This is a genomic window from Streptococcus sp. DD12, assembly GCF_001578885.1.
Lineage (GTDB): Bacteria > Bacillota > Bacilli > Lactobacillales > Streptococcaceae > Streptococcus.
In genome coordinates this window covers 846,794-962,136 of sequence record NZ_KQ969495.1, presented here as the reverse complement: position 1 = coordinate 962,136, position 115,343 = coordinate 846,794, and the positions used below count along the sequence as shown (strand labels likewise).

The 115,343-nt window shown below is 46.2% G+C and carries 107 protein-coding genes and 1 pseudogene (2 of these 108 running past the window's edge); 80 read left to right on the top strand and 28 right to left on the bottom strand.

The features are described 5' to 3' along the window. Positions 1 to 4,191, top strand: partial view of an accessory Sec-dependent serine-rich glycoprotein adhesin gene (locus STRDD12_RS04460; RefSeq protein WP_066915539.1) — the 3' portion only. It extends 321 nt beyond the left edge of the window; the window shows 4,191 of its 4,512 coding nt (coding positions 322–4,512); the start codon falls outside the window, past its left edge; the stop codon is at positions 4,189 to 4,191. Positions 4,192 to 4,321: 130 nt separating this feature from the next. Here the strand turns inward: STRDD12_RS04460 and STRDD12_RS04455 are convergent, their stop codons facing one another. Next, entirely contained in the window at positions 4,322 to 5,179 is an 858-nt protein-coding gene (locus STRDD12_RS04455) for a metallophosphoesterase (RefSeq protein ID WP_066915538.1), read from the bottom strand. Positions 5,180 to 5,296: 117 nt separating this feature from the next. Here STRDD12_RS04455 and prfB point away from each other — a divergent pair. From prfB to ftsX, 3 genes are all read left to right on the top strand, one after another. After that, a protein-coding gene (gene prfB / locus STRDD12_RS04450; RefSeq protein WP_156471439.1) for a peptide chain release factor 2 occupies positions 5,297 to 6,395 on the top strand; the annotation gives its coding sequence in 2 pieces (ribosomal slippage) (positions 5,297 to 5,368 and positions 5,370 to 6,395; 1,098 coding nt in all). 10 nt (positions 6,396 to 6,405) lie between these two features. Next, the gene (gene ftsE, locus STRDD12_RS04445) at positions 6,406 to 7,098 is read left to right on the top strand and encodes a cell division ATP-binding protein FtsE (RefSeq protein WP_066915536.1); all 693 of its coding nucleotides are present in this window, start codon (positions 6,406 to 6,408) and stop codon (positions 7,096 to 7,098) included. Further along, positions 7,091 to 8,008 (top strand): permease-like cell division protein FtsX, encoded by a 918-nt coding sequence (ftsX, locus tag STRDD12_RS04440; protein WP_066915535.1) that lies wholly within the window; start codon positions 7,091 to 7,093, stop codon positions 8,006 to 8,008. Before ftsE ends, ftsX begins: the two co-directional genes overlap by 8 nt. A gap of 66 nt (positions 8,009 to 8,074) precedes the next feature. Here the strand turns inward: ftsX and STRDD12_RS04435 are convergent, their stop codons facing one another. After that, on the bottom strand, positions 8,075 to 8,398 hold the full coding sequence (locus STRDD12_RS04435; protein ID WP_066915532.1) for a hypothetical protein: 324 nt from the start codon (positions 8,396 to 8,398) through the stop codon (positions 8,075 to 8,077). A gap of 92 nt (positions 8,399 to 8,490) precedes the next feature. Between STRDD12_RS04435 and STRDD12_RS04430 the strand changes: the two genes are divergently transcribed. Further along, positions 8,491 to 8,703, top strand: coding sequence for a YdbC family protein (locus STRDD12_RS04430; protein WP_066915531.1), 213 nt, complete (start codon positions 8,491 to 8,493; stop codon positions 8,701 to 8,703). Between the two features lie 604 nt (positions 8,704 to 9,307). Here the strand turns inward: STRDD12_RS04430 and STRDD12_RS08565 are convergent. Both STRDD12_RS08565 and STRDD12_RS04415 read right to left on the bottom strand, forming a co-directional pair. Then, a pseudogene (locus tag STRDD12_RS08565) lies at positions 9,308 to 9,798 on the bottom strand (biotin transporter BioY). 88 nt (positions 9,799 to 9,886) lie between these two features. Next, positions 9,887 to 11,242, bottom strand: coding sequence for an Nramp family divalent metal transporter (locus tag STRDD12_RS04415; RefSeq protein WP_066915521.1), 1,356 nt, complete (start codon positions 11,240 to 11,242; stop codon positions 9,887 to 9,889). 200 nt (positions 11,243 to 11,442) lie between these two features. On the opposite strand from STRDD12_RS04415, the gene mvk reads away from it, so the two are divergent. The 7 genes from mvk to STRDD12_RS04380 all read left to right on the top strand — a co-directional run bounded on the left by mvk (position 11,443) and on the right by STRDD12_RS04380 (position 17,127). Beyond that, on the top strand, positions 11,443 to 12,324 hold the full coding sequence (gene mvk, locus STRDD12_RS04410; protein ID WP_066916227.1) for a mevalonate kinase: 882 nt from the start codon (positions 11,443 to 11,445) through the stop codon (positions 12,322 to 12,324). After that, positions 12,306 to 13,244, top strand: coding sequence for a diphosphomevalonate decarboxylase (gene mvaD / locus STRDD12_RS04405; RefSeq protein ID WP_066915519.1), 939 nt, complete (start codon positions 12,306 to 12,308; stop codon positions 13,242 to 13,244). Before mvk ends, mvaD begins: the two co-directional genes overlap by 19 nt. After that, positions 13,241 to 14,257: a phosphomevalonate kinase gene (locus tag STRDD12_RS04400; protein ID WP_066915517.1), complete on the top strand. Its 1,017-nt coding sequence runs from the start codon at positions 13,241 to 13,243 to the stop codon at positions 14,255 to 14,257. Before mvaD ends, STRDD12_RS04400 begins: the two co-directional genes overlap by 4 nt. Beyond that, positions 14,247 to 15,269 carry a type 2 isopentenyl-diphosphate Delta-isomerase gene (gene fni, locus STRDD12_RS04395; protein ID WP_066915516.1) on the top strand — a complete coding sequence of 341 codons (1,023 nt, stop codon included), beginning with the start codon at positions 14,247 to 14,249 and terminating at the stop codon, positions 15,267 to 15,269. Before STRDD12_RS04400 ends, fni begins: the two co-directional genes overlap by 11 nt. Next, the gene (locus tag STRDD12_RS04390; RefSeq protein ID WP_066915515.1) at positions 15,257 to 15,565 is read left to right on the top strand and encodes a rhodanese-like domain-containing protein; all 309 of its coding nucleotides are present in this window, start codon (positions 15,257 to 15,259) and stop codon (positions 15,563 to 15,565) included. The genes fni and STRDD12_RS04390 overlap by 13 nt, the downstream gene beginning before the upstream one ends. Then, complete coding sequence (locus tag STRDD12_RS04385) at positions 15,558 to 15,863, top strand: nucleotide pyrophosphohydrolase (protein WP_066915514.1); 306 nt, start codon at positions 15,558 to 15,560, stop codon at positions 15,861 to 15,863. The genes STRDD12_RS04390 and STRDD12_RS04385 overlap by 8 nt, the downstream gene beginning before the upstream one ends. A 67-nt stretch (positions 15,864 to 15,930) precedes the next feature. Further along, positions 15,931 to 17,127: an Mbeg1-like protein gene (locus STRDD12_RS04380; RefSeq protein ID WP_066915513.1), complete on the top strand. Its 1,197-nt coding sequence runs from the start codon at positions 15,931 to 15,933 to the stop codon at positions 17,125 to 17,127. Between the two features lie 73 nt (positions 17,128 to 17,200). Here the strand turns inward: STRDD12_RS04380 and birA are convergent, their stop codons facing one another. Then, positions 17,201 to 18,130, bottom strand: coding sequence for a bifunctional biotin--[acetyl-CoA-carboxylase] ligase/biotin operon repressor BirA (gene birA, locus STRDD12_RS04375; RefSeq protein ID WP_066915512.1), 930 nt, complete (start codon positions 18,128 to 18,130; stop codon positions 17,201 to 17,203). Between the two features lie 228 nt (positions 18,131 to 18,358). On the opposite strand from birA, the gene metK reads away from it, so the two are divergent. The 9 genes from metK to STRDD12_RS04330 all read left to right on the top strand — a co-directional run bounded on the left by metK (position 18,359) and on the right by STRDD12_RS04330 (position 26,103). Beyond that, entirely contained in the window at positions 18,359 to 19,552 is a 1,194-nt protein-coding gene (gene metK / locus STRDD12_RS04370; protein ID WP_066915511.1) for a methionine adenosyltransferase, read from the top strand. Positions 19,553 to 19,820: 268 nt separating this feature from the next. Continuing rightward, positions 19,821 to 20,021, top strand: a complete 201-nt coding sequence (locus tag STRDD12_RS04365; RefSeq protein ID WP_066915509.1) for a F0F1 ATP synthase subunit C — start codon at positions 19,821 to 19,823, stop codon at positions 20,019 to 20,021. 36 nt (positions 20,022 to 20,057) lie between these two features. Then, positions 20,058 to 20,771: a F0F1 ATP synthase subunit A gene (gene atpB, locus STRDD12_RS04360; protein ID WP_066915500.1), complete on the top strand. Its 714-nt coding sequence runs from the start codon at positions 20,058 to 20,060 to the stop codon at positions 20,769 to 20,771. A 14-nt stretch (positions 20,772 to 20,785) separates the two neighbouring features. Next, positions 20,786 to 21,295, top strand: a complete 510-nt coding sequence (gene atpF / locus STRDD12_RS04355; protein WP_066915498.1) for a F0F1 ATP synthase subunit B — start codon at positions 20,786 to 20,788, stop codon at positions 21,293 to 21,295. Further along, positions 21,295 to 21,831 carry a F0F1 ATP synthase subunit delta gene (locus tag STRDD12_RS04350; protein ID WP_066915496.1) on the top strand — a complete coding sequence of 179 codons (537 nt, stop codon included), beginning with the start codon at positions 21,295 to 21,297 and terminating at the stop codon, positions 21,829 to 21,831. The genes atpF and STRDD12_RS04350 overlap by 1 nt, the downstream gene beginning before the upstream one ends. Positions 21,832 to 21,846: 15 nt before the next feature. Continuing rightward, positions 21,847 to 23,352 carry a F0F1 ATP synthase subunit alpha gene (gene atpA / locus STRDD12_RS04345; RefSeq protein WP_066915494.1) on the top strand — a complete coding sequence of 502 codons (1,506 nt, stop codon included), beginning with the start codon at positions 21,847 to 21,849 and terminating at the stop codon, positions 23,350 to 23,352. A gap of 14 nt (positions 23,353 to 23,366) precedes the next feature. Next, positions 23,367 to 24,245, top strand: coding sequence for a F0F1 ATP synthase subunit gamma (locus STRDD12_RS04340; RefSeq protein WP_066915492.1), 879 nt, complete (start codon positions 23,367 to 23,369; stop codon positions 24,243 to 24,245). A 13-nt stretch (positions 24,246 to 24,258) separates the two neighbouring features. Further along, a complete protein-coding gene (atpD, locus tag STRDD12_RS04335; RefSeq protein ID WP_066915490.1) occupies positions 24,259 to 25,665 on the top strand; it encodes a F0F1 ATP synthase subunit beta in 1,407 nt (468 codons plus the stop codon). Positions 25,666 to 25,677: 12 nt separating this feature from the next. Next, positions 25,678 to 26,103, top strand: a complete 426-nt coding sequence (locus STRDD12_RS04330; RefSeq protein WP_066915488.1) for a F0F1 ATP synthase subunit epsilon — start codon at positions 25,678 to 25,680, stop codon at positions 26,101 to 26,103. Between the two features lie 321 nt (positions 26,104 to 26,424). On the opposite strand, the gene tehB is transcribed toward STRDD12_RS04330, so the two are convergent. Together tehB and STRDD12_RS04320 are read right to left on the bottom strand one after the other, a co-directional pair. Then, positions 26,425 to 27,306, bottom strand: coding sequence for an SAM-dependent methyltransferase TehB (gene tehB, locus STRDD12_RS04325; protein WP_066915486.1), 882 nt, complete (start codon positions 27,304 to 27,306; stop codon positions 26,425 to 26,427). A 9-nt stretch (positions 27,307 to 27,315) separates the two neighbouring features. Further along, positions 27,316 to 27,543: a hypothetical protein gene (locus STRDD12_RS04320; protein WP_066915484.1), complete on the bottom strand. Its 228-nt coding sequence runs from the start codon at positions 27,541 to 27,543 to the stop codon at positions 27,316 to 27,318. A gap of 176 nt (positions 27,544 to 27,719) precedes the next feature. On the opposite strand from STRDD12_RS04320, the gene typA reads away from it, so the two are divergent. From typA to STRDD12_RS04235, 17 genes are all read left to right on the top strand, one after another. Beyond that, positions 27,720 to 29,561, top strand: coding sequence for a translational GTPase TypA (gene typA, locus STRDD12_RS04315; protein WP_066915482.1), 1,842 nt, complete (start codon positions 27,720 to 27,722; stop codon positions 29,559 to 29,561). 22 nt (positions 29,562 to 29,583) lie between these two features. Then, positions 29,584 to 29,847: a DUF3165 family protein gene (locus STRDD12_RS04310; protein ID WP_066915480.1), complete on the top strand. Its 264-nt coding sequence runs from the start codon at positions 29,584 to 29,586 to the stop codon at positions 29,845 to 29,847. A gap of 127 nt (positions 29,848 to 29,974) precedes the next feature. Further along, positions 29,975 to 31,330 carry a UDP-N-acetylmuramoyl-L-alanine--D-glutamate ligase gene (gene murD, locus STRDD12_RS04305; RefSeq protein ID WP_066916225.1) on the top strand — a complete coding sequence of 452 codons (1,356 nt, stop codon included), beginning with the start codon at positions 29,975 to 29,977 and terminating at the stop codon, positions 31,328 to 31,330. Beyond that, on the top strand, positions 31,330 to 32,406 hold the full coding sequence (locus STRDD12_RS04300) for a UDP-N-acetylglucosamine--N-acetylmuramyl-(pentapeptide) pyrophosphoryl-undecaprenol N-acetylglucosamine transferase (protein ID WP_066915478.1): 1,077 nt from the start codon (positions 31,330 to 31,332) through the stop codon (positions 32,404 to 32,406). Before murD ends, STRDD12_RS04300 begins: the two co-directional genes overlap by 1 nt. Before the next feature lies 1 nt (position 32,407). Continuing rightward, complete coding sequence (locus STRDD12_RS04295) at positions 32,408 to 33,640, top strand: cell division protein FtsQ/DivIB (RefSeq protein ID WP_066915476.1); 1,233 nt, start codon at positions 32,408 to 32,410, stop codon at positions 33,638 to 33,640. Positions 33,641 to 33,858: 218 nt separating this feature from the next. After that, the gene (gene ftsA, locus STRDD12_RS04290; protein ID WP_066915474.1) at positions 33,859 to 35,274 is read left to right on the top strand and encodes a cell division protein FtsA; all 1,416 of its coding nucleotides are present in this window, start codon (positions 33,859 to 33,861) and stop codon (positions 35,272 to 35,274) included. A gap of 24 nt (positions 35,275 to 35,298) precedes the next feature. Then, positions 35,299 to 36,561, top strand: coding sequence for a cell division protein FtsZ (gene ftsZ / locus STRDD12_RS04285; protein WP_066915472.1), 1,263 nt, complete (start codon positions 35,299 to 35,301; stop codon positions 36,559 to 36,561). Positions 36,562 to 36,566: 5 nt separating this feature from the next. Beyond that, on the top strand, positions 36,567 to 37,238 hold the full coding sequence (locus tag STRDD12_RS04280) for a YggS family pyridoxal phosphate-dependent enzyme (RefSeq protein WP_066915470.1): 672 nt from the start codon (positions 36,567 to 36,569) through the stop codon (positions 37,236 to 37,238). Between the two features lie 9 nt (positions 37,239 to 37,247). Beyond that, positions 37,248 to 37,874 (top strand): cell division protein SepF, encoded by a 627-nt coding sequence (locus STRDD12_RS04275; RefSeq protein WP_066915468.1) that lies wholly within the window; start codon positions 37,248 to 37,250, stop codon positions 37,872 to 37,874. A gap of 3 nt (positions 37,875 to 37,877) precedes the next feature. Continuing rightward, positions 37,878 to 38,141 (top strand): YggT family protein, encoded by a 264-nt coding sequence (locus STRDD12_RS04270; RefSeq protein WP_066915466.1) that lies wholly within the window; start codon positions 37,878 to 37,880, stop codon positions 38,139 to 38,141. After that, complete coding sequence (locus STRDD12_RS04265) at positions 38,142 to 38,930, top strand: YlmH family RNA-binding protein (protein WP_066915464.1); 789 nt, start codon at positions 38,142 to 38,144, stop codon at positions 38,928 to 38,930. 11 nt (positions 38,931 to 38,941) lie between these two features. After that, complete coding sequence (locus STRDD12_RS04260) at positions 38,942 to 39,886, top strand: DivIVA domain-containing protein (protein WP_066915462.1); 945 nt, start codon at positions 38,942 to 38,944, stop codon at positions 39,884 to 39,886. 236 nt (positions 39,887 to 40,122) lie between these two features. Further along, the gene (gene ileS, locus STRDD12_RS04255) at positions 40,123 to 42,921 is read left to right on the top strand and encodes an isoleucine--tRNA ligase (RefSeq protein ID WP_066915460.1); all 2,799 of its coding nucleotides are present in this window, start codon (positions 40,123 to 40,125) and stop codon (positions 42,919 to 42,921) included. A gap of 267 nt (positions 42,922 to 43,188) precedes the next feature. Continuing rightward, entirely contained in the window at positions 43,189 to 44,034 is an 846-nt protein-coding gene (locus tag STRDD12_RS04250; protein WP_066915458.1) for an SAM hydrolase/SAM-dependent halogenase family protein, read from the top strand. A gap of 14 nt (positions 44,035 to 44,048) precedes the next feature. Continuing rightward, the gene (locus STRDD12_RS04245) at positions 44,049 to 44,594 is read left to right on the top strand and encodes an ECF-type riboflavin transporter substrate-binding protein (RefSeq protein ID WP_066915456.1); all 546 of its coding nucleotides are present in this window, start codon (positions 44,049 to 44,051) and stop codon (positions 44,592 to 44,594) included. A 22-nt stretch (positions 44,595 to 44,616) separates the two neighbouring features. Next, positions 44,617 to 46,299, top strand: a complete 1,683-nt coding sequence (locus STRDD12_RS04240; RefSeq protein ID WP_066916223.1) for an ABC transporter ATP-binding protein — start codon at positions 44,617 to 44,619, stop codon at positions 46,297 to 46,299. Continuing rightward, positions 46,289 to 47,122 (top strand): energy-coupling factor transporter transmembrane component T family protein, encoded by an 834-nt coding sequence (locus STRDD12_RS04235; RefSeq protein WP_066915454.1) that lies wholly within the window; start codon positions 46,289 to 46,291, stop codon positions 47,120 to 47,122. The genes STRDD12_RS04240 and STRDD12_RS04235 overlap by 11 nt, the downstream gene beginning before the upstream one ends. Positions 47,123 to 47,159: 37 nt before the next feature. Here the strand turns inward: STRDD12_RS04235 and STRDD12_RS04230 are convergent, their stop codons facing one another. Together STRDD12_RS04230 and STRDD12_RS04225 are read right to left on the bottom strand one after the other, a co-directional pair. Beyond that, positions 47,160 to 47,792, bottom strand: coding sequence for an MBL fold metallo-hydrolase (locus STRDD12_RS04230; protein WP_066915452.1), 633 nt, complete (start codon positions 47,790 to 47,792; stop codon positions 47,160 to 47,162). A gap of 114 nt (positions 47,793 to 47,906) precedes the next feature. Then, positions 47,907 to 48,149, bottom strand: a complete 243-nt coding sequence (locus tag STRDD12_RS04225) for a type B 50S ribosomal protein L31 (protein ID WP_066915450.1) — start codon at positions 48,147 to 48,149, stop codon at positions 47,907 to 47,909. A gap of 162 nt (positions 48,150 to 48,311) precedes the next feature. Here STRDD12_RS04225 and STRDD12_RS04220 point away from each other — a divergent pair, with 162 nt between their 5' ends. From STRDD12_RS04220 to STRDD12_RS04200, 5 genes are read left to right on the top strand one after another with little or no spacing between them, the layout of a single operon-like run. Continuing rightward, on the top strand, positions 48,312 to 50,066 hold the full coding sequence (locus tag STRDD12_RS04220) for a glycerophosphodiester phosphodiesterase (RefSeq protein WP_066915448.1): 1,755 nt from the start codon (positions 48,312 to 48,314) through the stop codon (positions 50,064 to 50,066). Positions 50,067 to 50,119: 53 nt separating this feature from the next. Then, the gene (gene hprK / locus STRDD12_RS04215; RefSeq protein WP_066915446.1) at positions 50,120 to 51,055 is read left to right on the top strand and encodes an HPr(Ser) kinase/phosphatase; all 936 of its coding nucleotides are present in this window, start codon (positions 50,120 to 50,122) and stop codon (positions 51,053 to 51,055) included. Then, positions 51,048 to 51,839, top strand: coding sequence for a prolipoprotein diacylglyceryl transferase (gene lgt / locus STRDD12_RS04210; RefSeq protein ID WP_066915444.1), 792 nt, complete (start codon positions 51,048 to 51,050; stop codon positions 51,837 to 51,839). Before hprK ends, lgt begins: the two co-directional genes overlap by 8 nt. Next, entirely contained in the window at positions 51,832 to 52,224 is a 393-nt protein-coding gene (locus STRDD12_RS04205; RefSeq protein WP_066915442.1) for a DUF948 domain-containing protein, read from the top strand. The genes lgt and STRDD12_RS04205 overlap by 8 nt, the downstream gene beginning before the upstream one ends. Positions 52,225 to 52,236: 12 nt before the next feature. Further along, on the top strand, positions 52,237 to 52,659 hold the full coding sequence (locus STRDD12_RS04200) for a YtxH domain-containing protein (RefSeq protein WP_066915440.1): 423 nt from the start codon (positions 52,237 to 52,239) through the stop codon (positions 52,657 to 52,659). A 70-nt stretch (positions 52,660 to 52,729) separates the two neighbouring features. Here the strand turns inward: STRDD12_RS04200 and STRDD12_RS04195 are convergent, their stop codons facing one another. Continuing rightward, a complete protein-coding gene (locus STRDD12_RS04195; protein WP_066915438.1) occupies positions 52,730 to 53,626 on the bottom strand; it encodes an AraC family transcriptional regulator in 897 nt (298 codons plus the stop codon). A 145-nt stretch (positions 53,627 to 53,771) separates the two neighbouring features. Here STRDD12_RS04195 and STRDD12_RS04190 point away from each other — a divergent pair, with 145 nt between their 5' ends. Next, on the top strand, positions 53,772 to 55,214 hold the full coding sequence (locus STRDD12_RS04190) for a glycoside hydrolase family 1 protein (RefSeq protein WP_066915436.1): 1,443 nt from the start codon (positions 53,772 to 53,774) through the stop codon (positions 55,212 to 55,214). Positions 55,215 to 55,260: 46 nt separating this feature from the next. On the opposite strand, the gene STRDD12_RS04185 is transcribed toward STRDD12_RS04190, so the two are convergent. Beyond that, complete coding sequence (locus STRDD12_RS04185) at positions 55,261 to 56,220, bottom strand: asparaginase (protein ID WP_066915434.1); 960 nt, start codon at positions 56,218 to 56,220, stop codon at positions 55,261 to 55,263. A gap of 74 nt (positions 56,221 to 56,294) precedes the next feature. Between STRDD12_RS04185 and STRDD12_RS04180 the strand changes: the two genes are divergently transcribed. Then, entirely contained in the window at positions 56,295 to 57,716 is a 1,422-nt protein-coding gene (locus tag STRDD12_RS04180) for a Cof-type HAD-IIB family hydrolase (protein ID WP_066915432.1), read from the top strand. 41 nt (positions 57,717 to 57,757) lie between these two features. On the opposite strand, the gene STRDD12_RS04175 is transcribed toward STRDD12_RS04180, so the two are convergent. Next, positions 57,758 to 58,045 carry a DUF3270 family protein gene (locus STRDD12_RS04175; RefSeq protein WP_066915430.1) on the bottom strand — a complete coding sequence of 96 codons (288 nt, stop codon included), beginning with the start codon at positions 58,043 to 58,045 and terminating at the stop codon, positions 57,758 to 57,760. Positions 58,046 to 58,240: 195 nt separating this feature from the next. Between STRDD12_RS04175 and STRDD12_RS04170 the strand changes: the two genes are divergently transcribed. Both STRDD12_RS04170 and STRDD12_RS04165 read left to right on the top strand, forming a co-directional pair. Further along, on the top strand, positions 58,241 to 59,170 hold the full coding sequence (locus STRDD12_RS04170; RefSeq protein WP_066915428.1) for a peptidase U32 family protein: 930 nt from the start codon (positions 58,241 to 58,243) through the stop codon (positions 59,168 to 59,170). Between the two features lie 108 nt (positions 59,171 to 59,278). Next, on the top strand, positions 59,279 to 60,562 hold the full coding sequence (locus STRDD12_RS04165) for a peptidase U32 family protein (protein ID WP_066915426.1): 1,284 nt from the start codon (positions 59,279 to 59,281) through the stop codon (positions 60,560 to 60,562). Positions 60,563 to 60,722: 160 nt separating this feature from the next. Here the strand turns inward: STRDD12_RS04165 and STRDD12_RS04160 are convergent, their stop codons facing one another. Then, entirely contained in the window at positions 60,723 to 62,870 is a 2,148-nt protein-coding gene (locus STRDD12_RS04160; protein WP_066916221.1) for an LTA synthase family protein, read from the bottom strand. Positions 62,871 to 63,084: 214 nt separating this feature from the next. Here STRDD12_RS04160 and STRDD12_RS04155 point away from each other — a divergent pair, with 214 nt between their 5' ends. The 12 genes from STRDD12_RS04155 (at position 63,085) to gltX (ending at position 77,560) form a co-directional block, all read left to right on the top strand. Then, entirely contained in the window at positions 63,085 to 63,702 is a 618-nt protein-coding gene (locus STRDD12_RS04155) for a hypothetical protein (protein ID WP_066915424.1), read from the top strand. A 157-nt stretch (positions 63,703 to 63,859) separates the two neighbouring features. Continuing rightward, a complete protein-coding gene (locus tag STRDD12_RS04150; RefSeq protein WP_066915422.1) occupies positions 63,860 to 64,792 on the top strand; it encodes a manganese-dependent inorganic pyrophosphatase in 933 nt (310 codons plus the stop codon). A gap of 85 nt (positions 64,793 to 64,877) precedes the next feature. Further along, positions 64,878 to 66,494 carry a GBS Bsp-like repeat-containing protein gene (locus STRDD12_RS04145; RefSeq protein WP_066915420.1) on the top strand — a complete coding sequence of 539 codons (1,617 nt, stop codon included), beginning with the start codon at positions 64,878 to 64,880 and terminating at the stop codon, positions 66,492 to 66,494. A gap of 276 nt (positions 66,495 to 66,770) precedes the next feature. Further along, entirely contained in the window at positions 66,771 to 67,460 is a 690-nt protein-coding gene (locus STRDD12_RS04140) for a histidine phosphatase family protein (protein ID WP_066915418.1), read from the top strand. After that, positions 67,460 to 68,236 carry a D-alanyl-D-alanine carboxypeptidase family protein gene (locus STRDD12_RS04135; protein WP_066915416.1) on the top strand — a complete coding sequence of 259 codons (777 nt, stop codon included), beginning with the start codon at positions 67,460 to 67,462 and terminating at the stop codon, positions 68,234 to 68,236. The genes STRDD12_RS04140 and STRDD12_RS04135 overlap by 1 nt, the downstream gene beginning before the upstream one ends. Continuing rightward, entirely contained in the window at positions 68,233 to 68,817 is a 585-nt protein-coding gene (locus STRDD12_RS04130; RefSeq protein WP_066915415.1) for a glycoside hydrolase family 73 protein, read from the top strand. The genes STRDD12_RS04135 and STRDD12_RS04130 overlap by 4 nt, the downstream gene beginning before the upstream one ends. A gap of 442 nt (positions 68,818 to 69,259) precedes the next feature. Beyond that, positions 69,260 to 70,294 carry a heat-inducible transcriptional repressor HrcA gene (gene hrcA / locus STRDD12_RS04125; protein ID WP_066915414.1) on the top strand — a complete coding sequence of 345 codons (1,035 nt, stop codon included), beginning with the start codon at positions 69,260 to 69,262 and terminating at the stop codon, positions 70,292 to 70,294. 17 nt (positions 70,295 to 70,311) lie between these two features. Next, a complete protein-coding gene (grpE, locus tag STRDD12_RS04120; protein WP_066915413.1) occupies positions 70,312 to 70,848 on the top strand; it encodes a nucleotide exchange factor GrpE in 537 nt (178 codons plus the stop codon). 367 nt (positions 70,849 to 71,215) lie between these two features. Further along, complete coding sequence (gene dnaK, locus STRDD12_RS04115; protein ID WP_066915412.1) at positions 71,216 to 73,039, top strand: molecular chaperone DnaK; 1,824 nt, start codon at positions 71,216 to 71,218, stop codon at positions 73,037 to 73,039. Positions 73,040 to 73,603: 564 nt separating this feature from the next. Then, the gene (gene dnaJ / locus STRDD12_RS04110; RefSeq protein WP_066915411.1) at positions 73,604 to 74,740 is read left to right on the top strand and encodes a molecular chaperone DnaJ; all 1,137 of its coding nucleotides are present in this window, start codon (positions 73,604 to 73,606) and stop codon (positions 74,738 to 74,740) included. Positions 74,741 to 74,897: 157 nt separating this feature from the next. Further along, entirely contained in the window at positions 74,898 to 75,917 is a 1,020-nt protein-coding gene (gene adhP / locus STRDD12_RS04105; RefSeq protein WP_066915410.1) for an alcohol dehydrogenase AdhP, read from the top strand. Positions 75,918 to 76,099: 182 nt separating this feature from the next. Next, on the top strand, positions 76,100 to 77,560 hold the full coding sequence (gene gltX / locus STRDD12_RS04100) for a glutamate--tRNA ligase (protein WP_066915409.1): 1,461 nt from the start codon (positions 76,100 to 76,102) through the stop codon (positions 77,558 to 77,560). 48 nt (positions 77,561 to 77,608) lie between these two features. Here gltX and STRDD12_RS04095 read toward each other — a convergent pair whose 3' ends face one another. Both STRDD12_RS04095 and STRDD12_RS04090 read right to left on the bottom strand, forming a co-directional pair. Beyond that, positions 77,609 to 78,067 (bottom strand): DUF3021 domain-containing protein, encoded by a 459-nt coding sequence (locus tag STRDD12_RS04095; protein WP_066915408.1) that lies wholly within the window; start codon positions 78,065 to 78,067, stop codon positions 77,609 to 77,611. Continuing rightward, positions 78,064 to 78,501, bottom strand: a complete 438-nt coding sequence (locus STRDD12_RS04090) for a LytTR family DNA-binding domain-containing protein (RefSeq protein WP_066915407.1) — start codon at positions 78,499 to 78,501, stop codon at positions 78,064 to 78,066. The genes STRDD12_RS04095 and STRDD12_RS04090 overlap by 4 nt, the downstream gene beginning before the upstream one ends. 218 nt (positions 78,502 to 78,719) lie before the next feature. Between STRDD12_RS04090 and STRDD12_RS04085 the strand changes: the two genes are divergently transcribed. The 6 genes from STRDD12_RS04085 to celB all read left to right on the top strand — a co-directional run bounded on the left by STRDD12_RS04085 (position 78,720) and on the right by celB (position 84,959). Next, entirely contained in the window at positions 78,720 to 80,153 is a 1,434-nt protein-coding gene (locus STRDD12_RS04085) for a 6-phospho-beta-glucosidase (protein WP_066915401.1), read from the top strand. A 236-nt stretch (positions 80,154 to 80,389) separates the two neighbouring features. Further along, complete coding sequence (locus STRDD12_RS04080) at positions 80,390 to 80,704, top strand: PTS cellobiose transporter subunit IIB (protein ID WP_066915399.1); 315 nt, start codon at positions 80,390 to 80,392, stop codon at positions 80,702 to 80,704. A 70-nt stretch (positions 80,705 to 80,774) separates the two neighbouring features. Next, on the top strand, positions 80,775 to 82,748 hold the full coding sequence (locus STRDD12_RS04075; RefSeq protein ID WP_066915397.1) for a BglG family transcription antiterminator: 1,974 nt from the start codon (positions 80,775 to 80,777) through the stop codon (positions 82,746 to 82,748). Positions 82,749 to 82,757: 9 nt separating this feature from the next. Further along, positions 82,758 to 83,069 (top strand): PTS cellobiose transporter subunit IIA, encoded by a 312-nt coding sequence (locus tag STRDD12_RS04070; RefSeq protein WP_066915395.1) that lies wholly within the window; start codon positions 82,758 to 82,760, stop codon positions 83,067 to 83,069. Positions 83,070 to 83,083: 14 nt separating this feature from the next. Then, positions 83,084 to 83,578: a hypothetical protein gene (locus STRDD12_RS04065; protein ID WP_066915392.1), complete on the top strand. Its 495-nt coding sequence runs from the start codon at positions 83,084 to 83,086 to the stop codon at positions 83,576 to 83,578. A gap of 25 nt (positions 83,579 to 83,603) precedes the next feature. Next, positions 83,604 to 84,959, top strand: a complete 1,356-nt coding sequence (gene celB, locus STRDD12_RS04060) for a PTS cellobiose transporter subunit IIC (protein WP_066915390.1) — start codon at positions 83,604 to 83,606, stop codon at positions 84,957 to 84,959. A 48-nt stretch (positions 84,960 to 85,007) separates the two neighbouring features. Here the strand turns inward: celB and dusB are convergent, their stop codons facing one another. Then, positions 85,008 to 85,985: a tRNA dihydrouridine synthase DusB gene (gene dusB / locus STRDD12_RS04055; RefSeq protein WP_443031053.1), complete on the bottom strand. Its 978-nt coding sequence runs from the start codon at positions 85,983 to 85,985 to the stop codon at positions 85,008 to 85,010. Beyond that, positions 85,978 to 86,853, bottom strand: a complete 876-nt coding sequence (hslO, locus tag STRDD12_RS04050; RefSeq protein WP_066915386.1) for an Hsp33 family molecular chaperone HslO — start codon at positions 86,851 to 86,853, stop codon at positions 85,978 to 85,980. The genes dusB and hslO overlap by 8 nt, the downstream gene beginning before the upstream one ends. Positions 86,854 to 87,047: 194 nt before the next feature. Here hslO and STRDD12_RS04045 point away from each other — a divergent pair, with 194 nt between their 5' ends. From STRDD12_RS04045 to STRDD12_RS04025, 5 genes are all read left to right on the top strand, one after another. After that, complete coding sequence (locus tag STRDD12_RS04045) at positions 87,048 to 88,046, top strand: uroporphyrinogen decarboxylase family protein (RefSeq protein ID WP_066915384.1); 999 nt, start codon at positions 87,048 to 87,050, stop codon at positions 88,044 to 88,046. A gap of 24 nt (positions 88,047 to 88,070) precedes the next feature. Beyond that, entirely contained in the window at positions 88,071 to 88,931 is an 861-nt protein-coding gene (locus STRDD12_RS04040; RefSeq protein ID WP_066915382.1) for a transporter substrate-binding domain-containing protein, read from the top strand. Positions 88,932 to 89,008: 77 nt separating this feature from the next. Then, positions 89,009 to 89,701, top strand: a complete 693-nt coding sequence (locus STRDD12_RS04035) for an amino acid ABC transporter permease (RefSeq protein WP_066915380.1) — start codon at positions 89,009 to 89,011, stop codon at positions 89,699 to 89,701. A gap of 3 nt (positions 89,702 to 89,704) precedes the next feature. Further along, entirely contained in the window at positions 89,705 to 90,391 is a 687-nt protein-coding gene (locus tag STRDD12_RS04030) for an amino acid ABC transporter permease (RefSeq protein WP_066915378.1), read from the top strand. Between the two features lie 24 nt (positions 90,392 to 90,415). Continuing rightward, positions 90,416 to 91,180 carry an amino acid ABC transporter ATP-binding protein gene (locus STRDD12_RS04025; protein ID WP_066915376.1) on the top strand — a complete coding sequence of 255 codons (765 nt, stop codon included), beginning with the start codon at positions 90,416 to 90,418 and terminating at the stop codon, positions 91,178 to 91,180. 104 nt (positions 91,181 to 91,284) lie between these two features. Here the strand turns inward: STRDD12_RS04025 and STRDD12_RS04020 are convergent, their stop codons facing one another. Then, positions 91,285 to 92,040, bottom strand: coding sequence for a bifunctional hydroxymethylpyrimidine kinase/phosphomethylpyrimidine kinase (locus STRDD12_RS04020; protein ID WP_066915374.1), 756 nt, complete (start codon positions 92,038 to 92,040; stop codon positions 91,285 to 91,287). 288 nt (positions 92,041 to 92,328) lie between these two features. Beyond that, positions 92,329 to 93,087: a CPBP family intramembrane glutamic endopeptidase gene (locus STRDD12_RS04015; protein ID WP_066915372.1), complete on the bottom strand. Its 759-nt coding sequence runs from the start codon at positions 93,085 to 93,087 to the stop codon at positions 92,329 to 92,331. 261 nt (positions 93,088 to 93,348) lie between these two features. Here STRDD12_RS04015 and STRDD12_RS04010 point away from each other — a divergent pair, with 261 nt between their 5' ends. Beyond that, positions 93,349 to 93,648: a YbaB/EbfC family nucleoid-associated protein gene (locus STRDD12_RS04010; protein ID WP_066915370.1), complete on the top strand. Its 300-nt coding sequence runs from the start codon at positions 93,349 to 93,351 to the stop codon at positions 93,646 to 93,648. Between the two features lie 56 nt (positions 93,649 to 93,704). Here the strand turns inward: STRDD12_RS04010 and STRDD12_RS04005 are convergent, their stop codons facing one another. Further along, on the bottom strand, positions 93,705 to 95,996 hold the full coding sequence (locus STRDD12_RS04005) for a Xaa-Pro dipeptidyl-peptidase (protein WP_066915368.1): 2,292 nt from the start codon (positions 95,994 to 95,996) through the stop codon (positions 93,705 to 93,707). Positions 95,997 to 96,109: 113 nt separating this feature from the next. Here STRDD12_RS04005 and gla point away from each other — a divergent pair, with 113 nt between their 5' ends. Then, positions 96,110 to 96,943, top strand: a complete 834-nt coding sequence (gene gla, locus STRDD12_RS04000) for an aquaglyceroporin Gla (RefSeq protein ID WP_066915367.1) — start codon at positions 96,110 to 96,112, stop codon at positions 96,941 to 96,943. A 156-nt stretch (positions 96,944 to 97,099) separates the two neighbouring features. Here gla and STRDD12_RS03995 read toward each other — a convergent pair whose 3' ends face one another. Both STRDD12_RS03995 and STRDD12_RS03990 read right to left on the bottom strand, forming a co-directional pair. After that, positions 97,100 to 97,777 carry a CPBP family intramembrane glutamic endopeptidase gene (locus STRDD12_RS03995; RefSeq protein ID WP_066915366.1) on the bottom strand — a complete coding sequence of 226 codons (678 nt, stop codon included), beginning with the start codon at positions 97,775 to 97,777 and terminating at the stop codon, positions 97,100 to 97,102. Positions 97,778 to 97,794: 17 nt separating this feature from the next. Further along, positions 97,795 to 98,673, bottom strand: a complete 879-nt coding sequence (locus STRDD12_RS03990) for a sulfite exporter TauE/SafE family protein (protein WP_066915364.1) — start codon at positions 98,671 to 98,673, stop codon at positions 97,795 to 97,797. Positions 98,674 to 98,803: 130 nt separating this feature from the next. Between STRDD12_RS03990 and STRDD12_RS03985 the strand changes: the two genes are divergently transcribed. Together STRDD12_RS03985 and STRDD12_RS03980 are read left to right on the top strand one after the other, a co-directional pair. Beyond that, positions 98,804 to 99,559 (top strand): CppA N-terminal domain-containing protein, encoded by a 756-nt coding sequence (locus STRDD12_RS03985; protein ID WP_066915362.1) that lies wholly within the window; start codon positions 98,804 to 98,806, stop codon positions 99,557 to 99,559. After that, a complete protein-coding gene (locus STRDD12_RS03980; protein WP_197456650.1) occupies positions 99,529 to 100,476 on the top strand; it encodes a serine hydrolase domain-containing protein in 948 nt (315 codons plus the stop codon). Before STRDD12_RS03985 ends, STRDD12_RS03980 begins: the two co-directional genes overlap by 31 nt. 94 nt (positions 100,477 to 100,570) lie before the next feature. Here STRDD12_RS03980 and pflB read toward each other — a convergent pair whose 3' ends face one another. Continuing rightward, entirely contained in the window at positions 100,571 to 102,883 is a 2,313-nt protein-coding gene (gene pflB / locus STRDD12_RS03975) for a formate C-acetyltransferase (protein WP_066915360.1), read from the bottom strand. A 231-nt stretch (positions 102,884 to 103,114) separates the two neighbouring features. Here pflB and dinB point away from each other — a divergent pair, with 231 nt between their 5' ends. The 3 genes from dinB (at position 103,115) to STRDD12_RS03960 (ending at position 106,512) form a co-directional block, all read left to right on the top strand. Continuing rightward, positions 103,115 to 104,263 carry a DNA polymerase IV gene (gene dinB / locus STRDD12_RS03970; protein ID WP_066915358.1) on the top strand — a complete coding sequence of 383 codons (1,149 nt, stop codon included), beginning with the start codon at positions 103,115 to 103,117 and terminating at the stop codon, positions 104,261 to 104,263. Further along, positions 104,250 to 104,885 carry a glucosaminidase domain-containing protein gene (locus tag STRDD12_RS03965; RefSeq protein ID WP_066915356.1) on the top strand — a complete coding sequence of 212 codons (636 nt, stop codon included), beginning with the start codon at positions 104,250 to 104,252 and terminating at the stop codon, positions 104,883 to 104,885. Before dinB ends, STRDD12_RS03965 begins: the two co-directional genes overlap by 14 nt. Positions 104,886 to 105,057: 172 nt before the next feature. Beyond that, positions 105,058 to 106,512, top strand: coding sequence for an APC family permease (locus tag STRDD12_RS03960; protein WP_066915354.1), 1,455 nt, complete (start codon positions 105,058 to 105,060; stop codon positions 106,510 to 106,512). Between the two features lie 293 nt (positions 106,513 to 106,805). On the opposite strand, the gene STRDD12_RS03955 is transcribed toward STRDD12_RS03960, so the two are convergent. The 5 genes from STRDD12_RS03955 to rnhC form a co-directional block, all read right to left on the bottom strand. Next, a complete protein-coding gene (locus tag STRDD12_RS03955) occupies positions 106,806 to 107,630 on the bottom strand; it encodes a Cof-type HAD-IIB family hydrolase (protein WP_066915352.1) in 825 nt (274 codons plus the stop codon). 17 nt (positions 107,631 to 107,647) lie between these two features. After that, on the bottom strand, positions 107,648 to 108,394 hold the full coding sequence (locus STRDD12_RS03950; protein WP_066915350.1) for a DeoR/GlpR family DNA-binding transcription regulator: 747 nt from the start codon (positions 108,392 to 108,394) through the stop codon (positions 107,648 to 107,650). A gap of 129 nt (positions 108,395 to 108,523) precedes the next feature. Continuing rightward, positions 108,524 to 110,926 carry an SF1B family DNA helicase RecD2 gene (gene recD2, locus STRDD12_RS03945; protein ID WP_066915348.1) on the bottom strand — a complete coding sequence of 801 codons (2,403 nt, stop codon included), beginning with the start codon at positions 110,924 to 110,926 and terminating at the stop codon, positions 108,524 to 108,526. A gap of 57 nt (positions 110,927 to 110,983) precedes the next feature. Further along, positions 110,984 to 111,616 carry a signal peptidase I gene (lepB, locus tag STRDD12_RS03940; RefSeq protein ID WP_066915346.1) on the bottom strand — a complete coding sequence of 211 codons (633 nt, stop codon included), beginning with the start codon at positions 111,614 to 111,616 and terminating at the stop codon, positions 110,984 to 110,986. Positions 111,617 to 111,625: 9 nt separating this feature from the next. After that, positions 111,626 to 112,528 (bottom strand): ribonuclease HIII, encoded by a 903-nt coding sequence (rnhC, locus tag STRDD12_RS03935; RefSeq protein ID WP_066915345.1) that lies wholly within the window; start codon positions 112,526 to 112,528, stop codon positions 111,626 to 111,628. A 108-nt stretch (positions 112,529 to 112,636) separates the two neighbouring features. On the opposite strand from rnhC, the gene STRDD12_RS03930 reads away from it, so the two are divergent. From STRDD12_RS03930 to STRDD12_RS03920, 3 genes are all read left to right on the top strand, one after another. Beyond that, positions 112,637 to 112,894 (top strand): hypothetical protein, encoded by a 258-nt coding sequence (locus STRDD12_RS03930; protein WP_066915344.1) that lies wholly within the window; start codon positions 112,637 to 112,639, stop codon positions 112,892 to 112,894. Beyond that, a complete protein-coding gene (locus tag STRDD12_RS03925) occupies positions 112,891 to 113,436 on the top strand; it encodes a CvpA family protein (RefSeq protein WP_066915343.1) in 546 nt (181 codons plus the stop codon). The genes STRDD12_RS03930 and STRDD12_RS03925 overlap by 4 nt, the downstream gene beginning before the upstream one ends. A 153-nt stretch (positions 113,437 to 113,589) precedes the next feature. After that, positions 113,590 to 115,343: the 5' portion of an endonuclease MutS2 gene (locus STRDD12_RS03920; RefSeq protein WP_066915342.1), read on the top strand. 589 nt of this gene lie beyond the right edge of the window; the window shows 1,754 of its 2,343 coding nt (coding positions 1–1,754); its start codon is at positions 113,590 to 113,592; its stop codon lies beyond the right edge, outside the window.

Below are 115,343 nucleotides of genomic sequence, written 5' to 3'. Positions count from 1 at the left end.
GACACCTTGGTCAATGCTGACACGGTTACTGTCGGTGGCACAGCCACAGCTTCTGAAAACACGGTTGACCAAGCGTCCCTGTCTGCTTCTGTGCAAGCCTCTCAATCCCTGTCTCTATCTGAAGCACAATCAAGCTCAACATCAGAAAGCCTGTCGCTTGAAGCTTCTTTAACAGCTTCAACCTCTTCATCAGAAAGTCTGTCTGTGATTGAGTCAGAACTAGTATCTGCTTCCTTGTCATTATCGACGTCAGAGTCAACAGCCACAGCTTCTGAAACCAGCAGCTCAGCCAGCAGTACCACAGCGTCAACATCAAGTGCGACAACAAGCTCTAGCGATGATGCCAAAGACCTTTTGGACCAAAACACTTCTGAAGCCGAGCTTTTGATTGGTATTGCCAACAAATATGCGGCAAGCTTGTCTGATAGCACCGCTAAGACCACTTTGGTCAATAGCATCACTCAAGTACAAGCACAAGTGACTGCTTCAAATGCTTTGTTGGCTAGCCTAGCAACTGCTCAAGCTTATGAAGACCAACGTAAAAAACTTGGTTCAGCTGTCGATGACATGATGGCAGCTCTGACAGCAGCTGGCTTTACAGGCAATGGTACGGCTGCAGACGGTAGCTCAGCTATCGTAGCCCAACTGGATGCGATCGCAACCAGCAGCAGTTCAGCCAGCGGTATCACCATGTCACCAGTTATTTCTAATGCGAATGGGGCAACTATTACAGATCCAACCCCAAGTTCATCTGGTTATGCTGTCGATCCGAATACTAGCCGTTACACCTTTGGTATCTGGGACTTTACCAAAAATGACACCTCCTTTGGTTACTATGCAACCCTCTCTGTAGACCGTTCAGCCATCACAGGGACCAGCTTGTCTAACCCTACTGTCTACATCCGTATCGTCAACAAAGCAACTGGTGAAGCGGTTTATGAGACGACTATCGCAGCAGGGGATACTCAAAAGACCTTGCCAAGCTACATCACTGGCGATAACTCTGATGTCAGCAACAGCCTTAACTACCAAGCAGCAAGTGGCACGACACCAGGCGTGGTGACCTTATCCCTTGTCAACTCAAACCTTGAGTATGAGACAAAACAAATCATGGATGTCAACTATCCAGGAAATGTTGGTGAGTCTAAGCCTAACGTCCAAACCTCTGTGCCATCTCGTTTGGTAACCCAAAACACCATCTATAAAGAAGTCAACTCTGGCTATACCAGTGGCACCTATAAACCAACTGGTACCGAAACTGAACTTGGTAAATACAGTCAAACCGGTATCGAAGGTCAAAACTACACCGCTTCTGGAGTACGTGCTATCGATGGCTATGTCCTCGTACCAGCCTCAACAGATACGCAAATGCCAACTGGTACCTTGGGAAGTATCGGGCAACAATATGTCGAACTTAATGGTGGGGCCAACAACTACTATGTTAAACGGATCACAGAAGTCGTTGATACCAATGGCTCAACCGTGACACGTATCTATGTCTTGGACCCAAGCGAAATCAATAACTTTACCTCTGCAGATGTCGGCACACCAGATGTGTCTAAGTACACCTTGGTCTACACGACACCTGTCATGAAGGCGGGGGCAGCCTATATTCCAGCCTCAACAGATACCATCAAAGTCTACAGCAAGACAGGTGACTACTATTTGGAAGTCTCACCATTTATCCAGTCTAATGGTATCTACACCAACCTCATCACCGGTTGGTACTATACCAATGAAACAGTTACCTATAATGTTCAAAATGTTAAAGATGGACCAATCACTCAAGTTACCCTGCCTAAGCGTTTCTCAGGCGCCCCAGCTGCCAGCCTGACACCGCAAGGCTTGGGAAATAATAGCAATAACGTCATTGTTGCCTCGGTAGCCGCTGAGGGGGATGGTATGAATGCTGATAGTATTTCCTACATCAATGATGACCCAGCCCAAGGTACGGTTTACCAAAACTTTAAGGGATATAAGAGTTTCTCAAATAACTACTCTATCCCGACTGGAACCCGTACACCGGTAGATGTTGTCTACTACTACCGTAAGATGACAGCCTCTGAGTCAACCTCACAGTCTGAATCTTTCAGTGAGTCCTCTTCAACTTCTTTGAGCCAAGAGCAAAGTGCTAGCACATCCTTGAGTCAATCAGCGTCTGCATCCTTGTCAGAAAGCCAAAGCACTAGCGCGTCAGTCAGCCAATCAGAATCTGCTTCAACCTCTTTGAGCCAATCTGAATCAGCGTCAACGTCATTGTCACAAAGCCAAAGCGCAAGCCTGTCTGTCAGCCAGTCTGAATCTGCCTCAACCTCTTTGAGCCAATCAGTGTCTGCATCCTTGTCAGAAAGCCAAAGCAATAGCGCGTCAGTCAGCCAATCAGAATCAGCTTCAACATCCTTGAGCCAATCAGAATCAGCGTCAACGTCAGTGTCACAAAGCCAAAGCGCAAGCCTGTCAGTCAGCCAGTCTGAATCCGCTTCAACCTCTTTGAGCCAATCAGCGTCTGCATCCTTGTCAGAAAGCCAAAGCACTAGCTTGTCAGTTAGCCAATCTGAATCAGCTTCAACATCCTTGAGCCAATCTGAATCAGCGTCAACGTCAGTGTCACAAAGCCAAAGCGCAAGCTTGTCAGTCAGCCAGTCAGAATCTGCTTCGACGTCTGTGAGTCAGTCTGAATCTGCTTCAGTTTCCTTGTCAGAAAGCCAAAGTGCTAGCTTGTCAGAAAGCCAAAGCACTAGCACGTCAGCTAGCCAATCAGAATCTGCTTCAGTGTCAGTGAGTCAATCTGAGTCTGCTTCAGTTTCAGTGAGTCAGTCCGAATCTGCTTCAGCTTCTCTGTCAGAAAGCGAAAGTGCTAGCACGTCAGTCAGCCAGTCTGAATCCGCTTCAGTGTCAGTGAGTCAATCTGAGTCAGCCTCAGTTTCAGTGAGTCAATCCGAATCAGCCTCTGTTTCTGTCAGTCAATCTGAGTCTACCTCAGCGTCAGTAAGTGCGTCAGAATCCCTGTCAACTTCTGTCAGCCAATCCGCATCAAGCTCAGTATCAGAAAGCCAAAGCGCAAGTGCTTCAGTATCTGCATCTACATCAGCGAGCGCGTCTGAGTCAGCATCCGTATCAGTATCAGAGAGCCAAAGCGTCAGCGCCTCTGTATCAGAATCAACGTCTGCTTCAGTATCCGTGAGTCAATCAGAATCTGCTTCAGTGTCCGTGAGTCAGTCAGAATCTGCTTCAGTTTCAACGTCTGTCAGTCAATCTGAGTCCGCTTCAGTCTCAGTGAGTGCGTCTGAATCAGCCTCTGTTTCTGTCAGTCAATCTGAGTCAACCTCAGCGTCAGTAAGTGCGTCAGAATCCCTGTCAACTTCTGTCAGCCAATCCGTATCAAGCTCAGTATCAGAAAGCCAAAGTGCAAGTGCTTCAGTATCTGCATCTACATCAGCGAGCGCGTCTGAGTCAGCGTCCGTATCAGTATCAGAGAGCCAAAGCGTCAGCGCCTCTGTATCAGAATCCGCGTCCGCTTCAGTGTCCGTGAGTCAATCAGAATCTGCTTCAGTTTCACTGAGTCAGTCAGCATCTGCTTCAGTTTCAACGTCTGTTAGTCAATCTGAGTCTGCTTCAGTTTCCTTGTCACAAAGTGCTTCTGCAAGCTTGTCAGCCAGCGAATCCGCATCTGTCTCAACTTCACAAAGTGAGAGTGCTAGCTTGTCTGCTTCTGTGTCAGCCTCAGTATCCGCTTCAGCGTCTGCTTCTGCCAGCCTAAGCACTTCCTTGAGCCAGTCTGAGTCAACGTCAGTTTGGCCAAGTCAATCCGCTTCTGCTAGCCTGAGTGCGTCACTTTCAGCTTCTGAATCTGCTTCAGCCTCAGCCTCTGCGTCTGAAAGTGCTTCTGCAAGCTTGTCAGCGTCATTGAGCAGCTCAGAATCAGAGTCCTTGAGCACTTCCTTGTCTAACTCTATCAGCTACTGGACATCAAGTTCTATGCACGAGTGGGATGAGTACGGTCGCAACGGTCGCAAACGCACCATTTATGGATGGGACCAATCTGGTCGCAACCGTGGTAGCCGTGTCGTGACAGGCACTCTACCAACTACAGGTGAAACAGCTACCAATGCAGCAGGTCTTCTACTAGGAGCAGCAGCCATGACTGGAGCTGTAGCTCTGGCCTCAAAACGCCGTAAAAAAGAAGACTAAGTCTTTAAAACGAAAAACTTAGAACGCTTGTTCTAAGTTTTTTGTTTGGTCTTTTATTGGTGCAAACTTTCTAGAAATCGTGTCATTAGAGAAGTCAGGAACTGCATGGGTTCTAACTTTTCATTTTTTATCAGCACTCAAAGATGGTCATGGAGTTGCGAAATTCTTGGGCGAGGTGCTGGCGTTTATAGGCCTGAAATTCAGGCAACTTTTTGACAGCATTGTAACGTTTACTGAGGTTCCAGCTGCCTGTCGGGTTGTACTCGGGGTGGTCATTGACAAAATCAATGGTTAAATCCCATTCGCGCAGATAGCCTAGCGGTCTAGAGTGGTATGTGACCCCATCTATGGTCTGGTCGCCGTAGGAGCGGTGGGCATGACCAAAGACGACATCTGTGACCTGATGGTCAACAAAAATCTGGTGGTACTTTTGACTGCCTAAAAAGGCGTTAAAAGGTGTAAATTTGGGGTGGGTCATGGTGAAGTTTTGGTGGGGGACAAAATGCATGGCCACTAGCGGGACTTGGTCAAGGTTTGTCAGTATCTTTTCTAACCTTTCCAGACTATGCCGGGTAATGTCTGGGTCGCTGAGGGGGCGTTTGAGCCGTCGGTCAAACCAGAACGTTTGCTTGAAGCGCTGGTGTTTGTCGGCGCTCTTTTCCGGGTTAAAGGAATAGTCGTACCAGCCTTGAAAGGCCAAGAGTTTGCGCTGGCCAATGTCATGAATTTGAAAATCCTGGGCCTGTATCGTTTCCTCGGTGAGGTCTAACATGTCGTGGTTTCCCAGGTTATAGGTCACCGTCAGTTGCCGTCTGAGTTCTTCGATGAAGGGGACGGCGTCTTGGTCAAAATGGTTGGCCAAATCCCCTGCGATGTGCAGGTGGTCGATAGCTTCTCTTTTGAGGACAAAAAGCAGTGTTTCTAGCTCAAAGGGGCCGAAATGGTTGAGGTCGATGTGCAGGTCGCTCATCAGGCAAAGTCTAGTCATGGTTTTATTGTAGCAAAAAAACAGGAAAACAAGGCTGTTTTGAGAGCCCTCGTCGGGAATTTTGAAAGTTTTTCCGGTCTATGTTACAATGATAGCACTAAAGAAATGAGGTAAATCATGGATATTTCTGAAATGCGTCAGCTCATTGACGCACTCACCGTGAAGCTAACCAGCTTCAGGAGGTCACTTTGACTTAGAAGAACTTGAAGAGTCTATCGCCCAGTTGGAAAACGAGATGACCCATCCCGATTTTTGGAATGACAGCGTAAAGGCTCAAAAGACTTCGCAGGAGTTAAATGACCTAAAACAAACTTACGAAACCTTCCATAAGATGGAAACCATGCTAGAAGATGCGGAAGTGCTCTTGGAATTTGCCAGTGAAGACGCAGATAGCAAGGTAGAATTAGAAGAAAATCTGACAGAGCTTGAACAAATCATGTCCCAGTATGAGATGACCTTGCTCTTGTCAGACCCCTATGACAGCCACAATGCGATTTTGGAAATCCATCCAGGTTCTGGAGGGACAGAAGCCCAAGACTGGGGAGATATGCTCCTACGCATGTATACGCGTTTTGGGAATGCCCACGGCTTTAAGGTGGAAGTTCTGGATTATCAGGCCGGTGATGAAGCCGGGATTAAGAGTGTGACCCTGTCCTTTGAAGGGACCAATGCCTATGGATTGCTCAAGTCAGAGATGGGGGTCCACCGTTTGGTGCGGATTTCTCCCTTTGATTCGGCCAAACGGCGTCACACGTCCTTTACGTCAGTCGAAGTTATGCCTGAGCTAGATGACAGCATCGAGGTCGACATCCGTGATGACGACATCAAGATGGATACCTTTCGTTCAGGGGGAGCCGGAGGGCAAAATGTCAACAAGGTTTCCACTGGGGTGCGCTTGACGCACATTCCGACTGGTATTGTGGTGGCTTCTACAGTTGACCGGACCCAGTATGGTAACCGGGACCGGGCGATGAAAATGTTGCAGGCCAAACTCTACCAGATGGAGCAGGAGAAAAAGGCTGAGGAAGTCAATGCGCTCAAGGGTGACAAAAAGGAAATCACCTGGGGGAGCCAGATTCGTTCTTATGTCTTTACCCCTTATACCATGGTCAAGGACCACCGGACAGGCTATGAAGTCGCTCAGGTGGATAAGGTCATGGACGGTGACTTGGACGGATTTATCGACGCCTACCTCAAATGGCGTCTAGAAGATTAAGGAGAATTGCATGGCATTGATTGAAATGACTAATGTCAGTAAGAAGTATAAAAACAATGTATCGGCCCTGCGTGGGGTCAATGTCGAAATTGAAGAAGGCGAATTTGTCTATTTGATTGGGCATTCTGGAGCAGGGAAATCCTCTTTCATTAAAATGCTCTACCATGAAGAAGCGGTGACACGTGGCCAACTCTATGTCGGCAAGTACAACTTGTCTAAATTGCGCCGGCGTGAAGTTCCCCTCTTGCGCCGTAGCGTAGGCGTGGTCTTTCAAGATTACAAGCTCTTGCCACGTAAGACCGTCTTTGAAAATGTTGCCTATGCGATGGAAGTTATCGGTGTCAAACCGCGTCACATCAAAAAACGCGTTGCCGAAGTCTTGGACATGGTTGGTCTGACAGCTAAGGCCAAATCTTTCCCGAACCAATTGTCAGGGGGGGAACAACAGCGTGTCGCTATTGCCCGTGCCATGGTCAATATGCCACAGCTCTTGATTGCAGATGAGCCGACAGGAAACCTTGACCCTGAAAATGCCATCGAAATCATGGACTTGCTCGAAGAAATCAATAAGGAAGGGACGACCATCATCATGGCGACCCACAACAAGCAACTCGTCGATGCTTACCGCCACCGGGTTATCGAACTCAACGATGGTAAGATTGTTCGCGATGCCAAAGAAGGGGGATACGAATCTCATGATTAGACGTTTTTTCCGTCATATTAAAGAGTCCTTTAAGGGCTTGGGGCGTAATGGTTGGATGAGTTTTGCGGCCATTACGACAGTTGCGGTCACTTTGACCTTGGTCGGGTTGTTCGCATCCTTGATTATCAACGCTCAGCACCTGTCACAACAGGCGACTGGCAATATCCGTATCGCGGTTTTCCTATCGGATGGTTCTACAGATGCCGTCGAAACGGTTGCTGATGAATCAGGCAATCAGGTGGCCAATCCATACTACCATTTGGTTTACAACCAGATTGAAGCCATTCAAGGGGTTAAGAGTATTGAGTTTTCAAGCAAAGATACTGAATTAGCCAAGCTTGGTTCTGACTATGCGACCTTAGAAGGGGACCAAAACCCTCTGCAGGATGTGTATTATGTCACTATCCAAACGGCTAATCAGGCCAAATCCATTACCAAACAAATTCAAGCCCTTGATGGGGTTGACAGTGCCAACTACGGTGGTGATACGGCCCAAAACGTGATTAACTTTGCCAACTACATCCAGGTCGGAGGTACGGTTGCGACGGCTGTCCTGATTTTGGTGGCTATCTTCTTGATTTCCAACACCGTTCGGATGACCATCCTTTCACGGGGGAGCGAAATCCAAATCATGCGTTTGGTGGGGGCTAAAAAAGGCTATATCCGGACACCTTTCTTCTTTGAAGGGGCTTGGATTGGTCTGATTGGGGCTATCTTGCCAGCTGGAGCCGTCAGCTACTTGTACTTGCTGGCTAATGAATCTCTGGCAAAAGGCTTGGCAGAACAAAATCTGGCTCTCTATCCAGTCAACCAATTTCTACCTTATGCGGTAGGTGCCATTTTTGTCGCTGGGATTATCATTGGTGCCTTTGGGTCATTGATTTCCACTAGCCGTTTCTTGAAGATATAAAAAAGAGGTCTTGGACAGGTGTCCAAGGCCTTTTGTGATGAAAGAAAGGTCTAGCGCTAAAGCCGTCTAGTCTTTTTTGGCTTCTTCTTGTGAGTCGATGACGCTATCGGGCAGAAAGGAAATTTTTTGAATATCAGAAAGGGCAATCAGGTGAGTGGGACCTTGAGTGAAATCCCTCAGAACCAGTTGCGCTTTGGCGCTATCATAGCGCGTGATGGTTCCCGTCAAGGCCCCCTTATCGGTAATCAGGTGGATGGGGCGCTGGTTTTCCAAGGCAGTTGTCAGTTGACGGTCGATGCGTTTGAGACGGGCTTTTTCTTCGGGCGGGGTATGACTGGGGTCAATATAGTGCTTCAAATCTTTTTTTAAATGTTCAAGTAGTTTTTTCATCGTCTTTTCTCAAATAAGTTGTTAAAATAATTATAACGTATAACCCTAAATTTTTGCAAACGGTAGCGAATAAACCGGTAGGAGGATGATATATGGCTGAATTTAGCTTTGCAATCGAAGAACATTTACTAACCCTATCTGAAAACGACAAGGGCTGGACCAAAGAACTCAATCGTGTGAGTTTCAACGGGGCAGCGGCCAAGTACGATATCCGCTCTTGGAGCCCAGACCATGAAAAAATGGGCAAGGGAATCACCTTGACCAACGAAGAATTTCAAGTGTTGGTGGACGCTTTTAAAGGTTAATTGCTTTTCATAGGATAAAGAACCCGAGACGATAGTCTTGGGTTTTGAGATTGAAAATAAATCTTTATTAAGACTTCCCTTAGGTGAGTGACGGACGGTAGCGAACCCTGACGGATTCCATACCTTAACTTTGAGCCTAGGTCTCAAAGTTACCGAAGGCTTGAAACAAGCTTGTTTCAAGCCTTTTTCTCACGGCGGGAAGTCTTGCAGGTTGTTGCTAAGAACTGAAAACACCTTTTCCTATTTGTAGCCTTCCGTAGGATCTAGCGTTCTAAAAGTTTAGCAATGTTTCAAAACCCGAGACAGTCGTCTCGGGTTTTGAGATTGAAAACAAAATCTTATTAAGACTTCCCTTAGGTGAGGACGGACGGTAGCGAATCCTGACGGATTCCATACCTTAACTTTGAGCCTAGGTCTCAAAGTTACCGAAGGCTTGAAACAAGCTTGTTTCAAGCACTTTTCTCACGGCGGAAAGTCTTGTAGGTTGTTCCAAAAAACTGAAAATACCTTTTTTCTATTTGTAGCCTTCCGCAGAATCTAGCCATCTAAAAGTTTAGCAATGTTTCAAAACCCGAGACAGTCGTCTCGGGTTTTTTGTCGTATCTTAGCGTGATAAAATTGGGCGTAACCGTTGGGCGATGATGGCCACGACTACCATCTTGATCAGATCGATGAGAACAAAGGGAGCCACACCGGCATAAAAGGCAGCACTGGCATCCAGATGTAAAAAGGTCATGAGTCCCAGCCAACCGCAGAAGAAAGCGAGGGCATCGCCTAAGATAAGGTTTAAAAGCAACCACCAAAAGTTTTGTTTTTGTGGGTTGAGAAGCTCGTCCAGAGGGCAAAAAGACTAAAACCAATCAGGAAACCACCGCCAGCGCCTACAAAGCTAGCCCAACCGCCAGCGCCACCAGCAAAAACGGGTAAACCGATGGCACCAAGCAGGAGATAGGTAAGACAGGCCAAAAAGGCATCCAGAGGTGCTAGCAGGCTGGCCACTAAACCGACCGCAAAGGTTTGTAGGGTAAAAGGAATGCCGGGTAGAGGCACAGTAATCTGCGAACAAACAATCACAAGTGCAACAGCAATGGCCATGCGGGCCAAGCGCTTGGTTGATAAAAGAGACATAAAAATAAGTGTTACCTTTCTTAAAAAATAGGGTAACACTTATTATAAAGGATTTTTAAAACATGTCAACTACTAGAATAATATTGAGGATGGTTAAGAGTCCGGCAACACCGTAGCCAAGGGCTGAATTCCATTTGGCATTGGCATAATCTCCCATAATCTTTTTCTGAGAGGTTAAATAGACCAAGGGGAAAATGGAGAAGGGCAGGGCAATGGACAAGAAAACTTGTGAGTAGATGAGGAGGTTGTCCAGCGTGGTTTCTTGGTCTCCGAAAAGCAAGGCGACGACGATAACTGGCAAGAGAGCAAAGAGCCGGGTCACCAGACGAATGAGCCAAGCTGGCATACGTAGCTTGAGGAAACCTTCCATGACGATTTCACTGGTTAGGGTTCCTGTGATGGTAGAGTTTTGCCCACTCGCCAAAAGGGCAACGGCAAAGAGGGTTGCTAGAAAAGGACTGGCAATGCTCCCTGCGATGCTGGGAGTTTCAAGGGCATGGTACATGCTGGAAAAAGCCCCAATTTTTTCAGAGTGCCCGAAAAAGAGGGCCGCCCCAAGGATAAGCAAGAGGGAGTTGACCACAAAGGCCAAACTCAGTTGCAGGTTGGAATCCCAAGTCATAAACCGCACCGCTTGCTGAATGTCCTTGGGGTCATCATAGTCAACACGGCGGGTTTGTGAGATGGAAGAGTGCAGATAGAGGTTGTGTGGCATGACAGTGGCCCCTAGGATACCCAGGCTCAGGGTCAAACGACTGGACAAACTGCCTGTGGTTTGCGTGTCGAAGACAGAGAGCTGGGGCAGATAGCCCTGTAAAATCCCAGTCAGGCTAGGCTTGGACAAGAAAACCAAGTAGACGAAAATAATCAAAATCGTTGCGATCAAGGTGGAGACAATCGCTTCGATTTTTCGAAAACCGAGTTTCATCAAAGAGAGCAATAAAAAGACATCGCAAACCGTTAGTAAAATAGAAAAAAGCAAGTCCCAGCCAAAGAGCAGATGCAGGGCAATCCCAGAACCGATAACTTCGGCCAAATCGGTGGCCATGAGGGCGAGTTCAATAATGACCCAAAGCAAGTAGCGCAGAGGTTTGGGTAGATAGTGGGCCGTGGCTTGGGCTAGGTCGGACCGAGTGACGATACCGAGTTTTCCCGACATTTGTTGCAACTGCATGGCAATCAATGAAGAGAGTAGAATGACGGATAAGAGAAGGTAACGGTAGCTGGCACCTCCTTGGACGCTGGTAATCCAGTTGCCCGGGTCCATATAGCCGACAGCTACCAGCGCTCCTGGACCTAAAAAGCGTAGAAAGCTTTTCCAGAGACCTAGGTTTTTAGGGACTTGGATAGACTGGTTGATGTCTTGTAAAGACGTGCCCGCATGGGACGATAAATCAGATTGTTGTGACATACTTGTCTCGTTTCTAAAAGGGCTAACCCCTCACCTGTTTTACTGGGATTATAACAAAAAATAAGGGGCAATGAAAGCCGGTCTGTCTAGAAGAGGTGGGAAAGGCTGGCGTGACAGAAAGGGCTAGGGTTTCCAGTAGCGAATTAAGAGGAATTATATTAGAATAAAAGAGTTGATTAAAAGATAATGAGATGAAAAAGATGACAGAGCAAATGATAGGGCATGGGGATGCTCATAGCAAGATTATATTAATGGGGGAACACTCGGTGGTCTATGGTTTTCCGGCCATTGCCATGCCTTTACAGGGGATTCGGGTGAGCTGTCAGGTGACAGCCAGTGACCAGCCTTTTGCAGTGAACTTGACGGACCCCTTATCCACGGCGGTTTATGCTGCTCTAGAGCATTTGGGACAAGAAAATGCGCCCATCCGCTATGAGATTGTCTCTAATGTGCCCCAAAGGCGGGGGATGGGCTCGTCGGCAGCGGTTTCGATTGCAGCCATTCGAGCGGTTTATGACTACTTTGGGCAGACCATTAGCCATCAGGATTTGGAAATATTGGTCAATCAATCAGAAATTATCGCTCACACCAACCCAAGTGGGCTGGATGCCAAGACCTGCCTGAGTGATGAACTGATTAGTTACATCCGAAATGTTGGTTTTAAACGTCTGGCCTTTGAGGGCCAGGCCTATCTGGTCATTGCCGATACTGGGATTCATGGTCAAACCAGCGAGGCCATTCAAAAGGTGCAGGACCTTCAAGAAAAAGCTTTGCCTCATCTTAACCGCTTGGGCCTACTGGCTGAGCAATTTGAAGGGGCGCTTTTGGCTAGCGATTATCAGGGTATGGGAGAGAAAATGACCCAAGCCCATGCCAGCCTGAAGGCTTTAGGGGTGTCTTGTGAGGCCTCTGACCGACTGGTTGCTCAAGCCCTAGCGACAGGCGCTTTGGGAGCCAAGATGACAGGTGGCGGTCTGGGGGGCTGTATCATTGCCCTAGCTGACACGGAGTCTTTGGCCTTAGACCTCCAAAAAGAACTTAAGCAGAAAGGAGCCAAGCAAACATGGATCGAGAAAATGTAGCCGTAACATCCTATGCCAATATTGCGCTAATCAAATACTGGGGGAAGGCTGACCCTACCGCTATGCGGCCAGCGACATCTAGCATTTCGCTGACGCTGGAAGCTTTGACGACGGATACGGAGATAGCCCCTCTTTCCAAAGAAGCGACTGAGGATATCTTCTATCTTGACGGAGAGCGTCAAGGACAAGCCGAAACAGCTAAGGTGAGTAAGGTTTTAGACCGCTTTCGCCGGCCAGAAGACGGTTTTTGTGAGGTGCGTTCCGTTAACCATATGCCAACGGCAGCAGGCTTATCCTCTAGTTCGTCTGGTTTGTCTGCGCTTGTGCGAGCGGCCAATCAATTTTATCAGTGCCAATGGGATACCAAGCGGCTGGCCCAAGAAGCAAAGTTTGCTTCAGGCTCTTCAGCGCGTAGCCTTTATGGGCCAGTTGTGGCTTGGGATAAGGATAGTGGGGCTATTTTTCCTGTAAAGACAAATCTCAAGCTGGCCATGATTATCCTAGTGATTTCAGACCAGAAAAAAGCTATTTCTTCTCGTGAAGGCATGAAGCGGTGCGTGGAGACAGCCAGTAATTTCTCGGATTGGGTTACCCAATCGGCAAAAGATTACACCGCCATGCAGGGCTACTTGGCTGCCGATGATTTTGAGGCTGTTGGTCGCTTGACAGAAAGCAATGCTCTGGCCATGCATAGCACGACAAGGGCTAGCCAGCCACCTTTTAGTTATTTGACAAGTGCAAGTCAGGCAGCAATGGACCGGGTGCGTGCCCTGCGTGCCAGTGGCGAACGCTGTTATTTCACCATGGATGCTGGACCAAATGTCAAGGTGCTTTGTCTTGAGGAAGACTTAGACCGCTTAAGCGCGATTTTTGCCGAGGATTACCAAGTGATTGCCTCTAAAACGAAGGAACTCTCATGAGCATTACTGTAAAAGCGCCAGGGAAGCTTTACCTGGCAGGTGAATACAGCATCTTGACACCAGGTCAGTCAGCGCTTATTCTACCGGTTCCTCTTTATTTGACAGCCACGATTGCTCCGGCTAAGTCGAGACGCTTGTTTTCCGAACAAATTGGTCAGGTGGCCACCGGTCCTGAGGACACCCGCTACCAGCTCATCTATCAAGCGATTGCACTAGCAGAAACCTATCTTTTGCAGATGGGTTGGCTGAAAGAGAGATGTCCTTTTTCCTTGACCATTTCAGGGCAACTAGGGCAAGCGGGCAAGAAATTCGGCTTGGGGTCTAGTGGTTGTGTAGTGGTTGTGACTTTGAAGGCTGTCTTGGCTTTTTATGGTGTCACAGTTAGCTCAGACCTCTTGTTTAAGCTGGCCAGTGCGACGCTTTTGACCCTAGGTGATAATGGTTCGATGGGAGACATCGCCTGTATCACCACGGACCAAGTGACCTCTTACGTTTCCTTTGACCGTCAGTCGGTCAAGCAGTGGTTGGAAGAAGAAGCAATAGCACAAGTCATGACAAGAGACTGGGGCTATGAGATTAGCCCTGTAGCAAGTACTTTCCCAGCTACTGTCCTGGTCGGTTGGACGCAGAAGGCTGCCTCCTCGCAAGACTTGGTGGACCGTGTCAAGGGGAGTCAAGCGCCTGCGTTTTTACAAGTCATGGAAAAGGCTGTCGCTAGGCTGAAAGAGGCCTTGGAAGCGGGGCAAAAGGCACTTGCCCAGTCAGCCATCAAGCAGGCAGGTCAGGCCTTAAAGGACCTGGACCCCGCTATTTACACGCCTGCTCTAGATGCCTTAGTGGCACAAGCGCAGGCTTTAGACATTGCAGCTAAAAGCAGTGGAGCTGGCGGGGGTGACTGTGGGATTGCCCTAGTCTTTGACACAGCGCAAGCAAGGGCGCTCAGTCAAGCTTGGCAGACGGTTGGCATTGAGACCATTGCAGAGATTAACCTAGGAGAAACGTATGAATCGTAAAGACCAGCATATAGCCTATGCCTTACGCTACCAATCCCCCTATAATGCCTTTGATGACATGGAACTTCTGCAAAGTTCCTTGCCAGAGATTTCCCCACATCAGGTTGATTTATCAACAACTGTGCTCGGGGAAAAATGGGCTTTTCCCTTTTATATCAATGCCATGACAGGGGGCAGTGCCAAGGCAGAAAAGGTTAATCATAAGCTAGCGCAAGTTGCGCTGGCTTGTGATTTGGTCATGGTGACGGGTTCTTATAGTGCGGCTCTAGCAGGACAAGAACCAGCTTCTTTTCATTTGCGAGAGAGCTACCCTGACCTGCGTTTGGCGACGAATATCGGTCTAGACAAGACCCCTGAGCAGGCCCAGACAGTTGTGGCTGCCATGCAACCGCTTTTTCTCCAAGTGCATGTCAATCTGATGCAAGAATTGTTAATGCCAGAGGGGGAAAGGGAGTTTTCAAACTGGTTGCAACACCTCAACCGTTACCCTAAAGAGGTGACAAGCCCTTTGATGTTAAAAGAAGTCGGCTTTGGGATGGACCCTGAGACGCTGGCCCGAGCCCAAGCAGCTGGTTTTAAAGCGGTGGATATCTCTGGGCGAGGGGGAACCTCCTTTGCTTTTATCGAAAACCAACGCTCCAGTCATGGGCGTGACTACCTCAATGATTGGGGGCAAACAACGCCCTTGGCGCTTTTACGCAGTCAGCCCTATCAAGAGCAGTTAGAGGTCTTAGCTAGTGGAGGGATTCGCCAACCTTTGGATATGGTCAAAGCCTTTGTCTTAGGGGCTAAGGCTGTCGGGCTTTCTCGGACCATTCTGGAAATGGTAGAGCGTCAGCCCCTTGAGGAAGTGATTGCACAAGTCAAGGCCTGGAAAGAAGACCTTCGCCTCTTGATGACGGCCCTTAACGCCGCAAGTATAGACCAGCTTAAAGACCGCCCCTATCTGCTCTATGGTCGACTCAAAGAAGCTTGGGAGCAAGTCTCTGGAGAAATAGCATGCAAGAAATAAGACTAACAGATTGGTTAAATGGGCCTAAGGAAGCGGTCCTGCTGGATGTGCGTGAGACGGATGAATTTTGTCAAGGGCATGTGCCTGGTGCGCGAAATCTTCCTCTTTCTGCGATTGCCAGCTGGAAGGAAAGCCTGTCACCTCAGCAACCCTATGCTGTCATGTGTCAGATGGGCAGTCGGGCCCAGATGGCTGTGGAACGATTAGCAGAAGAAGGTTTTCAACAGTTACTGCTTGTCAGGGGAGGTTTTGGGACCTATCAAGGCCCAGTTGAGAAAGGAGATGGGCATGAATGACTTGCAAGAGGCCATTTTAGCCTTTAATCGCGAACGAGGCTGGGGTCAGGCGCATAGCCCAAGAAACTTGGCAACTTCAATCAGTATTGAGGCGGCAGAGCTTCTGGAAAACTTCCAGTGGCAGGATGCCCCCAAAGACATGACCAATGTTGCAGAAGAATTAGCAGACGTCTTGATTTATTCCTTGAACCTAGCCACTGTTTTAGACTTAGATGTCACTCGTATCGTTCAGGATAAATTAGCCAAAAACGCGCTAAAATATCCCCTACCGAAAGCCGATACCAAAACGGATAACTAAACTTTCCTCTTTGGGAGGGGACCTGGTTTAGAGGCTTGGTGAAGCCGTATGCAAGAGAAAGGAAATTATGGCCAAGGAGGATGTTTTTTCATATCTAAAAGAGTATGGAGAGGTCTCTTTTTTGCAAGAAGGGGTTAACGCGGTTGACCAGCTCTTGTTAAATGAACTCTGTTACCTGCCTTTGACAGGCCTCGTGTCGCCTGAGTTTAGTAGGGCTTCAGCCAAATCCTTGGCAAGTCTATCTGACCAAGTCCAAGAACGACAGGTTCTCTGGGACCAGAACCCAGGCCTTGCCACGACCAAACGGCGTGACCTTTTTCAGCTGATGTCTGAGCTTTCACGCTATAAGGACCTGCATTTTTTAGGCTATCGTGAGGAAGTATCCGTGGTTACCGAGCGACAGTTTGCAGCCGTGGTACTCACCATCCCAGAGATTAGCTACAGTCAAGTGGTCTTTCGGGGGACAGATACCAGTCTGATTGGCTGGAAAGAAGACTTCATGATGACCTATCGGTCGGAAATTCCGGCCCAAGAAATGGCGCAGGCCTACTTAAAGGAAGTATTAGCCAACTGGTCGACAGATTTAGTGGTGACAGGTCACTCAAAGGGAGGCAACCTAGCCCTTTACGCGAGCCTTCAACAAGACTCGGAGGCTGCCGACAAACTGCTAGCGCTTGTGACCTATGACGCCCCAGGGCTTCACCCTCGGATTTTGGCCAAAGACAGTGCTAACCCAATGCTTTCACGTCTGACCGCCTATCGCCCACAAGAATCACTGGTTGGGGTCATGCTGGAAATGCCTGAACAAACCAAAACCATTCAAAGTCGCGGGCAATTATTGATGCAACACTCGATTTTTAATTGGCAAGTGTCTGAGACGGCCCTAGTGCCAGCAGTCAAAGGCCAGACCTTGCTTAGTCAAACCATGGAGCGGGTGTTTGACCAATTTCTGGATGCCTTGCCAAATGCTCAATTGAAGCTCTGTGTCGATACTGTTTTTGACAGCTTGATTTTAGCAGGAGTTGCTGATTTGACAGATTTTCAGTCCAGTTTTATGACCAGTAGCCGTCGAGCCCTTGAAGGCCTGACAGGTATCCCGGCTGAAAAAAGACGAGCCGTCTTAGACGCCTTGGCCACCCTCATGAGCTTGATTTTTCAAGAGGGGGTTAAACAAGTTGGCGAAAAAGCAAAAAACAAATGGGATGTGCGAGAGGATATCAAAAAGCGCTTGGAGGCCTTTAGATGGGACGGTAAAAGCGATTAGAATAAATAGGTGACTGTATCAGTAGAAACAAACCCCCGGCAAGGTGTCCTTGTCGGGGGTATTTGTGTTTCTTTCACCAATCGCTCAGCGAGATTTCGCCACTGTTAAGCGCCATGCTTTCGCCATTGTCCAACTGAACGGTCAGAATACCTGCTTGGTCGATACTGCTGGCTAGGCCTTGATAGCTTTGGCCGTTTTGGGTAAAACTGACGGTTTTTCCGATGACGAGGGAATGGCTTTGGTAGGTGTCAAGGAGGACAGCTTCAGGGGTTTCTTTGAAAATATGTCCAATTTTGGCAATCAAGTCTTGTCGGCTGATAGGAGGCGTTTGGGTAAAGAGGCTGCCAGCCTTGTCTGCAATTTCCTTTGGAAAGTCTGTGATGTGAAAGTTGAGGCCCATACCGATGATGACTTGACCCACCAGCCCTGTCTCCATGTCCAACTGGCTCTCGGTTAAAATGCCAGCAATTTTTTTGCCATCAAGATAGATGTCATTGACCCACTTGATTTGTGGGTTCTTGCCTGTCAAGGCTTTGATAGCTAAAACCACGCTAGCTGCCGCCAGCAGGGTGTAGTTGGGCAGGTCCTCTAGAGGGCAGAAGGGCCGAAAACGATAACTGAGGTAGATGCCGCCTTGCTTGGGGGCAAAGAAAGGTCGGCCGAAACGACCAACCGCTGCGGCTTGACTAGGCGCCAGATAGAGGTGCTTGTCATCTGTGAGGTAGTCTGTCTTGGCATCGGTCTGCGTCGATTGGCTATCGGTCTTGAGGCTGACGGGAATGCCCAGCTCCTGACTTAATTGCTGAGGGATAAGCAAGTCTCCGGAAGCGATACGGTAGCCTTTTTTCTTGACGGAGTCAATGCTAACCCCTTCTTTTTCTAAGCGTTGGATACCTTTCCATATGGAAGTCCGAGAAAGGCCTAATTGCTGGGACAAGCGCTCCCCACTTACCCAGTCCTTTTCTTCTTTTAATAAGTTATAAATTTTCTCGTATGTTTTCATACTCTCAGTATATCACAAGTTCGCTAGGCGGAGGGTGATTGGAAAAACCTATCACAGACATAGGGGATTTCTATAAAAGAAAAAGCAGGAGCGCCTATTTTTATGGTATAATGAGTCCTGTTATTAAGTCCCGAAAAGGTGGTTTGTCCCAAGGACAGATCAGTGCTTTGTAACCTAGTAACGTCAAACAGACCCGGGTCTGTTAAAACTTTTTAAGGGGGACATTATATGTCAGAACGTAAACTTTTCACTTCCGAATCCGTATCCGAAGGGCATCCAGATAAGATTGCTGACCAGATTTCAGATGCAATTTTGGATGCTATTTTAGAACAGGATCCAGATGCCCATGTGGCGGCTGAAACAGCCGTTTACACTGGGTCGGTCCATGTCTTTGGCGAAATTTCGACCACGGCCTATGTGGATATCAACCGAGTGGTGCGTGACACCATTGCAGACATCGGCTATACCGATACGGCCTATGGCTTTTCAGCAGAAACCGTTGGGGTACACCCATCCTTAGTGGAACAATCTCCCGACATTGCTCAAGGGGTCAATGAAGCTCTGGAAGTTCGTGGGGATGCCGATCAAGATCCACTGGATCTGATTGGGGCAGGTGACCAAGGGCTTATGTTTGGCTTTGCCACTGATGAGACACCAGAATACCTGCCACTTCCCATTGCGCTGAGTCACCAACTGGTTAAACGTCTGGCAGAGTTGCGTAAATCAGGACAGATTAGCTATCTGCGTCCAGATGCTAAATCGCAAGTAACGGTAGAATATGATGAGGACGACCGTCCTGTTCGTGTCGATACTGTCGTTATTTCCACGCAGCACGACCCAGAAGTTGGTCAAGAACAGATTCGTCAGGATGTGATTGAACAAGTCATTCGTCAGGTTATTCCAGCCAAGTATTTAGACGACCAAACCAAGTTCTTTATCAATCCAACAGGTCGCTTTGTCATTGGGGGGCCTCAAGGGGATTCAGGACTGACAGGTCGCAAGATTATTGTCGATACCTATGGTGGCTATGCCCGCCATGGTGGGGGTGCCTTTTCTGGAAAAGATGCCACTAAGGTGGACCGTTCTGCCTCTTATGCCGCACGCTACATTGCTAAAACCATCGTTGCAGCAGGTCTGGCCAAGAAAGCCGAAGTGCAGTTAGCCTATGCCATCGGTGTGGCTCACCCTGTCTCTGTCCGTGTTGATACCTTTGGCACAGGAACCGTTAGTGAGGGTGAATTGGTCAAGGCCATTCGTCAGGTCTTTGACCTGCGCCCAGCGGGTATTATTCAAATGCTGGACCTCAAACGCCCTATTTATAAACAAACCGCAGCCTACGGACATGTCGGTCGAACAGACATCGACCTGCCATGGGAGCGTTTGGACAAGGTGGCAGCCCTTCAAACTGCTCTAGCAGATTAAACAAAACACCTGTCACAGGAGGTTGGGATAAAGTCCCAGCCTTTTTTTTTATGGGTAGCAAGTCACTAGAGGGGGTGTCGCTAGGAAAATCACCCCTTCGTCAAGGTTTCTATATTAAAGGAGTGGAAAGGGGTTGGTAATTTTTTTGAAAAATTCAGAAAACTTTGCATTTTCTGTCAAATTGCCTACTTCCCTTTTATGTAGCGTTGACTTTTGCTGAAAATAGGACTAAAATAACAGGGTAAAAAAATTAAAAGGAGAATTCACAATGAATTTTGCAATTTTGGCACTCGGTATTGCCTGTATGGGTGTATCTATCGGTGAAGGTATCTTGGTAGGTAGTTTCATGAAAGCTGCAGCACGTCAACCTGAGTTGTTCAATAAACTCCGTACCATGATCTTCTTAGGGGTTGGTTTCATTGAAGGAACCTTCTTTGTGACATTTGCCTTTACATTCTTCGTCAAATAAAGGCTCAGACCCATTTAGAAAGAAGGTGGACGAAAGTTGGAAGAAACTTTTCCAAGTGTAACCATTGGTCCTGTGACCTTTGACCTGACCTTGTTATGGATGTCTGCCCTGACGGTATTTCTTGTCTTTATCTTTGTTTATCTGGCTTCACGTCACATGACGCTCAAGCCTAAGGGGAAACAAAATGTCTTGGAGTGGGTCTATGACTTTGTTTATGGTCTCATCAAGGACAACTTAGGCGAAAAGTACGCCAAAAAATACCTCCTCCTCTACTTTAGTGTCTTTGCCTTGCTTTTGGTAGCCAATAATATTGGACTGATAACCAAGTTGACGTCTCCAAGTGGTGAGAACCTCTGGACGTCACCGACGGCTAATATGTTCTTTGATATTGGCCTTGCGATTATTATGTCCATCTGTACCCAAGCGATTGCGATTCGTGAAAATGGGTTCAAGGGCTACTTCAAAGAGTTTGTTACCCCTATCGGGATGACACCACTCAATATCATGGAAGAATTCACCAATATCATCTCACTAGCCTTTCGTCTCTACGGAAATATCTATGCGGGTGAACTCTTGGTGGGCTTGCTCTTGGTATTCGCTCGAACCAGTATTTTGGCAACACCATTTGCCTTTATATTCCTCTTGCTATGGGTGGCATTTTCTATGTTTATCTCCTGTCTGCAGGCCTATGTATTCATCCTGTTGACATCCACCTATTTGGGGGGCAAGATTAAAGAAGAAGAGGACTAAGAAAGGACAAACCTATGTTACCAACATTAGAAGCGTCAGGACTTGGGACCGTTATTGGAAACTTTATCATTGTGACCGGCGCCTTTGTCGTGTTGCTCTTTTTGATTAAAAAGTTTGCTTGGTCTCAAATCACAGCTATTTTCGAAGCACGTGCCCAAAAGATTTCAGATGACATCACCTCAGCCGAAGAATCTCGGATTCAAGCTCAAAGCCTGGCTGACCGTCGTCAGAAGGAATTGGTAGAGGCTAAGGATGAAGCTGGTAAAATCATTGACAATGCGCATGAAACCGGAAAGGCCCATGGGGATAAGATTATTGCCAATGCTCATGAAGAAGCCAACCGCCTAAAAGAAAAAGCACAACAAGATATTGCTCAAAGTAAGCAAGAAGCGGTATCTAGTGTCAAAGGTGACGTGGCTGACTTGACCGTGCGCCTAGCGGAAAAAATTCTCGCCAAAGAACTTGACGACAAAGCCAAACAAGATTTGGTTGACCGCTACTTGGATCAATTAGGAGATGCCTAATGGACAAGAAAAAAGAAGCGCTCCTTGCGCAATATGCCAAGAGTTTGGTCGAGGTCGCTATTGACCATAACCAAACCCAGACAATCCACGATGAGATTGAAGCGCTTTTAGCTGTTATGGCGGAAACTGACTTGGCAACTTACTTGCGTCAAGCCAATATCACTAAGGAACAGGCCAGTAAACTTCTTGGCTTTCTGGCAGAGCCCTGCTCAACCGAGTTGCAACGCTTTTTGACCATTATCGGTCAAAACAACCGTGAAGCGGACCTTGAAGCGATTTTAGAGGCTAGCTTAGCCCTCTTGGCTCAAGAGACAGGACACTACCCAGTCTTAGTGAAAACAGCAACCCCTTTACGAGAGGACCAAAAAGAGAAACTCTTGTCCTTAGCAAAATCACGCTTTGGTATTGCTTCAGGGGATTTGGTCGAAAGTGTGGATAAGACCCTCATTGGTGGATTTGTCATCAATGCAAAAAATCAAGTCATTGACACGAGTATTCGGAGTCAATTACAAGACTTAAAAACCAAATTAAAATAGAAAGTGGTGTGACTTTTGGCAATCAATGCACAAGAAATTAGTGCTTTAATCAAGCAACAAATTGAAGGATTTACACCAAATTTCGATGTCACACAGACAGGTGTTGTCACCTACGTCGGAGACGGGATTGCGCGTGCTCGTGGATTGGATAATGTCATGAGTGGCGAGCTCTTAGAGTTCTCAAATGGCGTTTATGGAATGGCACAAAACCTGGAAACCAGTGATGTCGGGATTGTCATCTTGGGTGATTTTAGTAGCATTCGTGAAGACGATATCGTCAAACGAACGGGTAAAATCATGGAAGTTCCTGTTGGGGAAGCCTTAATTGGGCGTGTTGTTAACCCTTTGGGACAACCAGTTGACGGACTTGGCGAGATTAAGACAGATAAGACACGTCCGGTTGAAGCACCAGCACCTGGTGTTATGCAACGTAAATCCGTTACAGAACCGCTCCAAACAGGTCTAAAAGCGATTGATGCCCTAGTTCCAATCGGTCGCGGGCAACGGGAATTGATTATCGGCGACCGTAAAACAGGTAAAACCTCTATCGCCATCGACACGATTTTGAACCAAAAAGACCAGGACATGATTTGTATTTATGTCGCAACCGGTCAAAAAGAATCAACCGTGCGTGCACAGGTAGAAACCTTGCGCCGTTTTGGGGCTTTGGACTACACCATCGTGGTGACAGCGTCAGCGTCTCAACCCTCACCTTTGCTTTACATTGCGCCATTTGCAGGGGTTGCGATGGGTGAAGAGTTTATGTACAACGGCAAACATGTTTTGATTGTCTATGATGACTTGTCTAAACAGGCCGTTGCCTACCGTGAACTGTCCCTCTTGCTCCGTCGGCCACCAGGTCGTGAAGCCTACCCAGGGGATGTTTTCTACCTGCATTCACGCTTGTTGGAACGTGCTGCAAAACTGTCTGATGAATTGGGAGGAGGCTCTATCACAGCGCTGCCAATCATTGAAACACAAGCGGGTGATATTTCAGCCTACATTCCAACCAACGTAATTTCCATCACAGATGGGCAAATTTTCTTGGAATCCAATCTCTTTTACTCAGGAACACGTCCCGCTATTGATGCCGGTTCTTCGGTATCACGTGTCGGAGGGGCTGCGCAAATCAAGGCCATGAAGCGAGTGGCAGGAACCTTGCGTTTGGATTTGGCTTCTTACCGTGAATTGGAAGCCTTCACGCAGTTTGGTTCTGACTTGGATGCAGCGACTCAAGCCAAGCTGAACCGGGGGCGTCGGACTGTCGAAGTCTTAAAACAAGGCGTTCACCAGCCATTGCCTGTTGAAAAACAAGTCTTGGTCTTGTATGCTTTGACGCATGGCTTTATGGATTCCGTGCCGGTTAAGGATATTTTGAACTTCCAAGAAGAGCTCTTTGCTTTCTTTGATGTCAAATACCCTGAACTGCTGAACACTATCGTTGAGACAAAAGACTTGCCTGAGGAGGCTGTCCTCGATGATGCGATTGCGACTTTCAAAGCCCAATCACCATATAATTAAGAGGGAGGTCGTCAATGGCAGGATCTCTTAATGAAATCAAGACGCGGATTGCGTCTACTAAAAAAACCAGCCAAATTACGGGTGCCATGCAGATGGTATCGGCTGCCAAGCTGAACAAATCTGAGCAAGCGGCTAAAGATTTTCAAGTTTATGCGACTGCGGTTCGTCAGATTACCAATGACTTGTTGAGTGGTATTCCGACAGGAAGTACCAGTAACCCTCTCTTGCAGGCGCGTCCAGTCAAGAAGACAGGTTATATTGTCATTACCTCTGACAAGGGCCTGGTCGGTGGCTATAATGCTAATATCTTAAAAGCAGTCATGCAACTTAAAAAAGAGTATCATCCCGATGGTGATGATTGCGAATTTATTTGCATCGGTGGGACAGGTGCAGATTTCTTTCGCGCTCGTGGCATCGAACCTGTCTTTGAGTTGCGAGGCTTACCGGATCAGCCAAGTTTTGAACAGGTTTCAAAAATTATTTCTAAATCGGTTGAAATGTACACCAATGAAATCTTTGATGAATTGTATGTGTGTTATAACCACCACGTCAATAGCATCACTAGTCAGGTGCGTGTTCAACAAATGCTTCCGATTGTCGAGCTCAACCCAGAAGATGAGGGTCAAGATGACCGGACCTCATTTGAATTGGAACCTGATCGCGATATTATTTTGGAACAATTGCTTCCTCAATACACGGAAAGCTTGATTTACGGGGCGATTGTGGATGCTAAAACAGCTGAGCATGCAGCAGGTATGACGGCTATGCAGGCTGCGACAGATAATGCCCACAATTTGATTAATGAATTGACCATTAAATACAATCGTGCCCGTCAGGCAGCGATTACGAATGAAATCACAGAAATCGTTGCTGGTGCTAACGCATTAGAATAAAAAGGAGGAAGCAATGAGCACAGGAAAAATTGTTCAAGTCGTCGGCCCTATTGTGGACGTCGTCTTTGAAGATGACCAACAACTCCCTGAAATCAATAATGCCTTGATTGTTTATACAGATGATGCCAAGACCCAACGTGTCGTTTTAGAAGTAGCGCTCGAAGTTGGTGATGGTGTCGTGCGGACAATTGCCATGGAGTCTACAGATGGGTTGATGCGTGGCCTTGAAGTCTTGGATACAGGACGCCCAATTAGTGTCCCTGTTGGTAAAGAAACCTTGGGGCGTGTCTTTAATGTCATTGGTGACACTATTGATAACGGGCCAGTCTTTGAACAAGACGACCGCCGAGATAGCATTCACCGTAAGGCGCCAACCTTCGATGAATTGTCTACAGCGACAGAAATTCTAGAAACAGGGATTAAGGTTATCGACCTTTTGGCCCCTTATGTCAAAGGGGGGAAAGTCGGCCTCTTTGGTGGTGCCGGGGTTGGTAAAACCGTCCTTATCCAAGAATTGATTCACAACATTGCGCAAGAGCATGGTGGGATTTCCGTCTTTACCGGTGTTGGGGAACGGACCCGTGAAGGGAACGACCTCTACTGGGAAATGAAAGAATCAGGCGTTATTGAAAAAACAGCCATGGTCTTTGGTCAGATGAATGAACCACCAGGAGCACGGATGCGGGTGGCCTTGACTGGTTTGACTATTGCGGAATACTTCCGTGATGTGGAAGGCCAAGACGTGCTTCTCTTTATCGATAACATCTTCCGTTTTACCCAAGCGGGTTCAGAGGTTTCTGCCCTTTTGGGACGGATGCCATCTGCCGTAGGTTACCAACCAACCTTGGCAACTGAAATGGGGCAATTGCAAGAACGGATTACGTCAACGAAAAAGGGTTCTGTCACCTCTATTCAGGCCATCTATGTGCCAGCCGATGACTACACTGACCCAGCGCCAGCGACAGCCTTTGCCCATCTGGATTCGACCACAAACTTGGAACGCCGTTTGACGCAACAAGGGATTTACCCAGCCGTTGACCCATTGGCCTCTACCTCAGCTGCCTTGGCGCCTGAGATTGTCGGTGACGAGCATTATGCGGTGGCTACTGAGGTACAGCGTGTCTTGCAACGCTATCGTGAACTGCAAGATATCATTGCTATCTTGGGGATGGATGAATTATCTGATGACGAAAAAACCTTGGTTAACCGAGCACGTCGGATTCAGTTCTTCTTGTCCCAAAACTTCCACGTGGCTGAAACCTTTACAGGACAACCAGGTTCTTATGTTCCAGTTGCTGATACGGTCAAAGGCTTCAAGGAAATCTTGGACGGAAAATACGACGACCTACCTGAAGATGCCTTTCGTTCTGTCGGTCGCATCGAAGAAGTGGTTGAAAAAGCCAAAAAAATGGGATTTTAGCGAGGTGAGATGATGGCAGAAATGACGGTTCGTGTCGTGACACCTGACGGTGAACGCTACAATCACCATGCAAAGTTTGTTCAGGCTGATACCTTGGCAGGTGAAATCGGGATTTTGCCAGGCCATGTGAACTTGATTGCCCCCTTAGACGTTAACGAGGTCCATGTGCGTCGGATTGATGATGATAGTCACATGGATTATATCGCAGTTAATGGTGGCATTATCGAGGTCAAAGACAATGTGGTTTCAATCATTGCAGACTCTGCCGAGAGAGACCGCGACATTGATGTCAGCCGGGCCGAAAGGGCCAAACAACGTGCGGAGGCGAAACTAGAAGAAGCACGCGCACATCAAGAAGATAATATCGATGAAGTTAAACGGGCGGAAGTGGCACTTAAACGCGCCATGAACCGTATCCGCGTAGCCTCATCACGCTAAGAAAAATGTCTGAGACTCCTGTCTCAGACATTTAAATTTGCTGATAAAATCTTTTTAACCCTTCCCTTAGGTGAGGGAGGAAAGGGAGCAAGGTCTGCTTGATTGCCTCGCTTAACTGTGAGCCTAGGGTCTTAAAGTTGCCAAACGCTTGAAACGTCACTGTTTCAAGCGTTTTTTCATGGCGAAAAGTTTGATGCTTGCTCGCTTAACTGGCAGTGTTTTTTAGTGGTCAAGCCTTGTAGAACGACCACTAAAATCAGTTTATCACAGTACTAAAAGCTCACCTAGGTTGCCCTTTGCTTGTTTTTACCTTGCTTGATTTCAAAGGGGTTTTCGAGCGAGTAGGGTTGCAAATTGCAAAGCGATAGGATTGCCATTGGCATCTCGTTTATGGAGATGTCCCAGGTTTTCGTTGTAGGTGATGACTTCCCAGTCTTTATAGTAGTCTGCTAATTCACCCTCTGAAAAGGTAAACCCAAAGAAAGGCAGGTTGCAAGGGTAGGCATCCGTGCTCATGGCACAAACGATGAGGTTGTAACCACCAGGAAGGGTATGATTTTGCATATCTGTGATAACATCAGGAATGCGCTCGGCCTGTAAAAACATCAGGACGACAGTCGAGATGATAACATTGTAGTCGTCAGTAAGTTTGGCTTGATTGATGTCATAGAGGCCTGTGGTGACATCCAGTTGTTCTTGCTCAGCTATGTCATCAATAAGAGCCAGCCCTTGAGGGTTGCGGTCCAGTGCGGTGACTTGGTGGCCCTGCTGAGCTAAATAAAGGCTATTTCGGCCAGAGCCTGCCCCTAGGTCCAAGACCTTTCCGCTTTCCCAGAGCGGTGCTGCAGCGAGGACTTCCGAGTGGGTTTTACCGAGATTGTATTTTTTAGAAAAATAGTCTTCAGGTTGGCAGTAAAAAGTGATGTAAAATTGACTATCGTCCGTCAAGAGGGCTACCTTGTGCCAAGCTTGTGGTGAGACAAATGGGGTAGGTGTTTCAGGGGTAAAGACTGTTTCTGAAAGGGTTTCACCAGATTCGGTCAGTTCAGAAAAGCGTAATTGACCGGCTAAAATCGTGAGTTTAGCCCAGGTTCCTTCCATGGTATTGTGCTGGTTGAGAACCAAGTCTGGAACAGTGGCCTTGTCCCAGGTAGGCATAACCTTGTAGGCCACGAGTTTATCGGTAGTGATGGATGTTGTCATAGAGTCTCCTTAGGAAGCTAAAAAACTAGGAATCAGATACCACGCGAGGCCTGCTAGGATAGCAAGGGCGCTAATCAGGGCATCCATGCGATAAGAATAAGGTGAGGTCTTGTGATAAACAAGACTCAGTATCAGGCCAATGAAGCCTAAAGTCATGGCAATCAGGGGAGATAACCAAGAAGTAACGATACCGGCAAGGCCGTAGACGAGTGCAGTTTTTTTCTTAAGTGGTGTCATCAGTTCTCCTTTTGAAGGTGCTTTCATTGTATCATATTTTAGCTGGTAAAAGCTTCCTTCTTTTTTAGGCTGAAAAAGATTCCATGCTATAAAACGGTTACACGTCGGTCAGTCCTTTTTTTTGCCAACAATTGTGATATACTTGTAGGCGAATCATTTAAAGATAAGAGGAAAACATGACCAAACTAAGAGAAGATATCCGTAACGTTGCGATTATTGCCCACGTCGACCATGGGAAAACAACCTTGGTGGATGAGTTGCTCAAACAATCACATACGCTGGATGAACGTAAAGAACTGCAAGAGCGTGCAATGGATTCCAACGACCTTGAAAAAGAACGTGGAATTACCATCTTGGCTAAAAACACAGCGGTCGCTTATAATGGGACACGCATCAATATCATGGACACACCTGGACACGCGGACTTTGGTGGAGAAGTTGAGCGGATCATGAAAATGGTTGACGGGGTTGTCTTGGTAGTGGATGCTTACGAAGGAACCATGCCACAAACCCGTTTTGTTTTGAAAAAAGCTTTGGAACAAGACCTTGTCCCAATCGTGGTTGTTAATAAAATTGATAAACCGTCTGCACGACCAGCTGAAGTCGTTGATGAAGTCTTAGAACTCTTCATCGAACTTGGTGCCGATGATGACCAATTGGATTTCCCAGTCGTTTATGCGTCAGCCATCAATGGAACATCATCTCTTTCTGATGACCCAGCTGATCAAGAACACACCATGGCACCAGTCTTTGATACCATCATTGACCATATTCCAGCACCGATTGACAATTCTGATGAACCTTTGCAGTTCCAAGTGTCACTTTTGGACTACAATGATTTCGTCGGTCGTATCGGTATCGGGCGCGTCTTTCGTGGGACTATCAAGGTTGGTGACCAAGTTACCCTGTCTAAACTTGACGGGACCACTAAGAACTTCCGTGTAACCAAACTCTTTGGTTTCTTTGGCCTAGAACGCCGTGAAATCGATGAAGCTAAGGCGGGTGATTTGATTGCCGTTTCTGGTATGGAAGACATCTTTGTCGGTGAAACCATCACACCAACTGATGCTGTGGAACCACTTCCAGTCTTGCACATCGATGAGCCAACCTTGCAAATGACTTTCTTGGCCAACAACTCACCATTTGCTGGACGTGAAGGTAAATACGTTACCTCTCGTAAAGTCGAAGAACGCTTGTTGGCTGAGTTGCAGACAGACGTATCCCTGCGTGTTGACCCAACAGATTCACCAGACAAATGGACAGTATCAGGTCGTGGGGAATTGCACTTGTCAATCCTGATTGAGACCATGCGTCGTGAGGGCTATGAGCTTCAAGTGTCACGTCCTGAAGTTATTATCAAAGAGATTGACGGTGTTCAAATGGAACCATTTGAGCGTGTGCAAATTGATACCCCAGAAGAGTACCAAGGGGCTATCATTCAATCCTTGTCTGAACGTAAGGGCGATATGTTGGATATGCAAATCGTTGGCAATGGTCAAACCCGTTTGGTCTTCTTGGTGCCTGCACGTGGTCTGATTGGCTACTCGACAGAATTCTTGTCTATGACACGTGGTTATGGAATCATGAACCACACCTTTGACCAATACTTGCCAGTTGTTCCAGGCGAAATTGGCGGTCGTCACCGTGGGGCTTTGGTTTCTATCGATACAGGTAAAGCAACAACTTACTCTATCATGTCTATCGAAGAACGGGGAACAATCTTTGTCAATCCGGGAACCGAAGTTTACGAGGGAATGATTATCGGTGAAAACTCTCGTGATAACGATTTGACCGTTAATATTACCAAAGCAAAACAAATGACCAATGTGCGTTCGGCAACTAAGGACCAAACAGCGGTGATTAAAACACCACGCATTTTGACCTTGGAAGAATCCTTGGAATTCCTCAATGATGATGAATACATGGAAGTGACGCCAGAATCCATTCGTTTGCGTAAGCAAATCTTGGATAAAAACGCCCGTGCTAAGGCACAAAAAAAGAAAAAATCAGCTGAATAGCCGATAGGAAGGGCTTGATGAGATGGTCTATCTGATTATTTCGCTGCTTATTTTGCTCTATTACTTTTTCTTGGCACCAGCCACTATTAAAAATACCATGGGTGTCATTTTACTAGTAGGCCTGCTTGCGCTCTTACTGGTTTTAGCGGTATTGAGTTTTATGACTTTCTTGGAGCTTCCTGCTGAAGTCTTTGTGGTCTTGGGCATGGTCGCGGTTTCTTACTGGAGCTTACGAGATGTTTGGCGTCTCAAGCCCCTGACCAAGTCAAAGTCAGTCAAGCGTTGATAACTGCTATGTTAAGCATCTCGGACCATGTCCTAGATGCTTTTTTCATGCTTGAAATCCTTGAAAAAGTCGGGTATTCAAGGTAAAATGAAACAGACTATAGATGTTTAAAGAAAAGGGCGAAGACATGAAAACAATCTCAACATTTCAAAATAAAAAAGTACTGGTTTTAGGTTTGGCGAGGTCAGGTGAGGCAGTAGCCCGCCTTTTAGCCAAGTTAGGGGCGATTGTCACGGTCAACGATGGCAAGCCTTTCGAAGAAAACCCAGCGGCTCAAGCCCTCCTGACGGAAGGGATTACTGTCATCTGCGGTGAGCACCCTGTAGCCCTTTTAGATGAAGATTTTGAGCTTATGGTGAAAAACCCAGGCATCCCTTATAGCAATCCTATGGTGGTTCGGGCTCAGGAAAAGGGCCTACCGGTTTGGACAGAAGTCGAATTAGCCTACCAAGTTTCAGAGGCACCTATTATTGGCATAACCGGCTCAAACGGGAAAACAACTACGACCACTATGATTGCAGAGGTCTTAAATGCTGCAGGACAATCAGCCCTCTTATCAGGAAATATTGGTTTTCCGGCTAGTGAGGTAGCCCCAAAAGCGACGGCAGCGGATAAGTTGGTCATGGAGTTGTCTTCTTTTCAATTGATGGGCCTTGACCGCTTTCATCCGCATGTTGCTGTCATCACCAATCTGATGCCGACTCACTTGGATTACCATGGTGATTTTGAGGCCTATGTAGCGGCCAAATGGCACATCCAAGATCACATGACAGCTAAGGACGTCCTGGTCTTGAATTTCAATCAGGATTTGGCCAAAGACCTGGCTCAAAAAACGCAGGCCAGTGTGTTGCCTTTTTCGACCAAAGAAGTGGTTGATGGGGCCTATTTACAGGAGGGGACCCTCTTCTTTAAGGGAGAAGCGGTTATGTCAGCTTCTCAACTGGGGGTACCTGGTAGCCATAATATCGAAAACGCTCTAGCGACAATCGCTGTGGCCAAAAGTTATGGCGTGGAAAATGCGGTTATTGCCAATGTTTTGTCTGAGTTTGGTGGCGTTAAGCACCGTCTGCAAAATCTGGGCAAGGTTGATGGGGTTGCTTTTTACAACGATAGCAAGTCAACCAATATCTTGGCAACGCAAAAGGCCCTATCAGGCTTTGATAATGCTCAGGTGGTCCTAATTGCGGGTGGGCTAGACCGTGGCAATACGTTTGATGCTTTAGCGCCTGATGTCGCCGGTCTAAAGGCGATGGTGGTATTGGGAGAAACAGCGCCTAAATTGACCCAATTGGCGGAGAGTCTGGACATCCCAGTTTACCAAGCGCAAACGGTGGCCAGTGCTGTCCCGCAGGCTTTTGCCTTGGCACAAGAAGGCGATACGGTGCTTTTGAGTCCGGCTAACGCCAGTTGGGATATGTATCCGAATTTTGAAGTTCGCGGTGATGAATTCATCGCAGCAGTTGCAGCACTAAAGGAAAACTAATGGCAAAAAAACGGATTGTATTAACAGGTGGTGGTACCGTTGGCCACGTGACCTTGAATTTGGTTTTAATTCCTAAATTGCTTGAAGATGGCTGGGAAGTCCACTACATTGGTAATAAAAAAGGGGTGGAGTATGAGCGAATCGCTGCCTTTGGCGATCGTGTGACCTTTCATAGCATTGCGACAGGTAAACTACGGCGCTATTTTTCCCTACAGAATCTCTTGGACATCTTTAAAGTTAGCTGGGGTGTTGTCCAATCACTCGGCTTGCTCTTGCGCCTTCGGCCACAGGCCCTTTTTTCAAAAGGGGGCTTTGTTTCAGTGCCGCCAGTTGTAGCTGCTGGGCTCCTTAAGGTACCTGTCTTTGTCCATGAGTCAGACCTTTCTATGGGATTAGCCAACCGGATTGCGCTTAAATTTGCGACAGTTATGTATACGACCTTTGATCAGGAATCAGCTCTGAGCAAGTTGAAACCAATCGGTGCAGTGACCAAGGTGACAGCGTCCGACCAGACAGTTTCGTCTGAAAACTTAAAAGCAGTTCTTGCCCAAATGGACAGCCAGCGGCCTACCCTTCTCTTTATTGGGGGCTCGGCTGGAGCGCAGGTCTTTAATGATTTTGTCAGCCAAACGACGCAACTAAGGTCTTTGTATAACATCATCAATATCACAGGTGATGCTTCATTGAATACCTTGGAAAAGGGACTCTATCGTACGGATTATGTGACAGAAGACTACCAGGCCTTGATGGACCTTGCCGATGTTGTTGTGACACGCGGGGGCTCTAATACCCTCTTTGAATTGTTAGCCATGCGAAAATTGCATCTCATCATTCCTCTGGTCAAGGGAAGTCGGGGCGACCAAGTCGAAAACGCCCGGTATTTTGTGGACAAGGGCTATGCCGTAAGTTTGGATGAAGCGTCCTTAACTTTTGAGGATTTTCAGGCACAAATTCAAGACCTTTTGACGCATCGCGATCATTACCTGACAGCCATGGCCCAAAGTACGGAAATCACGTCGCCAGAAGCCTTTTATGAGGAACTCATGTCGGCAATTCAACAAGCAAAAGGAAGATAAAATGGCAAAGGAAACGCCTAAAAAGGCCAAGAAAAAAACAGCAGATCAGCCTGCTGGACAAGACAAAAAAACGTCTGGTCTGTCCTTGACCGAGTGGCAAAAACGCAATCTGGAATTTCTCCAGAAAAAGAAAGAACGCGAGACAAAGGAAGCTAAGGAATTAGAACTGCAACGTCAACGTTTGGAGAGTGTTTTAAGACAAGCTACCCAGACCAAAAAAGAAGCGGAAAAGTCAGAAGAATCGCCTGTGGACCAACCTGAGGAAGGTAAGGAGACGTCTTCTGACATAAAAGCCAAGCAAGAGCTCGCCTCCCAATCTTGGTTGGAAAAGTGGCGCCATTTTTGGCAAGGCTGGTTTCAGAGAAAGTGGACTCTGCCGAATTGGTTGACCAATCCTTCCCTTTTAAAGGCTAGTTCTGTTTTAGTGGTCGCCTTAGTGGTCGCTGTGGTATCACTTTATTTCTTGACCCCTTTGAGCACTCAAAAGAACCTGACCGTCACTGGAGAGACCAGTGTTAATCAGGCAGATGTTTTGACGGCTTCTGGCATCCAGTCAACAGACTATACCCTGACAACCTTGACTCAGCGTCAGCAGATTGCCCAACGCATTAAGAGCCAATACCATTGGGTAAAAACGGTTGCCATTGCCTATCGTTTTCCCAATACCTTTACCATCCGAGTGACGGATTACAGTATTTTTGGGTACCAGCAATCTGGGGACGGCTATGTCGCTGTTTATGAAAATGGGGCTAAGGGAACTGTCCAAGCCACTAGCAGTTTACCAGCCTCCTATCTGACCATCAATCTGGATAAAGAATCTCAGATACAGACCTTGGTTAAAGAGATGCGTAAGCTTTCTGAAAACTTGCGAAATAACATTCAAACGGTCGCCTTGGCTGGTTCGACGACTACCCCTGACCTCTTGAATGTGACCATGCGCGATGGCAACACCGTCTTGGTGCCCTTATCACAACTGGGCAAAAAATTGCCTTACTATGAGAAAATCTCTAGTGGATTGACAGCGCCAATCACAGTGGATATGGAAGTTGGCATCTACACGACAACAGAAAGCAGTTCTTCTTCCGAGGCGGCACAAAGTACAGAGCAGACGTCAACAGAGGAACAAGCCCAAGATGAGACACAGGCTGCAGCGTCCACTACGACAGAGGAAGTTGCTACTACTGATGAAGCACAAACAGCTCCTACTGAAACAACGGCCTCAAGTAGTAACTAAGACCTTTTGAACCTAACCTTGGTTAGGTTTTTTTGTCGTCACTATTCGATTTTTTTAGTCAATTGTTCCTAAATTTTTAGCCGGAATGGCGACCTGTCAGAAAAATTTCTTGGTTTAGTTCTGCCTTAATGGCCTTTTTATGTTATAATAAGCTTTGAGTTATTCTGTTTGCTTTATAGACAGGCAGTACAAAAGAGATAGTGAGGTTAGAGGTGTAGATGGCTAAAAACGGCTTTTTTACCGGATTAGATATTGGAACAAGTACCATCAAAGTGTTGGTAGCTGAATTTGTAAACCAAGAAATGAATGTCATTGGAGTGAGTAATGCGCAAAGTTCTGGCGTGAAAGATGGCATCATTATTGACATTGACGCTGCGGCTCAAGCCATTCGCACAGCTATTCAAGAGGCAGAGGATAAGGCGGGCATCTCTATCGATGCTGTCAGTGTTGGCCTACCAGCGGACCAACTTGGCTTGGAACCGGCCCAAGGCATGATTCCTGTGCAAAGTCAATCAAAAGAAATTACAGATGAGGACGTTTCAAGTGTTGTTCAGTCAGCATTGACCAAGAGCATCACGCCTGAAAAAGAAGTGATTTCTATCATCCCCCAAGAATTTATGATTGATGGCTTCAAAAACATTCGTGACCCTCGTGGGATGATGGGTGTGCGTCTGGAGATGCGTGGGATGATTTACACAGGTCCAACGACCATCTTGCACAATCTACGAAGTGCCGTTGAGCGTGCGGGTGTGTCCGTTGACAATATTATCATCACGCCATTGTCTTTGACCCAAGCCGTCCTAAATGAAGGGGAACGTGAGTTTGGTGCGGTTGTCATTGATATGGGCGGTGGCCAAACGACGGTTGACGTTATGGCAAATAACGAGCTCAAATTCACAAAAATGTACAGCGAAGGTGGGGACTATGTCACACGTGACATTTCAAAAGTCCTCAAGACCTCTATGGCTGCAGCAGAGGCTTTGAAGTTTAACTTCGGTGAAGCTGACAGTAGTGTTGCCAGTGAGTCTGAGTTGGCACAAGTTGAAGTCGTTGGTGCTAGTGAACCTGTAGAAGTTTCAGAACGCTATATTTCTGAAATTATTGAGGCACGTTTGACCCAACTGTTTGACCGCATCAAACAGGATCTAACACGTAACCGCCTCTTGAACGTTCCTGGAGGAGTGGTCTTGGTTGGTGGCGGTGCCATCATGCCAGGTGTTGTTGAATTGGCTCAACGGATACTCGGTGTTAATGTTCGCCTCTATGTGCCTAACCAAGTAGGTATTCGCAATCCCTTGTTTGCAAGTGTGATTAGTCTTGTAGATTATATCGGGCGCATGAGTGATGTCGAACGCATCGCACAAGAAACGGTCACTGGAGAGGAAGCTCTTCGCCGTTTGCCGGTGGATGTTCAAGCAAGACCTGCAGCCCAACAAGCAGCGGCTCCAGTTCGTCAAGTGGTTACGAATCAGGCGCGTCCAAGCGTTGAACCAGCACCACAAGCGCAACCAGCGCCCCAATCACAGCCAAACCCAAATCCAGCACCTGTGCGACAAGTACAGAATAAAGAAGACGATAACAGACCTAAGTTGACCGACCGCCTTCGTGGTATGTTTGGCAGCATGTTTGATTAAGAGTAAAGAAGTAAAGGAGCTGACATGGCATTTTCATTTGACGCGGCATCTGCGCAAGGTGCGGTAATTAAAGTTATTGGTGTCGGTGGTGGTGGCGGAAACGCCATCAACCGTATGATTGAAGAAGGTGTTTCAGGTGTCGAGTTTATCGCTGCCAACACTGATGTTCAAGCCCTTAGTGGTTCAAAAGCTGAAACTGTTATTCAGTTGGGACCAAAATTGACACGTGGTCTTGGTGCTGGGGGTCAACCTGAGGTTGGTCGTAAGGCAGCTGAAGAAAGCGAAGAAGTTTTGACAGAGGCCTTGACAGACTCAGACATGGTCTTTATCACTGCCGGTATGGGTGGTGGCTCAGGTACAGGTGCAGCACCTGTGATTGCTCGCATTGCTAAGAGCTTGGGCGCCCTGACTGTAGGTGTTGTGACACGTCCCTTTGCTTTTGAAGGGAACAAACGGAGCACCTTTGCGGCAGAAGGTATTTCAGAATTACGTGAACAAGTTGACACCCTTTTGATTATTTCTAATAACAACCTATTAGAAATTGTTGACAAAAAGACACCTTTGATGGAAGCTTTATCTGAAGCAGACAATGTCTTGCGTCAAGGGGTACAAGGGATTACAGACCTGATCACCAATCCTGGTTTGATTAACTTGGACTTTGCCGATGTTAAGACAGTTATGGCTAACAAAGGCAATGCCCTTATGGGGATTGGGATTGGTTCTGGTGAAGAACGTATCGTTGAAGCAGCGCGTCGGGCTATCTACTCACCGCTTTTGGAAACAACTATTGATGGGGCAGAAGACGTCATTGTCAACGTCACAGGTGGTTTGGACATGACCTTGACAGAAGCGGAAGAGGCTTCTGAAATCGTGAGTCAAGCAGCTGGTAAAGGGGTCAACATTTGGTTGGGAACCTCTATTGACGACAGCATGAAGGATGAAATCCGCGTAACAGTTGTTGCTACAGGTGTTCGTCAAGACCGTGCAGAGCAAGTTTCTGGTTTTGCGTCATCTGCACCTCAAGCAAAGGCTTCAGAAAGCAGCAACCAACGTCGCTCATATGATTTTGACCTTAATCAAGGACGTGAAATGCCTCGCGTTAACCGTCCTGAACCACAACAACCAGCATCGTCAGGTTTTGGCAACTGGGATTTGCAACGCGATGAAATCTCACGTCCGAGTGAAGGTGAATTGGATAGCCACCTACAAATGTCAACTTTCTCTGGTGTAGAGGACAAGGCTGACGACGAAGAACTTGACACACCACCATTTTTCAAGAATCGTTAAGTCCTATGACGGTAGCAGAAAATACGCAAGCGATTGAGGCTAGAGTGGCTCAGGCCTGTCAAAAGGCTGGCCGTGACCGTTCAGAGGTTCATTTGGTAGCCGTCACCAAATATGTGACACCTGAGAAAGCCCAGGAAGTGGTTGATGCAGGGGTGACAGAGCTAGCTGAAAATCGGGTCGATAAGTTTCTTGAAAAGTATCAGGCTTTGGCCGGAAATCAAATCACCTGGCACTTGATTGGAAGCCTGCAACGGCGTAAGGTCAAGGATGTCATCAATAAAGTGGATTATTTCCATGCTTTGGACTCGGTGAAACTCGCCCAAGAAATCGACAAAAGAGCAGACCACCCAGTGGCTTGCTTTTTACAGGTTAATGTATCTGGTGAAGAGAGCAAACATGGCTTTGCTCCTGAAGACATCGATGCAGCTTTGGATGTTATTGGAACTTTGGACAAGGTCCGGATTATCGGTTTGATGACCATGGCTCCAATCGATGCTGACCACGATGCATTAGAAAAATTATTCGAAGAGACCAATCAGTTGAGAGCGTCTCTGGCAAAACAAAATAGAGAAGGCATGACTTTTTCAGAGTTGAGCATGGGGATGAGCCGGGATTTTCCTGAAGCGATTGCCCATGGAGCAACCTTTGTTCGAGTTGGAACAGCTTTCTTTGAATAGGAGACACGGATGGCTTTTAAAGATTTATTTGAAAAAACAGCAAATTATTTCTCAACAGATGATATCGACGAATACGATGAAGAGTATGAGGCCTACGAAGAGGCTCCAGCTCAGGCTTCTCAAGCTGTTGAACAACCACAAGAACCTGCAGTTAAATCCCTGCGAGAAGTAAGAGGAGCTCAAGATATGTCTAACACGACAACACGTCCAACCCAACAAGAAACCTATACGCACAGTACTCGTGTGCAAGCTCACCAAGGACGAAGTGCTTATAGTGAACCTGTAGTTAGTGGCAATCTGGCGGCTCGCCGTCAAGTTCAAGCGACTCAAGAGACAGGACGTGCAACCATCGCACTGAAGTATCCTAAGAAATATACAGATGCAGAAGAAATCGTTGATCTTTTGATTGCTAACGAGTGTGTGTTGATTGACTTCCAATACATGATGGATGCGCAAGCACGTCGTTGCTTGGACTTTATTGATGGGGCAAGCAAGGTATTGGCTGGCAACCTGAAAAAGGTTGGGGCTTCTATGTACTTGCTGACACCTGTTGATGTGGTGGTCGACATTGAAGAGATGTCCAAAGTCACAGCCAATCAAAGCCACGACTTTGACTTTGATTTGAAGAGCCGTTAAGCTATGGCTTTTCTCTACTACTTTTTGATGCGTTTGATTCAAGCTTATCTTTTCCTTGTTTCGGTTTACGCACTCATGAGTTGGTTTCCAGGAGCCTACGCCACAGGTTTTGGGCGTTGGTTGAGTCGACTGATTGAGCCTGTTTGGCGACCTTTTCGCAGGCTGCCCTTGCAGTTTATGGGCTTGGATTTTTCACTCTTAGCAGTTCTTCTTTGTGGCCTTTTTCTGATGCGACTCCTCACGGCAATCTTTCTGATGGTGCTTTAAATGTCCGATGGTCTTTATCAACATTTTCGCCCAGAAGAAACGGATTTTATAGCTCAGATGCAGGAGCAACTCTTTCGTGTCAGCGACCAGCAAATTCCTTATCTGACAGAGTTTCTCAATCCACGACAAGTTTTTATTGTCCAAAGTTTAGTGGGAAAAGGGGAAGGTATCCATTGCCATTGTTCGAGCCACTATTTTCCTATGGAAATGCAACGGCTCTATATCTGTCCAGATTATTATGAGGTAGCTTGGACAGATTTTGGCATTAGTCTTTTAGCTATCGCTTTTCCCAGTCGTTTTGTGGAACTGCGTCACCGGCAGATTCTGGGAACCTTGCTCAACCAACTGGGCCTTAAACGCACAACCTTTGGAGATATTCGGGTGACAAGTGAGGCTTGCCAAGTCTTTGTCAAAGAAAATTTGGCAGACTTTTTTCAGAAAGAAGTCACACAAATCGGTCGCCATCCCGTGCGTCTGAGTCTGATTCCTGCGGAACTCGCTCTGCCAGAGCAAGATGATTACCGTCCAAAGATGGTGTTGGTATCTAGTCCAAGGCTGGACAAGTTCATCGCAGCGGGTTTTAACATCTCACGACAGGTGGCTAATCAGCTCATCAGCCAGAAAAAAGTGACGGTAAATTTTGCCCTTACAGAAAAGACAGCCATGCAACTGGGTGAAAATGACCGGGTTAGTGTTCGAGGGTTTGGTCGCTTAAAGATTGGTCCCTTTCTAGGGGAAAGCCGTTCTGGGAAGATGAAATTACAAGTTGGTATTATAAAACATAAATAGAGGAGGCCTTTATGGCATTGACATCAGAGGATATTCGTCAGAAAACCTTTGAGACTCGCTTTCGTGGTTACGATACGGAAGAAGTCGATGTCTTCTTGGAAGAGGTGATGGCTGACTTAGATCGTTTGCATGAACGTGTCCGCAGTCAGGAGCAACACACCAAGGATCTAGAAGACAAACTACATTATTTTGATGAAATGAAAGAGTCCTTGAGCCAATCCGTTTTGGTGGCTCAAGAGACAGCTGACCGTGTGAAGCAAAAAGCGCATGAAGAAGCTGAACAAGAACGGCAAAAAGCCCTTGAAGAAGCGCATAGCATGCAGTTGCAAGCTCAAGAAGAGTCGCAACGCATGTTGCGAGAAGCCCAATCTCAGGCTGAGGAGATGCTAGCCAAAGCTTCTAATAATGCACGAGACTTGCTGAAAGAGACAGAAGGGCTACGCCAGCAGGGGCAAACCTTCCAGGCGAGAATGATTGAAGCACTTCAAGAACAATTGCGTCTGGCACAATCAGCGGAATGGGAGGAGCTTTTACATCCTACCTTACCAGGTGACCAGGTTGAAGGCCAAGCCTTTGAATCTCAAGCCTTGGCCCTGGAGGAAACCTTGGCGACAGCCGAAGCCCAAGTATCTCATCCAGAAGGCCTTTCAGTGACTAGCACAGCTGATGATAACAGCGAATCGCATGACACTTACGGGATGGATGACCAGTTGGCTGCAGATGCCACTCGGCAATTTTCGCCAGAAGAGATGTTAGACCTCCAAAGGCGGATAGATGAAAGTAACCGTATTTTAGAAGAAACCCAAAATCTGCAAGCGGATATTGAAGAGGCACAGCGTATTTTAGCTGAGCAAGGTCTCTTAGAAACCGCTGAGCATGAGACTGTTCCAGTCCCTGATTCAGAAGCAGAAGCAGAAGAAAATTTGGGTGAAACCAAAACATTTAAATTATTCTAGAGTAAAAACACGACCTTATGTGATACGACCAGCGAGCAGGTGATGGTGGAAGACCTGTCGTCCCTCTAAATAGGGTTATCCTTTTACTGGAATTCTCACTGAAAACAGTAGGTGAGGACGTTTGCCCTCGTTACGGGCATAGAGGGTTCAGGCTTTTTGTCTGGACTGAACTAAGGTGGTACCACGAGCTTTCGTCCTTATTGGCGAAGGCTTTTTATTTTTTTAAAGGAGTTAGGATGCAATTAAAAGAAACCCTCAACCTCGGACAAACCAAGTTCCCGATGCGTGCAGGATTGCCAAACAAAGAACCTCAATGGCAAAAGGAATGGGAAGAAGCAAAAATTTACGATAAACGTCAGCAATTGAATGCAGATAAACCTGCTTTCTTCCTGCATGATGGCCCTCCCTATGCGAATGGGAATATCCACGTTGGCCATGCCATGAATAAAATCTCCAAGGATATTATTATCCGATCTAAATCCATGATGGGTTACCGTGCCCCCTATAATCCAGGTTGGGATACCCATGGTCTGCCAATCGAGCAGGTCTTGGCCAAAAAAGGGGTTAAACGTAAAGAGCTTGACCGTGCAGATTATTTAAAAATGTGTCGGGACTATGCCCTCTCTCAAGTGGATAAACAACGTGAAGACTTCAAACGTTTAGGTATCTCAGCGGATTGGGAACACCCTTATGTTACTTTGGATCCAGAGTTTGAAGCTGCCCAAATTCGTGTCTTTGGTGCTATGGCAGATAAGGGCTACATTTACCGCGGTGCCAAACCCGTTTACTGGTCTTGGTCTTCAGAATCTGCCTTAGCTGAGGCTGAAATTGAGTACCATGACATCGATTCAACCTCTCTCTTTTATGCCAACAAGGTCAAAGATGGGAAGGGTATCTTAGATACAGACACCTATATCGTTGTTTGGACAACAACACCTTTTACCGTTACGGCTTCTCGTGGTTTGACGGTAGGGGAAGACTTTGATTATGTGGTTGTGCAACCAGCTGGTGAAAGCCGGAAATTTGTCCTGGCAGCTGAACTCTTGAACAGCCTGTCCGAAAAATTTGCTTGGACGGATGTGCAAGTTTTAGCGACCTATCGTGGTCAAGAACTCAATCATATCGTGACAGAACACCCTTGGGATCCAGAGGTTGATGAACTCGTTATTCTGGGTGAGCATGTTACCCTTGATTCAGGGACAGGGATTGTCCATACAGCGCCAGGTTTTGGTGAGGATGACTACAATGTTGGGGTAGCCAATGGCTTAGAAGTAGCGGTTACGGTTGATAGCCGTGGGGTGATGACAGCAGAAGCAGGTCCTGATTTTGAAGGGCAGTTCTATGACAAAGTGACACCAATCGTTCAGGAAAAACTGGGTGATTTGTTGCTGGCTTCTGAGGTGATTACCCACAGTTACCCATTCGACTGGCGAACTAAAAAACCGATTATCTGGCGTGCTGTTCCTCAGTGGTTTGCCTCTGTATCGGACTTCCGTGAAGAGATTTTGGACCAAATCGAACAAACTCATTTTAAACCTGCTTGGGGCAAAACGCGTCTTTATAACATGATTCGTGACCGTGGGGACTGGGTTATTTCTCGTCAACGGGCTTGGGGTGTTCCCCTTCCTATCTTTTATGCAGAAGATGGAACAGCCATCATGACCAAGGAAGTGACTAATCACGTTGCCGATCTCTTTGCAGAGCATGGCTCTGTGATTTGGTGGGAACGTGAGGCCAAGGATCTTCTGCCTCAAGGCTTTAGTCATCCAGGTTCTCCCAATGGAGAATTTACGAAAGAATCCGACATTATGGATGTTTGGTTTGACTCAGGATCTTCTTGGAATGGTGTGATGAATGCCCGTCCTGGTTTGGGCTACCCAGCAGACCTCTACCTCGAAGGGTCTGACCAGTACCGTGGTTGGTTTAACTCATCTTTGATCACCTCAGTAGCTGTCAATGGCCATGCCCCATACAAGGCTATCCTTTCACAAGGCTTTACCTTGGATGGTAAAGGTGAAAAAATGTCGAAATCTTTAGGGAACACGATTTCACCTAGTGATGTGGAAAAACAATTCGGTGCAGAGATTTTGCGTCTTTGGGTGACTTCTGTCGATACCAGCAACGATGTGCGCATTTCGATGGATATCTTGAAACAAACGTCGGAAACCTACCGTAAAATCCGCAATACCCTCCGCTTCTTGCTGGCCAACACGTCAGATTTTGACCCAGCACAAGACAAAGTTGCCTACGAAGATTTGCGTTCGGTAGATAAGTACATGACCATTCGCTTTAACCATCTGGTAGAAAGCATTCGTGAGGCCTATGTGGCTTATGACTTTATGGCCATCTACAAGGCTGTGGTGAATTTCTTGACGGTTGACTTGTCAGCCTTCTACCTGGATTTTGCCAAGGATGTCGTTTACATCGAGGCTGAAAGTAGCTTGGCCCGCCGTCAAATGCAGACTGTCTTTTATGATATTTTGGTCAAATTAACCCAATTATTGACGCCAGTCTTGCCACATACCGCTGAAGAAATCTGGTCTTACCTGGAACACGAAGCGGATGCTTATGTGCAGTTGTCTGAAATGCCAGAACCAGAAGTGTTTGCCAATGAAGCAGCGATCTTAGAGCAGTGGGATGCCTTTATGGCTTTCCGCGACCAAGCCCAAAAAGCCTTGGAAGAAGCTAGAAATGAAAAGCTCATCGGTAAATCCTTGGAAGCTCACTTGACAGTCTACCCGAGCGAAGCCGTTAAAGTGCTTTTGGCTAGCTTAGATAGTGATGTGGCCCAACTGCTTATTGTCTCTCAATTGACTCTAGCAGAAGGTGACGCTCCTGAAAATGCCCTCGTCTTTGATGACGTAGCCTTTACAGTAGAAAAAGCGCAAGGTCAGGTCTGTGACCGTTGCCGTCGAACCGATGTGACAGCCAAAGAGCGCTATGGTGTCGTTCTGTGTGATAGCTGTGCTGCCATTGTTGAGGAAAACTTCCCACAAGCTGTTGCTGAAGGTTTTGAAGTCAAGGCAAAAAAATAAGCTTTCGCTATTAGAGATGAAAATAGTAGTCAAAGGGTCTGGAAGTGGCTTCCAGACCCTTTGTTTGTGTTAAAGATTGGTGTAAATCCGCTTATTGACCTCAAAAAAAGTCGTCAAACTATTCTTTGCCTTTAAAAATAGCCTACAAAAAGCTTTTCCCGTGGACGGTCTATAGTTTTAGTCTATAGCCTGTTCAAGCTATTAACCCCCTACTCTACTATTTTGGCATGTGGTAAAATAGTAAGGATTAATGAAAAGAGGTAACTTATGACTAATAAACTACTCGTTCTCCAATCAGACTTCGGCCTCGTTGATGGTGCCGTGTCTGCTATGATTGGAGTGGCTTTGCAAGAAGATGCCACGCTAAAAATCCATAATCTCACCCACGATATCACCCCCTATAATATCTTTGAAGGGGCTTACCGTCTCTTTCAAACAGTAGAATATTGGCCAGAAGGCACGACTTTTGTGTCAGTGGTTGACCCTGGTGTGGGGACATCGCGTAAGAGTGTTGTAGCCTTAACTGAAAAGAACCAGTATATTGTGACACCTGACAATGGGACCCTGTCTTTCATCAAAAAACATGTGGGAATCAAGGCTGTCAGGGAAATTTCTGAAGTCGAAAACCGTCGCAACAATACCGAGCTGTCTTACACCTTCCATGGACGTGATGTCTATGCCTTTACCGGTGCTAAACTAGCGAGTGGACATATCAGCTTCGAAGAAGTCGGTCCTGAATTAGCTGTCAACGATATTATCGAGTTGCCAGTGGTTGATACAAGCATTTCTGAGACAGCAGTCAGTGGTGCGGTTGATATTTTGGATGTGCGTTTTGGTTCGCTTTGGACATCCATCACGCGCGATGAATTTTACAGCCTAGACCCGCAATTTGACCAACGCTTTGAAGTAACTATTTACAACAATGACATGCTGGTTTACCAAAACCAAGTGGTTTATGGCAAGTCTTTTGCGGATGTGCGTATTGGCCAACCTATTATCTATATCAATTCCCTCTATCGTGTCGGGGTAGCCATCAACCAAGGGTCATTTGCCAAGGCTTATAATGTTGGCGTGGGCTCTAACTGGCGGATTGAAATCAAGAAAATGGACTAAGAAGGAGATAAGTAATGCAAAATAATTCCATTAAAAACGTTGTCGCAACAGGTATCGGGGCCGCCCTCTTTATCATTGTCGGTATCTTTATCAATATCCCTATTTTTGGGAATACCAGTATCCAATTGCAATATGCCGTCCTGGCGCTTTTTGCCAGTATTTTTGGACCCATCCCAGGTTTCTTGATTGGTTTGATTGGTCATGGGCTCAAGGACGCTCTCCAGTATGGTAGCCTGTCTTGGTTCTGGGTTTTGGCATCAGGTGTTGTCGGGCTCGGTATTGGACTTTTCCGTCGCTACTACAATGTCGAAAAAGGTGTTTTTGGGACCAAAGAATTACTTGTCTTTAACGGGGTTCAAGCCATTTCAGTCTTGCTTGGTTTTGGCTTGATTGCTCCTTTAGGGGATAAATTGCAATACAACCAGGCTTGGGACTATCTCTTTGCACAAGGGGCTATTGCTAGTATCCTCAATATCCTAACGATTGCCATCGCAGGTAGCCTCCTTCTAGGAATCTACGCGAAAACAAGAACTCAGGCTGGCAGTCTGACCAAGGACTAAAGCAAAAGGAGTCATAGTGACCATGACAGATTGGATTTCATTTGAACAGTTTTCCTATACCTATGAGGCCCAATCTGAGCCAACCCTTAAGGAAATCACGCTTGGGATTGAAAAAGGGAAAAAGGTTTTGATTGTCGGTCCTTCGGGTTCAGGAAAATCGACCTTGGGACAGTGTCTCAACGGCATTATTCCCAATATTTATAAGGGCCAGGCAAGTGGGCGCTTGACCATAGCGGGTAAGGAAGCCTTTGACTTATCCATTTATGACAAATCCCAATTGGTCAGCACCGTTTTACAGGACCCTGATGGTCAGTTTATTGGCCTGAGTGTGGCCGAAGACATTGCCTTTTCTTTGGAAAATGACGTGACGCCCCTCGATGACATGCGCGAGGCGGTTGACAAATGGTCTAAGGCTTTGAACTTAGGCGACCTTTTACAGCACAGGCCCCAGGATTTGTCAGGAGGCCAAAAACAACGCGTGAGTCTGGCTGGTGTTTTGGTAGACGAGAGCCCGATTTTGTTGTTTGATGAACCCCTGGCTAATCTGGACCCTAAATCAGGTCAGGATACCATTGATTTGATTGACCGTATCCACAAGGAGACCGGTGCGACGACGCTGATTATCGAGCACCGTTTAGAGGACGTCCTTCACCGTCAGGTTGACCAAATTATTCTCATCAATGAAGGGCGCATCGTTTTTGATGGCAGGCCTGATGACTTATTGCAGACGGACTTGTTGCGTCAAAATGGGATCCGAGAGCCTCTCTATATTAGTGCTTTACGCGATATGGGAGCTGATTTGACGCAGCTTCGCCCTCTAGCCCAACTCGATCAACTGGATTTATCGCAGGTTCAGGCACCTGATTTGCCAGACCTGACCAAGCCACTTGACCGGCCGCTACTCTTGGAGGCTGAACACTTGCAGTTCGCCTATCAAGCTGACCAACCGATTCTTAAGGATCTATCCCTGACGATTGGTGCAGGTGAACGTCTAGCCATTGTCGGTAAAAATGGGGCTGGCAAGTCAACTCTGGCCAAGGCCCTCTGCCAGTTCATAAATACCCAAGGTCAGCTTCGCTATCAAGGGCAGGACATCAGTGGGGATAGCATTGCGGAACGTGCCAATCGTATTGGCTATGTTTTGCAAAACCCTAATCAGATGATTAGCCAGACCATGATCTATGATGAGGTGGCTCTTGGCTTGCGGTTACGTGGCGTGGATGAAGCAACCGTCAAAGAAAAAGTCGAGCAAGCTTTGACCATTTGTGGTCTCTACCCATTTCGTAAGTGGCCGATTTCAGCCTTATCCTTTGGCCAAAAGAAGCGCGTGACCATTGCAGCCATTTTGGTTCTAGAACCACAGGTACTCTTACTAGATGAACCGACTGCCGGTCAGGACCATAAGCATTACACAGAGATTATGACTTTCTTGGATGAACTGCAAGCGCGTGGGCATACGATTGTGATGATTACCCACGATATGCAGTTGTTGACAGAATACTCTGATCGTGTGGTGGTCGTTTTAGATGGGCAAGTGCTCTTTGATAGTCGTCCAGAGACCCTTTTTGGGCAAGTAACTGTTTTGGAGCAGGCTTATCTCAAGACCACAAGTCTTTATACTTTGGCCAAACGTTTAGGGGTAGACCCTGCCCGGCTGACACAGGCCTACATTAGTCGACGAAAGGAGGAGGCCCATGGCAACTAATCAATTGATTGGCTACCATCCTGGTCATGGTTTTTTGTACCGCTTGTCAGGTGCCAGCAAGATGCTCTTTTTCTTGCTGGTATCTGTCGCTGCCATGGCTAGTTATGATACCCGCCTCATCGTGGCTTTGGCCGTCTTTTCCCTTCTTTTGTTTAAGATGGCTCGCATCCGTTGGCAAGATATTTCCTTTGTGATTTATATCGTGCTTTTCATGGCCATCTTAAATGTGATAGTGGTCTACTTGTTTGCCCCTCAGTATGGGGTCAGCATCTATGGACAAAAGACCGTCCTTTGGGCTGGTTTTGGGGCTTATAATCTGACCGCCCAAGAGTTGTTTTATTTGCTTAATCTTTTGCTCAAGTACTTTTGTACGGTTCCCTTGGCCATTCTTTTTCTGATGACGACCCATCCGAGTCAATTTGCAGCCAGTTTAAATCATATCGGCCTGCCTTATAAGGTTGCTTATTCGGTGTCCTTGACCTTGCGCTATATTCCTGATGTGCAAGAGGAATTTCATATGATTAAGTTATCTCAGGAAGCGAGAGGTTTGGACTTGTCTAAAAAGGCGAGCCTAGTCAAGCGCATTAAGGGAAATTTACAAATTGTGGTGCCCTTGATCTTTTCTTCTTTAGAGCGGATTGACACCATTGCAACGGCTATGGAACTCCGTCGGTTTGGCAAATACAAAAAAAGAAGTTGGTACCAACATCAGGCGCTGACAACCAGAGATTATGTCACCTTAGCGCTGGCTCTTCTGATTTTGTTCTTGTCTTTTGTCTTGATTGGTCTCAACCACGGTCGCTTTTATAACCCGTGGGCATAAAAAATCCCCCGTCTGCACCAGCAGGCGGGGTTTTTGCTTAAAAGAAGGGGTTAAAGGTCTTTTCGTGCCCGATGCTTGTCTCTGGGCCATGACCAGGGAAAACCCTATAGTGACGAGGCAGGCTAAATAGTTGGTTCTGGATGCTGTCAAGCAGTTGTGCTTGATTACCTGTCGGCAAATCACTACGCCCGATACTCTCGCAAAAGAGCGCATCACCAGTCAAGACAAGTTCCTCCTTGGGAAAAACAAGGCTGACACCGCCGATGGAGTGACCCGGTGTTTCACGGACATGAAAATGAAAACCGGCTAAGTCGTAGTCCTTTTGGGATTCAAAGAAGTCAGTTGCAGGTTCTAGGACGATATCTGCCATATCTGCATGTCGGTCGAGACCAGAGAGGTTTTTGACAGGGGTGTAGAGCCAGTCAGCCTCTTTTTCAGAAACGTATACGGGGGGATGGCCAAAGGTCTCACGCACCTTATCTAGGCTCATGATGTGGTCATAGTGGGTGTGGGTTAATAGCACCGCTGCAAGGGGCTTCTCGATTCCCTCAATTGTTTGGCGAATGACCTCCCAATCACTGCCAGGGTCTACAATCAAAAGGGCTTGGTCGTTTTCTAGGTAATAAGTGTTTTCTTGCGCGCGCTTATTGGTGGTTTTAGTGATTTTCATACTGCTAGTATAGACAAAAGGCCTTTTAAAAGCAAGTTTTGGAGAAAGAAAAAAGCCATCTCCAATTTCTTGGAGATGGCTTTTTCAAGGTCTTTAAGTCCCTGATACGGTGTCTTATTTGAGGCCGTATTTTTTGTTGAAACGGTCCACACGTCCATCGGCTTGGGTGAACTTTTGGCGTCCAGTGTAGAATGGGTGTGAATCAGAAGAAATTTCCACACGAATCAGTGGGTATTCTTTTCCTTCAAATTCAACCGTTTCTTTAGAGTTCAAGGTTGAACCACTAAGGAATTGGAAGCCAGTAGAAGAATCCATGAAGACAACTTCACGATACTCTGGATGGATATCTTTTTTCATTGCTAAAATTTCCTTTCTGCCATGGCTGGTGTCAGCCATAGTTATTAACCATCTTAGTCTATCAAATTTTTAGTGGCTTGGCAAGCAAAATTTTCTCTTTTTGGAGGAGAAATTCTTGTTCCCCTTTTTCAATTGGGGTAAAATAAAGGTATGTGGAAACATATGAAAAATAATCGCACCTTTTCAGTGGTTGCACGGGTTTTAACTGATCTCTATCGGCACCGCTTTACCTATTTGTTAAGGGCTAGTTTGCTTCATTTGGTGATTGTGGTTGGAGGGGTTTATGGGCTCTCCCTCTTATTGCGCATGATTTTAATCGGCACCAATCTCCCAGGTTTGACCATTGATAACTTACGCTCTTTTTTGGTGGACCCTGTAGCCGTTGGCCTATTGATGGTTTATCTCTTGACGGTAGCCCTGCTCTTATTCATTGAGTTTTCAGCGCTTGCTTTGATTCTTCAAGTCAAAGAGGACAACTTGCGGTCGCATGCCAAGCAGTGGTTGTGGCAAGTCTGGACTTTTTTTAAGGGCCTCTTGGGGAGACAGTTCTTTGCTTTTGTGGGTTATCTGCTTTTGACCATTCCTGTCTTGCAGTTCTTTTTGCCATCAGCCCTGTTGCAAAATATCTATATTCCCACCTTTATTGCTGACAATATGACCAATACGGTCCCTCGTCTGATGATTTATTTGTCGCTCTATGCCTTGGTGGTATTTCTCAACTTCCGTTTTCTTTACACTCTTCCTTTGTCTGTCTTGCATCCAGAAGAGCGTTTTAGCCACTTGATGGGCCTATCTTGGCGTAAGACCAGGGGAAAGGCCTTTTGGTCAACCCTTTTGCCCCTGGGTGTCTTGGTTGGTTTTTGGTCTCTTCTAGGACTCCTGGTCGCCCTTGTCTTGGTGTTTGGGCTCATCCTTTTAGGGCAGTTGTTCAATGAGTGGGTGGATATCATCAGCTCTAGTATCACCTGGGGGATACTTTTTGCGGGAAATATCCTCAGTACCCTAGCCACCTTGTCTTTTTTGTTAAATCAGCTTGACGAAGACGCTCAGCCTACCCCTAAAGGCCAGTCCAAAGCTTGGCATAAATGGGGACTTGTCCTCTTGATTAGCCTTATCGGCGGAGTGAACCTCGTAAATGCGGTTTTAAAAGATGAGGGAAGCCGCAACAAGAATCAGGTGATTATTGCCCATCGGGGGGATGTTGGAGCCGGTGTGGAAAATTCGATTCCATCTTTAAAGGCAGCAGCCAAGGCCAAGGCTGACTATTCGGAATTGGATGTGATTTTATCACAAGATGGTGAATTTGTAGTTAGTCACGATGACAATGTCCGACGCCTGACAGGTGTTAACCGTGACATCAGTCAGTCCAAAGCCAGTCAGGTGATTGGGCTCAAAACTCACCAAAACGGCCACCAGGCCCAACTGGTCAGTCTGAAAACCTATATTGCAACTGCTAAATCTTTGGGGATTAAGTTGCTTATCGAACTCAAACCACCTGAAGGGGCTGATTTGAATCGCTATGCCACAAGTATTGTCAGCTTGCTGAAAGCTGAAGGTGTTGAAAAGAATTTCTTGGTCATGTCGCTCAACCTTCCCCTGATGGAAAAAGTGGAGGCACTAGACCCAGCTATTCAAACAGGCTATACCATTTCTTTTCAGCTGGGAGATTTTACCAGCCAAAAGGTTGACTTTTATGCGATAGAAGATTTTTCTTACCGCAGTGCCTTGGCCAAAGAAGCCCACCGACAAGGAAAGAAAGTCTATGTCTGGACCATCAATGAGTCTGATTTGATGAGTACGTATTTTAATGGTAAAAGTGACGGAATCATCACAGACTACCCTAGCCGTGCCTATCAGGAACGGGCCAATGTGACAGATGATAAAACTATCTTAGACACTTTCTTTCAAAACCAATAGAGGGTTTGGGAAAAGCGCGCGATTATGATAAAATAGTAGCCAAAGGAGGGCCTATGGAAGTTACTGTTCAAATGCTTGTGGATAAGGTCAAGCTAGAGGTTGTTTATGCAACACCAGAATTATTGGCCAAAGCGATTACCACATCTGATATTTCACGTCCAGGTTTGGAAATGACGGGCTATTTTGACTACTATGCCCCAGAACGGCTCCAGTTGATTGGGATGAAAGAGTGGTCTTACTTGGTAAAAATGTCGGCCCATAACCGCTACTCGGTTCTTAAGGCCATGTTTCAGGAGGAGACTCCGGCCATTGTGGTGGCACGTGATTTGGAAATTCCCAAGGAGATGCTCAAGGCCGCCGAAGAAATGGGCATTGCCATCTTATCTAGCCGAACACCGACCAGTCGTTTGTCTGGTGAAATGTCCTGGTACTTGCATGCTTGTCTAGCTGAGCGTGCGAGTGTGCACGGGGTTTTGATGGATATCTATGGTATGGGGGTGCTCATTCAAGGGGATTCTGGTATTGGTAAGAGTGAGACAGGTTTAGAATTGGTCAAGCGTGGCCATCGCTTGGTCGCAGATGACCGTGTGGATGTCTATGCCAAGGATGAAAATACCTTGTGGGGCGAACCTGCAGAGATCTTACGTCACCTGTTGGAAATTCGTGGTGTGGGAATTATCGACGTCATGAGCCTTTATGGTGCCAGTGCGGTTAAGGATTCCTCACAGGTCCAGCTGGCCATTTATCTGGAGAATTTTGATACGGGCAAGAGCTTTGATCGTCTAGGCAATGGCAATGAGTCCATTGAGTTACAGGGTGTGACTGTGCCTCGGGTGCGCATTCCTGTGAAGACAGGTCGAAATGTCTCTGTCGTTATTGAGGCAGCTGCGATGAATTACCGGGCCAAACGCATGGGCTTTGATGCGACAAAGACCTTTGAAGACCGTTTGAGCAAGCTGATTGCCAAGAATGAGGAAACCAATGATTAATCCCATTGCCTTTCAACTTGGCCCCTTTGCCATTCACTGGTATGCGATTTGTATTGTGACAGGCCTGGTTTTAGCGGTCCTATTGGCTATCCGTGAGGGGAAACGCTGGGGCATCTCTTCAGATGATATCTTAGACTTTATTTTGTGGGCCTTTCCTCTGGCCATTGTTGGCGCACGTCTTTATTATGTTATTTTTCAATGGTCTTATTACCAAGACCATCCTGACCAAATCATTGCGATTTGGCAAGGCGGCTTGGCCATTTATGGAGGCATTATTTCTGGCTTTTTGGTCCTGGTCTGGTTTTGTTACCAACGGGGCCTGTCACTCTTGACCTTTATGGATGTGGCGGTTCCTGGCCTTATGCTTGCCCAAGCGCTGGGTCGCTGGGGAAACTTTTTCAACCAAGAAGCTTACGGCGCTATCGTAAAGAACCTCGATTGGCTCCCTGCAGGCATTCGTCAACAGATGTTTATCGCAGGGCACTACCGCCAGCCCACCTTCCTCTATGAGTCCAGCTGGAACCTCTTAGGTTTTCTCCTCGTCATAGCCTGTCGCCATCGTTTTAAGGCCCTTAAAGCAGGAGATTTGGCTGGTTTTTACTTAATATGGTACGGATTAGGCCGTTTTGTCATTGAAGGCATGCGGACGGATAGCCTCATGTTGGCTGGTATCCGAGTCTCCCAATGGTTATCTGCCTTGGGAATTCTTGTCGGCTTGATTTTCCTGCTTTACCGACATGTTTATAGCCCCAATACCCAAAAGAAAAGGAGTTTTCATGGCTAATATTGCTTTTTTGATTATTGCTATTGCAGTGGCTGCTTTGGTTGCTGCCATTATCCCGACTTGTCTTAAGATTTCTCGCATTGCTGAGGAGGTCCGTGAGAGTGTCGCCGTTTTTCGTGTGGATTTAGATGTGACCTTGCGTCAGACCAACACCTTGATTGAAAAGACCAATGATTTGGTCGATGACATCAACGAAAAAATGGAGACGGTGGATCCTTTCTTTGAAGCCGTGGCAGACCTGTCAGAGTCAGTTTCTGATTTGAACACACAAGCCCGTGGCTTAGGTGGGCGCGCTTCCGCTCTCGTATCAACTTCAAGCAAGGCAACAGGTGTTTTCGCAGCTGCTCGCTTGGCCGGTAAACTCTTTGGAAAATCACGCAAGTAAGGAGGCTTTCTTATGGGAAATATCTTAAAAATTGCAACAATCGGTGCTATCTCTGGTGCCTGCGCAGCTTATTTTTTATCTACGGAAAAAGGCAAAGAGGTGTCAGCCAAGGCAAAACGAGCCTTTGACGCCTACCAAGAAGATCCTCAAGCCTATCATGACGCTTGGGCGGAAAAGGCCACTGATATTGTAGATCTTGTCAAGGATACTGCTAGCTTTTATTACCATCAAGCAGTGTCTGAAGACCTAGCGCAAGTCCTGCAAGACAAGGCAAAAGAAACACAAGCCAAGGCGAAGGATGTCTTTTCCCAAGCCCATCGTACCAAGGAAGATGTGGCACAGGTTATCAACCAACACAAGGACCAAGTTGTCACTGATGTTGTTGTAGAAGATATTATCATTGACCTGCCAGAATCTATCCGTCAAGAAGACTAAAAAAACTCCAAGACTTTTGTTTTCCCTTTCTCGTGAGAGATTTGTTCGGGGAGATAAAGTCTGGGGTTTTTTAATCTTTTTTGGCTTTTTGAAGGTTTCGGTAGGCACTAGGCGATAGGTGGTAGTAGCGTTTGAATTGTCGGTTGAAGTTAGACAGATTGGTAAAGCCCACCTGATTGGCAATTTCTAAAACAGACAAGAGGGTGTTGGAGAGGAGTTCTGTTGACTTTTGGAGGCGGACTTGGATGATGAATTCGATACAAGACACGCCGGTAAATTGCTTAAAGACGGTCATGAAATGCGCTTTAGAATAGCCCATTTGTTGGGCCAATTGGTCGATAGTCAGCTTGTCTTGGTAGTGCTGGTGAATGATGTCAATAATATCACGAATTTTTTCGCTTTTGCGATACATGTCATCATTGTCTTTTTTAACCACATAGCGGTGGTAAAAGAGCAGATAAATCAGTTCAAAAAGCTGTCCTTGAAGCCTTAGTTCAAAGTGACGGTCTTCTTTTCTAATCCCATCAAAAATGTTGAATAAGCAGGTCTTGATGGCTTGGTAGCCAGGGTCCTGTGGTTGAATGCGAGGCAAAAAGGTCACTTGTGCCTGTTGTAGGGGGGTGAGGTAATAAAGACTTGTCTGATCTGTATGGCTATAGCCCAGCATATCGAGGTGGAATTGCAGCGTGTCTGTCACATGTGGTGTAGACGCATGTGGGTGGATGGAATGGATGGCATGGGGACTCATGAGAATGATATCCCCTGGCTGAGAATCAAAATAGGCGTTATTGACGTGATAACGGGCGCTTCCTTCTCGAATGAATTGGATTTCCACTTCTGGGTGCCAGTGTAAGAGAATATCGGGCTGACCATCCTTGACCTGTGTTTGGTAGAGTTTATAGGGCAAAAGACGGTTGGCAAAAGCGATGTCATGCTTGAATTGCGCGTCAGTTAGAAAATCTTTCATCAGGACTCCTTAATCGTTCTAACCCTATTATACGATAAATTCGCCCTAAATCATAGAATAGTATTAGTTTAACCGAGGATAATAGCAGAAAACCCTTCCAAAATAGGGTATCCTATAGGTAAGTTATCTTAAAAGGAGTCGACAAATGACAGAATTATTTCCACAAGACTTTCTCTGGGGTGGTGCGACCGCTGCTAACCAATATGAAGGGGCCTATGATGCTGACGGCAAGGGCCTTTCCGTCCAAGACGTGACCCCTAAAGGAGGCACGCCCCACCACCCAGGCGACTTAGATCCCATTATCACAGAGGAACCGACAGAGGACAACCTCAAACTTGTCGGGATTGATTTTTACCACCGCTATAAGGAAGACATTGCCCTTTTTGCAGAAATGGGCTTTAAGGTTTACCGTACTTCCATTGCTTGGTCACGGATTTTCCCAAATGGCGATGAGTTAGAGCCAAATGAAGCAGGCCTCCAATTTTACGATGATCTTTTTGACGAGTTGGCAAAATACGGCATCGAACCCCTGGTCACTCTTTCTCACTATGAAACGCCTCTGCACTTGGCGCGTAAGTACAATGGCTGGACCAATCGTCAGTTGATTAGCTTTTATGAACGTTATGTGCGGACAGTCTTTACCCGCTACAAGGATAAAGTCAAGTACTGGTTGACCTTTAATGAAATTAATTCGGTCCTCCATGCGCCCTTTATGAGTGGTGGCATTGCGACCCCAATGGCAGAGCTTTCTCAACAAGAACTCTACCAAGCCGTGCACCATGAGCTGGTTGCTTCAGCGCTTGCGACGAAAATCGGCCACGAGATCAACCCTGATTTTCAAGTCGGCTGTATGGTGCTTTCCATGCCAGCCTATCCAATGACCTCAAAACCACAAGACGTCTGGGCAGCTCACAGCTTTGAAAACCAAAACTACCTCTTCTCAGATATTCATGCGCGTGGCAAGTACCCTGGCTATGCCAAACGTTATTTCCGTGAAAATGGCATTAGCATTGACTTTGCTCCTGGAGATGCGGAACTCTTGGCAGAAAATACGGTTGACTTTATCTCATTTTCATACTACGTGTCTGTCGTTGCAGCCCACGATCCTGAAAACTATGCTTCAGGACGTGGCAATCTCTTGGGTGGCTTGGTCAACCCCTACCTAGAAAGTTCAGAATGGGGCTGGCAGATTGACCCTATCGGTCTGCGCTTGGTTCTCAATGCCTACTATGATCGTTACCAGTTGCCACTCTTTATCGTTGAAAATGGCTTGGGAGCTAAGGATGTCTTAGTTGAAGGGCCAAATGGACCAACAGTTGAAGACGACTACCGAATTGACTACCTGAAGCAACACTTGAAAGAAGTTGGTCAAGCTATTGCTGACGGGGTGGAGCTTCTAGGCTATACCACTTGGGGCTGTATTGACCTCGTGTCGGCTTCAACGGCAGAGATGAGTAAACGCTATGGCTTCATCTACGTAGACCGTAACGATGATGGTTCGGGTAGCCTCAACCGCTACAAGAAGAAATCCTTTGATTGGTATAAGGAAGTCATTGCTACAAATGGAGCCAAACTCTACGAAGATTAGTCCCTTATACCGAAAGAATAGAAAAAATGCCCTAGGGGGCATTTTTTTAGTCTTCGATATAGCGTTTAAGTTCCTGGCCTGATAGCCCGGCACTCAGGGCAATGAGGAGTTTGAGACGGGCTTTGGGGGCATTGAGTTCTTTGACAAACATGACCCCCAGGTCAGCTAGCTGAACGCCTCCGCCTTCGTAGCCGTAAACGGGTTCTGCAATCCCATTGAAGCAGCGAGAAACCAAAACCACGGGCAAACCTTTGGCAATGAGTTCTTTGATACGGTCTGCAGCGACTGGTGGCAGGTTTCCTGCACCGAGGGCTTCGATGACTAAACCGTCGATGTCCTCAGCTTGGATCAGACTTAAAATCCCATCACTCATCCCTGCATAAGCTTTGATAATGGGAACCAAACCAGAAACCTGTGTCAGGTCAAAGCGTTCTCGGGGTTCAGCCGTTTTAAAGTACAAAATATCATGTTTCATGATAATCCCTAGCGGTCCATGGGTTGGTGTTTGAAAGGTCGACACATTGGTGGTGTGGGTTTTGGTAACGTATTTGGCAGCGTGTATTTCGTCATTCATGACCACAAGCACACCTTTACCAATTGACTTGGGATGGGCAGCCACCCGAAGGGCTGTTAAGAAATTATAGCCCCCATCGCTCCCAATTTCATTGGACGAACGCATGGCACCTGTGATGACAACTGGCAGGTCAGGTAAGGCCATGGTATCCAAAAAATAGGCTGTTTCTTCTAGGGTATCTGTCCCATGAGTGATGACAAAACCATCGTAATAGGCCGCCTTTTCCTTGATGACTTCATATAAGTTCAGCATATGTTTGGGATGGATATGAGGGCTAGGAAGATTGAAGATTTCTTGGTTATCAACCGTGACATGGGGTAAGTCCGCCACATTTTGAGCGATGGGATTTTGTCCGCCTTGGACGACGTGACCGTCAGCATCGGCGTGCATGGAGATGGTTCCCCCGGTATGCAGAGCAAGGATTTTAGTCATAAGTGAAGGTCCTTAATTATTTGTAAAATTGTGTTATACTAATTCTAGCATATTTTTGGAGGAGGCGAGACCCTATGGTGACAAAAGCAGTGTTTTTTGATATCGATGGCACCCTGCTCAATGACCGTAAGCGTGTGTCAAAGTCAACACAAGAGGCTATTCAAGCACTAAAGGATAATGGTCTGATTGTGGGATTAGCGACAGGCCGTGGTCCAGCCTTTGCTCATAATTACATGGAAAATCTTCAGTTAGATGTCGCAGTCTGTTACAATGGGCAATATATCTTTACACGAGACCGCATTTTATATCAAAATCAATTAGCCAAATCATCGGTTTATGCCCTTTTACGCTATGCCAAGCGTCACCACAAAGAAGTCTCCTTGGGGCTACAAGATGGGTTAGAGGGCTCTAATATCATCTCAGCAGGAACGAGTTCATTTGGCCAGCTAGTGGCCTCTACCTTGCCCCATAAGTTGGGAAAATTAGCAGAGTCAACCATGAAAAAGGCCATCCGCTCCATCAAGCGACAAAATATGAAAGCCCTCTATACCCTGATGCGGGAACCCACCTATCAGGTTGTCATGGTTTGCAACCGCCGTGAGGAAGAAGAACTGGTAAGGCAATTTCCTTTTATGACCGTTACAAGGAGCAGTCCATACTCCATAGACATTGTCTCAAAGAAGCAATCCAAGCTCAAGGGGATAGCCCGTGTTGGCCAGCTCATGGGGTTTGACACGAATGAAGTGATGGCTTTTGGGGATTCAGACAATGATGAGGAGATGATTAGCCAAGTCGGGGTTGGCGTAGCCATGGGAAATGCCACCCCTAGCCTAAAGGAAAAGGCTAATTTTATCACCCAATCAAACAATCAAGACGGGATAGCCATGGCTTTGGCGCATTATGGTCTCATTCTCTATGAAGGGCAAAGGGTCTTTGAATCTGATGACCAAGCCTTTAACAAGGTCAAAGCTTTCCACCGTTTGATGGATGGCCGTACGCAGGAAACGCCTCGAGTTTATGCGATTAAGGAGGCCGGCCACCGCGCGGACTTCAAGGTTGAGGAAATCGTTGAGTTTTTATATGCAGCGGCTCAGGGCGACCAAGACGCCTTTGCTCAAGCAGTCTTTGACCTGCATGAAGCAGTGGATAAGGCCACGGCTAAGGTTCTTTCAAAAGAAAGCACCGCCTCACCCCTGGTTGGCCAAGTGGATGCCTTGGTGGATTTGCTCTATTTGACCTATGGGTCATTTGTCCTGATGGGCGTTGACCCCAAGATTCCATTTGATTGTGTGCATGAGGCCAATATGGGAAAAATTTTCCCTGATGGCAAGGCGCACTTTGACCCTATCACCCATAAAATTCTCAAACCCGATGATTGGGAAAGTCGCTTTGCTCCCGAGGCTGACCTGAAAAAGGAAATTGATCGGCAAATTCAAAAATCCAACTTGAAACAAGCCAGCCAAGAATCTTCTCAGACACCAGAAAAAAAGGTCTAAACGGACAAATGGTTCGTTTAGACCTTTTGATTTATCAAAGATTAGGACCTTAGCGTATGGATGGTATAAAAGGTGGCATACATCAACAGCAAGCCAGCAAGCAAGGCAAGGGGTATCGCGAAGTAAGTGGCTAGCCCCAGAGATAAGAAGAAGAAGCCTGAGAAAATGGTTGCGATAGCATAGACAAAAAGACGCACAAAAAAATGCAAGTCGCGATGCTTGACGCTCTCCTTTTGTTTTTCTGCTTCGTAAAACTCATAGGCCGGTGTGATGGGAATCATTTCTAATGATTGGTCTTCATCGGGCCGGCGTTGTAAATTATCAGCCATTTCTCGCTCCTCGTACACTTAAAACCCATTATAGCATAGAATAAAGGCTGTGACACATCCAAATGACCCTTTTTTGTAAAAAAATCGTTATTTCTACATACCAATACCAATAAATGGTATTGCAATACTAGAGAAATCAAGCTAATTTCTTTCCCCTTCTATCCGGAAAGCAGGCTTTGTGGTATAATAGGGGTTATGGAAAAAATTGTTATCACTGCTACAGCAGAATCCATCGAACAGGTGAAAGAGCTTCTTGCAGCTGGTGTTGACCGCATTTATATTGGTGAAGCGGACTATGGCCTGCGACTCCCACATAATTTCACTTATGATGAGATACGCACCATTGCTCGCCTGGTTCACGAAGCTGGTAAAGAACTGACTGTTGCCGCAAATGCCTTGATGCATCAAGAAATGATGGACAGGATTAAACCTTTCTTGGACTTGATGAAAGAAATCCAAGTGGATTATCTGGTCGTTGGTGATGCAGGTCTTTTTTATGTCAATAAACGAGATGGCTACAACTTTAAACTGATTTATGATACTTCGGTCTTTGTCACCTCTAGTCGCCAGATTAATTTCTGGAAAGACCACGGGGCAGTTGAGGCTGTTTTGGCACGGGAAATTCCCAAAGAAGAGCTATTTGACATTGCAGAAAACTTGCTCATGCCGGCAGAAATTCTGGTGTATGGGGCTTCTGTCATTCATCACTCTAAACGGGCGCTTTTGCAGAATTATTATAATTTCACCCAAGCTGATGAGAGTGACAAGTCAAAAGAACGTGGTCTCTTCTTGGCTGAGCCAAATGACCCAGAGAGTCATTATTCCATCTATGAAGACAAGCACGGGACGCATATTTTCATCAATAATGATATCGATATGATGACCAAGTTGACCGACCTAGTGGCTCACAACTATAGCCATTGGAAACTAGACGGTATCTTTTGTCCCGGAGATGATTTTGTTGAGATTGCTAAAATCTTTGTCCAGGCGCGTGATTTACTAGCCAAGGGGGAATTTTCACAAGACCAAGCCTTCTTGTTGGACGAGGCTGTCAGAAAACACCATCCTAAGGAACGTGGGCTGGATACTGGCTTTTACGAATTTGACCGCAATAAGGTTAAATAAACTGTTTCTTGCACCAGAGAGAGTTTGCTATTTCAGGGCTGGTGCATGCCCTTTTTATGCTGTTTGACACACAGTGATATCTTGCTATCTTGAAAATAGGAGAAAATCATGTCAGAAACCAAAAAACGCCCAGAGGTTTTATCACCTGCAGGGACGCTTGAAAAATTAAAAGTTGCCGTTGATTATGGCGCAGATGCTGTGTTTGTGGGCGGACAGGCCTATGGTCTGCGTAGCCGTGCGGGGAACTTCTCCATGGAAGAGCTCCAAGAAGGTATTGATTATGCTCATGCCAAAGGTGCGAAGGTCTATGTCGCCGCTAATATGGTGACCCATGAAGGAAACGAAGTGGGAGCCGGTGCTTGGTTTAGGGAGTTACGCGACCGTGGCCTAGATGCCGTTATCGTCAGTGACCCAGCCTTGATTACCATCTGTGCAACAGAAGCCCCTGGTTTGGAAATCCACCTCTCCACTCAGGCTTCCTCAACCAACTATGAGACCTTTGAATTTTGGAAAGAGTTGGGCTTGACACGCGTGGTCCTAGCGCGTGAAGTAACCATGGAGGAGTTAGCTGAAATCCGTAGACGGACCAGTGTTGAAATTGAAGCTTTTGTTCATGGTGCCATGTGTATTTCTTATTCTGGGCGCTGTGTGCTCTCCAACCACATGTCAAACCGTGATGCCAACCGGGGAGGTTGCTCGCAATCTTGTCGTTGGAAATACAATCTCTATGATTTGCCTTTTGGGGACGAACGTCGGAGCATTGAAGGGCAAGTCCCAGAAGAATTTTCCATGTCAGCGGTGGACATGTGCATGATTGACCATATTCCTGATATGATTGAAAATGGGGTGGACAGTCTAAAAATTGAAGGTCGGATGAAGTCCGTCCATTATGTGTCTACGGTGACCAATTGCTACAAGGCAGCCGTAGATGCTTACTTGGAAAGCCCAGAGGCCTTTGAAGCTATCAAACAAGACCTCATTGATGAGTTGTGGAAAGTCGCACAACGGGAATTGGCAACAGGTTTTTATTACCATGCGCCAACGGAAAATGAGCAGTTGTTTGGGGCAAGGCGTAAAATCCCACAATACAAATTTATCGCTGAGGTTGTCGCTTATGATGCCGACAGTCAAACGGCAACCTTGCGCCAACGGAATGTTATCAACGAAGGGGACCGTGTAGAATTTTACGGACCTGGCTTCAGACATTTTGAGGCGACGATTGAAAACTTGACAAATGATAAGGGGGAACGCATTGACCGTGCGCCTAACCCAATGGAACTTGTTACCATTCACCTGGAAGAACCCGTTCAAGCCGGTGATATGGTGCGTTCTTGTCAAGCTGGTTTGATAAACCTTTATAAGGATGGTAAAGCGGTAACCGTGCGTGCCTAAAACTCAGGCCAAGACAGCTGTCTTGGCCTTTTTTGTGACGCTCAGCTGGCGCTGTCGCTTGAGGGCACTGTGCTGAAATTCTTTGGTCCGTTTTTTTAGGAGGCAATTAATCGGTGTGACATGCTAAAAGAGCCTGAGAGTCAACTCTCAGGCTCTTTTTTTAAGGGGTGTTACTAGTTGATGAGCTAGCAGTCCCGTTGATGGTCGTGTAGGTAGGCGCTTGGTAAAGATCCAGTGTGGATTGGTTACCGTGTTTGGAGTAAACGGATGTCGACTGGTCGCCCTTTTCTTTTTCAATCTTGGTCAAGGCCTGGTAGGACTTGACATAAGAAATCTTGCTTGGGTCCACAGCGTTAATGCCCGAATCCTTATAGAAACGAAGAAGGTCGCCGGTTTGTATCTTATCAGAAATAGCCAACTGTTCTTTAGCGGCTGCCCGAATCTTTGTGACGGCCTCTTGGGTTGAGGCATCCGGGTTGGTAATTTGTTCACCCGTTTGGGTGTTGTAGAGTTTACCCCCATAACTGGTGTATTGCGGTGTCACATAGTAACCATTTGTTCGCATGGCCACGATTTGTTTATTATCAGGAGACAGGAGGTCTTGTCCTAGCTGGATATATTTGCTGTTGTCAATTCCCATGATATGTTCAAGCGTTGGCAAGGCGTCAATCTCACCACCATAGGTATCGGAAATCTTACCGCCCGTAAAGCCAGGAACGACAACCATGTATGGCACGCGCTGCATCATTGCATTGTCGTAATCAGACCAGGTTTCCGAATTTTTGTTGACCAGTGGCGCTAGGCTACTGTTACGTGAGTTGGAAATACCATAGTGGTCACCATAAAGGACGATGACAGAATTATCGTAGAGGCCTGCAGCCTTAAGGTAGTCAAAGAAGTTCTTTACGGCGGTATCTAGGTAGTTGGCCGTTGCAAAGTAACCATTGATGGTTTCGTCGTCGGTCTGTGCCTGAGGGAAGCCCTTCTCGTCATTTGGCAGGCTCGTATAAGGGTAATGGTTGGATACGGTGATGAACTTGGTGTAAAAAGGCTGTTGCATGTGCTCGAGGTACTTGATGGAGTCCCTGAACATGATCTTATCATTGAGCCCGTATTGGAAGGAATTTTCATTCGTCATCTTGGTCATATAGGTGGAATCAAAGAAGTAATTGTATCCTAACTGCTTATAGGTTCCATTACGGTTCCAGAAGGAGCCGACATTTCCGTGGAAGACAGCGCTCGTGTAGCCGAGGTTACCAAAGATAGCTGGTGCCGCTTGTTGCGTGTTGGTGCTACCATATTGGACAAAGAAGGAACCTTGATTGAGCCCAAAGAGGGAAGTTTCCATCATGGTTTCGGCATCAGACGTCTTACCAGCCTTGACCTGATTAAAGAAGTTTGAAAAGGCCAAGGTTGAGTTGGAATGGTAGAGAGAATTTAAAAACGGGGTTACTTCATAAGATTGCCCATTGACCTGCAAGTGGTAATCGATGAGAAATTGCTGGAAGCTCTCGAGGTGGATGACAATGACATTGCGTCCCTTACCGATACCGTAGTAGGCAGGGTCGGGTTTCGCGTAGTGGCTCTTGACGTAAGCCTCCACGGATTTTAGGTCATCTGCTGAGGCGGCTGACCGTACGCGGTTATTTTGGTAAAGCTGGTAGGTATTGTAAGCGTAAAAAGCTGGAAAACCTAGGGCCCGCACGATATAAGTGTTAGAGAAGCCTCGGCTGAGCAACTGTGGCCGGTCAATTTCTGCAGCAAATAGATTGGCAGAAAACAGTAAACAAGAAAGAGCTGTGATGGCAAAGCTAGGGCGTTTTCCGAAATCGCGTTTATCACTTTTGAGTTTTTTCGTCAGCACCAAAGCAATCAGTCCAATAAAGTCTAGGATAAAGACGATATAAATGGGTTCAATCAGATTGGCAAAAGAATCGCCCAAACCGGCAGCAGAACTTTTTGATGCTAGAACGGTATTGAGACTCATGAAATCAGTGAATTCACGGAAATAGATAACGTTTGCAATCAGGGTCACATTTAAAAAGAGGTAAATGGCAATCTCTAGTGTGTAGAAAACTTTGCTATTTTTGAAATATAAGGGAATCCCTAAAAGCAACAAACCGAGTGGCAGAGGGTTGAATAAACTAATGAAAAATTGATAGACACCTTGTTGGCCATCGGTAAAGTCGAGTTCAAACTGTGTGTAATAGGCAAAAAGGGTTTTGAGCCAGTAGATAAGCAGTAAGAAGCACACCAGACCTAGGCGAGTGTTGAACAGCGCCAAAAGTTTTTTACCAAGGCGAGCCAGAGTGCTTTTAGCCTTAGTTGGCGTCTCATTCGTTTTAATAGTCATAAGAAAAATCCTTTTTCTAACCAAAAGTTTTTTTCATTATACCACAATTTTGACGGGGTCAAATAAACGGGGCATCTTCCTAAGAACTGAGAGAAGCAATTACAGTTTTGGCTTATATTGACAAAGACAGATAGGCTTAGTATACTCTTAAATAAGAATGGAGTTTGGCATGTTTAAGGTACTAAAAGTTAGTGATGATTTTATTGTTTTAGCCAAAGACGATGGCCGTTTAAAGCGGGTCCCACGGGAAGCAGCAGATTTTTCAATTGCTCTGGGTGATAAGGTAGAACTCTATGAAGATGGCGATATCGTCCTGCTTGTCCCAGCACAGCAGGAAACCGATATCCTAGCCATGGAAGATAGCGCCTCACCACAGAATACCCTCTTACGGGGGATTTTGGACCTCTTTGCTGAAACATTGGCAACCTATAGCAAGGACAAGGCAGGTCTGGGTCGTCTTTTTCCCCAGTTTCTCATGACCCTTTTCTTGGCCTGGGCCTTGGTCGGTGTCTTGGGTGAACAAGTACTCATTTTGTTGCTTAGTCTGCTTGTCTTTATCTGGCGAGGGCTTTTGCGTTTTGGCTACTGGTTGACGAAAAGACGGCGTTCGCACTTGGCAGAATGGCAAGAGGATATGGACGACGAGGAAGAAGAGGCGACTAACTTTTCTGCAGTTTCAGCTGACACTATCTTAGATGAAAGCCCTAGCTCAACCATAGAGGTGATAGCTATGGACCGTCAAACAGACTCAAAAACGAGTGGTGATGCCCTGCCACAAGATAAGTAAGGCCTTCTAAGTCCTTTTTTACTAGGGAGCAAGAAGACTCGCCATTTTTGAAGACGAGGTGAATTAAAAGAGCACGACCTGCTCTTTTTTGCTTTCTTTGCGTTCGCCTTAAAATTCTGATAAAATGAGAGGTGAAAAAAATGAACGAGGTATCGACATGTCAACTATTTTAGTTTTTGGTCATCAAAATCCGGACTCTGATGCGATTGGCTCATCTTATGGGTATGCCTACTTGAAACGCCAATTAGGTTTTGAGGCAGAAGCCGTAGCTCTTGGCGCACCTAATGAAGAAACGGCTTACGCCTTGGACTACTTTGGCGTAGAAGCGCCTCGCGTGGTGACGTCTGCAAAGGCTGAAGGCGCGCAACAAGTCATCCTGACAGACCATAACGAGTTTCAACAATCCATCGCAGATATTGCAGACGTTGAAGTGGCAGAAGTCATCGACCACCACCGTGTGGCAAACTTTGAAACGGCTAATCCACTTTACATGCGTGTCGAACCTGTCGGTTCAGCGTCATCCATCGTTTACCGCATGTTCAAGGAAAACCAAGTAGACGTCCCTAAAGCTGTGGCTGGCCTGCTCTTATCTGGTTTGATTTCAGATACGCTCTTGCTCAAATCACCAACTACCCATGTCAGTGACCCACAAGTGGCGCGTGAACTCGCTGCTATCGCTGAGGTAGATTTGGAAACTTACGGCCTCGCCCTCTTAAAAGCAGGGACCAATCTGGCCAGCAAGTCTGCAGCTGAGTTGATTGATATTGATGCTAAGACTTTTGAGTTGGCAGGCAATAAGGTTCGGGTAGCTCAAGTCAACACAGTTGATATTGCCGAAGTTTTAGAACGCCAAGCTGAGATTGAAGCAGCCATTGAAGCAGCCAATGCTGAAAATGGTTATTCAGACTTTGTTTTGATGATTACAGACATCGTCAACTCTAACTCTGAAATTTTGGCGCTAGGCGCTAACCCAGACAAGGTTGAAGCAGCCTTTGACTTTGCTTTGGAAAATAACCATGCCTTTTTACCAGGTGCTGTTTCACGTAAGAAACAAGTGGTGCCACAATTGACAGCTAGCTTTGAAGGCTAAGCCTCTCTTAAACCGCCCTTTGGGTGGTTTTTTGTTTTTCCTTGGATTTTCGAATAGATGAGTAGATGAACCAAGGAGGAAGTTTGTGAAATTAGCTAAAGGATACTTACTATCTGGTCTGGTGCTGAGTACGGTTTTCGTGTCATCGGGCGTAGAAGCTCAAGAAAGCGCAAAACCAGTTATTCAATCGCTTGATGGCAAGGCAGGGCGTTACCAGGTTAGCCTGCCTCAGCAGGCGACGGTTGTTGGAGCGCAGGTGGCTGTCTGGTCAAAAGAAGATGGTCAGGATGATTTGGTCTGGCAAGCGCTTGACGTCAGCGACACAGGAAATTGGGAAAGGACCATCGACCTTGCCGACCATGGCAGTTTGTCTGGGCATTACATCAGCCATGTTTACGTCCAATTGAGTGACGGTCGTCAGATTGGTTACGACTTAGGGGAAACCTATTTCGAGGCGACCCAGCCTGTCATCAGTATGGACGATGCATCTTTCACCATTCAGCAGACGATTAGGGATAAGGGAGTTAACTACAAAACGGCGGTCTGGTCGGATGCCAACGGTCAAGATGACCTGCATTGGTATGACGGGACGAGCTCCGTGGCTGTACCTCTAGCTAACCATAAGGATTATGGGACTTACCATCTGCACACCTATGTTTATCGGGACAATGACTTGCTGGCTGGCTATGCGCAGAGCCAGGTGGTGAATCCCCCGCAACCTCAGGTGACCGTGTCAGCTCTGAAAGATACCCATTACCAGCTAACGATTTCAGGTGTACCTAGTTATGTCACTAAGTTGTCTTTGCCGACTTGGAGCCAAGAGCAGGGGCAAGACGACATCATATGGTATGAGGCAGAGCCGATTGATGCCCATACCTACCGCTTGGACTTGCCCATTAAAAATCACCGCTATGTTACGGGAACTTACAGCAGCCACCTTTACCTAGACTCCCCCTTAGCCACGACTTTGGGAGTGGGCGCCATAGATTTTACCGTATCTCCAGTAACGTCCTATGAGCCTGTGACAAGGACAACACAAGTGGTGGCAGAAGGGCAAAGTTTACAAGCCAAGGTGGCAGAAACAGCGGATAGCCGTTATCTGACATCGGTCGATTTTGCCATTTGGTCTGCCTCAGACCAGTCTGATTTGCAGTGGTATGGGGTAAAGGCACAAGCGGGTCTTGCGCAAGTGGAAAAAAGCTTAGCCCAGGACATCAGACAAGCGACAACTTACCATACGCATGCCTACGTCACCTATAGCGATGGCAGTCAAGAGGGCTTTATCTTGGATGACCAGACTTTGCAACCTAGACAGGACGCAGCGACAGGCGCGGCCCCTCGTATTACGGCTTATATGGGGCAGACCAATACCTATCCCGTCGGCCAGTGTACTTGGGGTGTTAAAAATTTAGCGCCATGGATTCCTAATTATCTGGGAAATGCCAACCAATGGTTGACGAATGCTGCGAGTTTAGGTTTTAGAGTGGGAACTGAACCTGCTGTGGGTGCCATTGCCGTATGGAACCATGATGGGGGTGGTTATGGACACGTCGCCTACGTTACAGCGGTTGCCTCAACCAACCGTATCAAAGTTCAAGAATCTAACTACGCTGGCAACATGACCATCAATGATTATCGGGGCTGGTTTGACCCGACAGGTCCGACTTGGGGAGGAAGTGTCGCCTACATTTATCCAAACTAAAAAAGACAGAATATGCACGAATAACGTCATAAAACGGAAATATCTTTGACATCAACTTGACATTTGTCAGAAGGGTGTTATACTTAAGGTGTTCAGATGAATCGTCTGGATAAGATCTTAATTTATTCCTAGGGGAAAAGTCTAACGTTGAGGGTTAGGCTTTTTTCTTATGGGTCAGGGTCAGCGATTGGTTTGTGCCATCAATCTCGGGGAAATGGCTTATCGAAACCCTTCCAGATATGATATAATATAAGCAAATATTGAGGAGGATGGGCCATGAGTCAAGTAACCTTATACATTGCACGACATGGGAAAACCATGTTCAACACCATCGGACGTGCGCAGGGTTGGAGTGATACCCCATTGACCGCTGAAGGTCAAGAAGGCATCCGTGAGTTAGGGATTGGACTCAAAGCGCGTGGGGTTAGGCCAGACCTGGCCTTTTCGAGTGATAGTGGCAGAACCATCCAAACCATGGATATCATCCGTCGGGAAATGGGTTGTGAACAGATTCCTTATCAGCGAGACTGGCGGCTACGGGAATGGTGTTTTGGTAGTTTGGACGGTGACTATGACGGGACCTTGTTTAATGGGGTTTTGCCGCGTGTGTTTAAACGACCAATCACAGAGTTGACACGGCCAGAGTTAGCCCAAGGGATTCGTGCCGTCGATACGGCGAGTTGGGCTGAGGATTGGGATACCCTTTCTAGCCGTATTTACAAAGGTTTTACTGACCTAGCCAAGGCTACACAAGCCAGTGGCGGGGATACCGCTTTGGTGGTCAGTCATGGCATGACCATAGGGACCTTTTTATGGTTGATTGATGAACAGATTCCTGTTTCTTTGGGCTTGGACAATGGCTCTGTTTCTGTTGTCACATATGACGAGGCAGGTGCTTTTAACATACAGGCCGTTGGCGATATGTCTTATCGTCAGTTGGGCCGAAAACGCATTGAGGAGAAATGATGCAAGAAAAAATTTCATGGGGACGTGTCCTGCGTCACCGTAAGGGTATTTTAGCTGTCGCAGTCTTGGTGCTGGGAGTGGCAATCTTTCTAGTTCTTAGCACACATGAGAGCCGGCAAGCGACAAAGAATGCTCAAGCATCGCTTGCCTCAAGCGTCACGACGTCGTCGTCCTCTGCCCAATCAGACCTGCCAGCTGGTGTGAAAGCCAGTGATTGGGACCTTGTTTTGGTCAATCGTGACCATATCACTAGCGAAATGAACCCTGAACTGACAGAGATTGATGGGATTTCGGTCGATAGCAGGATTGCGCAAAATGTGCGTGATTTTCTAGCAGCAGCCCAAGCTATTGCGCCTGAGGAACACTTGATTTCGGGTTACCGTAGCGTGGCTTATCAAGAAGAACTCTTTAACAGCTATGTGGCTCAAGAGATGGCCGCAGACCCTAGTTTGACCCAGGCTCAAGCCGAAGAAAAAGTCAAAACCTACTCCCAGCCAGCTGGTGCCAGCGAACACATGACAGGTCTTGCCATTGATATGTCCACCGTTAATAGTCTCAATGAAAGTGACCCCAATGTGGTTGAACGGTTGAAAGCCATTGCGGCTGACTATGGTTTTGTCCTGCGTTTTGCCAGTGATAAATCCAGTTCAACAGGTGTCGGTTATGAAGATTGGCACTGGCGCTATGTGGGTGTTGCCAACGCCAAATACATGACTCAACACAATCTTAGTCTAGAAGAATATGTAGCACTCTTGCAGAAGGAGGGCCGCCAGTGAGACGACATTTATCTGTAAAGGGAGGGCGTCTTCTATTGGCCTTGGCCGTTTTACTGATAGGTTTGCCCTTGATTTTGACCAGCCAACCGCCTCATGCGACGCAAGTCGTCCATGCCAAGGAGAACCCTCAACGGTTTATCCAACAGGTAGCCCCCCATGCCCAGCTTTTGTCAAAGGCCTATGGCATAAAGGCTTCCTTGCTTATCGGTCAGGCAGCCTTATCCTCGAACTATGGGGGGACGCTTTTAGCCTCTAAGTATCACAATTTATATGGGATGACGACCAGTCGTAACCCGCATGCGGTGCTTCTCTTGCAGTCAGTCTATCAAAACAATCGGTGGACAAGTCGCCCTAACTACTATACGGTTTATGCCAGCTGGCAAGACAGCATGGATGCCTATATGGATGCCTTAAAGTCAGGGCAATGGGGAGATAGCCTTTACACCAATCTGGTGACCCACAAAAGCAATGATGAGGCTGCTCAATTTCTTGCGGCGTCCTCTTACACCACGGACCCAGACTACACCAATAAGCTGACCAATATTATCAGCCGTTACCGGTTGACCCAATATGACAACTAAAAAGTTCCCTCAATTTTTGAGGGAACTTTTTTTATGGCTGTTCTGAGGTGATGATGGGCGGTAGGGACTCCTGTCGGACGGCCTAGCTTAAGTTTGGTCAGTCGTAAAGCTCCACATTTAAAACCTTTTAGGACAGCTAGGCATCAAAACAGCATGGCTAGCTTTCGAAAGTCCAAGCGCCTTTTCTTAGATAGAAAAGGAAAATAAAAAAGCCCGAATCAGGCCCTAAGTTGCGTACGGACGGGGTCAGAGACCACTGCCTTATTTTAACTTGCTGTGTTGTTTCGAATGGTATTTTCTCAGTCTGAAGACGGATTTTTAGCACTCTTTTAAAAAGAGTGCTAATTTTTTGGTTTTTTGGCTTGACAGTGAGATAGTTTAGGGTATAATAGAACCATAAAGTTTAGCACTCGTGTATGTAGAGTGCTAGAAGGAGGTTGATATGATTACTCAGCGTCAAAATGACATTTTAAATAAGATTATCGATCTCTTTTTGGAGACACACGAGCCTGTCGGCTCCAAAGCCTTGCAGGATAGCATTCAGTCCTCCAGCGCCACCATCCGAAATGATATGGCTAAGCTAGAAAAGCTTGGTCTTCTAGAGAAGGCGCATACCTCTAGCGGGCGTTTGCCGAGTTCTTTAGGATTCAAATATTTTGTAGAAAATAGCTTGGATGTGTCCAGTATCAATCAGGCTGACGTTTATCGGGTGGTAAAGATATTTGATTTCGAAGCCTTTAGACTAGAAGATATTCTTGAGCGTGCAGCGCAAATTATTGCTGAGCTGACAGGTTATGTCGGGGTAGTTATCGACGTAGAGCCTGCACGGCAGCGATTAACAGGATTTGATATTGTACGTTTGAGTGCCCACGATGCCCTGGCCGTTATGATGTTAGATGACAGTCGGACGGTGACTGTGCAGTTTGCGGTGCCAAAGAATTTTCTTCAAAAGGACTTAGAAACCTTGGTTGAGCTGGTCAATGACCGTTTTAAGGGGCAAAAGGTTCTGGAAATTCACTACAAGCTTCGTACCGAAATTCCTCAAATTATTCAGAAATATTTTACAACGACAGACAATGTTTTGGATTTGTTTGATTTTATTTTTGCCAATCTTTTTGAGGAAACCATCATGGTCTCTAACAAATTAGCCACCTTGGAATTTTCGGGCAGTCAGGCTTATCAGTTCGTAGACCGTAAGCAGGCCTTGGCTCACTGCATTCGTCAACATCTTGTCGATAATGAGCTGGTCAGCATCACGGTGGCTGATAGCCAGGAACCTAGTTTGGCGCAAGCGAGTCTGATGACCCATCAGTTTTTGATTCCTTATCGGGGCTATGGGCTTTTGAGTGTTATCGGCCCCATTGAGCAAGACTATCGTCGAACCGTTAGCCTGCTAAATGTCGTCAGTCGGGTGCTCTCTCTCAAACTCAACGATTATTACCGTTACTTAAATAGTAACCATTACGAAGTAAATTAAACTAAAGGAGGCGACTTATGTCAGAAGAAAACAAGCAAGAAGAAGTGACAAAAGAGGTCACCGAAGAGACTCAGTCTGAAGAAGTGGTCGAAGAAGGGGCCAAAAGTCCTGAAAAGACGGAATTGGACTTGGCCAATGAGCGTGCTGAAGATTATGAAAACAAGTATCTGCGTGCCCATGCGGAGATGCAAAATATCCAACGCCGTGCCAATGAAGAACGCCAAACCTTACAGAAATATCGGAGCCAAGACTTGGCCAAAGCTATTCTGCCTTCCTTGGATAACTTGGAACGTGCCCTTGCCGTTGAGGGTCTGACTGATGACGTTAAAAAAGGATTGGAGATGGTGCAAGAAAGCTTGGTCCATGCCCTCAAGGAAGAAGGGATTGAAGAAATTCCTGCAGAAGGCGAATTTGACCATAACTTTCATATGGCTATCCAAACGCTTCCAGCTGACGATGAACACCCAGCTGACACGATTGCCCAAGTCTTCCAAAAAGGCTACAAACTCCATGAGCGTGTCCTAAGACCAGCCATGGTAGTGGTGTATAACTAGGCAATTCTGACGGTAGCTAAAGCAACTCGTCAGAAAACGGCAATCGCTATGGCGTTTGCCTAGCCTCCTTACTAACTCGTCGTCGAAATAATATCGATTTCGACTCCTCGTGTCGTAACATAAATACATTGGAAACTTGTCCGAAATGACACTAAACTATAAAGAAAGATAAGAAACAAGCCGGAGGCTTGCAAGGAAGATATTTCTCGCCGTGGTGAAAGTTTCAGTAGCTTGTGCTACTGAAACAGGGGATTTTTGAGACAATAGGCTCAAAAATAAGTGATGAAATCCCGGAGGGAGTTGCTCACGTCCTCACCACTTAAGGGAAATATCAAAAAAGAAGAAAAAACAACAAGGAGAAAAACACATGTCTAAAATTATCGGTATTGACTTAGGAACAACCAACTCAGCTGTCGCTGTTCTTGAAGGAACAGAACCAAAAATCATTGCCAACCCAGAAGGTAACCGCACAACCCCTTCAGTTGTTTCCTTTAAAAATGGTGAAATCATCGTTGGTGATGCTGCCAAACGCCAAGCAGTAACAAACCCAGATACAATTATCTCTATCAAATCTAAGATGGGTACTTCTGAAAAAGTTTCTGCCAACGGCAAAGAATACACGCCACAAGAAATTTCAGCGATGATTCTGCAATACTTGAAAGGTTACGCGGAAGATTATTTGGGTGAAAAAGTAACCAAAGCGGTTATCACCGTTCCAGCTTACTTTAACGATGCCCAACGTCAAGCTACAAAAGACGCTGGTAAAATCGCTGGTCTTGAAGTTGAACGTATCGTCAACGAACCAACAGCTGCAGCCTTGGCTTACGGCTTGGACAAGACAGATAAAGATGAAAAAATCTTGGTCTTTGACCTTGGTGGTGGTACCTTCGACGTTTCAATCTTGGAACTTGGTGATGGTGTCTTTGATGTTCTAGCAACTGCTGGTGACAACAAACTTGGTGGGGATGACTTTGACCAAAAAATCATCGACCACATGATTGAAGAATTCAAGAAAGAAAACGGCATCGACTTGTCAAATGACAAGATGGCATTGCAGCGGTTGAAAGACGCAGCTGAAAAAGCTAAGAAAGACTTGTCAGGTGTGACCTCAACACAAATCAGCTTGCCATTTATCACTGCTGGTGAGGCTGGACCACTTCACTTGGAAATGACTTTGACCCGTGCAAAATTTGATGATTTGACTCGTGACTTGGTTGAACGGACTAAGACACCAGTTCGTCAAGCCCTTTCAGACGCTGGTCTTAGCTTGTCAGACATTGACGAAGTTATCTTGGTTGGTGGTTCAACTCGTATCCCAGCCGTTGTAGAAGCTGTGAAAGCTGAAACTGGTAAAGAACCAAACAAATCAGTTAACCCTGACGAAGTCGTGGCTATGGGTGCTGCTATCCAAGGTGGTGTCATCACAGGTGATGTCAAAGACGTTGTCCTTCTTGACGTAACACCATTGTCACTTGGTATCGAAACGATGGGTGGTGTCTTCACAAAACTTATTGACCGCAACACAACGATTCCAACGTCTAAATCACAAGTCTTCTCAACTGCGGCAGATAACCAACCAGCCGTTGACATCCATGTGCTTCAAGGGGAACGTCCAATGGCTGCGGACAACAAGACTTTGGGACGCTTCCAATTGGCTGATATTCCAGCTGCGCCTCGTGGTGTGCCTCAAATCGAAGTTACCTTCGATATTGACAAAAACGGTATCGTATCTGTTAAGGCTAAAGACCTGGGAACTCAAAAAGAACAAACCATTGTTATCCAATCAAACTCTGGTTTGACGGATGAAGAAATCGACAAGATGATGAAAGATGCCGAAGCTAATGCTGAAGCAGATGCTAAGCGTAAAGAAGAAGTTGATTTGCGTAACGAAGTTGAGCAAGCCATCTTTGCGACAGAAAAAACCATCAAGGAAACAGAAGGCAAAGGCTTTGACGCTGAACGTGATGCCGCTCAATCAGCCCTTGATGACTTGAAGAAAGCCCAAGAAGACAACAACTTGGACGACATGAAGGCTAAACTCGAAGCCCTCAACGAAAAAGCACAAGCCTTGGCTGTAAAACTTTACGAACAAGCTGCAGCAGCCCAACAAGCCCAAGCAGGCGCTGAAGGTGCTGAAAGCTCAGATGCCAAAGGTGATGACGTCGTAGACGGAGACTTTACGGAGAAATAATTCACCAAAACTGATGGCTACTAAAAGTAGCTCATCAGTTAACGGTTGCCGCTATTAGCGGTCAACCTAGGTGCCTTACTAGCTCGATTTTCGAAAGATATCGTTTCGAAAATCTCACGTCGTAACTGGTTGAGAACGACTAATCACTGAAGTGATTGTCGTTCTACGGCAATCGCTAAGGCGACTTGCCTAAACGCCTTACTAGCTTGATTTTCGAAAGATATCGTTTCGAAAATCTCACGTCGTATCGGGTTGAGAGTGACTAATCACCAAGGTGGTTCTTGTTTCATCAACATTTCTAGGCGCTTAGCTAAGAAATTATACTCACAAATCCAGAGGTTGCAACTCAGCCTCTGTTTTTGGATAGTATGCGATAGCAATGCGGTCGAAGACCGCTCATCTGATAAGTTTCGCCGTGGTGAGAGTAAGAGTAGTCCTGCTACTCTTACGAGGGGATTTTTGAAAGCCTTGGGTTCAAAAATAAGGAATGGAACTCTGCAAGAGGTCGCTTACGTCCCCACCACCTAAGAAAATTATCAAAACAATAACAAAAGGTATTTACAAATGAACAATACAGAATACTACGATCGTCTGGGGGTGTCTAAGGGCGCTTCTCAAGATGAGATCAAAAAAGCCTACCGTAAAATGTCTAAAAAGTACCATCCAGATATCAACAAAGAAGCGGGGGCTGAAGAGAAATATAAAGACATTCAAGAAGCCTATGAGACCTTAGGGGACGAACAAAAGCGGGCAGCCTATGACCAATACGGGCCAGCGGGAGCTAATGGCGGTTTTGGCGGTCAAGGTGGCTTTGGTGGCTTTGACGGTGCAGGTTTTGGTGGCTTTGAAGATATTTTCTCTAGTTTCTTTGGCGGTGGCGGTCAAGCGCAGAATCCTGCCGGCCCACGTCAGGGGGATGACCTGCAATATCGGGTCAACTTGGAATTCGAAGAAGCGATTTTCGGGACAGAAAAAGAAGTCCGTTATAATCGTGAAGCGACCTGTCATACCTGTGAGGGCTCTGGGGCAGCACCTGGCTCTCATCCTGAGACCTGTAGCCGCTGTCATGGCGCCGGTGTGATTAATGTGGATCGCCAGACACCACTCGGTATGATGCGGAGTCAGGTGACTTGTGATGTCTGTCACGGTACTGGAAAAGAAATCAAGAACCCTTGTCCAACCTGTCACGGTTCAGGCCATGAAAAACAAGCCCACAAGGTATCAGTTAAAATCCCTGCTGGGGTAGAGACTGGTCAACAAGTCCGTTTGCAAGGGCAAGGTGAAGCGGGAATCAATGGTGGCCCTTATGGCGACCTCTATGTGGTCATCTCGGTCAAGCCAAGCAATAAGTTTGAACGTGATGGTTCGACCATTTACTATACCTTGGATATTAACTTTGTCCAAGCAGCCTTAGGGGATAGTGTCGAAGTGCCAACGGTGCATGGGGCGGTTGATTTGGCCATCCCTGCGGGAACACAGACTGGTAAGACCTTCCGCTTGCGTGGCAAAGGGGCACCGAAGTTGCGTGGACAAGGCCTTGGTGACCAGCACGTGACCGTACGTGTGGTAACCCCAACCAACTTAAATGACGCCCAAAAAGAAGCCCTACATGCCTTTGCTGCGGCGGGTGGTGACAGTGTTACTCCACAAAAGAAAAAAGGCTTCTTTGATAAGGTCAAGGATGTCTTAGAAGGTGAATAAGAAAGAGCTGAAAGGCTCTTTTTTTTATTGGCCAGTGGCTGTTGTTTTCTTTTTAAAATTGTGATTTTTATCACATTTTCTCTTGCAGAAAAATTGCAAAAGGTGTAGACTTATAGATGTAAACGTTTTCTATATTTACCAGAAAAGGAGAAAAATCATGAAAGCAGTTGTTGTCAATCCAGCCTCAAATGGTGTTGTTGTTGTGGAACAGGATAAACCAACCATCGGTCATGGTGAAGCCTTGGTTAAGGTCGAATACTGTGGTGTCTGCCACACGGACTTGCATGTGGCCCATGGGGATTTCGGTCAAGTGCCTGGACGGATTTTGGGACATGAAGGTATTGGAATCGTTGAAGAGGTAGGACCTGGTGTGACAACGCTGGTGCCAGGTGACCGGGTATCGATTGCTTGGTTTTTTGAAGGCTGTGGCCATTGTGAATACTGTACCACTGGGCGTGAAACCCTTTGCCGTGAGGTCAAAAATGCCGGCTATAGTGTCGATGGTGGCATGAGTCAATACGCCAAAGTGACGGCAGACTACGCAGTTAAGGTGCCTGAAGGTCTCGACCCTGCTCAAGCGAGTTCGATTACCTGTGCAGGCGTGACGACCTATAAGGCACTTAAAGAAGCCGACTTGCGTCCTGGACAAACGGTGGTTATCTTTGGAGCTGGCGGTTTGGGAAATCTCGCGGTCCAGTATGCGAAAAAAGTGTTCAATGCGCAAGTGGTAGCGGTTGACATTAATCAGGACAAGCTAGATTTGGCTAAAGAAGTGGGGGCAGACATCACCATCAATGGCCGTGAAGTGGACGATGTGGCTGGGGCTATCCAGGCACAAACTGGAGGAGCGCATGCCGCTGTCGTAACAGCCGTGTCTAAGGTCGCCTTCAACCAAGCCATCGACTCTGTACGAGCTGGGGGCACCGTGGTTGCAGTTGGTCTGCCATCTGAGTACATGGACCTTAGCATTGTTAGAACGGTTCTAGATGGTATTCGTGTCGTAGGCTCCTTGGTGGGAACACGTAAAGATTTGGAAGAAGCTTTTGCTTTTGGGGCACAAGGTCTGGTGGTTCCAGTTGTGGAAACTTGTCCAGTCGATACAGCGCCACAGATTTTTGACGACATGGAAAATGGTCGTATCCAAGGCCGCAAGGTCTTAGATTTCACAGCTGAATAAGACAAAAAGGTCGGGTTTCGCTTTCCCTGACCTTTTTACTTTATCGCAAGCTTGAAGACATGCTTTTAGGCCCTAGCAGTTGACCTTTGATGAGGAATTCTGCATTTTTACTGTGACTGTCTGAGCGGTCTGCTGAATTTTTTGCTATAATAGTAAGGAGTGAATAAAACAAGGAGACCAACATGTCAGACAAGATTCGTGTGCGCTATGCACCAAGCCCAACTGGCCTTTTACACATCGGAAATGCGCGAACAGCGCTCTTTAATTACCTCTATGCCCGTCATTATGGGGGAACTTTTGTCATTCGGATTGAGGACACGGACCGCAAGCGTCATGTCGAAGACGGGGAGCGTTCTCAGCTGGAAAACCTGCGTTGGTTAGGTATTGACTGGGATGAGAGCCCTGAAACACATGAGAACTACCGTCAATCTGAGCGTTTGGCACTTTACCAAAAATATATCGACCAATTGCTAGCGGAAGGCAAAGCCTATAAGTCTTATGTGACAGAGGAAGAATTAGCTGCAGAGCGGGAACGTCAGGAAGCCGCTGGTGAAACACCACGCTATATCAACGAATTCTTGGGCATGAGCGAAGCTGAAAAAGCGGCCTATATCGCTGAGCGTGAAGCCGCAGGCATTGTTCCAACTGTTCGTCTGGCTGTCAATGAATCTGGCATATACAAGTGGCAGGATATGGTTAAAGGTGACATTGAGTTTGAAGGTGGCAACATCGGTGGGGACTGGGTAATCCAGAAAAAAGATGGTTACCCAACCTACAACTTCGCCGTGGTTATTGATGACCATGACATGCAAATCAGCCATGTTATCCGTGGGGATGACCACATTGCCAACACGCCTAAACAGCTCATGGTCTATGAAGCGCTTGGCTGGGAAGCCCCTCAGTTTGGTCATATGACCCTCATTATCAACTCTGAGACAGGGAAGAAATTGTCTAAACGTGACACCAACACCCTGCAATTTATCGAGGACTACCGTAAAAAAGGCTATCTACCAGAAGCGGTCTTTAACTTCATCGCCCTTTTGGGCTGGAACCCTGGTGGCGAGGATGAGATTTTCTCTCGTGAGGAGCTGATCAAACTCTTTGATGAAAACCGCCTCAGCAAGTCTCCAGCAGCCTTTGACCAAAAGAAACTGGACTGGATGAGCAATGAGTACCTGAAACATGCGGACTTTGACACCGTCTTTGCTCTCTGCAAGCCTTACTTGGAAGCAGCAGGACGTCTGACAGATAAGGCAGAAAAGTTGGTTGAACTATACAAACCACAGCTCAAATCAGCTGATGAAATTGTGCCCTTGACAGACCTTTTCTTTGCTGACTTCCCAGAATTGACCCAAGCTGAGAAAGAAGTTATGGCAGGCGAAACCGTGCCAACTGTGCTGGAAGCCTTCAAAGCCAAACTTGAAGCCATGACGGATGAGGACTTCCAAGTGGAAAACATCTTCCCACAAATCAAGGCTGTTCAAAAAGAAACCGGCATCAAGGGTAAGAACCTCTTCATGCCAATTCGTATCGCGGTTTCCGGTGAAATGCATGGCCCTGAGTTGCCAGACACCATTTTCTTGCTTGGCCGTGAAAAATCCATCCAGCATATCGACAATATGTTGACAGAAATTGCAAAATAAAAGCAAAAAATCCATGCCTCCGATTGGAGCCATGGATTTTTTTAGCGATTAGTGCTTGTCTTTAGCGAGAAGCTGGTTGATGTCAGAAACCTTTTTGGCATTTTTGCGGTAGGAGATTCCCCAAACCACTAGGTAAATAAGGCTAAATTCTAAGATAATACTCAGGTAGAAGAAGAGCTGTGCTGGGAACCAACCTGCCAGTGTGGCTAGGGGAACGAAGCCGAGTAGGGTCAGGGCATAATGGGTGAGGGTGGCCTGAAGGAGGCTCCATTCCTTATGATAGAGCGTATCGGCATAGCTAAAGAGAAGACCGATGGCGGCCCAGATGACTGTGCAGTAGAGCATGACGAGGCTGCCATGAATCTGGAGTTGGTCAAACCATTGGCCAATACCTGAGAAAGGATTGAGGGGGTAATAGCTTTCAGGGGCATAGACCAGTGAGAAGATGCTAGAGACGATGATGCCAATGAGAATACCAATAAGTCCGTTAGTGAGATGTTTTTTCATGATAAAGCCTCCTTGATGCTTTTGAGGTAACGCCGAGATGAGTAGCTGATGGCGTCATTGCTTAAGTGAATTGCGACAGAGCCGCTCGGGGTAAAATGCAGGTGGTCAATCTGTTTGGTATTGATAAGCTCTGACTGCGAAATTTTGAGGAAATAATGCGGGAGGTCTTGGCTGACCTTGTAGAGGGGGCCTGTCAGGATATAGGTCTCTGTGGCGGTCTGGCCGATGACCTGACGATTTTCCACATAGATACGGTAGAAATGCTGGGCTTCTATCAGGTAGCGTTCTTCCCCCTGACGGGCTTTTAGCCGAGATTCTTGCTCGAGCTGTTGGATAAAATCCGCAACCTGTTGGAGATTTGTCGAGCGTTCAGGCCCTTGGAGGATGGCTGTCTCCTCGCTCAAATGTGGGTCGATGTGTAATTCAACTTTCATGATGCTAACCTTTCTTTTTCGCGAGGTGGCCCTCGCTTCATCCTTATTAAACCTCAAAAGGCCCAGTAAAACAAGGCCTCTTGTTTATGTGGTCAGTTTACTTGATTAAGTGGTTGAGGTGGGGAGATTTTCCTTTTTGTAGTGGAAAAAGATGCGCTTATCATTCGGAAATATCTTGGCTATAATGTAAAGTGAACAGATTTAAGGAGGTATGTCTTATGGCAACATTCAAAGATGGCTTCTTGTGGGGTGGTGCGGTAGCCGCCCATCAACTAGAAGGAGCTTGGCAAGAAGGTGGCAAAGGAATTAGTGTAGCAGATGTGATGACAGCGGCTAGCCATGGTGTTCCCCGCGAGATTACGCCAGGCGTACTCGAAGGAAAATACTATCCCAATCATGAAGCAATTGATTTTTACCATCGTTACCAAGAAGATATTGCGCTGTTTGCGGATATGGGCTTCAAATGTTTTCGGACATCCATTGCCTGGACACGTATTTTTCCAAAAGGGGATGAGGTAGAACCTAATGAAGCAGGTCTGCAATTTTATGATAACTTGTTTGATGAATGTCTCAAACATGGTATCGAACCTGTTATCACCTTGTCTCACTTTGAAATGCCCTATCATTTGGTGACTGAGTATGGTGGTTGGAAGAACCGCAAGGTCATTGATTTCTTTGTTCGCTTTGCGGAGGTCGTTTTCAAGCGCTATAAAGATAAGGTTAAGTATTGGATGACCTTTAACGAAATCAACAACCAAGCCAACTACCAAGAAGACTTTGCCCCATTTACAAATTCCGGCATTGTCTATGAGGATGGAGATGACCGTGAAGCTATTATGTACCAAGCTGCACATTACGAGTTGGTAGCTTCTGCAAAAGCTGTTAAAATTGGTCATGCTATTAACCCAAACTTTCACATTGGCTGTATGATTGCCATGTGTCCTATTTACCCAGCAACCTGCAAGCCTAAAGATATCCTCATGGCCATGAAAGCTATGCAAAAACGTTATTACTTTACAGATGTGCATGTTTTCGGGAAGTATCCCGAACATATATTAAAGTATTGGGAGCGTAAAGGGATTTCGGTTGACTTTACTCCGCAAGACAAGGAAGATCTTTTAGAGGGTACTGTAGACTATATTGGCTTTAGTTACTATATGTCATTTGCTATTGATTCTCATCGGGATAATAATCCTTACTTTGACTATATTGAAACAGAGGATTTGGTTAAAAATACTTATGTGCAAGCATCTGATTGGGAGTGGCAAATTGACCCAGAAGGGTTGCGATATGCTTTAAACTGGTTTACAGACCACTATCACCTGCCACTTTTTATCGTAGAAAATGGCTTTGGCGCTATTGACCAGGTTGAAGCGGATGGTATGGTTCATGACGACTATCGCATTGATTATTTGGGGGCTCATATCCGTGAGATGAAAAAAGCGGTTGTTGAAGATGGAGTTGATCTCATGGGCTATACACCTTGGGGTTGTATTGACCTGGTATCTGCCGGTACAGGTGAAATGCGTAAGCGTTATGGTTTCATCTATGTCGACAAGGATGATGACGGTCAGGGAACTTATAAGCGTTCACCTAAATTATCCTATGCCTGGTACAAGGAAGTTATCGCAAGTAATGGTAGAAACCTCTAGCTAAAAGACGGCTTCTATCTCAGTTGTTTTAATAAATTCGCAAGAGACAAAAAAATCTAGTGAGGAGCTAGATTTTTTTGTATTGCCTCAAGTGTAGTTGCCCCTAGTTTCAGGAAAAGTCATAATCTGGGATTAGAGTGACTTTTTCCGCAATAAAGCGGAAAAAATGAGGATGGTCCATGAAAGCGCTTTTATATATAATAAGGTTACCAGAAAAATAAAGGAGATTAATTATTATGGCAAAAGCATTAATTATTTGTGCGGCAGGTATGTCTTCATCTTTGATGGCAAAGAAAACAACAGAGTTTTTAAGAGGCAAAAACCAGGATATAGAGGTTGACGCTATTAGTGCGACAGAAGGAAAAAAAGCCATCGATAAGGCGGATTTTGATCTGTATCTCATTAGTCCACAGACAAAAATGTATTTTAAACAATTTGAAGAAGCAGCTGCTAAAGTCGGAAAACCAGTGGTTCAAATTCCTCCGCAAGCTTACATTCCCATTCCAATGGGAATCGAAAAGATGGCAAACTTGATTAGCGACAATATTTAAAGAGAATCCGAGCATAAACACACAAAATATGATATCTTTGAATTTCTGCAAATGAAAAGGAGTATCACACGTGTTTAGTAAAAAAGAAAAGGCCTTACTCTATGAGTTGATTCAAGCCAAGGAAAAGTTTGTCACAAGTAAGTCACTTGCTGAAAAACTGAATTGCTCAGACCGTTCTGTCCGAAACTATATCAAGTCCATTCAAAGTGTGCTGAGATTTCAACCAGTTGCATTAGAAGCCAAACACGGGTCAGGTTATCGTCTGGTTCATGATAAAGAAAAAGATTATCAGACTTTTCTGCTGGCTAGCGGTTTGGTAGAACCTAATCTGGAGGAAATTGGAGAAGATAAAGAAGACCGAATTAATGCTATTTTGCATAAACTTTTGTTTGAACAAGACAATATTTATCTGGATGATTTAGCAGACGAACTTTATGTTAGTCGATCGACCTTATCGCATGATTTTAAGAGTATCCGGCAATTATTGGTTAATTTTGATTTAACGATTGAAAGTAAGGCCAATAAAGGGATTTATGTGCTAGGTAGTGAACGTGACAAAAGACGTTTCATCCTATCTTATTTCTTTGGTGGCCATTTTCGGAAAACAATTTATCACTATGTTAATCAACTGAACTTACCCAAGGATTTAACACTAGATGATCTCACATTGATTGTTCTAGAGGAGTGCCGAGAAGCTAGGTTACGTTTATCAGATTTTGTTATTCAGAATTTGGTGATTCATATTGCCCTTGCTATTCAGCGCTTGCAAAAGGGCTTTAAGATGGCTCCTATCCATTTAGAAGGTGGAGAATTTGAAAAAGAAAAGCAGGTGGCCAAAAGAATACTGAATCGTATCGAAGAGGCCGTAGCTATCGTATTTCCTTTAGAAGAAATAGATTACATTGCCCTGCACCTCTTTTCTAAAGAGGAATTATCTCATCGTAGTTTAGTCAACCCTGATAGTTTGCGTATTGAGTTGGTTCAGGCCTTGGAAACTCTTGGTCTGGATGACATTTACCATTTTAGTAGTGATCATCAGTTTATGGAAGGCGTTCTCCTTCATTTAGAAACACTAGATGTTCGTTTGAAAAATGGCATTCATCTAGAAAATCCGATGAAGGCCAATATATGTGAGCAGTACCCTGATATTTTTTATTTGACCCAAGAGGTGTTGTATCACTTACCAAATTTTAAAGATAAAAATATTAGTGATGATGAAATCGCATATGTCACCTTGCATTTTATGGCATCTATTGAGCGACGAAAGGATGAAAATCGTGTTCAAGTTCTAGTCATATGCTCGACAGGCTTTGGTTCGGCGCAGATGTTACGTAATCGTTTAGAAAATGAATTTGGAAATCGTATCGCTATAAGAGATGTCGTTGGTTACTATGATATTACTGACGAGAGGCTTGAGGGGATTGACCTCATCTTATCGACGATAGACTTATCTCATTTGATTTTTAAGGTTCCATCTGTCACAGTTAGCGTTTTTCTTAAAACCCATGAGGTAGAAGAACTTAAAAAAAGATTGGAGTCGATTACCCCTCGTCGATTTCCACTATCTTCAAAGACACATTATCCACTTAAGAGTCAAGTGTTTTTGGAGAAATATTTTTCAAAAGATTATTTCTTGACGACCCAGGGAATCAGCAAAACGGAACTTTTGCGAACACTTGTAGAAAGACTTGCTAACGATGAGGAATCTGATTTTCAAAATGACATGCTAGCACTGATTAAACAGCGCGAGGAGATGAGTTCAGTGGTCTTTTCAGACACAATAGCTGTCCCACATCCTAGTCGTGCTCTGGCAAAACATCACCGAGTAGCAGTTGCCATCATCAAGGATGGCGTAAAATGGGATGACGGTCATGCATCTGTTCAACTAGTCTTTTTACTATCGCCATCTCTCTATGGAAATGATGATTTGATGAAAATTACAAAGAAGATAGTCACCCTAACAGAAAATAAGGAGATTCAAGAGCAGTTATTAGAGGTTAACGATTTTCAAGAATTTATGACAATTTTTCAAACAATAGAATAGGAGTTTCTTATGAATCAAGAAGAATTACAAGTTGCTGCTTTTAATATTATTCTGCATTCTGGTACGGCTAGAACCTCCGTCCACGAAGCCTTTAGCAAGATGCGAGAAGGAGATTATGTTAAGGCAGATACAATACTTGATCAAGCTAACGAAGAAATTTTGGAAGCTCATCATGCGCAAACAAAACTTTTACAGGATTATGCTAGTGGTGTTGAAATCAAGATTGAAATCATCATGGTTCATGCTCAAGATCACCTGATGACCACGATGACATTGCATGAAGTGGCACGTGAAATGTTATCGCTTTATAAAAAGCTTTAATAGGAGGATTCCACATGTCACTACAAAATAAATCAGTAGAAGTGCATCGAAAAGAGTCAATGTTAAGAAATATGCGCTTTAACCGCTATCTCCTTTTGCGTTATTCACTGGCACTTTTCTTTTTCGCTAATATGTATTGGTTAATGATTTCTTTTATCAAATTAAGCTTATTTGCTTGTCTACCAGTAGCGGTAATTGCTTTAACAAGTTTAGCCAGCGCGGAGCAATTTCGTCTTTACAGCTCAGAAAAGGTGGTGTTGAGGTGGACGCAAGTAGCTTTTCAGGTGCAACTTGTCGTACAAATTTTGCTTTTAGTGCTAGTGGCATTTGGTCAGATGACGCGACTATTTCCGGTATTTGCCAACAATACGAATGCCCTTGCTTTTGTCTTCATCCTTGTCAGTTTAGGAACGCTTCTATGTGTCCTTGATCTACGAAGAATAGAACTTATTCTGCGAAATGAAGACAGAGCTTATCAGCGTTACCAGCAACTGGTTAAAACCATTTAAAAAATAATCTTTAGGAGGTTGTATTATGGAAACACAAGGTGGTTTGTTTGGTTTTCTTGAAAACCATGTCATGGGTCCAATGGGGAAATTAGCTCAGTTAAAAATTGTCCGGGCGATCACTGCAGCAGGTATGGCTGCGGTTCCCTTCACCATCGTGGGGTCTATGTTCCTGGTTTTTAGCATTTTACCACAGGCCTTCTCATTTTGGCCTATTGTAGCGGATATTTTCGCTGCTTCATTTGATAAATTTACATCGCTTTATATGGTCGCTAACTATGCTACCATGGGGTCTTTATCACTCTATTTTGTGCTCTCTTTGTCTTTTGAACTCACAAAGATTTATGCTGAGGAAGAAGAACTAAACATGGATCCAATGAACGGTGCTCTTCTTGCCTTGATGGCTTTTATCATGACTGTCCCTCAAATCATTTTTGATAAAGGAGTCATGGCTGCTGTCGTTGCCCTAGAAGAGGGTGGTGTGGTTGCTGATGGTTGGGCCATGAACAACGGTGTGGCACGTTTTGGAACGACGGGTATTTTTACAGCCATTATCATGGCAATTGTGACAGTTCTTCTCTACAGAATGTGTGTCAAACACAACTGGGTTGTCAAGATGCCGGACTCTGTTCCAGAAGGGGTATCACGTGGTTTTACAGCTCTGGTCCCAGGTTTTGTAGTGGCTTTCACGGTTATTATCATCAATGGGCTATTAGTCGTTCTTGGTACTGACATTTTTAATGTGATTTCCATTCCTTTTGGTTTTGTATCTCATTTAACCAATACTTGGATTGGTATTATGATTATCTATTTGCTGACGCAATTACTATGGATTGTTGGGATTCACGGTGCTAATATCATCTTTGCTTTTGTTAATCCAATCGCATTGGCTAATATGGCGACAAATGCTGCTCAAGGGACGCACCTGGCTGTCGCAGGGGAATTCTCTAACATGTTTGTGATTGCAGGAGGTTCTGGTGCCACTTTAGGTTTGTGTATCTACATTGCCTTTGCAGCGCGTTCTCAACAACTAAAAGCTATCGGAAGGGCTTCAGTTGTTCCAGCTATCTTTAACATCAATGAGCCTTTAATTTTTGGTCTGCCAATTATTTATAATCCAGCTTTAGCTATTCCATTTATCTTGGCTCCTATGGTTACAGCAACGGTTTATTACTTTGCTAATGCCTTAGAATGGATTAGCCCAGTTATAGCGCAGGTGCCATGGCCAACTCCAGTTGGTATTGGAGCTTTCTTAGGAACAGCTGACCTTCGCGCAGCCCTCTTATCCTTGGTTACAGCTTTGGTTGCCTTTCTCGTCTATCTCCCATTTATCCGTCGGTATGATAGTCAGTTGGTCAAAGAAGAGCGGGAAGCTGAAAGTTAGAGAAGTTAAAAATCCTTGAGACTTGTCTCAAGGATTTTTTTTAATCTTTTATGTATTGGCTAGGGCTGCTTGAAAGATGGTGTCGATTTCTGCCATGCTGCTGGCTTGGGAAATGGCTCCTCGCATTTTGGCAGCGCCAGAGTTACCGCGCAGATAGTGGGGAGCCAGACCACGGAATTCACGGACTGCGATGCTTTCTCCCTTGAGGGCCACCAGTCGACGGAGGTGCTCATAGGCGATATCTAAAATCTTGTCGAATGGCAGGTTAGGCAACTCCTCACCTGTTTGGAGATAGTGGCTAATCTGCTCGAAGAGGTAAGGGTTGTTGCGGGCAGCACGCCCAACCATCACAGCATCCGCACCGACTTTGTCAATCATATACTGAGCATCTTGCACGGTACGGATATCGCCATTGGCGATGAAAGGAATGCGTGTCAAGGCACTAGCTACCTTGGCCAGAGTCTCACGGTCACAAGTTCCAGTGTACATTTGTTCCCGCGTGCGTCCATGCATGGCCAGGGCTGCTACCCCAGCGCTTTCAGCAGCCAGGGCATTTTCAACCGCCAGGTGATTGTCTGACCAGCCTGTTCGCATCTTGACGGTCAGTGGCAGGTCCAACTCACGCTTGACAGTGGTGATGACCTGATAAATCTTGTCAGGGTCCTTGAGCCACATGGCACCAGCCTCGTTTTTGACAATTTTATTGACGGGGCAACCCATGTTGATGTCTACGATGTCTGTCTTGGTATGAGATTGGATAAAGTGGGCGGCACGAGCCAGGCTTTCGCCATCACTCCCAAAAAGCTGGATGGAAACGGGGTGCTCGCCCTCGTCGATGTGGAGCATGTGGAGGGTTTTTTCATTATTGTACTGAATTCCCTTATCAGAGACCATTTCCATGACGACTAGGCCAGCGCCAAACTCTTTGGCAATGGTGCGAAAGGCGGAATTGGTTACCCCAGCCATGGGAGCCAAAACGGTGCGGTTAGGAATTTCCACATCGCCAATATAGAAGGATTTAGGCATCTTGTTCACGGATAATGTCCTCCAAATCTGCTAGGTCAAAGTGGTAGGATTTGCCACAAAATTGACAGGTGATGTCAGCCTTTTGGTCTTCGTCACGAATGGTCTCAAGCTCCGATAGAGGCAGGGAGGCCAAGGCATGCGTGAAGCGTTCTTTAGAACAATCGCACTGAAAACTCAGCGGTTCCTCAGCCAGACGTTTGTAGGCTTGGTCACCATAGATGGCAGCTAAGAGTGCCTCGATATGGTCTTCGGACGCCAATAAGGTAGAGATGGCTGGCATATTCTGGATGCGTTTTTCCATAGCGCTGATTTCTTCTTCGGTAGCACCAGGGAGGACTTGCACCATAAAGCCACCGGCAACCTTGACCTTATCTTGGTCGTCTAAAAGGACATTAAGTCCAGCAGCTGACGGGGTTTGCTCGCTCTCGGTCAGGTAGTAGGTCAAATCTTCACCGATTTCTCCACTGATGAGCGGTGTCATAGACTGGTAGGGCTGTCCCGTGCCGTAATCCGTGATGACGATGAAGTGGCCACTTCCCATGAAAGGCCCAACTAGAACTTCACCTGTGGCGGTCTTTTTGATGTCAACGCCAGGATTTTGGATGTAGCCTTTAACGTGACCGTGTGTGTCTGCCACACAGATGATATGGCCAAAGGAAGAGTCTCCGATGACTTTAACCGTGATTTTGCTGTCGCCTTTTTGATTGGCCGCTAAGATTTGTGTCGCAATGAGTGTCCGACCCAAAGCTACAGTCGAGCTAGACAAGGTCTGGTGGGCTTCTTGTGCATCTCGGACGGTTTGTGTGCTGTCAAGCACATAGGCCCTCAAATGGCCGTTCTCAGAAAGTGTTTTTATCAATTTATCCATGTCTTTTATTATACCACATCGCATGGAGAGCAGGGAGATGCGGGCTTAGTGCTATTAGTCAAAATAATAACCGGTTATCGGTAAAAAGAAAACCTATCACAAAAACTAATAAGGTGTCATCACAAATAAAGATTAGGCAAGTTTTTTGGGGGATGGTATAGTGGTAAGCAAGAAAACATTAAGGAGATTTACGTATGACTTCAAAAAGAGAATGGGTTTTATCAGCCTTTAAAGGCCAAGCAGTTGACCGCGTACCAGTAGGATTCTGGCACCATTTTACCAACCCGGATGAATGGTTAGAGGGCTTTTCTAACCCTACTATTATTCAAAAAAATCTGTCAGGGCATGCTGCCTTTTTGGCAGATGTGCAACCAGACTTTATCAAGCTGATGAGCGATGGTTATTTTGCTTATCCAAATCCGGCCATTAAAACCGCAAAGACTGTCCATGATTTAGCGGCTATCCAACCTTTGGGGGCAGACCATCCTTGGATTAGCGAGCAGGTGGATTTGGTAAAACAAATCAAGGCAGGCTTTACAGAGGATATTGTAGCGATTTACAATATTTTTGCACCAGCAACCTATTTTAAATGGCTCATTGCCCATGTTTCTGGTGGAGATGATCGCCTGGCAGACTTTCTTCAAGAAGATAAAGCTGTCCTGAAAAAGGTCTTGGACACAATCAGCCAAGATATCGCTGACTTGAGTCGTCGGATTATCCAAGAAGGGGGCGCCGATGGTATTTACCTGAGCGTTCAAAGTGTGCAAGACCCTCGTGTGACTGCGGAGCTTTACAAAGAGATTATCGCTCCAAGTGAAATCGCTGTTTTAGAGGCCGTAAATGCCCTCGATGGGATCAATGTGCTTCATATTTGTGGCTATGAGGGGGCTCGCAATGATATCCACCTCTTTGCCGATTATCCTGCACAAGTGATTAACTGGGCTGTCGGACCTGAGGGCATTAGCCTTCAAGAAGGCCGTCAAATCTTTGGTGGCAAGACCGTCCTAGGCGGTTTTGAAAATGGTACGGATGGTCTCCTTTATACCGGAAGCAAAGAGGCTATCCAAGCAGAAACCCGTCGTCTCATCGAAGAAGCAGGGGGGCAAGGTCTGGTGATTGGTGCGGATTGTACGATCCCGAGTGACATTGCCCATGAACGGATTGCATGGGTGAGAGAAGTCGCGCAGGCCTAAAGGAAAATGAAGGAGGAGAAAATTATGGCAAAGAAAAAATGGATTATTGGTGGTTTGGTAGCAGTCGCAGTCATTGGTGCAGCGGTGGCTGGACGCAGTTTAACGCAACATACAGCTGCCAACAGTCAGAAGGTCACCACCTTAAAAGTGGCGCACACGCAAAACTATGTCCCTTATGATTATGTCAATGAAAAAGGGGAATCAGACGGCTATGAAGTGGCTGTTCTCAAAGAAATTGATAAAAAATTACCAGACTATCAGTTTGAGTACACAGGCACTAGTGATGACGATTTATTGATTGGTTTGGAGTCTGGCAAGTACAACATCGGGGTCAAAGGTGCTTGGTACACTGACGAACGGGCGAAAAAATTCATCATTCCAAAAGAAGCCATCGGAGCAAGTATTATTGGTTTTACCATTCGTAAGGACGATGCCGACAAATATAAAAGTATCGATGATTTTGCCAAGGCTAAAGGAAAATTGGTGCCAATTTCTCCGCAAAATGCCCAATGGAACGTTATCACAGACTACAACAAAGAACACCCCAACCAACAAATTGACCTGACTGCAGCGGAATCTTTTAGTGTCTCTGATGCCTATGCTTGGGTTTTAGAAGGGCGCTACGATGCCTACTTTGACATTAAATTATCCTATGAAAAAGCTGTTCAGGATAAGGATGGGTCTTACCATCAATATGCAGATAAGTTGACTTGGTTTGCTTATAAAGGTATTCCAACTTATCCTCTTATCCACCGTGATAGCAAAGGGGAAGCCTTTTCTAAGGCTTATGATAAGGCCATCAAAGAATTGGAAAAAGATGGCACCCTCAAAAAACTCTCTCAAAAATATTTTGGGGAAAATGTTTTTGACTACGTTGACAAGTAAGCAAAAGTCCTTGGGACTTTTTGTGTTTTGACGAGCTGAGAGGCTCGGTCACGACGTCACTTCAGTAAGGAGGACATATGGTTTCTTTCAACCTCGCTAAGGTATTTACTTTTTTGCCAGACCTGATTCAAGCCCTACCGATGACTTTATTCATCATGCTGGCAACAACTGTCCTTGGCTCATTGTTAGGGCTGGTCATCACCTGGGCTCAGGTTGCAGAAGACAAGACGTTTTCGGGCATGGCGCGTGCTTATGTGTTCACATTGCGGTGTACCCCTCCGATTGTTCTCTTGTTTCTGGTTTTTTATGGCTTACCTGCCTTGCTCAACTGGTGGTTAGGCATTGATGTCAACCACTGGTCTAAGTTCATCTTTGTTCTTATTACGATGACCTTGCTTTTTGCAGCAATCGTCTCAGAGGTTTTCAAATCGGCCTACTTGGCTATCCCTAAGGGACAGACAGAGGCTGGGCTGAGTATTGGTTTGACAGCCGGTCAGACCTTGTGGCGTATCGTCCTGCCACAGGCCTTTCGCATCGCTTTACCCAATCTGACGTCTGCCATCTTGAACCTGATGCGGGATGCGGCGCTAGCTTATACCATTGGTTTTGTGGATGTCATGGGAGCGGGAAATCTGTTGATTAGTCGCCATTTGGGAAATTATTCCTTGGAAACTTATGCGGCGGTTGCTCTGCTTTACTGGGCGGTAGCCTTAGGCATTTCGCTAATAGCGCAAGTTTTAGAAAAATCTTTGCAAGGAAGGGGAAATTAGACCATGGATATTGCCTATATTTGGAAAACCTTTCTGTTGACTTTGGGTGGGGTGCCAACTACCTTGTTGATCATGCTGGTAGCCCTCCTACTCAGTTTTTTTCCAGCTCTCTTTCTCGCTTTGGGTCAAATTTATCGCCTGCCTGGGGTCAAAACCTTTTCAGTGATTTATTTGTCCTTCATTCGAGCGACGCCACCGATTCTCTTGATTTTGTTCTTTTACAGCCTGTTTCCCAGCTTGTTAAATAACTTTTTCAAGAGCATCGGCAGTCGCGTGGATGTCTTTGCCTTAAACCCCATCTATTATGCTTTCATTATTTATAGCTTAATGACAACGGGAACGCTGGCAGAAATCCTACGTTCAGCTATTTTAACCGTCGATAAGGGGCAGTTAGAGGCAGCGCAAGCCATTGGGTTGACCAATCGTCAGGCTTACACGCGAATTATTTTTCCGCAGGCCCTAAGGTCAGCTCTGCCCAATCTGTGTAACTTAGTTATTAATATTGTCAAAGGAACCTCTCTGGTCTTTGTGATGACCATTAAAGATATCACGGCCATCGCCCGGGTAGAGGCCTCCTATGGCTATCACTATTTCGAATCATATTTGGTGATATTTATCTTGTATCTCATTATCTGTGGGGTGATTCAAGTCATTTTTCGCTGGCTTGAACAACGCTACACCCTTGCCTAAGTTGTCTAGAAAGAGGAGTTTGTTATGTTAGAAGTTTCGCATATTGCTAAACGGTTTGACGACCATCAGGTCTTAAAAGATGTCAGTCTACAGGTCAAGCAAGGAGATGTTGTGGTTATCCTAGGGCCGTCTGGTTCAGGGAAAACAACTTTCTTACGCTGTTTGAACCATTTAGAAAAGGCAAATCAAGGGCAACTGACTCTAGGTGGGCGAACTTATGACCTTGAAAAACTGAGTAAAAAGGATATTCTGGACATTCGCCAAAAGACAGCCTTTGTTTTTCAGCATTACAACCTGTTTGCCAATAAAACAGCCCTTGAAAATATCCTCGAAGGCCTTGTGGTCGCACGGAAAATCCCCAAGGAGGAGGCCCGCCAATTGGCCCAAGAGGCCCTAGCCAAGGTTGGTCTGCTGGACTATGCGGATTACTACCCGTCACAACTATCTGGCGGTCAGCAACAGCGCATAGGGATTGCCCGGGCGATAGCCGTTAAGCCGGAGGTGATTCTCCTAGATGAACCCACCTCAGCGCTAGACCCTGAACTCGTGGGTGACGTCTTAAATGTCCTCAAGCAACTGGCAGAAGAAGGGGTAACCATGGTGGTGGTGACCCATGAGATGTCTTTTGCGCGTGAGGTTGCTACTCAGGTGGTCTTTATGGATGGAGGCGTCATCGTAGAGGAAAACAACCCCAAAGACTTCTTTGCGCGTCCTCAGGAAGCCCGCACCAGACAGTTTTTGTCACGCTTGCTGTCTGATGAGTCCTATAGCGTTGAGTACGTCATTTAAAAAGTATCTCTTGAGACAAAAAAACACTTCTGTTTTACCTTTAGAGGGTGTATCAGAAGTGTTTTTGTTTGTGTGATGAGGCCTAAGTCTGATTTGACAGGGGCTTAAAATTGTAGGACACCATAGTCATCAGATTTTTGGATGGCTTGGGCAACGTAGTCTTTGGAGTAGCGGACAGCTTCTGCGGGTGTTTTACCAAGCACGATTTGGCTGGCAATACTAGAGGCAAAAGTACAGCCTGCACCGGTATTATTTTGTGGGTAGACAGGGCCTTCTAGGATGGTGAAATCTTTGCCATCGTAAAAGACGTCAAAGGCCTTGTTTTTGTCTAGCCGGTTGCCTCCTTTGATGACAACAGTTTGCGCACCGAGGGCATGAAGTTCTTTGGCAGCTGCTTTGACCTCGTCAAGACTTGTTATCTGTTTTTGTGTTAACAACTCGGCTTCAGGCAGGTTAGGGGTGACGATGGTTGCGTAAGGGAACAATTTCAAGAGCTCGTCACGCAGTGCATTGACTTCCACATCGTGGTCTTCTTTACAGACCAAGACAGGGTCTAAAATCAAAGGGACATCTTTGTGGTCTTTGATAAAGTCCAAGGCAAGGTCAACACTGTCCACTGTAGGCAGGAGACCGAGTTTGATGGCAGAAAAAGGCACGTCTTTGAGGCTATCTAATTGTTTTTTAAAGATATCTTTTTCAATCGGAATGACTTCAAAGCCTTTATCTGTTAAGGCGGTCAGACAGCTGACGGCAAGAAAACCGTGTAGTTGGTTGACGGCATAGGTGGCTAAATCGGCGTGAAGGCCCCCACCACTGAAAATGTCATTACCAGATAGGGCTAAAATATTGTGATGTGTCATAAACTCTCCTTTCTCAGCGATAAGAAACGCTTAGCTCTAGTATAGGCTATTTTTCAGAAAATGGGGAGATTTTTTTGCGCGTCCAGGTAAAATGTTACCTAAAATAAATAAGGAGGTAACAAATAGGGCTGGAGGGCCTGACTCGTAAAATGCACAGGGGATAAAGGCTTGAGCCCTTATGGAAGCAAAGGGCTATTACTGTCAGTGATAACGGGTTATCAAAAATTCATCTAGGGGGATAGGTTGAAAAAAACAGCCATTCCGTAAGAACAGCTGTTTGCTAGCTTGCTATTGCCAGTTAACCAAAAGATAAATCAGCGAAGACCCAAACATATCAAAGAGGGCATGTGCCAAGAAGAATGGCAACAGATTTTTCACCTTGAACTTGTAGAGGAAGTAGTAGATGAGCCCAAAGAGGACACCAATCGTCAAGGCCCAAAGCATACCTTGGTAGGTGTGGAAGGATACCCGAATGATGGTAGAGTAGAGCAGGACCCACCATTTGTGTTTGTCCTTGACAGAGGTCAAAAGCCCTAGGAAGAAGAACTCTTCATAAAAACCATTGAGCAAACCATAGATGATAGCCATAGGAGATAGGGCTAAAAACTTCGGCAAGATAGCTGTCAGGCTGACATAACGCAAGACATCTGGGCTGAAATAATTGTATGTCCCTGACAGGGTAGAGACAAGGTCTCCTAGGAGGCCAACGATGATAAAGATAGCCGGCACCCAAAAGAGAACAGACCACTTGAGCTTGATTTGCAGTTGTTTAAAATCGAAATGTCTCAACCACAGGTATAAAAAGGCGATGGCTAAGAGTGAGACCTGCAAACTCAAATTACTGGAATAGGCTGCACCGCTAGATGCTGTATCTGTGCTAGTGCTTGCTGTGGTCGTAACAGCCTGTGTGGCGATTACCCCAATGGTTTGGAGATAGAGTTCCGTTGACCGAACGATAAATTGACCAAACATGATGACAGTGACAATCAGGATATCGTACCATTTGAGGTATTTTAGGGGTTCCTTGGGACGAATAAAAGCAGACATTAAAAAGCCTCATTTCTAAAAATATGTCATATACATGGAGCGGATAGAAGAAAAACTCCTTTAACGATGGGACTATCATAACAAGCCTTTTATAAAATAAGCTTAAATACGTAAAAACCTTAAAAAGAATTTTCACCATTGGTTTTGCTAGGAGTCTTGGCAAAACTGGTTTTGCTTTGCGAATAGTTGAAAATAAGGTAAAATAAGGCATTGAGAAAATTTAGGGGAAGCCCTAACTCAGAAAGGAACTTTAATAATCTTATGATGAATATGCAAAACATGATGAAGCAGGCCCAAAAATTGCAAAAACAAATGGAGCAAAAGCAAGCTGAACTCAGTGCCAGTCGTTTTGTGGGAAAATCTGCCCAAGACTTGGTAGTGGTAACCTTTACAGGTGATAAAAAGCTGGTCGACATTAGCTATGCCGAGGCTGTCGTAGACCCAGAAGATATCGAAACCTTACAAGATATGACCACTCAAGCCATCAATGATGCGATAGCACAGATTGATGAAGCAACCCAAAAGACTTTGGGGGCCTTTGCAGGGAAATTGCCCTTCTAAGTGACAAATTAAAAAGCCTGTTCCTCTTAAGGCGAGGGCAGGCTTTTTAGTATGTTTTAGGTAATAGGAAGATGGAGTGTGGCTTGATCCAGGTCGAGGGTCAAGTGATAGTTTTGGTTATCCCTGACCGTGTGTTCGAAATCTGTGGTATAGAGAATGAGAGCGAGTTGGTCTCCTGCTTTTAAGCGGTAGATGGTAGGTTCCAACTCCAAGTTGATGGTCATCTCTTTTTGAGGGATGATGTCTTGGATGCTTAACAAGCCTTCACGATTTTGAAGATTGAGGTGGCCTTTGGTCATCACGCGCTCATTAGTGGGTTTAAATGGCAACTCTTTTAGAGCCTCTTTTTTGAAATGCCGGCCGTTGTCGATAGCATTGAGTTGGACGTTTGTAGGGATGTCGCCAAAGCGCTTTTGTTTGCCGACATGGAGCAGTTGGACGGATAAGAGACCGATGGCTTGGTCGCTAGATAGACGAAGTTTCAGTTGCGCCTTTCCGTTTAAGAGGAGGTCTTTTTCAATGGTTAACGGTAGGGTGACAGCTTGCTCGGTGATTTTTCCGCTAAAGAGGTCTGACTTGAACTCACGGAACTGTCCATCATAGCGCTTAAAGGCCTCCTGTGGATAGGCATTGGCAATGGTTACTTGACCTGCCCCTAAAGTTAGGTCGTAGGTCTCTTGTCCACCAAATTGGTCAAGGCTTTGCCAGCTTTGCTCTGCTTGATTATCCTGCCAAAGGACAGGAGCTAGGGCCAATGCGCTTTTTTTACCATTAACTAAGCGTTGTGCCAAGAGGGCATTCATGGTTTCCTTGAAGTCAATAGACTGCCAGTTATTGAGATAGACGTGTTCCCCATGGTGCAAGAAGGCATGCTTTTCAAGGCCATCTGGTAAGGCATTAAAAATGTCGTAGACTTGTTTGGGAGCCACGTTCCAATCTTGGAGACCGTGGGTATAAATGGCCAAGCAGGACACATTTTTGGCAAAAGGCCGGTAGTTACGGTCAGCCCAAAATTGGCTGTAGTCGCCTGTTTGACGGTCTAGCTGAGCCTGTTGGTCTTTGAGAAGTTTTTCATAGTTTGTTTTTTGCTTGAGGAAGTCTCCGGCAACCAGACTGCGGGAATAGGTGAGAGCAGTCAAGGTGTCTAGGTCTTCGCCAGGGTAGCCCCCGGGACTCTTCACCAGACCATTTTCCCGGTAGTAATCATACCAAGAGGAGATAGCTGACTCTGCGATGATAGCCTCTAGGCCTTTGACACCGGTTGTTGCCAGAGCGGTTGATAAGGTCCCTAGGTAGGATTTTCCAGTGGTCACAACCCGACCATTGGCCCAGTCTGCCAAAACAGGGTGTCCTCCGATTTTCTGGCTATAGGCGGTAGCACGCCCATTGAGCCAATCAATGACTGCCTTAAATGAAGCCACTTGTTTGGCATCCCCGGTGGTCATGAAGCCTTGTGAGCCAGCCGTTCCAATGCCAGAGACGTAGAGGTTGGCCATGCCTCGGGCCAGAAAATAATCATTGAGGGTGTAAGTGTCCGTGTCGTAGAAGTGCTCTGTGGCTGGCTTGGCCTTGCTGACAGTGACTTGGGGGCTCTCTTGAACTGGCCAGTCAGGCAAGTTTGTCTGAATAAGACCGGCCTTTTTAACGGTTAAGCTACCCGCCATCTTGTGCAGGCAGTCATCGCTAGCCTTGTCGTTGGTTCCCATGTGATAGGGGCTAGCAGTCATCACCGTTGGCAGTTGGCTAGCTTGTCTTGGCCGAATGACCAGAACTTTCACACGCTCGGCTTGGTCACTGCCTTCACTCCTTACAGGTGTCTGAACATAGACCATTTCTCTAACCAAGTCCTTGGTATCGTAGCTGGCGAGGAGTTTGTCATTGAAAAAGACAGGCTGGTTGCTAAGGGGAATAAGGCCATTTGCCACCAACTCATCTACTAAAAGATTGCCACGCACTGTTCGGCTATTAAGCAAATGATAGAAGGCCAGCACAAGCCCTTCACTAGCAAAATCAATAGGAAAAGCCATTTTTTCTCGGAATTGCTTGAGGTCTTTGTAGTCCAGGCCAGGGACGAATCCGAGGAGTTGCAAAGCAATCGTTGTAAAGACCTCATCTGTCAAAGGAGCGTCGCTCTGAAAGAAGTCCCAGGCGTCTTGACAGTCAGTGGCTAGCCAGTCGCCAAAGCCCAAAGCCTGGTCCTTGCCATCGAGTTGGAGGATGTGATTTAGATAGGCGAAAAAGAGAGATTTCTCAGTCAGCCCTTCTTGGGACGCAAAGCCCAAGCCTACCAGTTCTTCATTGGCTTTTTGGGAATGGGTTGGAATGTAGGAAAAAACATTGTAGCGCATTTGCCAGACCTCCTAGGTTTTCGAATTTTTATAAAAGAGTGGTTTACATTCCTCATTATACCTGTTAAAATAGTCTTTGTCTAAAATTATTTTATTGGAGGAAATAGGACACCATGCAAGTTGAATCTTGGGTACAATACCTGTCTGAGTTCTTGGGAACAGCTATCTTGCTGATGCTAGGAAACGGTGCAGTTGCAAACGTTGAATTGAAAGGAACCAAAGGGCATGCCAGCGGTTGGTTGACCATCGCTATTGGTTACGGTATGGGGGTTATGATTCCAGCGCTCATGTTTGGAAACATCTCTGGTAACCACATCAACCCAGCCTTTACCATCGGTTTGGCTGTAGGCGGCGCCTTCTCATGGGCGCAAGTCGCACCTTACATCGCCGCACAACTTTTGGGAGCCATCGTTGGTCAAGCCGTTGTTGTTGCCGTATATCGCCCTTACTATCAAAAGACAAAAAATCCAGAAGCTATCTTGGCTTCATTTGCCACTACTGATAATGCTGAAAAAGACCGCAAAGGGAAATTGGTCAACGGTTTCCTTAACGAGTTCTTTGGTTCATTCATCCTCTTCTTTGGAGCTGTGATGATGACTAGCGCTTACTTTGGCGCTAGTGCTGTAAACCAACAATCACAATATGTTGCGGTTTACGGAAAAGACATGGTGGTTGCAGCAAGCAATGCCGCAGGTTCTCTTGCTGTAGCGCATTTGGCCCTTGGTTTCTTGGTTATGGTACTGGTAACTAGCTTTGGTGGCCCAACTGGTCCAGCCCTCAACCCTGCGCGTGACTTTGGTCCCCGTCTCTTGCACCACTTCTTGCCTGAGTCAATCTTGGGTGAGCACAAAGGTTCATCTGAATGGTGGTATGCTTGGGTACCTGTCGTAGCACCAATCTTGGCTGCTATCTGTGCGGTGCTTTTAAAACAAGCTATGCTTGGCTAATCAAATCATCAAAAAAGACCCCTTGGGTCTTTTTCTTTTGCTTAGAAAGGTTTTTCTTGATGCGAGAAGCTACTGAGTCCATTGTCCCTAGCGTCAGTCCTCTTCTGTTAAGGTCTAAAAAAACTAGCAGAGGAATTCTCCTTTGCTAGTCAGGGGTTAAGATTGGCTGAGGACAAGGGTTAGAATGCTTAGGGCATTCCAGCTCATATGTGTCCACAAAACGGTTTTAAAGGAGTAGTTGGTTTTATAATAGACAAAGGCAAGAATGGCTCCCATCCCGGTGTAGAGCAGGTAACTAAGCGGTTCAAAGCCCGAAGCCATGTGGATGCCCCCAAAGAGTAAAGCAGACAAAACGATAGCTAACTTGGGACGCTTTTTCAAGCACGAAAAGAGCCATTGACGGCAAAGGAGTTCTTCACAGAAGGGGCCTGAGATGACCACAAAACTTGTGGTGACCAAGAGAGGCAATTGGTTGACCAGGCTATCGACAGTGATTTGATTGTTGGTGCTTTGTTGGCCGATAAGACTAAAAAGGAGGCTACTCAAGATAGCCCAAGCATAGAGACTGAGAAATCCGAGCCAGTAGGCCTTGTTATGGAGGCGGTCTTTACGGTAGCCGGTCAAAAATCCTCGCTTGAGGGCAAATTGGTAGAGTAAGAAAATCGCGATTAAGGTGATTAGAAGATAGGACCAGGATTGAAAAGGGCTAAAACCTTTTTTCATCTGGGCATTGTAGCCTAAGAAAATGCCCAATAGCAATTGCAAAGCTAAGTCAGCAAAGCAGATGACAAGGGCTTCTCCCAGTTTACCTGCCACTTTTTTGATCTGTGTCATAAGGGGACTCCGTTTCTTTAGTCTGTGGATTTAAAGGAGGCACGAATCATCATCCCACCTGTAAAGAGTACAATTAATACGACAAATTGTTTGAGGACATTGAGATTTAAACTAGTGAGAAAGCGGACCGCAATCAAAACCCCAATGATGCCACCGAGAATCATACCCGCAGAGCCTTCCCAGGCCACACGTTTTTCTCTGATAAACTGGGTTGCAGAAGCTGTCATAATCATTGCCGCATCCAGCATCATGACAGGCATGGCAATGGCAGGACTTAATCCCATAAGTGAGAAAAAGATCAGTTCAGGCGCGTAATTGCCTAGACCAAGTGTCATGAGTATGCCAATAATGAAATTATATAGGATACCAATCACTAACCAAATCCCAGATAAGCCATGGATGGCAGTGGAATTGTCACTACCGGGGTTGAAAATTAGGCGATAGACGATGAAAATAGCCGCTAAAATAAGCAAGCTTCCCAAAATTCTCTGAATGGTAGAGGTATTCCAGTTTTTGGTCAAAAGAGGACCAACCAAAGCTCCGATAAAAGAAGCAATAGCCATGGGAATCAAGGTAGAGGCTTCGACCTTAACCACCGTGATAAAACAAAAGGCCTGTAAGAGGACAGGGATAGCGTGAATAGCGTTCATAGTCCCTGGAATCTTGCGGTCGTCATCTACCAGATGGGTCATCTTATAGAAGGTTGTCGTCGTCGCAAAAGAACCGATTCCCATGGTGTCTAAAAGGTCTGTGATGAGACCAATCCAAAAACCAGTGGCAAAGCGTTTAAAAGGGTTAATCCGATGGCGATAGAGATGCCAAGTCATCAAAAGCAGTAAGCCTGCCATGCCAAGGAGCAGGATGACCTGGATGCCATGTAAAATAAATGTTTCCATGTTACTTATTCTACCATAAGTAGAAAGGCCTGAAAAGTCAGACTTTTTAGGAGGCGAGCACATAATAACTTGTCAAAGCTAGCGCTTTACGATACACTAAAACCAAGTTGTTCACGAAAAGGAGAAAGTGATGAAGACACATGCTATTTACTACAAGGTTGCCGATCGGGATGCCACGATTGCCTTTTGCCAAAAAGCACTAGGTTTACGTCTGTTACGAGAAGAAAATGCCATAGCGGTCATGGCAGGTCAAGAGGGGACAGCTCCTTATTTAGTTATCGAAGAATCCCCAGACTACCTTGATAACCGGGATGTCATAGGCCCTAAAAAACATGCCTTGACCAGTATTCGGACAGCACAAGACGACTTGCTGCAACTGCTGTTAAGGCAGGAGACGGCTGTTGACCTATACAAGGGTCAGGCAGGTTACGCCTTTAAGGTGATTTCGCCACAAGGGGATACTTTCTTGCTTCATTCTGAGTCGGAAATAGAGAGTCTGAGTCCTCTTTCTCACTTGGAGGAGGACACTGCGCTACAGGCTGATTTTAAAGGATTAGAGACGGTAGCCTTTAGCGGTGTGGACATCAACAGCCCTCAAGTAGAGCGCTCTGAGCAATTTTATCAAAAACTCTTTGGTCTCTTGGCGCCTCTGAAGCTTCAGTTTCACCAGCAAGAGGGACAAGATCTCTTAGTAGCGAATGATGAAACTCGTGATTTGGCTGTCTTGTCTTTTTCTGTTCCTCAAGTAATGGACTTAGCTGGCCTCTATTTGGCAGCAAAATCAATTAGTAACGAGGTCTACTTGGATAAAAAAGCGAATTTCCTTATGTTGAAGGATCCTAGCGGGATTGAGATATGGTTGAGCAAATACCCAGACAAATACTAGACAAAATCAGTCAACAAATCAGCGAAAAGACCTATCCTGGAGCCAGTCTGGCCATCTATGACAAGGGGAAGTGGCTAGAACGTTATTTAGGCTATCAAGATGAGAAGCAGCCTGTGGTGGCCGGCTTAACCTATGACCTTGCTAGTGTTACCAAGGTAATTGGGACTGGGACTCTTGCTTTGCAAGCCTTACAGGAGGGGCGGTTTGGCCTCGACCAACCCTTGCATGCCCTCTATCCCAAATGGCAAGACAGCACGGTGACCATCCGGCAACTTCTGACCCATACCTCGGGCATAGACCCTTTTATTCCCAATCGGGATCAGTTGGATGCGACGGAACTCAAGCAAGCCATCGAAACTCTCACGGTGACAGAGGATAAGCACTTTCGCTATACTGATGTGAACTTTTTACTGCTTGGCTTTTTGTTAGAAGAAATCTACCAAGAGCCCTTAGACCGCTTGTTTGACCAAAGGGTTTTTGCCCCTTGGCAGATGACAGAGACAGGCTATGGCCCTGTCGCTGAAGCTGTGGTGACCCAAGCAGGCAGTCGCGCGGGAATCGTTCACGACCCTAAAGCAAAAGTCTTGGGGAAGCATACGGCTTCAGCAGGTCTTTTTTCAGGGCTAAAAGATCTGGAAAACTATTGCCAGCACCTCCTGACAGAAGACTGGACCAAACCCCTCTGGCAAAACTATAGCCAGGACAGCAAGGAGAGATCCTTAGCCTGGGATTTGGCAGGTGACTGGATTTTGCATACGGGCTATACGGGAACCTTTGTCATGGCCAATCGTCACAGCCAACAGGCCGTTATTTTTCTCAGCAACCGGACCTATTGGAAAGATGAACGGGCGCAGTGGATTAAAGACAGAGACAGCCTTATCCACCTCATCTGGCATAATTTGAAAAAAACATCCTAGCAAAAAGGCTGGACATTCTTGTCCAACCTTTTTTAGTATCGGCATTTTGGTAAGAAAAAACCAGCCTCCTGGGCCGGTTTTCGGTTTATCTGTCTTAGCTCAAGGCATCATCCATTGAAAGCACTTCGTGGAAGACACGTTGGGTCAATTCAGTTTTTTGTTCTGGAGTGAGGTATTTGGTGTTGACACAGTATCCAGAGATACGAACGATAACGTCTTCACCTGCCATGATTTTTTCGTAAACGTCGTTCAAGTCCATAACGTTCAAGTTAACGTGTTGACCACCGTTTTCAAAGTAACCATCTAGGATTGTTACCAAGTTATCAACTTGTTCGTCACGCGTTTTACCAAGGGCACGTGGTGAAACTTGAGTAGTCAATGAGATACCATCAGCAGCATAACCAAAGTCAAGGCTTGCCAATGAGTTCAAGTTTTGCAACCAGCCACCTTTGGCTTTGTTAGATGGGTTGGCACCTGGTGAGAAGAATTCCAATTTAGACAAGTTCACAGAACCATCTTCGTTGAGGTAGACCCCTTTGTGGACTGGAGAGTTACCAGTTTGTTTAGAGTAAGCCACGTTAGAAGTGATGGTAAGCAGTGAAACGGTTGCTTCAGCGTCTTTGTAGAGTTTGTGGCTACGTAGACGAGTGGTGTAAGCTTCAATCAACCATTCTGCCAATTCGTTAGAACGAGGGTCATCTTCACCCCAACGTGGGTAGTCACCGATGGTTTCATAGTCGTAGATGTAGCCATCTTCGTCACGGATAGGTTTAACTGTAGCGTATTTGATAGCTGACAAGGTATCAACTGTGTTGGCAAAACCACAGATACCAAATCCCATGTTGGCCCGTTGTTTGGTTGGCAAGAAGGCCATTTGAACAGCTTCGTAGTTGTACTTGTCTGTCATGTAGTGGATGATGTTAAGGGCATCTACGTAAGTGTCAGTCAACCAGTCAAGAGATTTTTCAAAGTTAGCTTTAACAGTGTCAAAGTCAAGGACTTCGTCACGGATTGGGTCGATGTCAAAGACCTTGTAGTCTTTATGCACATCGTCGTAACCACCGTTAAGACCAGTCAAGAGAGCTTTCAAGACGTTAACACGTGCGCCAAAGTATTGGATGTTGTGACGTTGTTCTTCGTTTTCTGGGTCAAGTGGAGACACACAGCATGAGATACAGCTCATTTCACCGTAGCCATCTTTGGCCATGGTTGTTACCCCTTCGTATTGGATAGAAGAGTGTTTGTGTGACATAGACATACAGTAGCGACGGAAGGCATATGGTAATTTGTCTGTCCAAAGAACGGTCAAGTTTGGTTCTGGAGAGTTACCAATGTTGTCCAAAGTGTTCAAGAAACGGAAGTCCATCTTGGTAACACGGTGACGACCGTCTGCTCCCATACCAGCCATTGAAGTAGTGATGAAGGTTGGGTCACCTGAGTAAAGTTCGTCATAAGCTTTGGTACGAGCGAATTTCACTGTACGGAGTTTCATAACGAAGTCATCTACGAATTCTTGAATTTCTGACTCGGTGTAAGTACCACGAGCCAAGTCACGTTCTGCATAAACGTCAAGTACGATTGGCACACGTCCAAGAGAAGTAGCCGCACCGTTGATGACACGGCAGACTGCCATAAAGGCGATGTTAGTCCATTGGATAGCTTCTTTGGTATCGTAGGCTGGACGACGCACATCTACGCCATAAAGGTCACCAAGGGCAACCACTTCTTGAAGGGCTTGGTATTGCAAGTTAACTTCTTCACGCAGACGAATGGTTTCTTCGTCGATTTCCTTGATAGCGTTCCAGTCGTTCACTTTTTCTTGCATCAAGTAGTCGGCACCATAAAGGGCAAGACGGGCATAAACCCCGATGATACGGCCACGAGAGTAAGCATCTGGCAAACCAGTTACGGTGTGGGCGTGACGGGCACGACGGATGTTTGATGTGTAAGCACGGAAGATACCGTCATTAACAGTTGTCACGTATTTTGTGAAGATTTCATGAACAGCTGGGTCTGGTTCATAACCATGTTCTTTCAAAGCTGTTTCTGCCATCCGGATACCACCTTTTGGCATGAAGTTCAATTTGAAGAGTTCATCATTTTGGATACCATAGATGAGTTCGTCTTCCTTAGAAATATAGCCAGCTGGGATACCAGCGATAGATGCTGGACGTGTGTCCATTGGGAAACGTCCTTGTGCTTCATAGCCAGCTTTGGTTTCGTCAACGATTTTTTTAATCTTTAGTGAGCGTTCAGTTGGTCCAGCGAGGAAGCTTTCATCGCCGTCATATGGGGTATAGTTGGCCTGAACAAAGCGAGAAACACTAGCTTTTTCCTTCCAGTCAGTGCCTTTAAAGCCTTCCCAAGCTTTTTCGAAAACATCGGTGTTGGTTTTGACAGTTGCCATAATAAACTCCTTATTTCTAGTAACAGACAAAGTGAATAAATGAACTCTGTTACATTTACAAGGATATAATACCATAAAGAAATCGTTTTCAACAAGAAAAAAACGCAAATAATCGGAATTCTATGCTAATACAGAATAAAGAAAAAAGCAACTGTACTAGAAACTGTTTTTCAGATATTTTGCTAAAAATGAGGTATAATGTAACAATAACTCGGCTGAAAGGAGGACAGGATGCTTGAGTTTCCTCTTTTAAATGATACCTCTCGCAAGATTATCCACATTGACATGGATGCCTTTTTTGCCGCAGTGGAAGAGCGCGATCAGCCTGCCCTCAAAGGCAAGCCCCTAGTTATCGGGGCTGACCCTCGAAAGACGGGCGGTCGTGGTGTTGTTTCGACAGCCAATTATGCAGCCAGACGGTTTGGAATTCATTCAGCCATGACTACCAAGGAGGCGCTAGAACGTTGTCCGCAACTGATTTTTGTTGCGGGAGATTACCAAAAATACCGCAAGATTGGGCACCGCATTCGTGAGATTTTTAAACGTTATACGGATTTGGTGGAACCCATGTCCATTGATGAGGCCTATCTAGATGTCACAGACAACAAGCTAGGGATTGGCTCGGCGATTAAAATTGCCCGCATGATTCAAGAGGACATTTGGCGAGAAGAGCAACTGACTTGTTCAGCTGGGGTATCTTATAATAAATTATTGGCCAAGTTGGCCTCGGATTTTCAAAAACCAGCGGGTTTGACACTCATCTTACCTGATGAAGCCCAGTCTTTTGTTGCTCAGTTACCTGTGGAGAAAATTCACGGAGTAGGCAAGCGGTCAGTGGAACGTCTGCACCAATTGGGCATTTACACGGGGGCCGATTTGCAGACCTGGTCTGAGGTAGATTTGATTGACCAGTTTGGTCGTTTTGGGTTTGACCTCTATCGGAAAGCCAGGGGTATCAATAATAGCCCTGTGCGCCCCGACCGTGTTCGAAAATCTCTAGGGAGTGAACGGACTTATGGAAAATTACTCTATGAGGAAGACGATATTAAGGCGGAGCTGACCAAGTTGGTTCAAAAAGTGACTACTAGCCTGGCCTTACAGCACATGCTCGGCAGGGTCATCGTCTTAAAAGTCCGTTATGGGGATTTTTCAACCTTGACCAAGCGCCTGCAGCTAGACCAAGCCAGTCAGGATCAAGGCTTAATTGAAAAGAAAGTCTATCACTTGTATGATTCTTTAGAAGAAAATCCTATCGGGGTCAGGCTTTTGGGGGTGACCCTATCTGGGCTTGAAAATGAGGGCGAGCAGCAGCTAACCATTTGGCAAGCGCAGGACTTGTCTTCTACAAAAGAGAAAGGAAGTAAACATGACATCTCATAGAAAATCACGGCCTGCCATCTGGTCTTGGCTCACGTTTGGCCTGGTGATTTGCCTTTGCGCAGGTATTCTCTATCAGGCGGTCAGCCAGTCTCTGGTTAAAAAGTCGCTTAGTGAAGCAGAAAAGGCGAGACAAACACGCTTGGCTTTTATCAAACAAATCATCTATCCTGCCCAAGGCATCGCTGAAAAAAATGACCTCTACACCTCTGTCATGATAGCTCAGGCTGTCTTAGAGTCTGACAGTGGTCAGTCCAAGTTGTCTAAAGCCCCTGCCTATAATTACTTTGGGATTAAGGGGGCCTACAAAGGACAAGCCGTGAAGTATTGGACCTGGGAAGACGATGGGACAGGAAAGGCCTATGAAGTCCAAGCAGACTTCAAATCTTATGGGGCTCCTGCCAATGCTTTTTCGGATTATGCGGCCTTTTTAGATTGGCCAAATTACCGTGGGGTCCACAGGGCTCATGCCAAGACTTACCAGGATGCCACAAAGGCTTTGACTGGTGTCTACGCTACAGATACCAGCTACAATAGCAAGCTGAATCGCATCATCAAGGCCTACGGTTTGACCCTGTTTGATAAGACTTTTGTCCCCTCTTGGTGGGTGACAAAATCAGCCTAAATCTCTCAGCTATCTGGGAGATTTTTTCATGGAAAAAAATTTTAAAAAAACAACAGAAAGCGCTTTCTATAAAAGGGGCCTCATGGTATAATGAAGTCGAAAAAAGTTTACTCTTTTGGAATGTACACATTTATGAACCTTCCAAAAGGCCTATTATCGGAGGAGATGTCTTATGGAAAAAGATTCCAAACAACTTAGTTGGATGATGATTTCCTTGATTGCCTTCAATATGGTTTGGGGCTTAGGAAATGTCGTCGTCAATTTTGCCCAACAAGGGATTGTTGTCGTGACGTCATGGATTGTCATCATGCTGATTTATTTCATTCCGTATACCTTGATGGTTGGCCAGCTCGGCTCTACCTTTAAGGACAGTGAAGGGGGTGTCAGCGATTGGGTCAAGCATACGTCGACTAAGCAGTTGGCCTACTTGGCAGCTTGGACTTATTGGGCAGTACAGATTCCCTACTTGGCACAAAAACCTCAGCGGATTTTGATTTCTCTGGGCTGGGTTTTCCAGGGAAATGGCAACATTCTCTCTAACATGTCCATGCCCATGATTGTCGGGCTGGGTCTGGTTATCTTTGCCTTTTTACTCTTTTTATCCACTAAGGGGCTGAAGGCTTTGAAGTTCTTTGGGTCTTTGGCAGGTGGCTCTATGTTGGTCATGTCCATCCTCTTTATTCTCTTGGCGGTTGGGCTCCCCTTCATTAAACCTGATTTGCAGTTGGCGACCGCGCATATGGACCAAGTGTCAACCTATATTCCCCGTCTTGACTTTTCTTACTTTACCACGATAGCGCTGTTGATTTTCTCTGTCGGTGGGGCTGAATCCATTTCGCCTTATATTTCTAAGGTGAAAAATCCTGCCAAGCGCTTTCCTTTAGCCATGATTGCCATGGCTGTCATGGTGGGTACTTGTGCCATCTTTGGTTCTATCGCCATGGGAATGCTCTTTGACGGCAATAACATCCCAAGTGACCTCATGCGTAACGGTGCTTATCAAGCTTTTGCTGTTTTAGGACGTGATTGGGGCTTGGGCAATATCTTGATGATTGTCTACGCTATCTCAGAACTGATTGGACAAGCAGCCGTTTTGGCTATCTCTATCGATGCGCCCCTGCAAATTTTCTTGGGTAGCGCAGATGCAAACTACATTCCTGCTTGGTTGCGGAAACGGACAAAATCAGGTATCCTCATCAATGGTTACCTCCTGACAGGGGGCTTGGTAGCTATCTTGATTTCCCTACCGCTCTTTGGTCTGAAAGAAATTGATGGCTTGGTGCGTTGGATGACCAACCTTAATGCCATTGTTACCCCAATGTGTTACCTGTGGGTATTTGTGTCCTTTATTCTCTTGTATCGCCAATGGGACCGCTACAAAAATGCAGAATATATCTACATTAAGAACCCTAAATTAGGGGTGGCAGTCGGTGCTTGGGGCTTCCTCTTTACCGCCTTTGCTTGTATCTTGGGGATGGCTCCTCAGGTGGACTTTGCACAAGCCCCTACTGAGTGGTGGTTCTCCTTGATTACCAATATCATCACACCATTTATCCTGATTGGTCTCGGCTTGCTTCTACCATGGTCTGCACGCAGAGAGCAAAGACGATTGGCAAAAGAGGGCTAAACTACAGTGATAAGGCCTTATAAAATAGCTAGGCTAGTTGTCCCAGTTTTGAGGGCTGATGCCTGATAGAAGAAAAAAGGGGGTGACCCCTTTTTTTATGCCTCTTGCGGTTTACAAACTTTTTGGCCTTTGACACTTGGAGCATGTCTTTAGCCATTGGGGTGACCATTCTAGCGGTCATGGAACTGGTCAGGATAAGTCAGAGACTAAAATGCTATGAGCGATAGAAAAACCACTTCTGGACTAGGGTAAGGTGTTATCTGGTCTAGAAGTGGTTTTTTTGTAAGAGGGATTTAGATCAGGACATAATCTTCAACGGCATGGGCGACGCCATGGTCGTTGTTAGTTTTGGTGACGATTTTGGCATGTTTTTTGACGTCCTGAGGAGCATTGCCCATGGCGATACCAAGACCGGCCATTTTTAGCATAGGGATATCATTGTAGTTGTCACCAATGGTCATGACTTGTTCGAGTGGGGTCTGGTAATAGTTGGCCAGTTCCATCAGGGCATTTTCCTTAGAAACATGTTTGGCGGTGACTTCTAGGTAGTTGTCTTTAGAGAGATAGAAGGCAATCTTATGAAAGGTTTGACTTTCGAGTGTTCTGAGCAATTCTTGGATAAGGCTTGGTTTTGCGATGAGCAAGAGCTTATGGCAAGCTTCTTTTTGCGCAAAAAAACTTGAAAATGACTGGATATGAGGCTTTTCCCCAGTGATTTGGGCTTCCCCATCAGACCATTTGTTCTTTTTTTCAATAATCCAGCGACTACCAGCATAGAGGTTGATAGAGACTTTTGGGAACTGTTTGCGAAGCAGAGCGATTAGGCTCTGGCATTCGGTTGGGTCTATTGGGTGTTGGAGGATGGTCTGGTAATTGTTTGGCTCACCCGTGATGACGAGCGCTCCGTTGTAGCAGGCTAGCGGTTGCTGGCTGAGCCCTAAATCATGTGCGATTGGCGCCATCCCCTGTGGAGACCGAGCAGATGCTAGGACAAAGGGAACACGGGCTTGAGCCAGGTAGGGCATCTCATCTCGCAACTGGCTGTCTACCTGATGCTGGTCATTTAAAATAGTCCCGTCAATATCGCTGATAATGAGTTGAACCTTTGCTTGTGCCATTTCCTGTCCTCCTTGTATTAGTAAATAAGCCTTAGTTCTTGGGGTAATTGGTCTAAGATGTCCTGAGCGGGTTTTTGCTCGCAAATCCAATAGTCAAAGGCTGAAAGGTCGTCTAAGATATATTTGGAAGTTTTGTCCCACTTGTTGGTCTCTGCTAGGAGAACCTTGGTTTGTGCCTGGGCGAGAATCGCCTGTTTGACGGCTACATCTTCTAGGTCTTCATAACAGACTTGGCCCTTGTTCAAGCTAGCGGCCCCAAAAAAGGCGATAGAGGTTGTCATGTTTTTGAGGAGGTCGCTGTCTTGGGGGCTGTAGTAAAAGCGGTTTTTAGTGTAAAATTTTCCGCCAATGAGGTGAAAATCAATGTCAGGCTTGCCGCTGAGCACCAAGGCGTTGTCTAGTGAATGAGAGTAGACGGTGCAGGGTTTGTCCAAGATTTGTGCTAATGGCAGGATAGTCGTTGAGACATCCAAAAAGAGCAGTTGGTCTGGACGGATGAGCTCGTAGGCCTTTTGGGCCATCTGCCTTTTTGCCTTGGTGAGTTGGCGATTGCGCTCCTCAAAGGATAAGATGCTTTGCTCTTGCTCGCATGGGATGAGCCCTCCGTGGGTACGCTGAGCCAGTCCACGTTGCGCTAAAAGAGCAAAATCCCGTCGGATAGTGTCCGGCGACACCTGAAAATGGGCTACCATTTCCTTTGCGGACAATTGCCCTCTTTGGCTTAATAGGTCCAATAGTTCGCTAAGTCGTTGTTCCTGATACATGCTGACCTCCTTTATAGCTCTAATATATCACAGGGTTTAATGGAATACAAGCGTTTATAAGTGTATTTAAGTGGTTTTATCAAAAAATAGAAAATAACAAGAAAAACACGCTTAAAAGTGCGTGTTTTCTCAATCCGTAAAGAAGATTTGAATATCGGCCTCAGATAGTCCCACCAAGGGGTCGATGCTTAGGTAATTTTCAGGAGTGAGGCGATGCTTGTCAGCCCCTTCGGTGCTTGTTGGCTCTTGTGGTGCAGGAGAAGCCTCCCCCTTTGCTGGGCTGGTATACTTAGCCGAGGGCTGAGTGGCCGTGGTTTGGTCGCCAGTTTGAGTGAAGCGTTCGATGAGATAGGTTCGGCGTTTGTCGCCTTCGTATTGGATGGCTTGTGTAAAGGCACGGTAGTCCCCCAGCAGAATGAGCTTACTTTTGGCCCGAGTAATCGCTGTATAAACGAGATTGCGTCGGAGCATCCTTGAGCTGGATAAGGTCAAAGGCAGGATAATCACAGGAAACTCACTCCCCTGCGATTTGTGGATACTCATGGCATAAGCCAGGCGAATCCTCCCCCAGTCATTGCGAGGGAAAGTCACTTGACTGGCTTCAAAAGCGATAACCAGTTCATCTTGTTTTGAATCGCTCGCTTTGGCTGGGATGAGGTCGATAATCCGTCCCAAATCACCGTTAAAGACATCGTTTTCGGCGTCGTTAATGAGGTGAATCACCCTGTCGCCTGTACGATAAATACAATCTTTGTAGGCGAACTCGTCTTGCTTGTCCTTGGGGTTTAAGAGCGCTTGCATATGCTGGTTAAGAGCGTCAATACCGGCAGGACCGCGATACATAGGGGCTAAAATTTGGATGTCTGTGCTTTGAAAGCCTTTCTTGATGGCTAAAGTAACGATCCCTCCGATGGTGGCGGCCATCTGGCTGTCATTTACCTCGAAATAGGAACGGTCACCTTTGACCTGCGTCAAATCGTCTGGGATAATCCCCTGACGAATCGCATTGGCTAGAGGGATAATGGTCGAATCATCTGCCTGTCGAAAAATGCTTTCTAGACGGACCTGAGGGAGGTTGGGTACTTGCAGGAGGTCGGATAGGACTTGGCCGGGGCCGACGGATGGGAGCTGGTCACTGTCTCCGACAATGATGACTTGGCAGGTGATTGGCAAAGCACGAAAGAGTTGATTGGCGAGCCAGGTATCCACCATGGAAAATTCATCAATGATGAGAAGACGACAGTCTAGTTCCGTTGAAAGGTCGTCATCTTCTTGGTCCTCTAGTGTCAAGCCTAGATGACGGTGGATGGTAGCGCTAGGGAGTCCTGTGACTTCGGACATGCGCCGAGCTGCCCTTCCTGTTGGCGCGCAGAGGATAATGGGGTTGTTTTCGGCCAAATCCAATTGGTAGAGGGATTCATAGAGTCGGATGATTTCCTTGATGACCGTGGTTTTTCCGGTACCTGGCCCACCCGTCAACAGGAAAACCTTATGGCTGAGCGCTTGGCTAATGGCTTCTTTTTGTTGGGGAGAATAGGTCATGTCGCTTTCAAGTTCTCTGGCGAGAAGTTCACGGCCGATATCTTTGGGTTGAAAAGGCGGGTCTAGCTTTCGACTTTGCAGGCGTTTGATACTGTTTGCGATGCCTTCTTCGGCTAGAAAGAGACTGGCTTGGAAAATCTTGTCGGTCCCTGCTTGGTAGACCAGCTCTTCTAGCAACATGCTGTCTAATTCATCGTTGAGATGTGCTAGGCTAATAGGGCCTGGTCGCAAGTTTTCTAACAAATTTTTGGTCTTCGTCAAAAGCTGGTCGCTTGGCAGATAGGTATCGCCAGTTTCCTGAGCATGACGTTCCAGGCTATAGAGTAAGCCTGCCTGATAGCGACTGGCTGACTGCGCATCAATGCCTTGCCCTTGTGCAATCCGGTCGGCAGCTTGAAAAGACACACCAGCAATATCTCTTACCAACTGATAGGGGCTTTCCGTCAGAATGTCTAAGCTGTTTTCACCATAGTGCTCGAAAATCCGGCTAGCTAATTGGTTGGACAGGCCCAAATCGGCTAGCTGAGCTAAAATTTGGGCATTGCCATGGTTTTCCTTGAGGCTTGCCAGAAGGCTTTGGCGCACATTTGGGCGCAGACCCGAAATTTCTTCTAGACGCTCTGGTGACTCTAGGATGGCATCAATAGCCTCGTCTCCATAGAGGTCGACAATTTGTTGCGCCAATTTTTTACCGATCCCCTTAAAGCGGTAACTAGAGAGGTAAGACACCAATCCGGATGCGGAGGGTTTTACCTTTTCGTATCGGGACACCTGCCATTGTTGCCCGTATTTGGGGTGCTGAGTGAGCTTGCCCCAAAACGTGTAGCTATCCCCTTCCATGATTTGGGCAAAGTTGCCTGTTAAGGTGATGTCACTGTCCTCGTAGTCAGCGTCGGTATCTTCGATAAAGACAGACAAAACCTTGTAGTAATTCTGTTCATTTTCATAGATAATCCGGTCGACGGTACCGGAAATGTATTTTTCTTCCATAATGGTCCCCATAAGGAAAGGCTGAGAGCGAATGCTTCAGCCTTGTGTCTGGTTAGGTTAGAGTGAAAAGCTCAAGGCAGATAGTGGCCCTACTTCAAAAGGCCAGATAGGCCAAAAGCGGAATTTGGCTTCGCCAACGATGGCACTGCGTTTAAAGGTACCGACTTCACGGCTGTCTTTTGAGACGATACGGTTGTCTCCTAAGAGCAAGTATTGGCCTTTGGGAACCGTGATGGTAAAGTTAGACGAGTCGGGTTCTCCGGAAGCTGTGACAGAAGTGGTGAAACTTTCGGAATTAGTGGCCCGTGTCTGGAAATCTGCGTTGTAAGTATAGGTGCTTTGTAGCTTATCCTTTTTGAAGGCCTTGATGTAGGCGTTCAGATAAGGTTCCTTGGTCTTTTTGCCATTGACGTAAAGGATGTCATTTTGGTAGGTGATGGTATCCCCTGGCATGCCGATGACCCGCTTAACGATTTGTTTGACTTGACCGTTTTCTTTTTCATTGGCGACAACAATGTCAAAGCGTTGAATCTTTGCGGTTTTTACCACAAAGAGTTGCTGGCCACTGGCCAAGGTCGGGTCCATGGAGTGCCCATCAACTGTAACCGGGAACCAGATGAAAATCCGAGAGAGAGTACATAAGATAATAATGAGGAAAAAAACGCCCCATTCTCGTAAAAATTTAAGCATAAAACTCCTTTATGACTGGGCCTTGCCTGCAAGGGCTTGGGCCTTTTGGGTGTTGGCAAAATGTAGTTTGGCGGTTTGATTGAGAACTTGCAGACCACCTTGCTGGAGCAATTGGCTAGCCACCTGGTCGGATTGAGCGGATGCGCCACTTGGCAAGGACATCCCTACTTGGGCAGAGAGCTTGTCAAGATTATCCAAAAAGAGGTAGCGTGCAATGATGGACGACACAGCGACGGCTAGGTACTTGCCTTCAGCTTTTTCCTCTAAGTGCACTTCTTGGGGGAAATGATTTTTTTCTTGTTTGAGGTAGCGCTGGTAATTTTTGACGCTGGTAAAGGCATCGATGACAATGGCCTGAGGTTGCAGTCCTTTTTCTAGGAGCAGGTAGATGGCTTGGTTGTGCAAGGCTACCTTGACTGACACGGCATTGTAGGGTTTTCCTTGGCCGACGACGGAGTTGTAGCGCTCTGGTGTCAGCAGTAAGGGCTGGTTAGGGATTTTTGCCATGAGTTGAGGCGCAATCTCACGAATACGGCTATCGGTGAGTTTTTTAGAATCGTCCACCCCCAGCTCTCGTAGAAAGGCATGGTCAGCAGGTGTGACATAGCTAGCCACGACCGCTAATCCACCAAAATAGGAGCCATTGCCCACTTCATCTGTCCCGATGTAGGGCTGGTTCTGGTCGATAGCCTGCTGAGAGCTTTCAGGCTGGAAACCATAGGCCGCAGCCAGACTTTGGGCTTTGGAACCTTGGAAAACCACCTTGCCGGAACTATAGATAGATAGGGTTGCTCCTTGAGGTTTTGCCATGAAACGGATATAGGCTTGTTTTGCCGGAACTTGAAAGGCTTTGAAATCTTCGATTAAGCGTGCCTCCAGTGTGGGGTCAGCTTTTAGTACAACAGTTGTCATAATCTTCATTTTACTATAAATAATGATCAAACTCAAACCGAGACCATTCTGAGGTCCAAGTTTGTCCTAAAAGGAGATTTTCGCTATAATAGAAGGTGAGGTGACCTTATGACAAGTAAAAATCGATACAAATTTACCTTCGGGGAAAAACAATTAACCTTGACAACGGATAAAGACAACCTTTTTATGGAAGAAGTTGAACGCTTGGCCCATGAAAAATATGACACCATTAAAGAGAAATTGCCCAAGGCAGACGATGAGACGGTGGCTATCTTGATGGCTATCAATACCCTCTCCAAACAGCTAGAACGCGAAATGGCCTGGGATGAAAAAGAACACCCTGAGGCCGAAGAGGACAAAGCATGATATTATCTGCACTTTTGCTGGTCATCTGTGCCTGGCAATGTTATATCGGCTATAACCGGGGGTTGCTCTTGCAGGCTTACTACAGTCTAGCCAGTCTGTTAAGTGTGCTGGTGGCTTACTTTAACTATCGGCCTCTGGCACAGGCTATCTCACTTTGGGTGCCCTATTCTAACCCGACCCAGGAGTCGGTGCAGTCATTTTTTACTCAGATTGATTTGCTTCAGTTAGATGGTGTTTTTTACAATGGGGTAGCCTTCTTTACAATCTACTTGGCTGTCTATCTGCTCTGTCGTTTTTTGGGCATTCTGGTGCATTTTGCCAAGCTAGATCGTTGGGCTTTCGCCTGGAGTCGCTGGGTGGCGGCAGGCTTGTCCTTGCTCGTAACCTTGGTGAGTCTGAGTATGTTTTTTAACATTTTAGCAACCATCACCCAGGCGGGTGTGCAGGGGCTTTTGACAGGTTCGCCAATGGTTACCTTTTTGGTTAAAGGTTTTTGGCCTTTTACCCAACTCATCCAGACTTGGTGGACGGTTGGCATCTAGTCGGTCTGTAGACTACCAGTTGCGTGTTATCACAAAAGAAAGGGAGGGACTGTGTCTGGCAGTTTCTTCTTTTTTGTTGCCTGTCTTTCCATTCCCCTTTCCTAGCTGAAGTCGCTGACTATTTATTTGACAAATCGTGCTATAATAGAAGCTATGAATGAAAAAGTGTTATCTCTCTTAGAATTTGATCAGGTGAAAGAAAAATTCCGCCCTTATTTGACCACACAAATGGGGGAGGAAGAGTTAGGGCAGTTGGTCCCTTTGACGGATGCTCAAAAAATCCAGGACCAGTGGGCGCAGGTGGCGGATTTTGCCCAGATGGAAAGCGTTCAGCACCACTTAGATCTTGGTCGGCTGGATCGGGTCAGTGAACCTTTAAAGCGCGTTGAACTTCAGGCAGACCTGTCATTGGCGGATCTTTTAGCGATTAAACGTTTAGTGTCGGAAAGCCAGAAGGTGCGTGATTTTTATCAAGGGCTTGATAATGTCAGCCTTTCTGCCCTAGACCAGCTCTTTGAAAAGATGGAAAGTTATCCTCAGCTGACGGGAGCCTTTTTGGCGGTTAATGAGGCGGGTTTTTTGGAAAACTTTGCCAGTCCTGAGCTGGAAAGTATTCGGCGTCAGATTCAGCGGGATGAACAGGCTATTCGTCAGGTCTTACAAAGCATTGTCAAAGATAAAGGCGACATGCTGACAGAACAACTAGTGGCAGATCGGAATGGGCGCAGCGTCTTGCCTGTAAAAAACACTTACCGCAACCGTATCAAGGGGATTGTCCATGATATTTCGGCTTCGGGCAACACGGTTTATATCGAACCGCGTGAGGTGGTCGCTCTGAGCGAATCCATTACGCAGAGTCGGGCGGCTGAGCGCCACGAAATTCGTCGGATTTTACGTGGTTTCTCTGACCTCTTGCGTCCTCAGGTGCAGAGTTTGGCTAATACCGCTTGGCTTTTGGGGCATTTGGATTTGGTGCGGGCCAAGTATCGTTTCTTACGTGACTATGGGGCAAGCCTTCCGACCTTTAGCCCAGATGGCGGTGTTCGCCTCCTGCATGTTGTTCACCCCTTATTAGAAAAACCTGTCGCTAACGACCTCCTATTTGATGCAGAGATGCAGAGTATTCTGATTACAGGGCCAAATACAGGTGGGAAGACCCTCTTACTTAAAACCCTTGGTTTGGCGCAAATCATGGCCCAATCAGGCCTTCCTATCTGTGCAGATACAGGGTCACAGGTGACTTTGTTTACAGAAATCTTTGCAGATATCGGGGATGAGCAATCCATCGAACAAAGTTTGTCGACCTTTTCGAGTCACATGACTGCCATCGTCTCTATCATCGAGCGTGCCGATGCCCATTCGCTTGTCTTGTTGGATGAGCTGGGGGCAGGGACCGACCCTCAAGAGGGGGCGGCCTTGGCCATTGCTATTTTAGAAAATTTACGGGAGAAAGGCGCTCGGACAGTAGCGACAACGCATTATCCTGAGCTAAAAGCCTATGGGATTGAAACGCCTGGTGTGGTCAATGCTTCCATGTCCTTTGACATGGAGAGCTTACAGCCCACCTACCACTTTATGCAAGGGGTGCCTGGGCGGTCTAATGCCTTTGACATCGCCCAGCGCTTGGGACTGTCTAGCACTATCGTTGAAACGGCGCAAGGTTTGGTAGATGTTTCGAATGACGTCAACCGTATCATCGAGCGTTTGGAAGCCCAAAGTGAGGAAACGGCGAGACGTTTGGACACGATTCGAGATTTAGAGCAGGAAAATTACAAATACAATCGGGCTCTGAAAAAACTCTACAATGATTTCAATCACGCCAAGGACAAGGAAGTGGAAGAGGCCACCAAAGAAGCCCGTCAAATTGTAGACAAGGCTTTGGAAAAAAGTGATGCCATTCTCAAAGA

Bases quoted from the DNA above. Each gene is read 5' to 3' on its own strand.
- STRDD12_RS04170 (WP_066915428.1), top strand. From the start codon at position 58,241: ATGGAAAAAATTGTTATCACTGCTACAGCAGAATCCATCGAACAGGTG.
- STRDD12_RS03995 (WP_066915366.1), bottom strand. From the start codon at position 97,777: ATGACACAGATCAAAAAAGTGGCAGGTAAACTGGGAGAAGCCCTTGTC.
- STRDD12_RS04165 (WP_066915426.1), top strand. From the start codon at position 59,279: ATGTCAGAAACCAAAAAACGCCCAGAGGTTTTATCACCTGCAGGGACG.
- STRDD12_RS04340 (WP_066915492.1), top strand. From the start codon at position 23,367: ATGGCAGGATCTCTTAATGAAATCAAGACGCGGATTGCGTCTACTAAA.
- atpD (WP_066915490.1), top strand. From the start codon at position 24,259: ATGAGCACAGGAAAAATTGTTCAAGTCGTCGGCCCTATTGTGGACGTC.
- ftsZ (WP_066915472.1), top strand. From the start codon at position 35,299: ATGGCATTTTCATTTGACGCGGCATCTGCGCAAGGTGCGGTAATTAAA.
- adhP (WP_066915410.1), top strand. From the start codon at position 74,898: ATGAAAGCAGTTGTTGTCAATCCAGCCTCAAATGGTGTTGTTGTTGTG.
- STRDD12_RS04245 (WP_066915456.1), top strand. From the start codon at position 44,049: ATGCAAAATAATTCCATTAAAAACGTTGTCGCAACAGGTATCGGGGCC.
- rnhC (WP_066915345.1), bottom strand. From the start codon at position 112,528: ATGACAACTGTTGTACTAAAAGCTGACCCCACACTGGAGGCACGCTTA.
- STRDD12_RS04240 (WP_066916223.1), top strand. From the start codon at position 44,617: ATGACAGATTGGATTTCATTTGAACAGTTTTCCTATACCTATGAGGCC.
- STRDD12_RS04260 (WP_066915462.1), top strand. From the start codon at position 38,942: ATGGCATTGACATCAGAGGATATTCGTCAGAAAACCTTTGAGACTCGC.
- dnaJ (WP_066915411.1), top strand. From the start codon at position 73,604: ATGAACAATACAGAATACTACGATCGTCTGGGGGTGTCTAAGGGCGCT.
- STRDD12_RS03950 (WP_066915350.1), bottom strand. From the start codon at position 108,394: ATGTATCAGGAACAACGACTTAGCGAACTATTGGACCTATTAAGCCAA.
- STRDD12_RS04270 (WP_066915466.1), top strand. From the start codon at position 37,878: ATGGCTTTTCTCTACTACTTTTTGATGCGTTTGATTCAAGCTTATCTT.
- recD2 (WP_066915348.1), bottom strand. From the start codon at position 110,926: ATGGAAGAAAAATACATTTCCGGTACCGTCGACCGGATTATCTATGAA.
- gla (WP_066915367.1), top strand. From the start codon at position 96,110: ATGCAAGTTGAATCTTGGGTACAATACCTGTCTGAGTTCTTGGGAACA.
- atpF (WP_066915498.1), top strand. From the start codon at position 20,786: ATGTTACCAACATTAGAAGCGTCAGGACTTGGGACCGTTATTGGAAAC.
- STRDD12_RS04265 (WP_066915464.1), top strand. From the start codon at position 38,142: ATGTCCGATGGTCTTTATCAACATTTTCGCCCAGAAGAAACGGATTTT.
- STRDD12_RS04195 (WP_066915438.1), bottom strand. From the start codon at position 53,626: ATGAAAGATTTTCTAACTGACGCGCAATTCAAGCATGACATCGCTTTT.
- dusB (WP_443031053.1), bottom strand. From the start codon at position 85,985: ATGCCTAAATCCTTCTATATTGGCGATGTGGAAATTCCTAACCGCACC.
- STRDD12_RS04095 (WP_066915408.1), bottom strand. From the start codon at position 78,067: ATGAAAAAACATCTCACTAACGGACTTATTGGTATTCTCATTGGCATC.
- STRDD12_RS04190 (WP_066915436.1), top strand. From the start codon at position 53,772: ATGACAGAATTATTTCCACAAGACTTTCTCTGGGGTGGTGCGACCGCT.
- STRDD12_RS04070 (WP_066915395.1), top strand. From the start codon at position 82,758: ATGAATCAAGAAGAATTACAAGTTGCTGCTTTTAATATTATTCTGCAT.
- STRDD12_RS04435 (WP_066915532.1), bottom strand. From the start codon at position 8,398: ATGAAAAAACTACTTGAACATTTAAAAAAAGATTTGAAGCACTATATT.
- STRDD12_RS04045 (WP_066915384.1), top strand. From the start codon at position 87,048: ATGACTTCAAAAAGAGAATGGGTTTTATCAGCCTTTAAAGGCCAAGCA.
- STRDD12_RS04065 (WP_066915392.1), top strand. From the start codon at position 83,084: ATGTCACTACAAAATAAATCAGTAGAAGTGCATCGAAAAGAGTCAATG.
- mvk (WP_066916227.1), top strand. From the start codon at position 11,443: ATGACAGAGCAAATGATAGGGCATGGGGATGCTCATAGCAAGATTATA.
- hslO (WP_066915386.1), bottom strand. From the start codon at position 86,853: ATGGATAAATTGATAAAAACACTTTCTGAGAACGGCCATTTGAGGGCC.
- STRDD12_RS04015 (WP_066915372.1), bottom strand. From the start codon at position 93,087: ATGTCTGCTTTTATTCGTCCCAAGGAACCCCTAAAATACCTCAAATGG.
- tehB (WP_066915486.1), bottom strand. From the start codon at position 27,306: ATGACAACATCCATCACTACCGATAAACTCGTGGCCTACAAGGTTATG.
- ileS (WP_066915460.1), top strand. From the start codon at position 40,123: ATGCAATTAAAAGAAACCCTCAACCTCGGACAAACCAAGTTCCCGATG.
- celB (WP_066915390.1), top strand. From the start codon at position 83,604: ATGGAAACACAAGGTGGTTTGTTTGGTTTTCTTGAAAACCATGTCATG.
- hrcA (WP_066915414.1), top strand. From the start codon at position 69,260: ATGATTACTCAGCGTCAAAATGACATTTTAAATAAGATTATCGATCTC.
- STRDD12_RS04300 (WP_066915478.1), top strand. From the start codon at position 31,330: ATGGCAAAAAAACGGATTGTATTAACAGGTGGTGGTACCGTTGGCCAC.
- STRDD12_RS04180 (WP_066915432.1), top strand. From the start codon at position 56,295: ATGGTGACAAAAGCAGTGTTTTTTGATATCGATGGCACCCTGCTCAAT.
- STRDD12_RS04035 (WP_066915380.1), top strand. From the start codon at position 89,009: ATGGTTTCTTTCAACCTCGCTAAGGTATTTACTTTTTTGCCAGACCTG.
- dinB (WP_066915358.1), top strand. From the start codon at position 103,115: ATGCTTGAGTTTCCTCTTTTAAATGATACCTCTCGCAAGATTATCCAC.
- STRDD12_RS04330 (WP_066915488.1), top strand. From the start codon at position 25,678: ATGGCAGAAATGACGGTTCGTGTCGTGACACCTGACGGTGAACGCTAC.
- STRDD12_RS04415 (WP_066915521.1), bottom strand. From the start codon at position 11,242: ATGTCACAACAATCTGATTTATCGTCCCATGCGGGCACGTCTTTACAA.
- birA (WP_066915512.1), bottom strand. From the start codon at position 18,130: ATGAAAACATACGAGAAAATTTATAACTTATTAAAAGAAGAAAAGGAC.
- STRDD12_RS04140 (WP_066915418.1), top strand. From the start codon at position 66,771: ATGAGTCAAGTAACCTTATACATTGCACGACATGGGAAAACCATGTTC.
- STRDD12_RS03955 (WP_066915352.1), bottom strand. From the start codon at position 107,630: ATGGCACAAGCAAAGGTTCAACTCATTATCAGCGATATTGACGGGACT.
- STRDD12_RS04085 (WP_066915401.1), top strand. From the start codon at position 78,720: ATGGCAACATTCAAAGATGGCTTCTTGTGGGGTGGTGCGGTAGCCGCC.
- STRDD12_RS04030 (WP_066915378.1), top strand. From the start codon at position 89,705: ATGGATATTGCCTATATTTGGAAAACCTTTCTGTTGACTTTGGGTGGG.
- mvaD (WP_066915519.1), top strand. From the start codon at position 12,306: ATGGATCGAGAAAATGTAGCCGTAACATCCTATGCCAATATTGCGCTA.
- STRDD12_RS04455 (WP_066915538.1), bottom strand. From the start codon at position 5,179: ATGACTAGACTTTGCCTGATGAGCGACCTGCACATCGACCTCAACCAT.
- STRDD12_RS04310 (WP_066915480.1), top strand. From the start codon at position 29,584: ATGGTCTATCTGATTATTTCGCTGCTTATTTTGCTCTATTACTTTTTC.
- STRDD12_RS04230 (WP_066915452.1), bottom strand. From the start codon at position 47,792: ATGAAAATCACTAAAACCACCAATAAGCGCGCGCAAGAAAACACTTAT.
- STRDD12_RS04200 (WP_066915440.1), top strand. From the start codon at position 52,237: ATGGGAAATATCTTAAAAATTGCAACAATCGGTGCTATCTCTGGTGCC.
- STRDD12_RS04280 (WP_066915470.1), top strand. From the start codon at position 36,567: ATGACGGTAGCAGAAAATACGCAAGCGATTGAGGCTAGAGTGGCTCAG.
- STRDD12_RS04295 (WP_066915476.1), top strand. From the start codon at position 32,408: ATGGCAAAGGAAACGCCTAAAAAGGCCAAGAAAAAAACAGCAGATCAG.
- STRDD12_RS04205 (WP_066915442.1), top strand. From the start codon at position 51,832: ATGGCTAATATTGCTTTTTTGATTATTGCTATTGCAGTGGCTGCTTTG.
- STRDD12_RS04220 (WP_066915448.1), top strand. From the start codon at position 48,312: ATGAAAAATAATCGCACCTTTTCAGTGGTTGCACGGGTTTTAACTGAT.
- STRDD12_RS04020 (WP_066915374.1), bottom strand. From the start codon at position 92,040: ATGACACATCACAATATTTTAGCCCTATCTGGTAATGACATTTTCAGT.
- STRDD12_RS04430 (WP_066915531.1), top strand. From the start codon at position 8,491: ATGGCTGAATTTAGCTTTGCAATCGAAGAACATTTACTAACCCTATCT.
- STRDD12_RS04235 (WP_066915454.1), top strand. From the start codon at position 46,289: ATGGCAACTAATCAATTGATTGGCTACCATCCTGGTCATGGTTTTTTG.
- STRDD12_RS04320 (WP_066915484.1), bottom strand. From the start codon at position 27,543: ATGACACCACTTAAGAAAAAAACTGCACTCGTCTACGGCCTTGCCGGT.
- typA (WP_066915482.1), top strand. From the start codon at position 27,720: ATGACCAAACTAAGAGAAGATATCCGTAACGTTGCGATTATTGCCCAC.
- dnaK (WP_066915412.1), top strand. From the start codon at position 71,216: ATGTCTAAAATTATCGGTATTGACTTAGGAACAACCAACTCAGCTGTC.
- lgt (WP_066915444.1), top strand. From the start codon at position 51,048: ATGATTAATCCCATTGCCTTTCAACTTGGCCCCTTTGCCATTCACTGG.
- STRDD12_RS04385 (WP_066915514.1), top strand. From the start codon at position 15,558: ATGAATGACTTGCAAGAGGCCATTTTAGCCTTTAATCGCGAACGAGGC.
- STRDD12_RS04365 (WP_066915509.1), top strand. From the start codon at position 19,821: ATGAATTTTGCAATTTTGGCACTCGGTATTGCCTGTATGGGTGTATCT.
- STRDD12_RS04005 (WP_066915368.1), bottom strand. From the start codon at position 95,996: ATGCGCTACAATGTTTTTTCCTACATTCCAACCCATTCCCAAAAAGCC.
- STRDD12_RS03985 (WP_066915362.1), top strand. From the start codon at position 98,804: ATGAAGACACATGCTATTTACTACAAGGTTGCCGATCGGGATGCCACG.
- STRDD12_RS03930 (WP_066915344.1), top strand. From the start codon at position 112,637: ATGACAAGTAAAAATCGATACAAATTTACCTTCGGGGAAAAACAATTA.
- STRDD12_RS04185 (WP_066915434.1), bottom strand. From the start codon at position 56,220: ATGACTAAAATCCTTGCTCTGCATACCGGGGGAACCATCTCCATGCAC.
- STRDD12_RS04400 (WP_066915517.1), top strand. From the start codon at position 13,241: ATGAGCATTACTGTAAAAGCGCCAGGGAAGCTTTACCTGGCAGGTGAA.
- pflB (WP_066915360.1), bottom strand. From the start codon at position 102,883: ATGGCAACTGTCAAAACCAACACCGATGTTTTCGAAAAAGCTTGGGAA.
- fni (WP_066915516.1), top strand. From the start codon at position 14,247: ATGAATCGTAAAGACCAGCATATAGCCTATGCCTTACGCTACCAATCC.
- gltX (WP_066915409.1), top strand. From the start codon at position 76,100: ATGTCAGACAAGATTCGTGTGCGCTATGCACCAAGCCCAACTGGCCTT.
- STRDD12_RS03980 (WP_197456650.1), top strand. From the start codon at position 99,529: ATGGTTGAGCAAATACCCAGACAAATACTAGACAAAATCAGTCAACAA.
- metK (WP_066915511.1), top strand. From the start codon at position 18,359: ATGTCAGAACGTAAACTTTTCACTTCCGAATCCGTATCCGAAGGGCAT.
- STRDD12_RS04250 (WP_066915458.1), top strand. From the start codon at position 43,189: ATGACTAATAAACTACTCGTTCTCCAATCAGACTTCGGCCTCGTTGAT.
- STRDD12_RS04090 (WP_066915407.1), bottom strand. From the start codon at position 78,501: ATGAAAGTTGAATTACACATCGACCCACATTTGAGCGAGGAGACAGCC.
- murD (WP_066916225.1), top strand. From the start codon at position 29,975: ATGAAAACAATCTCAACATTTCAAAATAAAAAAGTACTGGTTTTAGGT.
- ftsE (WP_066915536.1), top strand. From the start codon at position 6,406: ATGGCATTGATTGAAATGACTAATGTCAGTAAGAAGTATAAAAACAAT.
- STRDD12_RS04135 (WP_066915416.1), top strand. From the start codon at position 67,460: ATGCAAGAAAAAATTTCATGGGGACGTGTCCTGCGTCACCGTAAGGGT.
- STRDD12_RS04025 (WP_066915376.1), top strand. From the start codon at position 90,416: ATGTTAGAAGTTTCGCATATTGCTAAACGGTTTGACGACCATCAGGTC.
- ftsX (WP_066915535.1), top strand. From the start codon at position 7,091: ATGATTAGACGTTTTTTCCGTCATATTAAAGAGTCCTTTAAGGGCTTG.
- hprK (WP_066915446.1), top strand. From the start codon at position 50,120: ATGGAAGTTACTGTTCAAATGCTTGTGGATAAGGTCAAGCTAGAGGTT.
- STRDD12_RS04350 (WP_066915496.1), top strand. From the start codon at position 21,295: ATGGACAAGAAAAAAGAAGCGCTCCTTGCGCAATATGCCAAGAGTTTG.
- STRDD12_RS04150 (WP_066915422.1), top strand. From the start codon at position 63,860: ATGTCAACTATTTTAGTTTTTGGTCATCAAAATCCGGACTCTGATGCG.
- STRDD12_RS04080 (WP_066915399.1), top strand. From the start codon at position 80,390: ATGGCAAAAGCATTAATTATTTGTGCGGCAGGTATGTCTTCATCTTTG.
- grpE (WP_066915413.1), top strand. From the start codon at position 70,312: ATGTCAGAAGAAAACAAGCAAGAAGAAGTGACAAAAGAGGTCACCGAA.
- STRDD12_RS04010 (WP_066915370.1), top strand. From the start codon at position 93,349: ATGATGAATATGCAAAACATGATGAAGCAGGCCCAAAAATTGCAAAAA.
- STRDD12_RS03965 (WP_066915356.1), top strand. From the start codon at position 104,250: ATGACATCTCATAGAAAATCACGGCCTGCCATCTGGTCTTGGCTCACG.
- STRDD12_RS04225 (WP_066915450.1), bottom strand. From the start codon at position 48,149: ATGAAAAAAGATATCCATCCAGAGTATCGTGAAGTTGTCTTCATGGAT.
- STRDD12_RS03925 (WP_066915343.1), top strand. From the start codon at position 112,891: ATGATATTATCTGCACTTTTGCTGGTCATCTGTGCCTGGCAATGTTAT.
- STRDD12_RS04275 (WP_066915468.1), top strand. From the start codon at position 37,248: ATGGCTTTTAAAGATTTATTTGAAAAAACAGCAAATTATTTCTCAACA.
- STRDD12_RS03990 (WP_066915364.1), bottom strand. From the start codon at position 98,673: ATGGAAACATTTATTTTACATGGCATCCAGGTCATCCTGCTCCTTGGC.
- STRDD12_RS04380 (WP_066915513.1), top strand. From the start codon at position 15,931: ATGGCCAAGGAGGATGTTTTTTCATATCTAAAAGAGTATGGAGAGGTC.
- STRDD12_RS04175 (WP_066915430.1), bottom strand. From the start codon at position 58,045: ATGGCTGATAATTTACAACGCCGGCCCGATGAAGACCAATCATTAGAA.
- STRDD12_RS04040 (WP_066915382.1), top strand. From the start codon at position 88,071: ATGGCAAAGAAAAAATGGATTATTGGTGGTTTGGTAGCAGTCGCAGTC.
- STRDD12_RS04390 (WP_066915515.1), top strand. From the start codon at position 15,257: ATGCAAGAAATAAGACTAACAGATTGGTTAAATGGGCCTAAGGAAGCG.
- ftsA (WP_066915474.1), top strand. From the start codon at position 33,859: ATGGCTAAAAACGGCTTTTTTACCGGATTAGATATTGGAACAAGTACC.
- STRDD12_RS04155 (WP_066915424.1), top strand. From the start codon at position 63,085: ATGTTTAAGGTACTAAAAGTTAGTGATGATTTTATTGTTTTAGCCAAA.
- lepB (WP_066915346.1), bottom strand. From the start codon at position 111,616: ATGCTTAAATTTTTACGAGAATGGGGCGTTTTTTTCCTCATTATTATC.
- STRDD12_RS03960 (WP_066915354.1), top strand. From the start codon at position 105,058: ATGGAAAAAGATTCCAAACAACTTAGTTGGATGATGATTTCCTTGATT.